Origin of the sequence: Hamadaea sp. NPDC050747 (assembly GCF_040654195.1) — a bacterium.
GTDB lineage: Bacteria > Actinomycetota > Actinomycetes > Mycobacteriales > Micromonosporaceae > Hamadaea.
In genome coordinates this window covers 35,335-148,021 of sequence record NZ_JBFAHM010000018.1, presented here as the reverse complement: position 1 = coordinate 148,021, position 112,687 = coordinate 35,335, and the positions used below count along the sequence as shown (strand labels likewise).

The following is a 112,687-nucleotide window of genomic DNA, read 5'->3' as shown; positions in this document are numbered from 1 at the left end:
GACTGGGCTCGCTGACCGCCACGGGGAGGACGACAGTGGAGACGATGCAGGTCGCCGTCGCGGCCGCCGGTCTGTGGACCGCGCCCGACGCCGTACGCGACCTCGACGCGCCCGCGCTGGCCGCGCCCGCTGACGTCGCAGCGTGGGTCGCGGCGCAGGGTCCCGAGGAGCGTCGCGAACTCTGGGGCCGCCTCGACACGCAGGCCCTGCTCGGCGACACCGTGCTCGTGGACGACGTCAAGGAGGGCTGGGCGCAGGTCGTCGTCCCGTCGCAGTCGTGCCGGAAAGATCCGCGCGGCTACCCGGGCTGGCTGCCGCTCAGTCAGCTGGCCACTCCGGCCGAGGAGACCGGCGAGCGGGTCGTCGTCACCGTGCCGAAGACCGACGTCCGTGCGACGCCCGGCGGCGCTCCGCTGGTCGGCGACGTCTCCTTCGCGACGATCCTGTCCGCCCAGGGCGGCGAAGGCGACTGGGTTCGGGTGAGCCTGCCGGGCGGCGGTGCGGGTTACCTGCCCCGGGCGCACGTCTCGGCGTACGCCTCGGAAAGCCTGCCCACCGCGGAGCAGCTGCTGACCACGGGCCGGCAGTTCCTCGGCCTGATGTATCTCGCGGGCGGGGTGACCGCCCACGGCCTGGACTGTTCCGGGCTGACCTACAGCCTGTACCGGCGGTTCGGGCGGCTGATCCCACGCGACGCGACCGACCAGTACGCGGTCGGGGAGCCGGTCGACCTGGCCGACCTCGGGCCGGGTGACCTGATGTTCTTCCGCAAGCCGGACACGGGATTCGTCTACCACGTGGGCATCTGCGTCGAGGTCGTGGACGGCTGGCCGTCGATGCTGCAGTGCTCGCAGACGGATTGGGACACATTGGATGGTCCGATCACGGAGATCCGGCACGGTCACCTGTTCGCCGCGCGGCGGCTGCTGGGCTGAGTCGTGCCGGTCACCGTCGACCAGATCCGCGCGGTCGCCCGCGAGCTGCCGCGGACCAGCGAGCACCTGATCCGCGACCACGTGAAGTTCCGGGTCGGCCAGATCGTGTACGCCGCGATCACGCCGGACGAGACGCTGCTCGGCTTCGGCTTCCCGAAGGAGGAGCGGGCAGCGCTGGTGGCCGCCGAACCGGACAAATTCCTCCTGCCGATCCCGTCGGACATGCGGTTCAACTGGGTACGCGCCCGGCTGGCCGCGCTCGACGAGGACGAGATGACCGAGCTGATCATCGAGGCGTGGCGGATGTGCGTGCCGAAGAAGATCAGCGCTCTTGTCCCACCTCCCACCTAGACTTGGGGCATGCCGCGGGCCAATGACACCGTCGCCGCGCTGCTGGAGGAGCTGGCCGATCTCCTGGCCGTCACCGGTGGCGCCGACTCCTTCAAGATCCGGGCTTACGACAAGGCCGCTCGGGCCGTCGCCGCGTACCACGAGGATATCTCCACATTGGATGCCGCCGGGATCGGGCAGATTCCCAACGTCGGCAAGTCCATGACGGCGAAGGTCGTGGAATACCTGGAGACCGGGGCCATCGGCGCGCTGGAGGAACTGCGTACGCGGATTCCGCCGGGTGCGCTGCAGCTGATGGAGATCCCGGGACTCGGGCCGAAGAAGGCCGTGACGCTGACGAAGGAACTGGACGTCGCCTCGGTGGAGGAGCTGGCGGCGGCGATCGAGGCGGGCAAGCTCGACGGACTGCCCGGCTTCGGGGCGAAGACCGCCGACAACATCCTGCACGGCATCGAACTGTTGCGCCGCAACGAGGGCCGGGTCCTCATCGACACCGCGACCGCAGTCGCCGAGGAGATCGTGACGGCCCTGTCGCGAGTGCCGGGCTGCGTCTCGATCAGCATCGCCGGCTCGCTGCGGCGGTTCCGCGACAGCATCGGCGACGTCGACATCCTGGCGGCGGCCGAAGACTCCGCGCCGTTGATGGAGGCGTTCCGATCGCTCCCGGCCGCCAGCGAAGTCATCGGCAGCGGACCCACCAAGACCTCCATCCGGACCCGGCGCGGGCTCCAGGTCGACCTGCGGGTCGTGCCGCCCGCCGCGTGGGGTGCGGCGCTGCAATACTTCACCGGCTCCAAGGCACACAACATCCGCGTACGCGAGATCGCCGTCCACTCCAAGCTCAAGCTCTCCGAATACGGGCTCTTCGACGCCGAGACCGGCGAACTGCTCGTCTCGCGGACCGAGGAGGAGGTCTACGAGCGCCTGGGGCTGCCCTGGATCCCGCCGACCCTGCGCGAAGACCGGGGCGAGATCGAAGCGGCGCTCCGCCGAGAGATGCCCCCGCTGATCACCGAGGCCGACCTACGCGGTGACCTGCATACGCATACCGATCTGACCGACGGTGTGTCGCCCATCGAGAAGATGGTGGCCGCCGCCATCGACCGGGGCCTGGAGTACTACGCCGTCACCGACCACGCGCCCAACCTGGTCATGCAACGGATGACCACGGAGAAGATGCTCGCCCAGCGCGACCTGCTGCGGTCCCTGGACGCGGGCTCGATGACGCTGCTGCACGGCACCGAGCTGAACATCGACCCGATCGGCCAGGTGGACTGGGACGGCGACTTCCTCGCCGGATTCGACATCACCGTCGCGTCGGTCCACTCGCACTTCACCCTGTCCAGCCCCGAGCAGACCCAGCGGCTGATCCGGGCGTGCCAGAACGCGTACGTGAACATCATCGGGCACCCCCGGGCGCGGATGATCGGCAAACGTCCGCCCATCGACGCCGACTGGGACGCGGTCTTCGACGCAGCCGCCGCCACGGGGACGGCGTTGGAGGTCAACAGCTTCCCCGACCGGATGGACCTCTCCGACGACCTCATCCTGCGAGCCAAACGGCGCGGGGTGAAGTTCGCGATCGACACCGACGCGCACTCCACCCGGCACATGCGCAACATCCGCTTCGGGATCGGGACCGCCCAGCGGGGCTGGCTCACCGTGGACGACGTCATCAACGCTTGGCCGCTCGATCGGCTTCGGGCGTTCGTCGCCGCCAAACGCCCCTGACCCCCGGCTCCGCCCGGCTTCCCGCGCGCCTCCGCCCGCGCCGGGTCGCGCCGCGCCGGGCCGTCACCGTCGCGGTCGGCGTCCGCGTCGCGTCCGCGTCCGTGCCGGCGTCGGATCGTTCAGCGACGCCGCTCCAGCTGCATGGTGATCAAGTGCCCTTGGCCTGCGATTTCGTGTCCGATTCGGGCTCGGTGCGCCCTGCATCTGCGCCAGCGGGCCGCTTTCGGCATACCAAGGGAACTTGATCTCCGAATGGAGCCCGAGATCGCTGAGCCCGCGGCTGACGCGGGTCAGTGCGTCTTGGCCGTACGCCGCCCATGCGCATTGTCCCGGTGATGGGCGAGTTCGTCGTGCTGATGGTCGTCGCCGTCCGGATCGGCGTGCACGAACGCCCTGGTCAACCGGGGTACGGCGTGTATCAGCCGATGTTCGGCGTCCACCGCGATGGCGTGCGCCCGGGCGATCGTGAGGCTCGGGTCGACGCTGATCTCGCATTCGGCTCGCAGCTGGTGGCCGATCCACCGCACGTGGACGTCGCCGACGCCCGTCACGCCGGGCGTTGCAGCGAGCACTGTGCTGACCTGGTCGACGAGATCGGGGTCGACCGCGTCCATCAGCCGGCGGTAGACCTCGCGCGCCGCGTCCTTCAGCACGAACAGGATCGCGACCGTGATCAAAAGGCCGACGACCGGGTCCGCCCACGGCCAGCCGATCGCCACGCCGCCGGCTCCGAGCAACACGGCCAATGAGGTGAACCCGTCGGTACGCGCATGAAGCCCGTCGGCGACGAGAGCGGCCGAGCCGATCCGGCGTCCGACAGCGATCCGATACCGGGCCACGATTTCGTTCCCGGCGAATCCGATGAGCGCCGCGACGGCGACGACCCAGAGGTGGCTGACCTCGGCCGGGTTGAGCAGACGGCGTACGGCTTCATAACCGGCGACCACGGCGGACGCCGCGATGAAGACGACGATCACGATCCCCGCGAGATCCTCCGCCCGCCCGTAACCGTAGGTGTACCGGCGGGTGGGCCGCCGTCGGCCGAGCAGGAAGGCGATGCCCAGCGGTACGGCGGTCAGGGCGTCGGCCACGTTGTGCAGCGTGTCGCCGAGAAGGGCGACCGAGCCGGACAGGACCACGACGACCGCCTGCAGAACGGCCGTCACCCCCAGTACGCCCAGCGAGATCCACAGCGCACGCAAGCCGTCACGGGACGTCTCCATCGCCGCGTCGACCTTGGCCGCCGCGTCGTGCGAGTGCGGGGTGACGAGGTGGGTGAGCCGGTGCCACAGCCCTTCGCGGTGCTCGTGATCGCCATGCCCGTGCTCGCCGTGCCCGTGCTCCCCGTGCTCCTGCTCCCCGTGCGACTGGCCGTGCTCATGTTCGTGGTCGTGCTCATGGGGATGGTCGTGCCCGTGCTCGTGATGGTCGTGCTCGTGCGACCCGCTCATGAGCGTGAGCGTATCGACGTTCGCCCGATGCGGAAACGGAGCGCGCCGATTGATCATGTCGTTCGGGGAGTGATCAGGGTGCTGGGGACACGACACACCGGCCGATCACGACCGTTAGGTCATGATCGCGCGGAAAGAAACGGGGAGGGTGGAGGGGAGGGAGGGGAGAGCGGGAAAAGGGCGGTGGGAGGGGGTGGGAACTGGGAGGATGGGGGCGTGGCGCACAAAGAGATGCAGGAGGTGCGGCCCGATCTCGCCCGGGTCTTCGACTCGATCGGCGCGCACTACGGCGAGGCGTTCTCCGACAAGCCCGGCCAACGGGTGACGGGTGAGTGGCTGCTGGAACGGCTGGGGGAGACCCCGCATCGGCCGCCGATCGTGCTCGACGTCGGGTGCGGGACGGGCATGCCGACGGCGCGCCAGCTCGTCGAGGGCGGCTGCGAGGTGGTCGGGGTCGACGCGTCGCCGGTGATGCTGGACATCGCCCGGCACGAGGTCCCTGGTGCGATCTTCGTGGAGCGGGATCTGCATGATCTCGGCGGGCTGCATCCCGTCGAGGACAAGTTCGACGCCGCGGTGGCCTTCTTTTCGCTGCTCGTGCTGCCGCGTACGGAGATCGAGGATGTTCTCGAGGACATCCGCCGCGAATTGCGGCATGGCGCGTTCTTCGCGCTCGGCATGGTCGAGGGGGACACCGACTACCTGCTCCGGGATTTCCTCGGGGAGAAGGTGCCGCTGACCGCGTACCCGCGTGACGAGCTGCGGGATCTGCTCACCCGGCATGGCTTCGCCGTCCTGGAGCTGATCGCGGAGGAGTGGTCACCGCCCGCGGGCAGTCCGGCTCCCGGCCAGACCCATCTCTACGCGCGGTGCCAGCTGATGGGCCACAATCTGCCCGACTGGGGCTGAAGGGCCGTCGCGGCCAAGGCCACGAAGACCGTCAACACGACTGGTACGCCGAGAGCCCAGCGCAGGCTGGTGAGTTGAGCGAACGCCCCGATGACGACGGGGCCGACCAGGAATCCGGCGTATCCCATGGCGGCGACGCGGGCGATCGCCTGCCCGGCGCGGGCCGGGTTCCGGTTGCCGGCGGCGGCGAAGACCTGCGGCGCGATGCAGGCCAGCCCGGCGCCGAGGCAGCCGAAGCCGACCACGGCCGCGACGGGGTGCCCGATCGCGAGGGCGGCGGCGAGACCGACGGCGGCGAGCGCTGCGCTGGTGCGTACCAGCTGCGTTTGACCGAGCAGCGCGGCCAGCCGGTCGCCGACGAGCCGTCCGCCGGTCATGGCTATCGCGAAGGCCGCGTAGGCCGCCGCGGCGAATCCGGCGGTGCTGCCCAGGCCGTCGCGGAGGTAGACGGAGCTCCAGTCGGCCGCGGCGCCTTCGCCCACGAGGCAGCAGAAGGCCAGGACGCCGAGCAGAAGGACGCCTGTCGTCCGTTGTGGAGTGTCGGGAGTGGCTGGTGCCGGCTCGGCCCGCACCACGAACCGCGAGCAGACCGCGGCGAGGGCGGTGAGCAGCGCGGCCAGGGTGAGGAAGGTGACTTGCGGGCTGAGGTCTGCCCAGGCGAACAGCCCGCCGTACGCGGCCCCGAGGAAGCCGCCGACGCTGTAGACGGCGTGGAACGACGTGATGATGGGCTTGCCCCAGGCCCGCTGGATCTCGACGGCGTTGGCGTTCATCGAGATGTTGAGCAGGCCGTGCACCGTGCCGAAGACGAGCAGACAGGCGATCAGCACCGCCAGGCCGGGCGCGAAGGCCGGCGTGATCAGCGCGACGCCTTCGGCGAACGCGACCGGGATGAGGACCCGCGAACTGCCGAGCCGGTCGACGAGCCGGCCGGCGATCTGCATGCCGATGATCGCGCCGAGGGCGAAGGCGAGCAGGCCCAGGCTGAGCGTGCCGTCGGTGAGGCCGAGGTGCTGCTTGATCGCCGGGATGCGGGCCGTCCACGCGCCGAGCGCCGTCCCGAAGAGCAGGAACAGGGCCGAGGTCGCGATCCTCGCCCGGAGCAGATCGCCGGTGGGAGCGCTTCCAGACATGCCGCCATTATGCGGGGGTCAGCGGCTGATTTCGACCCCGTGTACGCCGGCCAGCCCGCGCAGCCGTTCGCCGACGACGCTGAGACTGGTGCCGTTCTGCGGCTGCGAGGTCATGACCAGCGCCTGCCCAGTCAGCGAGTACGAGACCCGGGTGACCCGGGAACGCGGCAGCGCCTCCATGACCTCCTGTTCGACGCGGTCCAGGCGGGCGTCGGGCTCCAGGGTCAGGGTGATCTCCAGGAGTCGCCGCCGGGGCAGCGCTTCCCGTTCGACGTACTTCACGAGCGACAGGACGATCAGGGCCAGTGCGGTCGTCGCGATCGCCGGGAACCACCAGCGCAACCCCACAGCGGTCCCGATGGCGGCGGTCACCCAGAGCGAGGCGGCCGTCGTCAGGCCCCGGATGTTGGCGCCCTCGCGGAGGATCGCGCCGCCGCCGAGGAACCCGATGCCGGTCACGACCTGGGCGGCGATCCGCGTCGGGTCATCACCCGGCAGGTACGCCCCGGACAGGGTGAACAGGCCCGCGCCGAGGCTGACCAGCACGTGCGTACGCAGGCCGGCGGGTTGCGCGTTGAGTTCCCGCTCCAGCCCGATCGACGCGCCGAGTGCGGCCGCGAGTGCGATCTGCGCCAGTACCACCCACTGGTCCATGACCCATCATCTACCCAAGTCCTCGGGTTGACACGTAGGACACCAATAGGTGATTCGCTCGCCTTGCTCCTGTTTGCGGATCAAGGTGCCGCAGCGGCGGCACGGCATCGAACGGCGGCCGTACACGTAGGTCGTCTCGCCTCGGCGCAGGGAACCTGTCGTGCTCTGCGTCCACCGGCCCTTGTTGGCGGTGAGCAGCCGATGCGCCAGGTCGGCGAGCTTCGGCAGCGTGGCCACCCGCCCGACCGGGGTCCAGGGCCAGATCCCTTGCAGGAATAGGAGTTCCGCCTTGTACAGGTTGCCGATGCCGGCCAGGTTCCGCTGATCGAGCAGCGCGTCGGCGATCTCCCGGTCCGGGTCGGCGGCGAGCCGGCGTACGGCTTCGCCGGGATCCCAGTCGTCGCCGAGCAGATCCGGGCCGAGATGGCCCAACAGAGCCGGTTCTCCCGTGGTGGGCACCAGCTTCAGCTCGTGCAGGTGGTAGCCGACCGCAGCGGCGCGATCCGTCTTCAGCACCACCCGGATCAGGTGCGCGGGCTTGCCGCTCCAGCGTTCCCCGGCGGCGAACACCCGCCAGGAGCCGTCCATGCGGAGGTGGGAATGGAGGGTGACGGCGCCGCTGAGCCGCAGCAGCAGATGCTTGCCCCGGCTGGCGGAGGACTCGACGGTGCGCCCGGTCAAGTCGACCGTCGCCAACTGCGGTACGCGGAAATCCGAACCGGTCAGCGTCTGCCCGACGAGCCGGTCCAGGGACCGGGCCGTGTTCCAGACGGTGTCGCCCTCGGGCATCTCAGGCGTACTGCTTCGCCAGCTCGTCGAGGGCGCGGTCGACCATGACCGGCAGGGAACGGCGCCCGGGTCGGCTGCCTTCGTCCAGCCAGACCGTGATGGCCGCCCGGAGCGCGGCGAGGAAGGCCGCCGCCATCACCCGCGCCGCCAGTGGATCCAGTCCGCCCGGCCGGGCCGCCAACTCCTCGGCCAGGCCTTGTTCGAGCTGCCCGTGGTTGGCGACCTGCTGGGCCAGGATCGCCGGATGCCGCCGGATCAGCCGGAGCTGAGCGACCCACTGCGGGTCGAGGTTCTCCAGACCGGTGTAGAGCTGGGCCGCGCTGCCCCGCAACGCCTCCCAGGCGGTCCGGTCGGCCGGCTGTGCGCGCAACTGCTCGACGAGCTGCTCGCCTCGGTTGCGATCGCCGTAAAGGAGGGCGTCCTCCTTGCTCCCGAAGTAGTTGGAGAACGTCCGGCGGGAGACCAGGGCCGCGTCCGCGATGGCGTCGACGGTGACCTCGGCGTACCCCTTGTCGACCGCCAGCCGCAGTGCTGCCTCGTGCAGCGCCTGGCGGGTCGCGGCCTTCTTCCGCTCCCGCAGGCCCTCCGGCGCGTGGTCTCGCCGGCCCGTGGGCGCGACTGTCTCCGTGGTCACACCTCGATTCTACCGCTGTGCATAATTGCACTCTGAGAAACTTTGCTCACTAGGCAAGATTGTGCGACGCTGGTGGTTGATCTTTTGGAGGCACCAACGTGAGCACTGCTCCCCCCACGGCCGCGCCGGCGTCCGACAGCGCGGCGCCGATGAATCACCGCGAGGTGATGGAATCGCTGAGCGGCCTGCTGCTCGTCCTGTTCGTCGCGATGATCAGCAGCACGATCGTCTCGACCGCGCTGCCCAAGATCCTGGGCGCGCTGAACGGATCGCAGACGCAGTACACCTGGGTGGTCACGGCGACCCTGCTGACCGCCACCGCCAGCACCCCGATCTGGGGCCGGCTCGCCGACCTGTTCAACAAGAAGATCCTGGTCCAGATCGCCATCGTGATCTTCGTGGCCGGATCGATCCTCGCCGGACTCGCCCACAACGCCGGCCAGCTGATCGCCGCCCGCGCCTTCCAGGGCATCGGCGTCGGCGGCCTCCAGGCGCTGGTCCAGGTCGTCATCGCGGCGATGATCCCGCCCCGCGAGCGCGGCCGGTACAACGGCTACCTCGGTGGCGTGATGGCCTTCGCGACCGTCGGCGGCCCGCTGCTCGGCGGCGTCATCGTGGACACCTCGTGGCTCGGCTGGCGCTGGTGCTTCTTCGTCGGCGTACCGATCGCCGCGCTGGCCTTCCTGGTCCTGCAGAAGACCCTCCACCTGCCGACCGTCCGCCAGGCGAACGTGAAGATCGACTACTGGGGCGCGGGCCTCATCGCGGCCGGCGTCTCGATCCTGCTGATCTGGGTCTCCTTCGTCGGCAACTCCTTCGACTGGATCTCCTGGGAGACGGGCGTCATGGTCGGCGCCGGACTGGTGATCCTCGCGATCGCGGTCTGGGTCGAATCGCGGGCGGCCCAGCCGGTCGTCCCGCTGCAGATCATCCGGCGGCGTACGCCGGCCCTGTCGATCATCGCGAGCCTCGCGGTCGGCATGGCGATGTTCGGCGGCGCGGTCTTCCTCGGCCAGTACTTCCAGATCGGCCGCGGCTACACGCCGACCGAGGCGGGTCTGCTGACCATTCCGATGATGGCGGGCGTCCTGGTCTCCTCGACGGTCACCGGACGGCTGATCTCGCGGAGCGGCACCGTCAAGCGCTTCATCGTGGGCGGCACGATCGTGCTGATCGCGGGCTTCCTGGTGCTCTCGACGATCGACCACGAGACCCCGCTGGGCCTGGTCGGGCTCGGCATGGCCCTGGTCGGCGTCGGCGTCGGCATGACGATGCAGAACCTGGTCCTGGCCGTGCAGAACGACGTCCCGCTCCAGGAGATGGGTGCCGCGAGCGCCTCGGTGACCTTCTTCCGGTCGCTGGGCGGCACGGTCGGCGTCTCGGTCCTCGGCGCGGTCCTGGCCAACCGGGTCACCGACAACATCATGACGAGCCTGGCCAAGGCCGGGATCCCGGCGACCAGCACCGGCAAGACCAGCGCGCTGAACCTCAACGCGCTGCCCGAGGCCTTCCAGCACATCGTGCGGGCGGCGTACGGGGATGCCACCGGGCACATCTTCCTCATCTCGGCGGCCATCGCGGTCGTCGGCCTGATCGCGGCCGTCGCCTTCAAGCCGATCACCCTGCGTACCACGATCGACCTGGGCGCCAAGCCGTCGGCCGCCGCCCCGGCGACCGAGAAGGCGGTGGCCGGCCAGGGAGGCGCTCGGCCGAGCCGCGAGGAGTTCAGTCAGCCATGACCCTGCCGGAGGGGCCGGTCGGCCCCCTCTCCGTCGAGCGGTACGGGCCGGCCTGTGCCGTCTCGCCGTGGGAGCGGGGAACGGACGGCCCCCGCCTGATCCTCGTCGGCATCGACGGCTCGGAGACGTCCATGCGGGCGACGGCGTACGCGTGCGGCATGGCGCGCCGGCAGCACAGCCAGCTCGCCGTGGTCTACGTCGCCGAGCCGAACGCCTGGACCTCCCTGATCACGGGGGCCGCCGCGGCACAGCAGCGGACCTTCGACGAACTGGAGACGGAACTGCGCCGGGAAGTACGCCAACTCGCCGAGGAGATGCGCGTACCGGTGACGTTCCTGACCCGGCGGGGCGACCCGTACGGAGAGCTGCGGGCCGCGGCCGACGACCTCAAGGCCGACGCGGTCATCGTGGGCGCGTCGGTCCAGCCTGGGCACCGGTTGGTCGGATCGGTCGCGGCCCGCTTGGTCCGGACGGGGAAGTGGCCGGTGGCCGTCGTCCCCTGAAGGGGTGTTTTGGCGCTGGATCAGGGTTCTCGGTCGAATCTTGACCCAAGATTCGACCTGGAACCCTGATCCAGCGCGAACGAGGAGGCGTGATCAGGCAGCCGTTCGGATCCGGGTCAGCGGCCCAGTGCGACCGCCAGGGCGAGCCGCACCTCGCGGGGACGGACGGGAATGCCACGCCGCCGGGCGATGGCCGCCCCGGCCGCGAGGCAGGCGGTGACGGTGAGCAGCCCGGCCAGGCCCAGCGTGGTTCGAGGACCGGCGTGTTCGCAGAGCCAGCCGAGCAGCGGAGCGCCGATCGCCCCGGCGGCGGCGCTGGCCATCCCGGCCGCGGCCAGGACGCGACCGCGCATGTCGCCTCGGGTGTCGAGCTGAAGCCGGGCGGAGACGGTGGTGTCGATGACGACGGCACCGGCCGCGATCGGGATGACGGCGGCGGCGAACGTCCAGAGCCCGGGCGCCAGACCGGCCGAGGCCTGCAGGACGCTCGTGATCAGGCCCATACCGATGAGGGTTCGGTAGCAGAGGTTCGGCCGGGCGGCCGCGACCAGCCCACCTACGACGGTCCCGATGGCGAAGGCGGTGGACAGCAGGCCGTAGCCGCCCGCTCCGGCGGCCAGCGGGCCGTCGCTCATCGCCGCCATCGTCACCTGATAGTTGCGGCCGAGGCTGCCCAGGACCACGGCCAAGCCCAAGGTCACGAGCACCAACGGCTGCCCCTTCAGGTACGCGAAGCCGCCGCGTACGCCCCGGGGAGCCGGTTCGGCCGGGAGGGCGTCGTCCAAGGTATGCATCTCGGCCGGACGCAGGGCGAGCAGCGCCCCGATGACGGCTAGGAAGCTCACGGCGTTGGCGGCGAACAGGGGAGCCGGTCCGGCCGCCGCGACCAGTACGCCGCCCGCGCTCATGCCGAGGATGCGGCCACTGGAGTTGATCACCGAGCCGAGGGAGAGCGCGTTGGTCAGGCGACTGCGGTCCACCACCGTCGCGGTGAACCGGCCCATGACGGGTCCTTCGACGACACTGACGAATCCGCCGAGCAGCGATATCGCGTACACGGGGAGAAGACTCGCGGAAGGTGACCACGCGATCACGGCGAGTGCTACCGCGAGCAGTGCGTGGGCCAGTTGGGTGACGATCAGGACGGGCTTGCCCGGCAGGCGGTCGGCCAGTACGCCGCCCCACGAGCCGAGCAGGAGGACGGGCAAGGCCTGAAGCAGCACGGAGAACCCCATGTGGGCGGCGGACCCGGTGCTCTGCAGGACGAACCAGTTGACCCCGAGCACCTGCATCCAGGTGCCCGTGACGGAGACGAAGTCGGCACCGGCCCAGATGCGGAAATTCCGCAGGCGCAGTGCCGCGAACATGGCGCGAATGGGGGTGCTCCTCGGCCGTGAAGTACGCGGACGAGCAAGTGTGCGAAGCGCTTCTCCCCGTCGAAAACCAATCGTGAGGCGGTTCACCTGGCTTTTTCGCCACCGCCGTTCGCGTTGCGGCTCGTTACGGCGAGATCAGGGTTCCCGGTCGAATCTTGCGCCATGATTCGACCGAGAACCCTGATCCAGCGCCAACCCGCCAGCGCCAACCCGCCAGCGCCAACCCGCCAGCCGCCAACCCGCCCGCGCCAGCGCCCAACACGAAGCGGTTAGGGGGCGGCGAGCGCCTCCGTCGGCGACAGCCGGGCCGCCCGGATGGCGGGATAGAGCCCGGCGATTCCGCCGATCACGACGGTCGCTGCGACTCCGCCGGCGGTGGCCCACACGGGCACCGTCGTCGGCCAGCCTTGGTAGTACGCGTATCCGGTGGTGACGCCGATGCCCAGGAGCAGCCCGCCGATGCCGCCGAGCGCGGACAGGAGGAGCGATTCCGCGAGGAACTGCACCCGGATCTGCCCTCGGGTGGCGCCGAGCGAGCGCCGGAGACCGATCTCGGCTCGTCGTTCGAGGACCGAGATGACCATCGTGTTGGCCACGCCGACTCCGCCGACCAGCAGCGCGACCGCGCCGAGGCCGAGGAGCAGCCCGGTGAACGCGGCACCCGCCGCCCGCTGCGCGGTCAGCGCCTCGGACGGGCGGGACACGTTGACCTCGCTCGGGTTCTCGGGGTTCGCCGTCGCGCCGAGGACCCCGCGGACCGCCTCGACCTGGCTGTCGTCCGACCGCGTGTAGACCGTGGTCGCGTGGCCGTCGAAGTCGAACTCGTCGGCGGCGATCGGCCAGCCCATGAGCACGGCGGGGTCCAGCTCGTCCGCGAGCGCCACCGGCTCCAGGATGCCGACGACGGTGAACCAGTCCCCGCCGACGATGATCTCGACGTCGGGGCCGGCGTGGCTGATGCCGAGCCGCTGGGCGGCCGCGTCGCCGAGCACGACCGCCGGGTAGCGGCCCGTCGCCTCGTTCAGCCACACTCCACTTCGGAGCTTCGCACCGACCGTCTCCAGCAGGTCCAGCCGGGCCGCGTAGGTGGCGAGGCCGTTGGTCTGCGCCTTCGGGATCTTGTCGGATCGGTAGACGCTCGCGCCGCTGACCTTGCCGATCGCCGACACCGCCTGCACCGGCCCGATGCGTTCGATCATCGACTCGGCCTCCTCGGGCAGGCTCGAGTTCTTGCCGAACATCGTCTGGCCGGGGGAGACCGTCAGCAGGTTCGTCCCCAGCGCGGCCAGTTTGCGGTCCAGGTCCGCCTGGGAGGACGACGAGATGCCGACGACCGCGATCATCGCCGCGATGCCGATCGCGATGCCCAGCGCCGACAGCAACGCCCGGGTCGGCCGCGTGCGCAGGCCCGCGGCCCCCACCCGCACGATGTCGCGGGGTCCCAGCCGGGCCGGGGTCAACCGCGGCCGGTGGTCCAGGTTCGCGGTCACGGTCGCGCTCCTTCCAGGGGTACGCCCACCGCCGCCACCTCGTCCGTGACGTCGTCGCCGACCACTTCGCCGTCGCGCATGTGCACCTGGCGAGGCAGTGCGGCGGCGATCTCCCGGTCGTGGGTGATGATCACGACGGTGGTGCCCGCCGCGTGCAGCTCGCGGAGCAGCTTCATCACCCCGGCCCCCGACGAGGAGTCGAGGTTTCCGGTCGGCTCGTCGGCCAGCAGGACCGGCGGTTCGCCGACGACCGCGCGGGCGATGGCCACCCGCTGCCGTTCGCCGCCGGAGAGCTCGTGCGGCTCATGATCGATGCGGTGGCCGAGCCCGACCCGCTCCAACGCGACCGTCGCGCGACGGCGGCGTTCGCCGAGGCCGATGCCGCTGTAGAGCAGCCCGTCGGCGACGTTGTCCAGGGCGCTCACCCCAGGGGCGAGGTGGAACTGCTGGAACACGAAGCCGATCCGGGTGGCCCGCAGGGCGGACAGCTGCCGGTCGGAGAGCCGGGAGACGTCGTACCCGTCGATCGTCACCCGGCCGGAGCTGGGCCGGTCGAGCGTGCCCAGCACGTGCAGCATCGTCGACTTGCCCGACCCGGACGGGCCGACGATGGCCATCAGCTCCCGTTCGCCGATCGTCAGGCTCACGTCGCGCAGCGCGCGTACGCCGCCCGGGTAGACCTTCGAGACGCCGGTCAGCTCGATCATTTCGGCATCCCCACGGTGACGCCCTCGGCGATCCCGTCGCCGGTGATCTCGACCCGCCCGCCCGCGAAGAGGCCGGTCTCCACTTTGACGTAACGCGTGCTGGAGCCGTCCACGATCTCGACGCCGTAGCCGCCCTCGGCCAGCGCGACCAGTGCGGCGACCGGCACGGTGAGCACGTCCTTGTGCTCGGCCGCGGTGAAGAGGACCTCGACCGAGGCGACGTCGAGGCCGGCCGCCGCCTTGGCGTCCTTCAGCGTGAGCTGCGCCTCGATCTTCGTCTCCGGGTCGCCGTTGGGGTCGTCGCTCGCCTCGATGACGGTGTAGACGCGCTGGACCGTCCCGTCGACCTTCTTGCCGTCGGGCAGCTGGATGGAGACGGCCGTGCCCTTCTTCGCCAGTCGCTGGTCGCCGATGCCCAACTGCACGGTGACGACCCGGCTGGTCCCGGTGTAGGTGAGAACCTCCTGGCCCGGCCCGATCCCGGCGCCCAGCGACGCCTTCACGCCGTCGACCCGGATGGCGCCGGGGGCGAAGAGCACCCGGCCCAGGTCGACGACGCCGGTCTCGTCGAGGCCGAGATCCTCCTGCCATTCCTTCACCGCGTCCGCGGTGTCCGAGGTGTACTCCTTGTCGACGGTGAAGCCCGAGTACCCCAGCGCCTTCAGATTCTGCTCCAGCTGCTTGACGTCGGCGCCCTCGTCGCCCACCTTCATCGCCCGGTACGCCGGAACGCCGCCGTACATGAGCACCACGGGGGTGTTGTCCACCTTGTAGACGGTGTTCCCGCGTTGGAAGACCGAGCTGGCGTACGGGAGTGACGTCACGGTTCCCTGGAGCCGGGAGGCCAGCGCCGTCGAGTCGCCGTAACCGAGGTCGCCGGAGACCTTCTGGGTGTCGTTGAGGGTCTGCTTGGTGACCTTCGCCGTCGTCGGCGGCAGGTGCGCCTGGTTGTCGGCGGCCTTGTCCGGGGAGAACCCGAAGCCGAGGGTGGCCGCGGTCGCCGCGCCGACCGCGAGGACGGCGACGCCGGCCCCGACGATCTTGCCAGTGCGTCCCTTCTTGCGGCGCCTGGGGCGTACGCCCGCCGCGGTTTCCTCCGTGGAGACCGTCATGAGCTCTGCGTCTCCTTCATCGAGGGGCCGCCCATGATCGAGTCGCATGCCTTCTGCGCCGCGGGGAACTCCGGGTCGTCGGCGATGCTGCCGTCGATACGGATGCCGCCCTGGTTGGGGTCGGGGTCCGGGAACTTCTCGACGCCGTGGTCGCGCATGCACTTGGCGAACTCGAGGCCCTTCTTCTGCATCTCGGGGTCGGCCTTGCCGCCGCCCGGCCCGCCGTCGGGCGCGTAGTCCTTGCAGGCCTGCTGGGCGGCCTCGATGTTCGTGCCGGGCTGGGCGTTGATCCGCATCTGGATCTTGCCGTCCTTGATCTCCGGGTCGGGCATGTCGACCCCGTGCTCGCGCATGCACTGCGCGAACTTCAACGCCCGCTCCTGTTCCTCGGCGGCGGATCGGGTCTTGCTGGGGCTCGGGTTGGCACTCGCGGTGCCGTTGACCGAGGCCACCCCGTTGTCGTCGCCGCCTGACTTGCCACAACCGGACAGCGCGAACAGCAGCGCGACGGGCACCGCGGCCGTCGCGAGGAGGAGCCTTCTGCTCATGGTGTGTTCTCCTTGCCGGGCGGCTCGCGGGAGTGCAGCCGCTTCGGCGCCGAGTCAACGCGGAGCGCTGTTTCGGGGGCGCTTCCGAAAGCGCTAACGCCGGAGAAACATCACGGCGCGTCACCATGGAGCGGTGACCGCGCAGGTCATGGGGACTTTTGAAGGGGTATGCGGGCAGATGCGCATTCTCGTGGTGGAGGACGAACGCCTCCTCGCCGAGGCGATCGCGGAGTGGCTGCGTGACGATGCTCACGCCGTCGACGTCGCGCTCGACGGCGAGGCCGCGCTGGATCGGCTGAGCGTCAACGACTATGACGTGGTCGTCCTCGACCGGGATCTGCCCAAGGTGCACGGCGACGACGTATGCCGAGAGGTGGTCGCCTCGGAGTCGGCGACTCGGGTCCTGATGCTGACCGCCGCCGCGGAGATCGGCGACCGGGTGAACGGGCTGTCCCTCGGGGCCGACGACTACCTGCCCAAGCCGTTCGCGTTCGCCGAGCTGGCCGCCCGCGTACAGGCGCTGGGTCGCCGTGCCCGCCCGGCCGTGCCGCCGGTGCTGCGCCGGGCCGGCATCGTCCTCGATCCCGCCCGCCGCCAGGTCTTCCGAGGCGACCGGTACGTGCTGCTCTCCAAGAAGGAGTTCGGACTGCTGACCGAGCTGCTGCGGGCCGACGGCGCGGTGGTCAGCGCGGAACACCTGCTGGAGAAGGTCTGGGACGAGAACGCCGACCCGTTCACCTCGGCCGTCCGGCTCACCGTGCTGAAGCTGCGCCGCAAACTCGGCGAGCCCGCCGTCATCGAGACACTGCCCGGAGAGGGGTACCGGATCCCATGAGCCGACGCCGGTTCCGGCCCACCCTGCGTACCCGGTTGACCCTGGTCTACGGCGGCCTGTTCCTCCTGGCGGGCATCGTCCTGCTCGGGGTGACCTTCCTCCTGGTCCAGCAACAGTTGCCGGGCACCGGGAACATGGTCCAGATCAAGATGTCCGGTTCAGTCAAGGGCAGTCCCGCGCCCGGCACTGCCCTGCCGGACGACCTGGCCGACCGCCCGTACCTCATCTCGGGCAGCGGTCAGCAGATCACGGCGAACGACGTGCCGAAATACCTGGCGGACCAGCAACGGAAGCTGCGTACCGACGCGCTCACCTCATTGCTGACCCAAGGCGGCATCGCGCTCGGCATCGTCGGGGTGGCGGCGATCGCGCTGGGCTGGCTGATCGCGGGGCGGGTGCTCGCGCCGCTGCATCAGGTCACCGACACCGCCCGCCGTATCGCCAACGCCCGGGGCGCGGACCTCAGCCTGCACGAGCGCATCGCCCTGCGAGGCGGCGACGACGACGTCAAAGAGCTGGCCGACACCTTCGACACCATGGTCGAGCGGCTCGACCGGTCGTTCGAGGGGCAACGGCGGTTCGTCGCCAACGCCTCCCACGAATTGCGTACGCCGTTGACGCTCAACCGGGCGCTGGTCGAAGTGGCGATGAACCGGAAGACGGCGTCCGCCGACGTCAAGCAGCTCGGCGAGACCTTACTGGAGATCAACAGTAGGCACGAGCGCCTGATCAACGGGCTCTTGCTGCTCGCCCGCTCGGAGAACGAGGTGCTGGAGCGGGCCGAGATCGACCTCGCCGACGTCGTCAGCCACGTCGTCGCGCAGGCCACCGAGGAGGCGCGGGCGGCCGACGTCACGCTCACCGAGGACGCCGCCGAGGCGGTGACCGTCGGCGATCCCATCCTGCTGGAACGCCTGGCCCAGAACCTCGTGGAGAACGCCATCCGGCACAACCACGCCGGTGGCTTCGCCCGCGTCGCGAGCCGCGTACGCCCCGACGGCGGGGTCGAGCTGGAAGTGGCCAACAGCGGCCTGACCATCCCGCCCTACGACATTCCCGGGCTCTTCGAGCCGTTCCGCCGGCTCGACGACGAACGACTGGTCACCTCGAAGGGCGCCGGGCTCGGCCTGTCGATCGTGCGGTCGGTGGCCCGAGCCCACGGCGGCGAGGTCGTCGCCCGGCCCCGGTCCGGCGGCGGGCTGGTCGTCACGGTGACCCTGCCCGCCGCGTACGCCTGACTCAGTCGGCCACGGTGGTCGGCGTGTCCACCAAGTGCGCCGACAGGAACCACACCTGGAGTTCGCCGGTCCGGATGACGTCGGAGACGAGCAGGTCGTTGCTGCCGTCGTCGCCTTCCTCCTCGACCTTGGACGCGGCGTCGTGCGCGTCCTCCAGGATGGTCTCGTGCGCCTGAAGCAGGCGGGAGAGCATCGCCGGGACCTCCTCGACGCCGTCCGGCGGCCGGGGGATCCGGGTCAGCTCGGCCGCGTGCCGCGGGTCGCCGACGGCCACCCCGCCCAGCGTCTGCACCCGCTCGGCCACGAGGTCGACGAGTTCCAGCTGCTCGCCCGCGTGCTTGTCCAGCAACAGGTGCAGTTGGTAGAAGGTCGGCCCCCGCATGAGCCAGTGGTACTTCTTGTAGAGCGCGTACAGGATCTGGGTGTCGGCCAGGATCCGGTTCAGCCGCTCGCACGAGTACATCCGGGCGTCGTAGGACAGGCCGATCGGCAGTTCCACGACACTGCCGAACTTCTGGATCTCGGAGCTGACCTGGCTCAGCCGGGGCTGACTGCTCCGGCCGGCCTTCTTCGCCGTCGCCTTCGTCGCGGCCTTCTTGGTGGTCGCCATGGGCGCATCCCCCCTTCCCTCCGGCAGGGGCGATACCCGCCTCCCCGGCGTTTATGCAGATCCGGCCCCGTTTGCGGGGTCGGTCGCCAGCCACTGCTCGAAGGTCGTCGGGGCGATCCGGGCCGCCGGGCCGGGGAGCAGCACCTCGCCGGCCATCTCGACGGTGAACCGCCCCTGCCAGCTCGGCACCAGCTCGACGGTCTCACCGCGTACGGCGAGGGTCCGGCGCGCCATGTCGACGAGGTCCTCGGTCTTCGGGCCGGCGACCTCGACGATGCCGCCGACCGGGGCCTGCCCCGCCACCTCCACCAGGACGCCGGCGAGGTCGGGGACGGCGATCGGCTGCACGAGCAGCGGCGCGATCGGGGCCACGCCGTCGGTCGTCGACCAGCTCACCACCATGGCGGCGAAATCGTGGAACTGCGTCGCGCGTACCACCGTGGCCGGAACGGAGCCGGCGAGCGCGACCTCCTCCTGGCGTCGTTTGCCCGCGTAGTGCGGGTTTCCGGCGACGCGGTCGATGCCGACGATGGACAGCACCACGTGGTGGCCGACGCCGGCCCGCGCCGCCGCCGCGAGGATTGTGCTGGTAGCCGTGCCGAAGAAGGCGCGGGCCGCCTCGGCGTCGGCCGTCGGGGCGTTCGAGACGTCGATGATCGCGCCGACTCCGCGGAGCGCGTCGTCGAGGCCGACGCCGGTGATGATGTCGACGCCCACCGAGCGGGCGATCACGACCGGCTCGTGGCCGCGCGCTTCGACGGCCCGGACGACTTCGCGGCCGGTGAGCCCGGTTCCGCCGACGACTGCGATCTTCATACGCCCAGCCTAGAGGTCAGTGGCGGGCGAGCCAGGTGTACGTCTCAGTGAGTGGCAGGGGCTTGGCGAACAGGTATCCCTGTCCGTAGGGACAGCCGAGCACGGTCAGCAGCGTCGACTCGGCCGAGGTCTCGATGCCTTCGGCGATCACCTCCAGGCCCAGCGTGTGTGCGAGCCGCACGATGCCGTCCACCAGCGCCCGTTGCTTCGCCGACGCGGCGATCGTGGAGGTGAACTGGCGGTCGATCTTCAGCACGTCGAGGGGCACCGCACGCAGGTAGCTCAGCGAGGAGTAGCCGGTGCCGAAGTCGTCGATCGCGATGCGTACGCCCGCCTGCCGCAGCCGGGCCAGGTCGCGCCAGAGCCGGTCGTCGTCGCGTACCAGCAGGCTCTCCGTGATCTCCAGCATCAGCAGACCCGGTGCCAGCCCGCGGTCGGCCAGTCCGGACAGCACCCGGTCGGCGAAGGCCGAGTTGCGGAACTGCCAGGCCGAGACGTTGACGCTGACGTAGGGCCGATGCACCCGGCCGTTGTGCTGCCAGGAGTCGGCGGCCTCGATCGCGTTCCGGAGCACCCATTCGCCGATCGGCTCGACCAGTCCGGACTCCTCGGCGAGGTCGATGAAGGCGTGCGGCAGCAACCGGCCCCGGGTCGGGTGGTTCCAGCGGACGAGGGCCTCGAAGCCCACGGTCCGGCCGCTGCTCAGCGCCACGATCGGCTGGTACTCGACGTCCAGCTGGTCGCCGGCGACCGCGGCGTCCAGTTCGGTCCGCAGGGTGAGCCGCTCGGTGATCGCGGTGTGCAGATCGGGCTGGTAGCGCCGCCATTGTCCCTTGCCCTCGCCCTTGGCGACATAGAGCGCCAGGTCGGCGTGGCGCAGCAGTTCGGCGCTGTCGGCGGCCTCGGCGTTGGTCGCCACCCCCACGCTGACCGAGCCGTTGACGAGCTGGCCCTGGACCGGCAAAGGCTCCCGGAAGGCGGTCACCACCCGGGCGGCCACGTCCTCGACCGCCGCGAGGTCGGCGGCGTCCTCGATGATCACGGCGAACTCGTCGCCGCCCAGCCGAGCCGCCATGTCCCGGTGCCGCAGCAGCTCGGCGAGCCGGTGGCTGACCCCGATGAGCAGCTCGTCGCCCAGGTTGTGGCCCAAGGTGTCGTTGACGATCTTGAAGTCGTCGAGGTCGAGGAGCAGTACGCCCACGACGGTCAAGTTCTGGTCGGCGTGCGCGAGCGCCTGCTGCAGGCGTTCGGCGAACAACGCGCGGTTCGGCAGCCCCGTCAGCGCGTCGTGGTACGCCCGATGGGTCAGCTCCCGCTCCAGCCGTCGCTGCTCGGTCACGTCCCGGAGGGTCACGACGATGCCCTGGACGGCGGGGTCGGTCCGCAGATCCCGCCAGGACGCCTCGGCCTGCACAGCTGGGCCGTTGGGACCGCGTACGGTCCAGTCGCCGGTGTCCCGGGCCAGCCCGGCGGCCGGTGGCCGGGCGAGCGAGCCGGTGAGGCGTACCGCCCGCAGCTCCGTGCCGGCCTGCGCCCGGCTGTCCGGGTCCACCAGATCGAGCAGCGGCATCCCGATGATCCCGGCAGTGCCGAACATGGCCGTCGCCGACGGGCTGGCGTACCGGACGCGGTCGTCGTCGTCCAGGATCAGGATGACGTCGGCCGTGTTGTGGACGAGCGCCCGGAAGTACTCCTCGTTATTGCGCCGCAGCAGTTCCTGCCCGAGCTGAATGCGGTCCACCGCCAGCGCGGCCTGCGCCGTCAGCGCCTGGACGGACTCCCGGATCGCGCGCAGCACTCGCTCGGGCGCTCCGATCAGCAGGACGCCCACCTGCGCGTCGCCGACCGGGCGGTCCGGCAGCACGAGCGGGGCCGCCATCGCCGACGGATGCGGCAGGACCCGCTGTGCGAGCCATTCGGGCAGCGCCGCGGCGGGGAGGATCTGGTCGTCGCGCACCGCGCGTAACGGCTCGGGGACCGGGGGTTCCAGGAGGATCGCCCGATGGGGGACGTCCGCCGGAATCAGCTGCGCGATCCCGGCCTTGAGCGCCGCGCCGACGTCCTTGGTGTCCGCCGCCGACACCAGGGAGGTGCTGACCCGGCGAAGGCCGCGTTCCCGGCTGAACTGCGACTGGAGCTTCCGGCCCACCCCGGCGAGCCGGGTCAGCACGAGGATGCCCATCGCCGCGCACGCGACCGCGATGATGACCCCGTCCCGAACCGGGGGGTCGGTCACCGCCTCGAAGAAGAGCACCGCCGGTGGGATCAAGGCGGACACCGTCAGCAGCGTGATGCTCAGCGGCGTCGTGTCGCGTACGCGCAGCTTCGGTGGCTCGGTGAGGGTACGCATCGACGGGTCGAGCGCGGCCAGGCCGAAGCAGGCGTAGAAGACGAACCAGCCGAGGCCGACCAGGTCGCCCAGGGGGTAGCCGAGATGAGCCGCCCGATAGACCGCGTCAGAGACCAGCAGGCCCACTGTGCCCACGATCAGCAGCAGGATGGCGGCGGAGACGTTCAGCGCCCGGATGAGCCGGGTGACGGCGGCGAGGATCACGACGTCAGCGACCGGATAGATCACCGACGTGAGGTGGGTCAGGTTGTTGACCGCGGGCTGATCCGCGCGCGGCTGGATCAGGACGATCCAGGTCAGCAGCCCCACACTGCACATCACGATCAGCGCGTCGAGGAGCGCCCCGCGCGCGGCGGGCCGCCCGAATTGGAGCAGAGCCGCCATGAGCAGGACGAACATCACTGCATAGAGCAGATCGTCGAGGAAGACGTCGTCGCCGATCGGGGCGACCCCTTCGGCGAAGTAGTACACGGCGTCGGCGGCGGCGTACGTGAGGACCGCACCTGCCAGCAGGAACCAGGGCCGGGGCCGCCGGGGCCGGTTCAGGCGTACGCCGACGAGCACCGCGGTCGTGCTGCTGAGCCCGATGGCGAGCCAGACGAAGGCGGCCAAGGTCGTCGGCGGCATCGTGAAGTAGACCGCCGCCAGGAGTAGCAGCCACACCGCGTACGCGGGGACGATCAACCGTCGCACACGATCCCTCATAAATTGGTAGGTATCGTGCCATTATCCCCATCTGCCGCCGACGATCACACGAAATCCGGCTGATCTTGGTCGATCCGCCCGATTGAACCGGCGAGTCGGGGGCTTGACAACGCGTACGCACTCAATCACTGCACGTCAGGCGATTGGCGCGAATCCTTAGTCACTGAAGTTGTCCACAGGCGACGGATTACGCATTGCGTACCGCCTATGTGCTGACTACTTTCGGGACCGAACCTCGGGGCGCCCAGCGGTTCCGGGGTGGTCCGGCACATGGGGAGGTACGCATGTCCGACTTGTCGAGCATCGTCGGTGACCTCGACCGTCTGATGGAAATGGCCCAACGCGAGGCCGAGAAGGCCCGCGATCAGTCTCGTGACCCCAGCCTCGAAGCGTCGGGGAGTGCCCTCGACGGAAAGGTGAGCCTCAAGCTCGCCGCCGACGGCCGGATGAGCGAGCTCTTCCTCGACGACCACGTCATGGCACTGACGCCACGCGAGCTCGCCGTCGAGATCATGTCCGCCTTCAACCAGGCCTGGGCCGCGTCCCGGTCGTCCGATCCCGCGGCCGCCGCCGCGGCCGCGGTCGACCCCGCCGCGCTGGCCGAGACGATGAAGCAGATCCGGGAGGAGGGCGTGCGCACGATGACCAGGATCACCGACACGCTCGCCGACCAGATGGCGAAGATCGATCGGCGGCTGTCATGAGCGTTCCGATCGAAGTCGTCTCCACCGGTCTCCGGCTGGCCTCGTCGCAGCTCAACGACGTCACCGAGCAGGCCGACCAGATGATCCAGCAGTTCATCGGCCAGATCGAGTCGCTCGGCGAGTGCTGGGGCGACGACGACCTGGGCAGCGCGATGGGCGCCATCTACAAGGCGGCTCTGGCGCTGGTCATCAACGCGATCACGTCCAATCTCGACACGCTGGACGACTATGCCGAGCGGCTCGGCGTCGCCGCCGACAACTACGACGACGCCGACATGTCCGCGATGGAGCGGATGAACAAGCTGGCGTCCAGCGGCCCGACGCTGTCCCTGTAGGAGGTCTGTAATGGGTATGACGGTTCCCGGCGAAGTGCAGACCATCCTCTCGATCATCGGGTTCACCTGGCCGAAGGGCGACGAGACGAAGCTGCTGGACCTCGGCCAGTCGTGGTCGGAGCTGTCCGGTCTGCTGGACGGTCACGTCAACAACGCGCAGAACACGGCGACGCAGGTCTGGAACGCCAACAAGGGTGAGATGATCAGCGCCTTCCAGGCTCGGTGGACCGGCGACGGCAGCCCCGTGCAGCGGCTCAACCAAGGCGGCACCGGTGCCGACATCGTCGGCGTCGGCATGATGGTCTGCGCCGGCATCGTCCTGGCGTTGAAGATCAACGTCATCGTCCAGGCGACGCTGACCCTGATCGCGATCGCCTCGGCTATCGCGGCGGCCTTCGTGACCTTCGGTGCGTCGACCGCCGTCATCGCCTTGCTGCGCGAGGCGCTCAAGCGTCTGCTCAACTGGCTGCTGGATCAGGCGGTGGGGAAGGTGCTCGGTGGCTAGGGCCGGCAAGCGCGCCGTCGGCAAGCTGGCCGGCGAGGCGGCCGAGGGCCTGATGAAGCCCCTGGCCAAGGTGGTGAAGAAGGGCGACGTCCTGCCAGGCGTCACCAAGGCGGCCAAGAAGGCGGCGAAGAAGAGCAAGGACGTCTATCGGCGGCCGAAGGGCTTCCGCAAGGGCGTCCGGGACAAGGCCTGGAACGCCGCCAAGGGGCCCGACGGCAAGGTCCGCGACCCGCTCACGGGTAAGGTCATGGACAAGAAGAAGCCGTGGGACATGGGCCACAAGCCGGGATACGAGTTCCGCAAGCACCGGGACAGCGCCCGGCAGCGTAAAATCACGCGGAAGAAGTTCCTGGACGAGCACAACGACCCGTCCCACTACCGGCCGGAGCTCCCCTCGTCCAACCAGAGCCACGCCGGCGAAGATCACACCGACGACTATTTGGGGCCGTGACATGGCAGTGAGCGCGGACAACAAGGCGATCGCCAAGACGACGGCGGGGATCTTCGGTGGCAGCCCCCGGGTCATCGAATACCTCAACGCCGACGAGACCAGCCGCATCGGCGTCCTGCACTCGGCGGACCGCCCGGAGAAGGGCCTGACGGCATACGCGACGATCGGGCTGTCCGACATGTCGCTCGACCGCGACCTCGATCCGCCGCTCGGCGTGGAGTTCCTCGGGGTCGCCGAGTCCGACTACCCGTTCGCCGAGATCATCTCCACCGCCGCGTTCTTCGTGCTGAACGACGGATGGGAGCCCGAGCCCGGGGCCTGCTTCCGTGACATCGTCCGGATGCAGATCCCCGACACCGAGCTGCCGCACATCTACTTCGCCGACCCCTCGGTCTATTGGGACCAGGAGTTCGCCTCCCGGGTCATCGGCGAGAAGACCGTCGCCTGGCTGCTCGCCATCCCGGTGAGCGAGGCCGAGGCGGAATACGCGCTGGAGAACGGGGCGGAAGCCCTGGAGACGCTGTTCGAGGAGAACGAGATCGACATCACCGATCTCGAGCGCGACTCGGTTCTCTGAGCCGGCGAGACACCACATCGGCCGCCTCCGAATCCGGAGGCGGCCGATGCTTTGCGCAGGTCAGGACTTCGGTGGCGCCTCGTCGCTGAACCGGTCGCCGAGCCGGAGCGTGCTGCCCTGGCGGTCGGCCATGGCGAGCAGGTCGCCCGACTGCGGGTCGATGATCAGCTTCACCTCGTACGTGCTGCCGTCCGAATTGCGGAAGCCGTGCATTACGCCCACACCCGTCCGGCCCTTCGCGTCCTGCTCGGACGGCGTGATCGTCAGACCGGGCACCTCGGCCAGCATCCGGTAGACCGCGGCGCGTACCTGCGGCGAGACCGGCAGCTGCGTCAGGATCTGCGCGCCGAGCGAGAACAGCAGCTCGTCATCGACGCCCTGGGGGTCCAACCCCGACAGGTACGCCTTGAGCAGTCCCGGATCGGTCGGCAGCGCCTGCACGTCGGCGTACGTGAGGTCCCGGTTGAGCAGCGCGAACCCGAACGGCGGGACCTCCTCGACCTTCCGATCCCCGGGGGCGGCGGCGATCTGGCGACCGGGCCGTCCGTCCGGCGTGACCGACTCCCAGGACGTCGGGGAGCCCGCCTGCTTCCAGGCCGCCTCGTCGGCCGCCGTCGCCGGGGCCGCGCCGAGCCAGGTGATCGCGGAGACGTCGTCGACCCCGGGGTTCAAGGCGTGCCAGGTCTCGTTCTCGATCCGGGCGAGGACGGTGTAGCCGCCGACGTCGTATCGGACCTGCTGCTCGGTCTTGGTGACCCAGTACGCCCCGGCCGGCTGCGTACCGGTGGCGGTCTGCGCCGCCGCCGCGAGCAGGACGCTCCGGGCGGTCGGGGACTCCGCCTGCGTCTGCGGCGGCCGCAGGTCCGTACCGGGGTCCGAAGTGGATAGAACGACGGCGATGCCGATCGCGGCGGCGGCGACCGTCGGAACGAGCCCGGCGAGCGCCAGCCGGTGCCGGGGTCGCGGCGCACGCCGCAGAGGTACGTCGGGGAAGTGCGGAGCCGGGCGGTCGGGTGCGCCGTCGAGCACCGCGGGGCGCGCCTCAGCGATCTGCTGCAACGCGCGACGGTGGCGATTCATCTGCGGATCTCCTCTGCGAGAACGGGATGAGCGGATTCGACGGCGGACTGTTCGGCGAGCGCCTTCTCGAACCGTCTGCGGGCCCGGTGCAGCCGGACGAAGAAGGTGGCTGTGCTGACCCCCAGCACCTTGGCGGCGTCCCGGGAGGCCAGGCCGTGCCAGGCCACCAGGGTGAGCAGTTCCCGATCGGCGGCGGTGAGGGCGTCGAGCGCCCCCAACGTCGCCGAACGTTCGGCGACCAGGTCGGCGACGTCCCCCTCGGTCGCCGCCTTCGCCTGCGACACCAGGCTCAGCTGGCGTACCTGGTCCCGATGCCGTTCGTGCATCACGTTCCGGGCCACGCCGAGCAGCCACGGCAGGGGATCGGCAGGCACGGCGTCCCACCGCCGCCAGGCCACGAGGAAGGTGTCGTTGACGATGTCGTCGGCGACGCCACGTCCGGCCCGGCTCACGGCGTACGCGTAGACCTGCCGATGGTGCCGATGGAAGAGCGCGGCGAACTGGTCCCGCACCGAGGGATGTGTCACTGGCCTGAACTCCTTGGGGAAGGGTAGCCGTCGACCAGCAATGACACGGGGGCTGCGGTTCTTACCGCACTTCCACGGAAACGTGCGCGACCTCGCCGGGATGCAGCTCCTCGGCCCGGCGTACCGCCTTCTTGACCGGTAGCACGTAACAGCCGCTCTTACTGTCGGGGAAGATCGACGTCGCCCAGGTGCTCAGCCCGATGGTCACCTGTACGCGTACCGCCCCGAAGCCGCGGCGCGGACCGTCGGTCAGTTCCCGGATCTCCTGCGAGACGTCGGCGGGCAGGCTCACGAACGTCCAGCTGTCCAGCTTGCGGGCGTCCCACAGCCACAGCTCGGCGTCGAACTCGACGATCACCCACCCACCGTAGCGTGCGGCGCTGGATCAGGGTTCCAGGTCGAATCTTGGGGCAAGATTCGACCGAGAACCCTGATCCAGCGCCAAAGGCAGGAGAGACGGGGTCAGCGGCGGGGGAGTAGTTGGATCAGGGCAGCCAGCCCGACCTCCAGGACGCACAGCACGATCAGCCCGGCCTGGAAGCCGCCCGTGTAGTCGGCCGCCTGGTAGAACACGATGCCGATGAGCGCCACGCCGACCGCGTTGCCCGTCTGGTTGACGGTGGACAGGACGCCCGACGCCGCACCGGTGTGCTCGGGCTCGACCTTCGACAGCACCGTGGTGGTCAGCGGGGCCAAGGCCATGCCCATGCCGATGCCGTCGATGGCGAGCCCCGGCAGGAGCCAGCCGATGCCGTGCCCGGCGGCGACCGCCATGGAGGCCAACCCGACCACCATGATCAGCGCACCGGCGGTGAGCACGTGGCGGCCCAGCCGAGCGGCGATGCGATGGGCGTTGGTCGAGGTGAGCAGGTAGCCCGCCCCGATCGCCATGAACACCGTGCCGGACTCCAAAGCCGACAGTCCGCGGCCGAACTGCAGGTAGAGCGCCAGGATGAGGAAGAACGAGGCCTGACCCATCCAGAACAGCTGCACGGCGAGCAGGCCCTTGCCGAACGCCGGTTGCCGGAACAGTCGCAGGTTGACCAGCGGGTGGCTCTGGCGGCTCTGGTGTACGCCGAACACGGCGAACAGAACGATCGAACCGGCCAGGCTCAGCCACGTCCACAGTGGCCAATCCTGCTCGGGCCCCTGGATCAGGGGCAGGACCAGAGCCACCAGCGCAGCCGTGACGAGACCGACGCCGACGAGGTCGAGCCGCCCGCCGACGGCCCGCGACTCGGGCAGCGTACGCAGCTTGACCAGGGCGGCGACGCCGATCGGCAGGTTGATCAGGAAGCACAGCCGCCAGTCCAGCCCGAAGAGGTCGGCCTTGATGAGCAGTCCGCCGATCACCTGACCGAACACCGCGCCGAGCCCGAGGGTGAGGCCGTAGCGGGCGAACGCCTTCGGCTGCGCCCACAGCGGCACCGCCGTACGCAGAATGGCCAGCGTCTGCGGCATCAGCAGGGCGGCACCCAGGCCCTGCAGCACCCGGGATCCGATGAGCACCTCGGCCGTCGGGGCGACGCCGCACAGCACCGAGGCCACGGTGAACAGGACGAGCCCGAGGCCGAAGATCCGGCGGCGGCCGTAGAGGTCGCCGAGCCGGCCGCCGGTGATCAGGCCGGCCGCCAGGGCCAGCCCGTACCCGGCGACGACCCACTGCAGCGCGGCCGGTCCGGCCCGGAGGTCGAGTTGTACGGCGGGTAGGGCGACGTTGACGATGAAGAAGTCCAACGCCGTCATGAAGGTCGCGGTCAGGAGCACGGGCATCACCCCGCGCGGGGTGGTTTCCCCGCGCGAAGTGACGACCGGCGACGTCAGCGTCGCGGTCACGCCGCACCTCCCGGAACCTTGTCGAGGAAGCCGTAGACCTTCGCGATCCGGCCGTCGGCCAGTTCGACCACGTCGAAGCCGATGACGATCGGTTCGCCGTCGGCCGGCCCGAGGTGCCAGGTGAAGCGCGCGATGTCGTGGTGGGCGTCGACCGCGCCGCCGACCCGGAACTCCAGCCCGGCGAACTGGCCCTGCACCGCCGCCAGCAACCCGTCGAGCTGGTCGTGGCCGGTGACGTCGGCCAGCGGGTCGGTGTACCGGGCGTCGGCGGTGAAGACCTCCGCGATCAGCTCCTTGCGGGCGACGGCGTCGGTGGCGTTCCACGCGGCGAGGTACTTCTGGATGATCTCCATTTTCGGGGTTCCTTTCGCATATCTGCTGGTGAGAAGAAACCTACGGAGATCGGGTCGCGCCGGAATCGGTATCGCTTAGGTAATCCGGCGCTGGGCGTACCAGTGTGTAGATTCGAACCCGTGTTGCACGGCCGGAACCGCGAACAGGACCAGGTGGAGCGATTGATCGCGGCGGCTCGCGACGGCGCGGGTGGGGCCCTCGTGCTGCGGGGCGGGCCGGGCATCGGCAAGACCGCGCTGCTGGAGTGGGCCGCGGAGCTGCCGGTCGGGCGGGTGTTGCGCGGCAGCGGCGTGGAGTTCGAGGCCGAGCTGCCGTTCGCGGGTCTGAGCCTGTTGCTGCGCCCGGTCCTGGACCGGCTGGACCGCCTGCCGGGCGCCCAGCGTGCGGCGCTGGCCGCCGCGTTCGGCCTGGCCCAGGGGGAGACCGCGGATCGGCTCCTCGTCGGGTTCGGCGTGCTCTCGCTGCTCGCCGAGGCGGCCGACGACGGGCCGGTCCTGTGCCTCATCGACGACGCGCACTGGCTCGATGCCGTCTCGGCGGACGCCTTGCTCTTCGCGGCCCGCCGGCTCAGCGGCGAAGGCGTGGTCCTGGTGTTCGCCACCCGGGACGGTGGTTTCGCCGCGCCGGGTCTGCCCGAGGTGCGCCTCGAAGGGCTGGGCGCGGTCGACGCCGCGCGCCTGCTCGACGCCGATCTCGACCCGGTCGTCCGCTACCGCGTGCTCGCCGAGGCGCAGGGCAATCCGCTGGCGCTGCTGGAGCTGCCCAAGGTCGGCGACCAGGCCGCGGGCCGCCCGCTGCCCGAACGCCTCCAGGCCGCGTTCTCCGGCCAGGTCGCGCAGCTGCCCCCGGCCACCCGCGCGGTGCTGGCGGTCGCGGCGGCCGAGGACACCGGCGATCTCGCGGTGGTCCTGGCTGCGAGCCACGGCACGGCCGACGACCTTCGCCCGGCCGAGGCCGCCGGCCTGATCGAGGTCGTGGGCACGCGGCTGCGGTTCAAACATCCCCTGGTACGCACAGCGGTGTATCACGGGGCGGCGTACTCCGATCGGCTGGCCGCCCACCGAGCGCTCGCCCGGGTTCTGACCACATCGGACGCAGCCGATCGGCGCGCCTGGCATCTCGCCGCCGCCGCGACCGGCCCTGACGACGAGGTCGCGGCGGCGCTCGAAGACACCGCGCGGCAGGCGCGGGACCGCAACGGCTACGGGGCCGCGGCGGCTGCGTACGAGCGGGCGGCGCAGTTGAGCCAGACCCCGGCGGCCCAGGCTCGGCGCCTCCTGCTGGCGGCGGAGAACGGGATGCAGGCGGGCTCCCCGGCGAACGCGGTGACCCTGGCCGAGCGGGCCGCCGCCCTGGTGCAGGAGCCCGCCTTCCTCGCCCAGGTGGGCTGGGTCGAGGGGCGCGCCTGGTTCTGGCAGGGGAACTATCAGACGGCGTACGACCTGCTCACGGCGGCGGCGGGGTTCTCCGACGACCCCGGCCCGATCCTCCTGCAGGCGATCCATCCCGCCTGGTACCTGGGCGAGCCCGTGCTCTCGGAGTGCCTGGACCGGCTCGCCGAGCTCGACCATCCGCTGGCGCAGTTCCAGGTCGCCTCGGTTCGAGGCCGGCCGGCCTTCGTCCGGGACTTCGGGAACGCCGAACCCCGGGATCTCGTGCAGATCTGCGGGCTCGGCTTCGTCTCCGGGCAGGACACCGAGGCGTACGAGCTGACCGCCGCGCTCGTCGCGCGCTGCCGGGCGGAAGGACTGGTCGGGCTCCTGCCGACCTTGCTGTTCTTCCAGGCCGAAGCCGAGTTCTTCCACGGCCGCCACCGCGACGCCGACGTCAGCGCGGCCGAGGGTCTCGACGTCGCCCGCGACGGCGGTCAGCCGCTCTGGATCAGTCAGCTCTCCGCTCTGCGAGCCGTCCTGGCGGCCGTCGCCGGGTCGTCGGACGAGTGCCGTGCGCTCGCGGCCGGGGCGTTGGCGTCCGCCGCGCCGGGCTGCGAACCCGCCGGGTACGCCTGGGCGCAGTGGGCGTTGGCCCTCCTCGACCTCGGCGAGGGGCGGCCTGAGGCAGCCGTCCCCCGGCTGCTGGCCCTTCAGGACAACCCGTACGCCCACCATGTGGCGGCGTACCGGTGCGTTCCGGATCTGGTGGAAGCCGCGGTGCGATCCGGCGCTGCCACCGTGTCGCTGGACCGGTTCGCCGCGTACGCCGACCGGGTGCAGCAGCCGTGGGCGACCGCGCTCCTCCTGCGCTGCCAGGCGTTGACCAGCGGCGACGAGGAGTTGTTCACCCGGTCGCTGGCCTTGGCGGCCCGCCCGTTCGAACAAGCGCGCACCGAGCTGCTGTACGGCGAATGGCTGCGCCGGGCCCGCCGCAAAGCCGAGGCGCGTACCGTGCTGCAGCGGGCCCTCGAAGTCTTCGACCGCCTCGGCGCACACCCCTGGGCCGCCCGTACGCGTACCGAACTGGCCGCGACCGGACTGACCACCTCGGCGCCACCCGAGTCGGCGGTCGCGTCGCTCACCCCGCAGGAACTCCAGATCGCCCGGCTGGCGGCGCAGGGTCTGTCCAACAAGGACATCGCGGCCCAGCTCTTCCTGAGCCCGAAGACGGTGGCCTATCACCTGTACAAGGCGTACCCGAAGCTCGGCGTCGGCGGCCGCTCCGACCTCCCCGCCGCCCTCTCCTGATCGATCCCCGAAGTGGGGCGGCGGGCGTCAGGCGGAGGGTTCGGCGTTGTAGCCGAGCGCCTCCCAGAGCGCGTCCGCGTTCAGGATCTCCAGTTCGGGGTCGAGTTCGCCCAGCCGGCGCAGCACATCGTCGGGCGCGCCGTTGGCCTCGGCGCCCGAGCGGATCATCCGCGCGGTCAGCGGCAGATCGTCGAAGTCGACGTAAGGGGACATCTCCTCCCGGGCGGCGCGGCGAGCGACGAGTTCCTCCGCGTCGGCGTCGGAGAGCTGGTAACTGTTGTCAAGCGCTCCACTTGTCATGGTTGGTCCCATACCCGCCGATCATGCGATACAACCTCTAGGCGGCGGCACAACCTCTAGGCGGCGGCGCGGAGCTGGCGATCCAGGACGTAGCGTCGCTGAAGAAGGATGCTCACGATCATCAGCACGGCGGGCACGAGGCCGAAGCCGAGGCGGATCATGTCGTGGGCGTACGCGGACTGCACGACCTCCTCGTCCACGGTGGAGCCCACGAAACCGCCGATCGCGAGGCAGGCCGAGTACAGGTACGGGCCGAGTGCGCCGCCGGTCGCTTCGGCCGCCGTCCAGACGCCGAGGTAGGAGCCGGCCTTGGCCGGGTCGCCGGCGCGGACGACGTCGGGGACCATCGAGAACGGCAGCAGTTGCATCGCGGCGAAGGCGACGCCCAGGACGGCCACCGCCGCGATCAGCACGCCGACGCCCAGAGTGCGTCCGAAGGCCAGCACAACGCAGCCGACGACGAAGGTCGACTGCGCGATGAGCAGCCCGGACTGCTTGCCGATGCGGCGTACGAGGCGGACCCAGCCCGGCGTGGCGATCAGGGCCGGGGCGACGAACGCCGCGACCAGGACGGTGGTCACCTTGGGGCGGCCGAGTTCGTAGGTCGCGTAATAGGGGACGGCGGCCAGGACGAGGTGGCTGGTCGTGGACATCATCAGGTAGCTCGCGACGAGCCAGCGGTACTGCTTGTCCCGCAACGCTTCCAGCAGCGCACGCAGGCCACCGGTGTGCTGCGGGGCGGTCACCGGCGACGGCGCTGCTTCAGTGAGCCGCCGCACTCCGCGTACGCCGACGAACATCGTCGCCAGCATGCCGAGGCCGAGCGTGGCACCCATGACGGCGTACCCGAAGGTGTTCTGGATGAGTGGCGCGAGCACCCCGCTGAGCAGGATGCCGAGGGTGAGCACCACCATGCGGAAGCCCATCAGCCGGGTGCGCTCGTCGTAGCCGATCGCCAGATCGGCGGGCGTCGACAGGTAGGGCACCTGATAGAGGGCGAACGCGAAGTTGCCGAGCACGAACGCCGCCGTCACCCACAGCGCCGCCGACCAGCCGGTGAGCCCGCCGGGGACCGCGAACAGCAGGGCGAACGCCACGGGCAGCGCGCAGCCGTAGACCATGAGCCGGCGGCGGTGGCCGTGCCGGTGCCGATCGGCGTCGGACAGGCGGCCGACCCAGGGGTGCAGGAGCACGTCGAGGATCTTCGGCAGCAGGAGCGCGAGGCCGGCCACCGTCGGGCTGACCGCCAGCACGTCGGTCAGGAAGAACAGCAGGAGCAGGCCGGGCACGGTGACCCAGACGCCCATGCCGAGGGAGCCGGTGGCGAAGCCGACGAGGCTCGGGCGAGGCAGCTGGCTCATGCGCACTCCTGTAATCCAACGATTGACGGATTGTAGGGCACAATGGCGGGCATGACCATGGAGCGCAGACGCGGACCCGGCCGGCCGCGACGGGCCGAGCAGCGGGACACCCACGCGGCGATCCTGACCGCCGCGACGGGCCTGTTCGCCCGGCGTGCGTACGACTCGGTGAGCCTGCGGGAGGTCGCGGCGGCGGCCGGCGTCGACGTGGCGACCGTGCACCACCACGCCGGGACGAAGGCGGATCTCTACCGGGCCTGTTTCGAGAGCGTCTTCACCGCCGAGACCGAGGCGCTGTCCAGTGCGGTGGCCGCCGCGCACGAAGGCCTTCGGTCCGGCCCCGAGGAGGCGTTCGCCCGGCTCCACGCGCTGCTCGACGTGTTCGTGGACTTCCTGGAGCGAGTGCCCGAGACGACCGCCCTCTGGCTGCGCCGCTGGTCGGAACCGGAGCTGCACGCCGAGCTGGACGACGCGTACTCGCTGCCGCTATATCGGGCGGTCGAGGAGGTGCTGATCGCGGCCACCGACCTCGGCCTGCTCGCCGAGCCGTCGCCGCGCATCGCCGTCCGCAGCCTCGTCTGGTCGGTGCACGCCCACGTGGTGAGCCCGGCCGGCCGCGGCGACGAGCGCATCGAGTTCCGGGCGTTCGTGCATCGCTGGCTGGACCGGATGTACCGGGCGGGTTGACGGTCGGCCGTCGACCGGGCATTATCCAACCGACGTTGGATAAAGGAGGTCGGCCATGCAGGTCGCGGTGATCGGCGCCGGCCCGTCCGGGTTGGCCACCCTCAAGGCGCTCACCGATCACGGCGTACCGTCGCGGTGTTTCGACCCCGGTGACCGGGTCGGCGGCCTCTGGGTGCTCGGCGGGCCGCACTCGTCGGCGTACCGGACGCTGCATCTCAACACCAGCCGAACTCGGACGGAGTTCGCCGACCACCCCATGCCCGCCGAGTGGCCGGACTACCCCGACCACACCCGGATCGCGGGCTACCTCCACGACTACGCGGAGACCTTCGGGCTCCTGGACCGCGTCAGCCTGCGCCACACGGTCGAGCGCGTGGTCCGCGCGGGCGACGGCTGGGACGTCACGGTCCGCGGGCCACTCGGCACGACAACCCAGCGGTACGCCGCCGTGGTCGTCGCCAACGGCCACAACAGCACGCCCAACGTGCCCGGCTATCCCGGCGAGCCGACGGTCGAGCAGCTGCACAGCCACGACTATCGCGACCCCGCGCAGGTGGCCGGAAAGCGAGTGCTGGTCGTCGGCGGCGGGAACTCGGCGATGGACATCGCGGTCGACTCCTCGCACGTCGCCGCGTCGACCCTGCTGTCCCTGCGGCGGGGCGTCTGGATCGTGCCCAAGCACCTCCTCGGCCGCCCGTCCGACACCCTCAACGGCGCGCTCGCCAAGCGGCTGCCGTGGCGTACGCGGCAACGGATCAGCGAGACGATGCTGAAGCTGACCGTCGGCAAGCCGAGCAAGTACGGGCTGCCCGATCCGGTTCACGGCTTCCTTCAGGACCACCCGACGTTGTCCGACGGGCTGTTGTCCCGGATCAGCCACGGGGAGATCGGCGTACGCCCTGGGATCGAGCGCGTCGACGGCTCGACGGTGTCGTTCGCCGACGGGCGGACCGACGACGTCGACCTGATCGTCTGGTGCACCGGATACCACGTCGACCTGCCCTTCCTCGACCAGGCGCTGCTCGGCGACGGAGCCGACCGGCTGCCGCTCTACCGCCGCGTGTTCCACCTCGACGCGCCGGGCCTGATGTTCGTCGGCCTGATGCAGTCGACCGGAGCGGCGCTGCCCGTCGTGGAGGCGCAGGCCCGGTTGGTCGCCGCCCACCTCGCCGGCCGGTACGCCCTGCCGACCGCAGCCGAGCAGCGCGCCGATTGCGCGGCCCAGCTCGCCGCCGCCCGGGATCGCTGGGGTGAACGGCGTCCGGCCATGCGCATCGACTTCGACGCGTACCTCGCCCTCGCGGCGAAGGAACTGGCCGAGGGCACCCGCCGCGCCGCCGCCGGACGCGGTGTCTCCTGGAAGGAATCCGAATGACCACGCTCTCCGGACGCCGCGTGATCGTCACCGGCGCGGCCGGCACGTTCGGCCGACTGCTCTGTGCGAGGTTCACCGCGGATGGTGCTCGGGTCGTCGGCCTCGATCTGCACTCGGGCACGGCCGGCGGCGTACAAATTCATGGGTGTGACCTGACCGATCACGATGCCGCAGCGGCGGCAGTGGACCGGGGCGTCGCGGACCTCGGCGGTCTGGACCTTCTGATCAACAACGCGGGCGTCGGCGGCCCGGCCCCGGCCGAGTACGCCCCCAGCGCGGCGGCGCGGCAGCAGCTCGAGGTGAACCTGATCGCGTCCTGGAACACCACGGCCGCGGCGATCCCGGCGCTGGAGGCGGCCCGGGGGCGGGTGATCTTCGTGTCGAGCCGGATGGCGGTGCTCCCGTTGCCGCTGGCAGCCGCCTACGGGGTCAGCAAGCGCGCCCTCGCCGCCTACGCCGACGCGCTCCGCCTCGAGGTCGGTACGCACATCGGCGTGACGGTGGTCTATCCGAGCATGGTCGCGTCGCCGATCCACGACGCGTCGGCCCAAGCCGGTCTGTCGCTCGACGGCGTCTCCCGCTACGAGCCGGCGTCGGGCGTGATCGATGCGATCGTCCGCAGCGCCACCTCGGCGAAGCCGCTACGCGACGTCGCCACGACCCGGCGCGGACGCTTCGAGATGGCAGTGGCCCGGCACTTCCCGGCGGTGGCGGCGGCCATGGTGCGCAAGACGATCCGTGAGCGGATCGCCGCCGGAGACCTGGACGGTGCGCCGCTCGCGGCGGGCATGGTCCGGCGACACGGCCGTTAGCTTTTTGGGCGCCTTTGGGCGCTGGATCTGGCGGCTGCGCCACTTTGGGCGCTGGATCAGGCGGCTGCGCCTCTTTGGGCGCTGGATCAGGCGGCTGCGCCTCTTTGGGCGCTGGATCAGGGTTCTCGGTCGAATCTTGGAGCATGATTCGACCGAGAACCGTGATCCAGCGCTCGGCGGGTCCGTCAAGCGCGCCGGGTCGCGCGGGCGCGGGCGAGGGTCACCGCCCCGGCGATCACCCCGATGTGGCTGAACGCCTGCGGGAAGTTGCCGATGAAGCCGTTCGTCGTCGGATCGATCTGCTCGGGCAGCAGGCCCAGCGGGCTGGCCCGGTCGCACAGCGACGCGTACAGCTCCTCGGCTTCGTCGAGCCGCCCCTGCCCGGCCAGGTTGTCCACCAGCCAGAAGCTGCACAGCAGGAAGGCTCCCTCGTCGCCCGCGATGCCGTCGGGGGACTGCTCGTGCAGGTACCGGTAGAGCAGGCCGTTCCCGGCGGACAACCGCTGAGCCACCGCCTCGGTCGTGGCGACCATCTTCGGATGGTCCACCGGCACGACCCGCCGCAACGGCAGAGCCAGCAGACTCGCGTCCAGGCTGTCGCCGCCGTCGAGGTGCTCGCTCAGGGTCTTGGCCTCCTCGTTCCAGGCCCGGTCGAGGATCATGTCCCGCAGCCGGTCCGCCGCCGCTCGCCAGCGTGCGACCGGCCCCGGCAAGGCGTACCGGTCGGCGAGCACCGCCGCCCGGTCCAGCGCCACCTGACACAACGCGGTCGAATAGGTGAACACCCGGCCCTCGCTGCGGACCTCCCAGATGCCCTGGTCCGGCTGCCGCCACGCGGTCTCCGCGGCGTCCGCGAGACCGGCCAGGCTCGACCACAGCGCCGGCTCGATGCGCCCGCCGCCTCTGACCCACTGGTACGCACAATCGAGCACTTCGCCGTACACGTCGTGCTGGCGTTGATCGGCCGCGCCGTTGCCCCACCGCACCGGAGCCGACCGCCGATAGCCTTCGAGCTCGGCGTCCTCCACCTCGTCGGGCACCAGCCCGCCGTCGATCGTGTACATGATGCGTGGATGGCGGCTGCGCTCGAACGCGTCCAGCACCCAGCCAAGGAACGCGTCCGCCTCGCTGTCGAAGCCGATACGCCGCAAGGCGAAGACGCTGAAAGCGGCGTCCCGGATCCAGACGTAGCGGTAGTCCCAGTTCCGCGGCCCCCCGATCGGGGCGGGCAACGACGACGTCGGCGCGGCGACGAGCGACCCACTCGTCCAGTGGTCGCACATCTTCAACGTGATCGCCGATCGCCGGACCAGCTGCTCCTGCGGACCGGCGTACTGGAAGCGGCCCATCCACTGCCGCCACGACTGGCTGGTGGCGCGCAGCATCTCGGCGGCGTCGAAGCGGTGGTGCCGTCGAAAGCGGCCCCAGCTCAGCACGACATCGAGATGCTCGCCCTGCTGAAGGTCGAAGTGGCTGCGCAGTCCGGTCAGCGGCCGGTCGGCCCGCAGATGCAGCCGCAGATCCGGCCGGTCGGCGATCAGCACCTCGACCCCGTCCAGGGCGGGACGCACCTCCGCGTCGCCCCGGGGACGCAGTTCGAGGTCCACCGCTACGCTGCCGTCGACCACCACGGCCGACCGGACCAATTCGGACCGGCCGCCGGGCACGTCGTCGCTCAAGTCGGCGCCGGCCCGCAACACCAGCGCGTCACTGATCCGCAGCAGGCCGCTCCGCGTACGCAGTTCGGTGATCAGCACGCCGGTGTCGGTCTCGTAGCGCTGGCGCGCGTCCACCAACTCCCGCGCGGTCAGGCCGAACGATCCGCCGCGCTCCCGATCGAGCAGCGACCCGAACACGGGCGGCGAATCGAACTCAGGAACGCACAACCAGTGCACGGTGCCGTCCAGCCCGACCAGTGCCGCAGTCGCGCCGTCGCCGATCAGGCCGAGGTCTTCCAGCCGTGGATAGCCGTCGGGCTGGACCAGCCCGCGGAACGGCGGATCGAGATCAAGCATGCTGCCTACCTACCGTCCTCGCCGGGCAGGTCAGCTTCACGGTAGCTCCGGGCGGGCGCGCGTCAGGCCGTTTGCCGAATATCGCCCGGGAAGGCCCCCGGCGGGAGTACGCCGCCGGGGGCCGTTCGCTCAGGAGCAGGTACGGGAGTTGTAGCCCGCCCAGTAAGGACCGCCGCTCGGCGGGTAGAACCGGTAGTTGCCGTCCGGCGAGCGCTGCAGGACGAAGTCGTGCGAGCTGTACGCGCTGCGAGCGCCGGCCGTGCCGTCGAACACGATGTACAGCCACCCGCTCTGGTTGTCCCGCTGCGAGATCCGGTCGCCGGCCTTGGCCCAGCTGGCCTTCCCGGCGGAGCCGTCCACCACCAGGCCGCGGTCGCGCTGGAAGTTGCGGGTCGCGGCATCCGTCTGGTCGCCGAACGCGCCGTCGATGCCGGACGACGGCAGATAGCCGCTCGCCCACAGAATCGTCTGCCACAGGCAGGTGGCGTTGGTCAGCCGGTTCGTCGCGACGTTGACGACGCCTTCATCGTTGAAGTCGTCGCTCACCACGCCGGCGCCGTAGACGTACGCCCGGCCGCTGTAGGAACCGTTCGCCGCGGCCGGAGTGGCCATGGTGAGGGTCACGCCGAGGGCCAGCGCCGCGCCCAGGGCAGGGGCGCCAGCCCGGCGAAGCAGACGGCGGAGGGGGTGCGTTGAAGACATGAGTCTCCTCGGATCGAGAAACATATGCCGACGAGGGTCGGGAACCCCCTCGCCGCCCCGCACGCTAGCAAAGTGGATCAAGGACGGCACCGTGTTCAACTGCTGCTCAGCTGGTGAGCGCGGGTCAGCGCGGTCGGATCGCCCAGGCCGGCCGCTCGGGCTCGTCGTTGTGCACGACGATGTCGGCGTACTCGGTCGGCCGGGCCGTGGCGAAGTAGAGCTGCTGGGCGGGAAGGTACCGCTCGCGCCAGCGCCGTTCGACCTCGGCCCGCGAGGACACCGAGCGCTCCCGGATCACGGCCCGATCCACGGTCTTCTCGGGCGAGGTGGACACGAAGACGCGTACGTCCCACCGATCAATCAGGTCGGGGCGCAGAAGGAACACGCCGTCGAAGACCAGCACGGCGTCGGCTGAAGCGGTCGCGACCGGCGCGGAAAGGGCCGTGTCCGTGGTGCGGTCGTAGATCGCGGGTTGGAAGCGACGATCTCCCCCCGGGCCGAGTGGATCGAGGAGAACCCGTTTCAGTGCGTCATAGTCGTGGGCATCGAAGTAGCAGCTTTCGGCTGAAAACTCGGCGCGCGGATAACGCTGTGCCCGGGGGAAGACGAAATCGTCGATCGTCGCACGGATGACGCGATGGCCCCGGCTGCGCAAGAGGACGGCCAGCTCGTCGGCCAGCGTCGTCTTGCCGGCGGCGGGTGGTCCGTCGACGGCGACCCGCGTCGGATGTGCGACGTCGACGGATCCGACCGCCTGCGCCAGGTGGCCGAGCATCTCGTCGCGAGTGCCGTAGTCCATGTCCAGCCCCTCTGCGCATGACAGGTGTTCAAGTGATGTCGCAGGCCATAGGGCGTGCCGGCATCGGTGGCCGGCAGCGTACTCGGCGGACGGACAAACACCGATACGGTCGGCGAACAGAGGGCTCGGTCAGAGACGCGTCGCGGTGTAGACGAGGTCGGCGACGGCTTTGGATCTGCTGTGCGGCGGCCAAGCGATGACGGTCGTGACGGCCGGCGCGTCGGGCACGGGCACGACGGCATGATGGTCGCGTAGCTGGGTTCGCAGCGACTCGGGCACGAGCGCACAGGCCAGTCCCAGCGAGATCAGCTGGAATAGCTGGGTGTGGTCGCGCACCTGCGGGCCGGGGCCGTCCTGATAGCTGCCATCCCGTCCGGGCCAGCGCGGCAGGGGCAGGTCCGCCAGGGTGCTGACCTCGGCCAACGGCACAGACGCCCGATTGGCGAGGGGATGACCCGCGGGCAGGACCACGACCTGCTGTTCAGTAAGCAGATCCTCGGTGTCGAATCCGGCTGTCGTGTCGTAAGGCCGGTGAAGCAGAGCAACGTCGGCACGCCCGTCACGCAGCAGACTCTCCGGCTGGCCCGGCGCGCACAGCATCACCTCGACTGCCACGGCGCCCGGTTCGGCGGCGTACGCGTGCAGCAGCTTCGCCAGCAGTTCGCTGGACGCGCCGGCCTTGGTGGCCAGCACCACCCGCGGCTGGTCGGCCGCGGCACGGCGGGTTCGCCGCTCGGCGGCTTCGACCGCGTCGAGCGCCGTCCGGGCCTCCCGCAGCAGCACCGCCCCAGCCTCGGTCAAGGCGATGGCGCGAGCGGTGCGGTGCAGCAGGACGACCCCGAGCCGCCGTTCGAGCTGCTGGATGGCTCGCGACAACGGTGGTTGCGCGATCGCGAGCCGTCGAGCCGCCCGCCCGAAGTGCAACTCCTCGGCGACGGCGACGAAGTATCGCAGCTCCCGCGTCTCCACCGGATCATGCTATCGGGCCGTGACCACGACCAATACCCGTGCGGTATCGCCGCCCACCCGATCAGTCTTGGACACCGCACTCGGACCCACCGCAGGATCGGCGATGTGAGTGAACAGATGACCGCGCTGGTGACCGGCGCGAACAAGGGCATCGGCTACGAGATCGCCGCCGGCCTCGGCGCACTCGGCTGGAGTATCGGGGTAGGCGCGCGCGATCGGCAGCGCCGCGACACCGCGGTGGAGAAGCTGCGCGCGGCCGGGATCGACGCGTTCGGCGTACCGCTCGACGTGACCGACGACGCAAGTGTGGCCGCGGCGGCCGAAGTGATCGCCGGCCACGCCGGCGGGCTCGATGTCCTGGTCAACAACGCCGCGATCACCGGAGGCATGCCACAGACACCGACCACGGTCGATCCCGCGACCGTGCGAGCCGTCGTCGAAACCAACGTGATCGGGGTCATCCGGGTCACCAACGCGATGCTGCCCATGTTGCGCGCCTCGGCCTCGCCCCGGATCGTCAACATGTCCAGCAGCGTCGGCTCGCTAGCCCTGCAAACCACACCCGGCGTCGACATGGGCCAGGTTCCCGCCGCCTACCTGGCCTCGAAGACCTTCCTCAACGCCCTCACCATCCAATACGTCAAGGAACTGGGCGACACGCACATCCTGATCAACTCCGGCTGCCCCGGCTACACCGCCACCGACCTCAACGGCTTTCGTGGCGTCCGTACGCCGCAGCAGGGTGCGGCCATCGCCATTCGCCTCGCGACCCTGCCCGACGACGGACCGACCGGCGGATTCTTCGACGACGACGGACCGGTGCCCTGGTGACGGGCCTGACGAGAAGCAGGTCCTGATTCGGGTACGCCCGCCGACCGCATCGCAGGCAGTCGCTCGAAAGTGAAAAAGTGCCCCCGGCAGGATTCGAACCTGCGCCCCCGCCTCCGGAGGGCGGTGCTCTATCCCCTGAGCTACGGGGGCTCAGTGACCGACAAAGAGTACCAGGCGTCCCCGGCGTGCCCGAAATCGGGACCGGCGTCAGTCGAACGGACCAGCCGTGTCGCGGTGGCGGATCGACCTCGGGACCTTTCGCCTGATCCCTGAGCACCTGCTGAGCGGCGACTATGTGGCGTTCACTATGCCCTCTTTCCCTTTCGGAGGATCTCATGCGCCAGCGCCTTGCGCGGGTCGCTCTCGCGGCGGCGGCGGCCGCTCTCGCCGGTCTGGCGTTCGCCTCGCCGGCGCAGGCCGCCACGGCGACGATTCCGATCAACGACGGAAACGTCCCGACGACGGCTGCCGAGTTCCAGCAGGATTGCCAGGACGTCTTCGACTTCTTCGAGAACGTGTTCAAGGAGGAGCCGGCCCTCAAGGCTAAGGCGGACGAAGACGAGACGCTCGACGGCTGGCACTTCATTCTGCCGGACAACTCGGGCGACGAGTTCGTGTCACTGGAGCTGAAGTTCAGCACTCCCGATGGCGATGTCACCGCGAAGATCGAGGGCTTCAACGCCGACCCGTTCTGGTTCGGCGTCCTCGGCGAGGCGGGCGGCAAGAGCAACAAGCACGCCTACCTGCTCACCGAGCCGGGCTGGACGCTGGTCGACGGTTCCGCCGTGGTCTCCGGTACGCCGGCGGAGAAGGCGAAGTTCAACCTGAGCCACACCTGCGCCGGTATCGGCGAGAGCCCGTCGCCGCGCCCGTCCGACTCTGCGACCCCGACGCCGGGCACCTCGGAGACGCCGAGCCCGGGCACTTCGGAGTCGACTCAGCCGGGTGAGACCCCGTCGCCGTCGACCTCGCCGGCCGGCGGCCTGCCGGTGACCGGCGTCGCGTGGGGTGCGACCGTGCTGACGGCCGTCGGCCTGATCGCGGCCGGCATCGCGCTCGTGGCCGTACGTCGTCGCCGTGAGCTGACGGAGGACGCGACCAGCTGACGCCGGAGGCGATCCGCTGGTCCAGAGAAGCTGGTCCAGAGAAACAGAAGCTGGTCCAGAGAAACGAAAGAGGGGTGTCCGGATGGACACCCCTCTTCTCGTTGTGTGAACCGATCAGGAACCGATCTTCTTCTGCAGGTTCTGGATGACCGTCAGCTCGTTCTGCTGACCCGCCTTCATGTTCTCGGCGAGCGAGACGACCTCAGGGTTCTTGGACGCGGCCAGGAGGCCGTCGACCATGTGGATGCCGCCCAGGTGGTGGGTCAGGATCAGCTTGAGGAACAGCACGTCGACCTGCTTGCCCTGGGCGTCCCGGAGCTGCTGGATCTCGTCCTGCGACGCCATCCCCGGCATCAGGCCGTTCTTCACCGACGCCTGCCCGTCCGGCATCCAGGCCATCGCGGGCTGGTCCGAGGTCGGGTTGAGCCCCCAGAAGGTGAGCCAGGTCTGCATCTGGCCGATCTGGTTCTCCTGGGTCAGCGCGATGTCATAGCCGAGCTGGCGTACCTCGGGATCGGTCGCCCGGGCGGCCGCGATCATGCTCATCTCGACCGCCTGGGCGTGGTGCGTGGACATGTCCCGGGCGAAACCCGCCTCCGGTGAGTCGTCCGCCGGGGTCTGCTTCGTCGCCGCGGTCGCCGACGGGGTCGTCGGCGTGACGACGCGGCCCACGGCGTACCCGCCCATGAGTGCGACGACGATGACGAAGGCGATGCCCCCGGCGATCAACCACCTGCGAGCCGGCATCAGGAACCCAGGTCGTAGGGGGTCGTGCCGGTCCGGGTGACGCCACCGGAGCAGGACGCGCCCGACTCCATGGAGGCGTTCTTGCGCAGCGCCCGGACGAAGGCGTCGATCCGCGAGTCGTCGGCGTTGTCGACCTTCAGCTGGTAGCCCCAGGCCTGCAGCGAGATCGGCCAGCCGAGGTTGTCGACCGGGCTCATGAGCATGTACTCCTTGCCGGTCACCCGCTCGGCGAGCTTCGCGACCTGCGCGGCGTCGAGCTTGCTGTCGTAGGTGATCCAGATGGCGCCGTGCTCGAGGCTGTGCGTCGCGTGCTCGGTCGCGATCGGGGCCTTGTAGACGTCACCCATGCAGTTCTGCCAGACCGGGTTGTGGTCGCCGCCGACCGACGGGGTGACGGCGTAGGTCAGCTTGCCCTGCTTGTGGTTGTTCGTGAGCCATGCCGGCTTCTGATCGCGGTAGTTCACGATGCCCTGGATCGCGGCGGCCCGCTGCGTCCACGGCGTCGAGGCCTCCTTCTTCTCCAGCTCGGCCTCGGCCTTCTGCTTGGCCTCGGCGGCGGAGGTGGCCCGCATGTCCTTGATGATGAAGTACGCCCCGAAGCCGACGATCGCGACGGCCACCATGATCACCGCGGTGAGCAGCCCGATCGGCCCCCACGAGCGCTGCTGCGTGACCTTGACCGGGGTGACCGGGCGGCGGCCCTTGCCGCCGGCGCCCGCCGGCCGCTGTCCCGGCTTCGCCGCGCCGCCCGGCTTGGTGGAGCCGGCGGGCTTGGTCGCGGTGGTGGTCGTGCTCTTCGCGTCGGCCGCCGTCTTCGCCTCGGCGGCCGGCTTCGAGCTGGTCGTGGTCTTGGAACCGGTGCTCTTGGAGCCGGCCGTGGACTTCGATCCGGCCGCAGACTTCGAAGAAGCCGTCGACTTCGATCCGGACGTCGTCTTCGATTCGTCCGCCGGCGGCTTGCCGCCGGTCGCGGTCGATTTGCCGCTCTTGACGACGTTCACTTGCCGGTTCTCACCGGGGGTGCTGACGCTCATCACATGCCTCTAAGGGGTGGGATCGGGGCTGGCCAGGATCGGATCACAACAAGCTGACGGGGTGTGACCGCCCGTCAAGGCCCAGAGTCTAGCGCGGATACCATGGATCAGTGACTCCTGAGAAGCTCGCCGACGCAGTCTTGACCGCCGCCCACGCCGTCTTCACCGAGCGTGGCCTGGATCACTCGGTGCTGCCGAGCACGACCGCCGTCGAGCGTCCGCGGAATCCGGAGCACGGAGACTACGCGTCGAACCTGGCGATGCAGGTCGCCAAGCGCGCCGGGGCGAATCCACGTGATCTCGCTGGAGGCATCGCCGCCGAGCTGGCGAAGACGAACGGCATCAAGACCGTCGAGATCGCCGGGCCCGGCTTTCTCAACATCAAGCTCGACGCCGCCGCGGCCGGCGCGCTCGCGCGGACGGTCGTGGAGGCGGGTGCGGCGTACGGCGAAAGCGCTGCCCTGGGCGGCGAGGCGCTGAACCTCGAGTTCGTCTCGGCCAACCCGACCGGCCCGATCCACCTCGGCGCGGTCCGCTGGGCGGCGGTCGGCGACGCGCTGGCCCGGATGCTGAAGGCGGCGGGGGCGCGGGTCGCCACGGAGTACTACTTCAACGACGCCGGCTCGCAGATCGACCGGTTCGCCAAGTCGCTGCTGGCCAGCGCGAAGGGCGAAGAGGTGCCCGAGGACGGCTACGTCGGGGCGTACATCACCGAGATCGCGCAGACCGTCGTCGCCAAGCGGCCCGACGTGCTGGAGGCCGAGGACCCGCAGGAGATCTTCCGGGTCGAGGGCGTACAGCTGATGTTCGAGCAGATCAAGGAGTCGCTCGCGCAGTTCGGCACGCACTTCGACGTCTACTTCAACGAGAAGGACCTGCACGACCGCGGCGAGCTCGACCACGCGCTGGAGCGGCTGCGGGCGCAGGGCCACACGTTCGAGGCCGACGGCGCCGTCTGGCTGCGGACGACCGACTTCGGCGACGACAAGGACCGCGTCCTGCGCAAGTCCAACGGCGAGTGGACCTACTTCGCCGCCGACTGCGCGTACTACCTGGACAAGCGTGAGCGCGGCGCGGAGCGCGTGGTGATCATGCTCGGCGCCGACCACCACGGCTACATCGGGCGGATGCGGGCCATGTCCGCGTGCTTCGGCGACGACCCCGACCGCAATCTAGAGATCTTGATCGGCCAGATGGTCAATTTGGTACGCGACGGGCAGCCGGTCCGGATGAGCAAGCGGGCCGGCACGGTGGTGACGCTGGAGGACCTCGTCGACGCCATCGGCATCGACGCGAGCCGGTACGCCCTGGCCCGTTACTCGTCGGACTCGCCGATCGACATCGACATCGAACTCTGGACCCGGGCGACGCGGGACAACCCCGTGTACTACGTCCAGTACGTCGCCGCCCGGACCGCGAGCGTGGGCCGGAACGCGGCCGACCTCGGCCTGACCCGGGACACCGCGCCGTTCGACCCGGCGCTGCTGACCCACGAGAAGGAGCTGGAGCTGCTCAAGACGCTCGGCGACTTCCCGGCCGTCGTGCAGTCCGCCGCCGAACTGCGCGAACCCCACCGAGTGGCCCGTTACCTCGAGGAGCTCGCCGGGGCGTACCACCGCTTCTACGACAACTGCCGAGTGCTGCCTCAGGCCGACGAGCCGATCAACTCCCTGCACGTCGCGCGGCTGTGGCTGAACGACGCGACGCGGCAGGTCATCGTCAACGGTCTGACCCTGCTCGGCGTCTCCGCCCCGGAACGGATGTAAGAGGAATGCGCGCACACGAAGCCGGAGCCCTGCACGGGGACTTCGGCCACCACCCCACGTGGCTGCGGCCCCCGGCCGACGTCAACACGCTCATGACCGAGCTGTGGCCCGAGACGGCCACCAAGGACGACGGCGGCGTACTGCACATCGGCGGCAAGCCGGTGACCGAGCTGGCCGCCGAGCACGGCACTCCGGCGTACCTGCTGGACGAGGAGGACTTCCGGGCCCGGTGCCGGAACTTCCGCACCGCGTTCGCCGGGGCTGACGTCTATTACGCCGGCAAGGCGTTCCTCTCCAAGGCGATCGTGCGGATGGTCCACGAGGAGGGACTGCACCTCGACGTCTGCTCCGGCGGCGAGCTGGCCACCGCCCTGGCGGCCGGGATGGACCCGGCCAAGATCGGCTTCCACGGCAACAACAAGTCGGTCCGGGAGCTGAGCCGGGCGCTGGACGCGGGCGTCGGCCGGATCATCGTCGACTCCTTCGACGAGATCGACCGGCTCTCGGCGCTGGCCGCCGAGCGCGGAGTGCGTCCGCAGGTCATGATCCGCGTGACGGTGGGCGTCGAGGCGCATACGCACGAGTTCATCGCCACCGCGCACGAGGACCAGAAGTTCGGCTTCTCCCTGTCCGGCGGTGAGGCGTTCCGCGCCTCCGAGAAGATCCTCGGGGAGGGCGTACTGGAGCTGCGTGGGCTGCACTCGCACATCGGCTCCCAGATCTTCGACGCGTCCGGGTTCGAGGTCAGCGCGCGGCGCATCCTCTCGCTGCACAAGCGGATCCTCGACGAGCTCGGGGTCGCCCTGCCCGAACTCGACCTCGGCGGCGGCTTCGGCATCGCGTACACGAGTCAGGACGATCCCCAGCCCGCCGGCGACCTGGCCGATCGGATGAACAAGATCGTCGACGACGAGTGCGCCGCCCTCGGCCTGGACCGGCCGCACCTGAGCGTGGAGCCGGGCCGGGCGATCGTCGGGCCGGCCGTCTTCACCCTGTACGAGGTGGGCACGGTCAAGCCGATGGAGGGGCTGCGGACCTACGTCAGCGTGGACGGCGGGATGAGCGACAACATCCGGACCGCCCTCTACGACGCCTCCTACTCGGCGACCCTGGCGTCGCGTACGTCACACGCCGGTCCGATGCTTGCCCGCGTGGTGGGAAAACATTGTGAGTCCGGGGACGTGGTAGTGAAGGATGAATTCCTGCCCGCTGACATCCGGCCCGGAGATCTTCTCGCCGTGCCGGGCACCGGCGCCTATTGCCGGAGCATGGCGAGCAACTACAACCACGTGCCGCGACCGCCGGTGGTGGCCGTCCGGGACGGGCAGTCGCGGGTGATCGTGCGCCGGGAGACCGAGGACGACCTGCTCGCGCTGGACGTCGGCTGACATAAATTCGAGGGGTCTGTCGTGAAGGAGCCTGTCAAGGTAGCCCTCCTGGGGTGCGGCAACGTCGGTGCGGAAGTGGTGCGGCTGCTTCATGAGCAGACCGACGACCTGACCGCGCGGATCGGCGCGCCGATCGAACTCGTCGGGGTGGCGGTCCGCCGCCTCGGCCGGGACCGCGGCGGTCTCCCCGTCGACCCCTCGATCTTCACGACGGACGCCTTGGGTCTGGTCAAGCGAGACGACGTCGACGTCGTCGTCGAGGTGGTCGGCGGCATCGAGCCGGCCCGGACCTGGCTCGTCGAGGCGTTGAACGCCGGCAAGAGCGTGGTCACCGCCAACAAGGCGCTGCTCGCGGAGGACGGCGGCACGCTGCACGACGCCGCCGCGCGAGGCGGCGCCGACCTCTACTACGAGGCCGCGGTGGCCGGGGCCATCCCGCTGCTGCGCCCGCTCCGCGAGTCGCTGCACGGCGACCGCATCACCCGGGTCACGGGCATCGTCAACGGCACGACCAACTTCATCCTGTCCAGCATGGACGCCACCGGGGCCGGCTTCGGCGAGGCACTGGAGGAGGCCACCACCCTCGGGTACGCCGAAGCGGACCCGACCGCCGACGTGGAGGGCTTCGACGCGGCCGCCAAGGCGGCCATCCTCGCCTCGCTGGCCTTCCACACCCGGGTCGGCGCCGCCGACGTCTACCGGGAGGGCATCACTGAGGTGAGCGCGGCCGACGTGGCGAGCGCCAAGGCGATGGGCTGCACGATCAAGCTGCTGTGCATCGCCACCCGCACGGACGACGGCGGGGTCAGCGTACGGGTGCATCCGGCGATGATTCCCAGGACGCATCCGCTGGCCGGTGTCGGCGACGCGTTCAACGCGGTCTTCGTCGAGGCGGAGGCCGCCGGTCAGCTCATGTTCTACGGCCGGGGCGCCGGGGGTGCGCCGACCGCCAGCGCGGTCCTCGGCGACCTCGTCGCCGTGGCGCGCAACCGCCTCGCGAAGACCCGGGCGGCCAGCGAATCGGCCTACGCCGACCTGCCGGTGCGCTCGATGGGCGAGGTACGCACCCGCTACCACGTCTCGCTCGACGTGGCAGACCGCGCGGGCGTGCTCGCCGCCGTCGCCGGAGTGTTCGCCAAGCATGACGTCTCCATCGCCACGGTCAACCAGAGCGGCCGGGGCAACGACGCCGTTCTCGTGATCGTCACCCACTCGGCTCCCGACGCGGCGCTGGCCGCGACGGTCGAGGAACTGCGCGGGCTGGATTTCGTCCGGTCGATCGCCAGCGTCCTCCGCGTCGAAGGCGAGTGACCCCCTCGACCCTGCTCGGCCGGTTATCCACAGGGCGGCCGAAGGGGTTTGCGGATCTTCATCGGGCCTGCCTAGGGTTTCGGCGTTGGTTCGACCGAGGGGAGGGGTTGGGGCGATGTTCCAGAACATCGACGCAGCCGAAGAGTGGCTCGAGAACTGGTCCGCGGGGGTGAGCGAACAGGCGGCGCGAACCGCGCAGCTGTCGTCGCGGGTCGCGGCACTGACCGGTAAGGCGGAGAGCAACGACGGCTCGATCCGCGTGACCGTCGGCGCATCGGGCCAGGTGGAGAAGCTCGAACTCGACGACCGGGTGCAGCGGCTGCGGGGGGCCGATCTCGCCGCCGAGATCCTGGGCGTGATGCGCAAGGCACAGGCCAAGTTGTCGCAGCAGGTCGCCGAGGAGGTTCAGGCGACGGTGGGTGCCGACACCGAGACCGGTCGCGCGGTGATCCACTCGTTCGACACGCGGTTCCCGCAGCCGGCCGAGGACGACCAGGACGGCGGTGGCCGCCATGGCCGGTGACGGGCAGGTCGTCCAGTTCCCCATCGCGGTCGTCCAGCAGCACGCCGGCACGGTGCAGAACGTCGCGTCGGCGATGGAGACGGCGAAGGGCGCCATTCAAGAGGTCACCATGAGCACCGAGGCCTACGGGCAGCTGTGCCAGTTCCTGCCGGCCATCCTGAGCCCGATCTTCATGATCGCCCAGTCGGCTCTGAGCGATTCCGTCGCGTCGCTGGAGGAGACCGCGCAGAAGCTGCGTACGGCCGCCACGAGCACGCAGACCACTGACCTGCAACGTGAACAGGCGACACGAGCGATCACCTCGCGTCATCCCGGAATCGAGCTGGCTCTGTGAGCAATCCACTCGTCGCTCAAGCGCAGTCCTCGACCACTTGGTACACGGGCCTCGGCCTGATCGAGGACGCCGCTCAGATCTCCAACGGCATCAAGAACGACAGCTGGGTCGACGGCACGCTCGGCACGGTCGGCGGTGCGCTCGACGTCCTCGGCATGGTCATCGACCCGCTGGGTTCGCTGGTCGCCTGGGGTGTCTCCTGGCTGATGGAGCACGTCAAGCCGCTCAAGGAGGCGCTCGACTGGCTCGCCGGAAACCCCGACGAGATCTCCGCCCACGCCCAGACCTGGGAGAACGTCGCCAAGTTCACCCTCGACGCGCAGAAGTACTACTCCGACGCGCTGCGGATCGAGACGGCCGAATGGGTCGGGGACTCCGGCGACGCGTACCGGGGCCACGCGGCCGGTCATCTGTCGGTCATGGAGGGCATCAGCAACGCGGCTCACGGCATCCACTACGCGGTGATGGGCGCCGGGCTGATCGTCGGTCTGGTCCGGGGCATCGTCCGCGACCTGATCGCCCAGTTCATCGGGACGCTTGCGGCCCGCCTGCCGCAATGGCTGGCCGAGGCGGGACTGACCCTGGGCCTGGCGACGCCGGTCGTCATCGGCCAGGTCGTCTCCCTGGTCACCACATGGGTGAACAAGATCCAGAAGTTCGTCCGGGCGCTGCTGTCCAGCCTCAAGAAGCTGACTCCGATGGTGAAGAAGCTCGGCGAGATCCTGGAGAAGCTCAAGGACCTGCTGAAGAAGCTCGGCCGCAGCAACCCGCTGACTCGCAACGCCGACGGACCGCCGCCGCTGCGACCGGATGAGATACCGCCGCCGCGGACGGGCCCGGCGAACGGCTACCTCTACCCCCGCAAGCTCCTCGACAAGTACGCCAAGGAGACCGACGCGGCCGAGGCCTCGAAGATCTTCGGCATCCCGAGCAACGGCGTGCGGTACTTCGACGAGGCGGGCCGCGAACAGTTCCGGCTGGTCGTCGATGGTGAGGGCAAGCTGCGCCGGGCCAGCGACGGCAGCCTGTTCGACTCGACCACCGGTGGCTCGGCCCATAACGGTGCCGGCCGGGCGGTGTTCGTCATGGACGGCAACGGCAACCTCTACGCCAGCAACTATCACGGTGTGGGCGACTTCCACCACTCGAGCTTCCTGGGCGGCCAACCGGTGGCCAGCGCCGGCGAGCTGACCGTGAAGAACGGCGTGGTCACCGGTATGAACAACAGCAGTGGGCACTACCAACCGACGGTCTCCCACCATTACCAGGCCCGAGACGAGCTGCTCGCCCAGGGCCTCAAACCTGAAAACCTGAAAGAAGACCTGTGGTGGTGAGCTCGATGACCGATGAGGCTTGGCGTGGAACGCTGAACCAGATCCTCTACCTGACGAACTATTACCCGGAGCTGTCCGACGAGGACGCAGCCGAGATCGTCGGGCGGATGATCGAATACGATTTCTTCCGCAGCGGCCCGGCCGCGTACCGAGAGGCGATCGGCGAGGCGCTCGGAGCTTCCGTGCTGCTGGGCGAGGACGCCGTCGAGACTCGGCACGACGAGTCGCGCGTACGGGAGTTCCTGGGGAAGATCGCGAACGCGCTCGACGCCCGCCGGCCATGGCCGTCGCCGCGCTATCGGATGCTCGACGTCAAGCAGTGGGAGACGTTCGGTCAGGCTCGTGCAATCGCCAAGATCGACTGGTCGACGGTACGGCTGGCGGACTACCTCCGGTCGCTGTTCGACACGGTGAAGACGGGCGACGTGGCCCTGCCGGTGCTGGTCTTCCAGATCGGCAGCGGGCAGACGCTGGCCTTCCTCGGATCGGCCGACCCGAAGGTCCACTCCGTCACGCTGTATCAGCGTGACCCGGGAGATCCGGCCCAGACCATCGCCGACTTCTGCGAGCAGACGGGCTTCGATCCGGCCGAGATCACCAAGCTCGCGGCTTGACCGGCACCTTCCGGGAAGGGCGCAGGCTCTTCCCGGAAGGTGGAACCGACTGGTGATCCGAGCGTTGAGCAGGCAGGCTAGCCTGTGACTCTGTGTGAGGAGACCAGCATGTGGCGTGGATTGATCGAGCGTTATCGGGACCGGCTACCCGTCTCGGCGGCCACTCCCGTGATCACCCTGCATGAGGGGAACACGCCTCTGGTCCCCGCTCCGGTGCTGTCCGGCCGGACCGGATGCGACGTCTACCTGAAGGTCGAGGGCGCCAACCCGACCGGCTCGTTCAAGGACCGCGGCATGACCGTGGCCGTCTCCAAAGCCGTCGAGCAGGGCGCGAAGGCCATCATCTGCGCCTCCACCGGCAACACCAGCGCCAGCGCGGCGGCGTACGCGGCTCGCGCGGGCATCACCTGCGCGGTCCTGGTGCCGCAGGGCAAGATCGCCTTGGGCAAGCTCGCGCAGGCCCTCGTCCACGGCGCCAAGCTACTTCAGGTCACCGGCAACTTCGACGACTGCCTGTCGCTGGCGAGCAAACTCGCCGTCGACTACCCGGTCGCCCTGGTGAACTCGGTGAACATCGACCGGCTGCACGGTCAGAAGACGGCCGCGTTCGAGATCGTCGAGGCGCTCGGGGACGCCCCCGACATCCACTGCCTGCCGGTCGGCAACGCCGGCAACATCAGCGCGTACTGGATGGGGTATTCGGAGGACTTCGCGGCCGGTGCCGCGACCCGGCGCCCCAAGATGTTCGGCTTCCAGGCCGCCGGGGCGGCCCCGCTGGTCACCGGCAACGTCGTCGAGCACCCGTCGACGATCGCGACGGCGATCCGCATCGGCAACCCCGCCTCGTGGACCAAGGCTGTCGAGGCGCGAGACGCGTCCGGTGGACTGATCTCGAGCGTCACCGACCGGGAGATCCTTTCGGCGTACCGTCTGCTGGCGCGTGAGGTGGGCGTCTTCGTCGAGTTGGGGAGCGCCGCGAGCGTCGCGGGCCTTTTGCAGTCGGCGGACAAGGGGCTGCTGCCCAGGGGCTCGACCATCGTGTGCACGGTGACCGGCCACGGCCTGAAGGACCCGGAGTGGGCGATCTCCACCGCGCCCGCGCCGACCACCATCGCGCTCGACGTGTTGACGGCGGCGAAGGCCCTGGATCTCGCGTGAGGGAGCGCGACTGTAAGGTGCAGGAGTGCGTGCGCTCCTAACGCAGAATCGTGACTTCCGCCGGCTCTTCCTCGCCCAGCTGATCACCAACGGCGCCGACTGGTTCCTCATGGTTCCGGTGCTGGTGCTGCTGACCGACCTCACCGGCGGCGGCTTCTGGGGCGGGGTGGTGCTCGCAGTTGACACCGGCGTCGTCGCGCTGCTGCTGCCCTATGCGGGCACCGTGGCCGACCGGATGGACCGCAAGCGGATGATGATCGCTGCGAATCTGGCCGCCTGCATCGCGGTCTGCGGGATGTTCTTCGTCCGCGGGCACTGGGCGGGTCCGCTCGCGGCGGTCGCGATCGGCATCCTCGCCAGCGCCAAGGCGTTCTTCGGCCCGGCCGCGAACTCGGCGCTGCCCAACCTGGTCCGGCCGGCCGAGCTGTCGGCGGCGATGGCCGTCGCCGGGTCGACCTGGGGCACGATGACCGTCGTCGGATCCTCCCTGGGCGGCGTGCTGGCGAGCCTCGTCTCGCCGTACGTGTGCTTCGGGGCCGTCGCCCTCCTGCTGGCGACCTCGGCCGCCCTCAGCTGGGGGATTCGCCAGCCGACCCAGGTCGCCCTGGCGGCCGGCCCGGAGTCGGCGGCCGGACCGGCGTGGCCGGCGATCCGGGAGGCGATGGGCTATCTGCGCCGCCGCCCGCGCCTGATCTCGCTCGTGACGGTGAAAGCGGCGGTCGGCGTCGGCAACGGTCTGCTGGTGGCCTTCCCCCTGCTCGCGTTGCACTACGGTGTCGGGGCGATGGGAGTCGGCCTGATGTACGCCGTCCGCGGCCTCGGCTCGCTCCTCGGCCCGTTCGTCCTACGGCGAGTGCTGAACCGGACCGAATGGCTCCTCCCGGGCCTGTCCATCTCCATGGCCTGCTACGGGGTGGCGTACTTGGCCGTGGCGGCGGTCGACTGGTTCCCGCTGGCGCTGCTCGGCATCTTCGTGGCGCACGCCGCCGGCGGCGGCAACTGGGTCATGAGCGCGTACGCGATCCAGCGGTCGGTGCCGGACGACCTGCGCGGCCGGATCGGCGCCACCGACACGATGATCGCCATGATCGCCGTGACCGCGTCACAGTTCGTCGCCGGGTTGCTGGTCGACTCCGTGGACACCCGGCTGCTCGTCGCCGGATGCGCGCTCACGACTCTCGCGTACGCGGCCGGCTGGCGGATCGCCACTCGGCGTATCGATCGAGGCGACCTGGCCACGGCCTGACGCCCTCCGCGCTCGATGGGCGCTGGATCAGGGTTCTGGGTCGAATCTTGCCCCAAGATTCGACCGGGAACCCTGATCCAGCGCGCACGAGAGGAGCGGTGTCAGGCGCTTTGGATGGGTGAGCCGGGAGCGGCGGGCGGGGCGTACTGGGCGTAGGGCGCGCCTGGGGCGGCGGGCGGAGTCGCCGCCGGGGTCGCCGCGGCCCGGCCTGCGAAGACCGAGACGAGCAGGAGGACGAAGCCCAGCAGGTGCAGCGCGCCGAGGATGAGGCCCGCGATGCCGTACCAGAGGCTGATCGTGCTGTAGGAGACCTCGAGGTCCCGCATGATCACGGGCATGTTGTACGAGACGACGTACCAGACGACGTTCAGGAGTGCCCCGAGCGCCAGTACGCCGGTGCCCGCGGCGGCCAGCCCGGCCGCCTTGCCCAGCCTCCGCCGATTGGCCAGAACCGCGATGAAACCGGCCAGGAATGCGACCAGCGTCAGGAGGACCGGGATCATCGACAGCAGGAACGAGGCGTTGAGCGGGAAGTAATCCGACACGTGTCCTCCCGAGGGGTGGGTTCGCGAGGATCGTACCGGCGTCGCGCACCTACGATGTCCGCTGTGTCGATCTCCATGCAGTCCGGCCCGGTGACCGTCCGGGTCCCCGCCACGAGCGCCAATCTCGGTCCCGGCTTCGACGCCCTGGGTGTCGCGCTGACCCTCTACGACGAGGTCACCGCGACCGTGATCGACGGGCCGACGCGGGTCGGGATCACCGGCGAGGGCGCGGGCGAGTTGCCCGTCGACTCGTCGCACCTGATCGCGCGGTCGATGCGTACGGCGTTCGAGGCGCTCGGGGTGACCGCGCCGGAGATCGAGCTGCGCTGCGTGAACCGGATTCCGCAGGCGCGGGGACTCGGCTCGTCGAGCGCCGCCATCGTGGCCGGTGTGACGCTGGCGCAGGCGCTTGCGGGAATGCCGGACCGGGCTCAGGCGTTGGAGATCGCGGGTGGGATCGAGGGCCATCCCGACAACGTGGCGCCGTGCGTACTGGGCGGGTTCACGGTCGCCTGGATCGACGAGAAGCATCGGGCGCGGGCGGCGACCATGGCGCCGGTCCAGAGTGTCCAACCAGTCGTCTTCGTGCCTGACGTCCAAGGCCTCACCGCAGTCGCCCGCGCGGCACTGCCCGCCACCGTGCCGCATGCCGACGCCTCCTTCAACGCTGGTCGCTCCGCCCTCCTCGTGTACGCCCTGACCACCGACCCGGCCCTGCTGTACGCGGCCACCGAAGACCGGCTGCACCAGGCGTACCGGGCGGGTGGGATGCCCGGCACCGCCGAAGTGGTCCGACGGCTCCGTGAGGCTGGAGTGGCGGCTGTGGTCTCCGGCGCGGGTCCTACCGTCCTGGCGCTCTCCGAGGTACCGTCCGGATTCGACCCGGGAAACGGTTGGATCCGCCACAACCTGGGGTTCGACTCGCAGGGAGCCCAGGTGATGAGCTAAGCTGGACACGCCGAGCGGGACCCTATTGCCGCAGGTCTCACGAGTTAGCTAGGCTCTGGAGCTAGCACAGCCGCGAGACAGCGTTCTTCGGCGGTTCGGCTTTCCCCAACGGTTAATGGCGGGTCTCCGCCCACCCCCGTCCGCAAAGCCGCGCTGCGTAAAGATTTGCTCGGTTGCGCGACAAACCCCTGCCTCAAGATCTGATGAGGCGGGTGTATCGCCAGGCCGCCCGGCCACTCTTCGCGCCGACGCTGACGCTCTCAGCGCAGACGCAACCCGGGCAGCTCGGCCCATCGAGGGAAGGAATCCATTGAGCGACACCACCGACACCACGTCGGATGTCTCCACCGTCGCTGACGACGCCTCCGCCGGCACCGCCCGGCGCCGCCGGTCGGGCAGCGGCCTGACAGCGATGCTGCTCCCCGAACTGCAGAGCATGGCCGCCTCGCTGGGCATCTCGGGCACCGCCCGGATGCGCAAGGGCGAGCTCATCTCCGCGATCCAGGAGCGTCAAGCCGGCACGCCCCGGCCCCGCGCCGAGGTGGCCGCCACCGCCGGCAACACCCGCGATGAGGTGCGAGCCGAGGTACGCGACGCGGCCGCCGCGCCGAGCACCGAAGCGCCCGCCGAGCGTCCGGCCGAGCGGGAGCGCTCGCGTCGGGCCAGCCGCCCCGCCGGCCCGCCGGCCGAGCGGTCGCGCGAGCGTGAGACAGCGCAGCCGGCCGAGTCGGCCACCGCCCCGGCGACCCAGGAGGAGAGCCGTCCGGAGGGCACCGAGCGTCCCCAGCGCGAGCGCCGGGACCGCCGCGAGCGCAACAGCGACCGGGGCGGCAACGAGCGTGCCGAGCGTGCCGAGCGTGGTGAGCGGGGCAACCGTGGCCAGTCGGAGGACGCCGACGGCGACGACAAGCCTCGTGGCGACCGCGGCAACGACCGCGATCGCAACTACGACGACGACGAGGACGGCGGCCGTCGCGGACGGCGTAGCCGCTTCCGGGACCGTCGCCGTGGCCGCAACGAGCGCGACGGGGAGAGCAACGCCCGCGAGCCGCAGGTGTCCGAGGACGAGGTCCTCATCCCGGTCGCCGGCATCGTGGACGTGCTCGAGAACTACGCGTTCGTCCGCACCAGCGGATACCTGTCCGGCCCGAACGACGTCTACGTCGCGATGTCGCAGGTCAAGAAGTACGGTCTGCGCCGCGGTGACGCGATCACCGGCGCGGTTCGCTCCGCCCGCGAGGGCGAGGGCCGCCGCGACAAGTACAACCCGCTGGTCCGGCTCGACACGATCAACGGCATGGAGGCCGAGGAGGCCAAGCGCCGCCCCGAGTTCTACAAGCTGACCCCGCTCTACCCGCAGGAGCGCCTGCGGCTGGAGACCGAGCCCAATGTGCTCACCACCCGGGTCATCGACCTGGTGATGCCGATCGGCAAGGGCCAGCGCGCGCTGATCGTGTCCCCGCCGAAGGCGGGCAAGACCATGGTGCTGCAGGCGATCGCCAACGCGATCACCCACAACAACCCGGAGACCCACCTGATGGTCGTGCTCGTCGACGAGCGGCCGGAAGAGGTCACCGACATGCAGCGCTCGGTCAAGGGCGAGGTCATCGCCTCCACCTTCGACCGTCCGCCGACGGACCACACCACCGTCGCCGAGCTGGCCATCGAGCGCGCCAAGCGCCTGGTGGAACTCGGCCACGACGTGGTCGTCCTGCTGGACTCGATCACCCGCCTCGGCCGGGCGTACAACCTGGCCGCGCCGGCGTCGGGCCGCATCCTGTCCGGCGGTATCGACTCGACCGCGCTCTACCCGCCCAAGCGCTTCCTCGGCGCCGCCCGCAACATCGAGAACGGCGGCTCGCTCACCATCATCGCCACGGCGCTGGTGGAGACGGGCTCCATGATGGACACGGTCATCTTCGAGGAGTTCAAGGGCACCGGCAACGCGGAGCTGAAGCTCGACCGGAAGATCGCCGACAAGCGCATCTTCCCGGCGATCGACATCGACCCGTCCGGTACGCGTAAGGAAGAGATCCTGCTCGCGCCGGAGGAGCTGGCGATCGTCCACAAGCTCCGCAAGGTTCTGCACTCGCTGGAGTCGCAGGCCGCGCTGGATCTGCTGCTCGACAAGCTCAAGCAGACGCGGACCAACATCGAGTTCCTGATGCAGATCGCCAAGACGACTCCTGGCGAATAAGCGCACGTCACAAAGGGGGCTGGGGCGAACCCGGCCCCCTTTGCCGTGCGCGGGACGGCCTTGGTGATCATGCTCGCGCGGGAATGATCAGGGCGCTGGGGACACGACACACCGGTCGATCACGACGACAAGTTCATGATCGCGCGGAGAACAAGGGGGAGAGCACGGGTCAGAAGTTGCCTTCGGCGACTTGGAAGACGGTCAGGCCCAGCTCTCGCCACATGCGGACGACCTGGTTGCGGTCGTCGAACACGGCGATGACGCGGAACTGCGTACGGATGTGCTTTTCGAACAGTTCCCGCTTCACCACCGAGTCCTTCCGCGGGTCGCCGAACGGGCGCATGTAGAGGCCTGCGTACGGGACGCCGACGTGCTTGTCCAGCCAGGACTCGGTGAGGGCCCGGCCGTCGTCGGTGCGGCCGGAGCAGTAGACGATGGTGTGCCCGGCCGCGTGCATCGCGCGTACCGCCGCGATGACGGGCTCGTTGGGCGCGTCGAGGTGCACCCGGCTGACGTCGTAGGGGGAGCGGTCGCCCATGAGGGCCACCGTGCCGTCCAGGTCGACCAGGATCGCGCTCGGCCGGTCCGCGGGCGGCTCATAGACCGCCGTGGGCGGGGCGACGGGCAGGTCGAGGCGGGTGCGCTTGCCCGCCAGGTAGCGGGCGTGCATCGAGCGGATCGCCTCCTCGCCCACCGGGTTCGGTCGCCCGGCGTCCCGCTCGATGCAGACTTCCAGTGGTACGCCGGTGAAGTCCTCGATGACGACGGCGGCGCCGCAGGCCATCCCGAGTTCGGCGAGTTCCCGGACGTAGCGGGCGCGCAGGTTGGTGTCGTCGCAGATGACGTCGACGCCGGCGCGGAGTAGCGCTTCGATCGAGGCTCGGTGGGCCATGGTCACCTGGTTCTCCGCCCAGGATTCGCCGATCCGGCCGCCGTGCAGCATGACGCGCAGGTCGTCGCGGTTGACCCGGGTCGCCTTCGGCTGCTGCGCCTTCGCCCAGGTGGTCTTCCCCGAGCCGGGTAGGCCCCGGGTGATGGTCAGGGTGGGGGTGCGCATCAGGCTCCGTTCAAGTGATGGGCGCGTACGCGCAGCAGCCAGCGTTCCGCCGCGGCCTCGTCCGGCCGCTCCGGCAGAACGGTACGCGCGGCGGCGAACCGCTCCCGGGCCTCCTCCAGGATGGGCCCGGCGAGGGCCGGGTCGGCTTCGACGTGGGCGCCGAAGTCGAGGTAGCGCTCGGGGTCGGCGAGCCGGATCGGCAGCACTCCGGTTTCGTAGAGGGCCAGGCCTTGGTCGATCAGGCGCAGCATGTGCCGGGCGTGCTTGGCGGCCCGCCGGTCGATCCAGTTGCCGGTGCGGCGTTTGCTGTCGAGCCGGGTGAGCTGCTGGGCGGCGTACCCGAGGAAGGCGTCGCGGACCCGGGGCGCCGAGAGGAACGCCGACCGGAGCCCGATCAGTTCGTCGCCCAGGGGCGTACGCACCTCGTAGAGCTCGTCGGGCAGCCACAGCAGCTCGATGGCGGTGGGATTGCCGGACAGCGCGAGGCGGCAGTACTTCCCGGCCTCGTGCAGCGTCCGATCCGGATCCCGTTCCACGATGGACTCTTGAGGCGGGTGCAGCCCGTGAAAGGACTCGGTCGGCGCGGCGAAGACGCCCAGCCGGTCCACATCAGAGTGCGGACCGGCCAGGCCGTACGCCGTCGACCCGACGATGCCTTCGAGCAGCACGGCGTTACTCGTCATCGAAACTCCGCCCGTGTGGGGTCTCGCCGGCCTCCGGCTTGGCGGCGAGCCAGAGTGCGGGCCGGAGGTCCCGCTCGTCGAGCCGGGCGAACAGCAGACCCCGCAGGTCGTGCCGGGCGGCGACGAGGGCGAAGTCCTTCCGGCTGTAGTCCGCCGGAAGACCGCGGACGATCTCGGCGAAAGCCTGCTCGACGTCGGCTACTCCGGCGTCGACGAAGGCGTGGAGCCGATCGGCCACGTCCCGCGCCCAGACGTGGAACTCGTCGGGCAGCGGTTCGCAGATCTCGGCCACGGTCGCTCCGGCGACCAGCGCCTCCCAGATCGTCCTGGAGGTGAGGCCGGTGACGATCCGGTGCAGGCGGAGGTAGTCGTCGTACTTGATCTTCACGCGGTCACCGGTGGCGAGGGCGTGGACGACCAGACCCTCCCGGTTGGGCCGGGCTGGCGCGGCCAGGGCCGCCCCGAAGGTCGCGTACGCGAAGGTCTCGACGCGGGGACCGGGCCAGGCGACCTGGTCCGGGCCGAAGGTACGCCCGGAGACCGTGTCGACCGCGCCGAGCAGGACGAGATCCTCCATGCCCCCATAGTCGACCACGATTCGGTTCTCCGGGTAGATGATCTCGAAGAGAACCGTCTGACCGGCCGGCGGCGTCCAGTCGGGGTACCGCTTCCGCAGCAGAGTGGTCGCCCGGACCGCTTGGTCGGAGGCGAACGAGCCGCGGGTCGCGACGGCGTACCCGTCGGGGACCGGGTAGAGGATGCCGAGCGAGCCGTCCGCCTTGTCGGTCACCTCGACCGCCTCGTCCAGGGCGAGCGTGGGCGCGCCGGACTGACCGTGGTTGAAGAACTTCCGGTAGGGCCGAGCGACGATCTCGCCGGTCTCGGCGTGCACGATCAGCCCTCGGCAGGTCAGGGTGGTTTCGTCCCAGGCGTCCTCGTATGCGCACTTCTCGGTGTAGTTGTAGATCACCAGCGGCAGCTCGGGATGAGTCTGCGTACGCAGATGACCGGCGTCGAGCGCAGCCTGGAGCGCGCCCGCCGGGAACAGGTCGGTGAGCGTGACCACAATCGGTCCCTTTCGAGGGGTGACGGAATACCGGAGGGGGGTGTCACGTTACGGATCACGTCACCTGCTGCGCATCTCAATTGGGGCGCGTGGCAAGATGGACAGCCGGCCCGGCAACCGCCGGGGCGCTGGTTCACGCCCGAGCTTCCAGCACGTGGGGGAAGTGTTGACAGCGACCCAGCGCACAGCCATGAGAGGACCTGAGGCTATGAAGTCTGGTATCCACCCGGAGTACAACGTGACCACCGTCACGTGCTCCTGCGGCAACTCCTTCACGACCCGCAGCACCGCGAAGAACGGTCAGATCCACGCGGAGTCGTGCAACGAGTGCCACCCGTTCTACACCGGCAAGCAGCGTGTCCTGGACACCGCCGGCCGCGTGGCCAAGTTCCAGGCGAAGTACGCCAAGGTCGGCAAGGCCGCCAAGTAGCTGCCGCGGAGGGCGGCGCGCCGCGTTCATCAGGACGCGGCGCGCCGCCCTCTTCGTGTGTGCACCGGGGATTTCGACAGGAGGGACGGCGGAGATGAGCACCGATCGACTGACCGAGCTGCTGGCTGAGTACGACCAGCTGGAGAAGACGCTCGCGGATCCGGCCATCCACGCCGATCAGGCCGCCGCCCGCAAGGTCGGCCGCCGGTTCGCCGAACTCACCCCGATCCACAAGACCGCGGGCGAGCTGGAGCAGGCCCGCGCCGACCTCGCCGCGGCCAGGGAGCTGGCCGCGCTCGACGCCGACTTCGCCGCGGAGGCGGAGGCGCTCGAGGCCCGGCTGCCCGAGCTGGAGGAACGGCTCGCGGAACTGCTCATGCCGCGAGACCCCAACGACGCCAAAGACGTCATCCTCGAGATCAAGGCGGGCGAGGGCGGCGAGGAATCCGCGCTCTTCGCGGGGGATCTGCTCCGCATGTTCCTGCGATACGCCGAAAGGCGTGGCTGGATCACGGAGGTTCTCGACGCGCAGGACTCCGACCTCGGTGGATACAAGGACGTGGCGGTCGCGATCAAGACCAAGGGCGTACCGGACGGCGGTTATGGGGTCTGGTCGCGGCTGAAGTGGGAGGGCGGCGTACACCGGGTCCAGCGGGTGCCGGTGACCGAGTCGCAGGGCCGCATCCACACCTCGGCGGCGGGCGTCCTCGTGACGCCGGAGGCCGAGGAGGCCGAGGTCGTCATCGACCCCAGCGACCTGCGGATCGACGTCTACCGTTCGCAGGGCGCGGGCGGCCAGTCGGTCAACACGACCGACTCGGCGGTACGCATCACGCACATCCCGACGGGGATCGTCGTCACCTGCCAGAACGAGCGGTCGCAGCTGCAGAACAAGGACCGGGCGATGCGGATGCTGCGAGCCAAGCTCGCCCAGGCCGCCGAGGAGGAGGCGGCCGCCGCCGCGTCCGACGCCCGCAAGGCCCAGGTGCGGACGGTGGACCGATCCGAGCGCATCCGCACCTACAACTTCCCCCAGAACCGGATCACCGACCACCGGATCGGCTACACGGCGTACAACCTCGATCTGGTGCTCGCGGGCGACCTGGACGGCGTGCTCGACGCGCTGACCGCGGCCGACCGGGCGGCCCGCCTCGCGGGTGAGACCGAACTGTCCCGGCAGTAGACTGACAGACGTGCAGGCCGGTGAATCTGTGCAGGTCAGGAGCCTTCTTCGGGAGGCGGCCGACCGGTTGAGCGCGGCTGGGGTGGACAGCCCCCGGACCGACTCCGAGCTGCTGCTCGCCCACGTCCTGGAGTGCGATCGCGGTCGGCTCTACCTGCTCGACGTCGTCGACGCCGTGCAGGCCGAGCGCTATCAGGCCGTCATCGAGCGCCGGGCGGCCCGGGAACCGCTCCAGCACATCACCGGAAGCGCCTGGTTCCTCGACATCGACCTCCAGGTCGGGCCGGGCGTCTTCATCCCGCGCCCGGAGACCGAGACCCTCGCCCAGTGGGGGATCGACAGCGTCGCGGGCATGGAACGGCCCACCGTCGTCGATCTGTGCAGCGGCAGCGGCGCCCTGGCGCTGGCCGTCGCGCGGGCGCGCCCGGACGCCGCCGTGTACGCCGTCGAGGTCTCGCCGTCCGCGCTGGAATGGTTGAACCGCAACGCCTTCGGCACGCGGGTGCGAGTCGTCCCGGGAGACGTCCGTGATCCCGGCCTCCTGACCGGCGAACGCGGCCAAGCCGATCTGGTCCTCTGCAACCCGCCCTACGTGCCCGCTGCGCAACGCGTACCCCTGGAAGTGCGGGCGGACCCGGCGCTGGCCGTCTTCGCCGGGGTGGACGGCCTCGATCTGATCCCCGCGGTGGCCGAGCTGGCGGCGGACCTGTTGCGCGACGGCGGCCGGCTGGGGATCGAGCACGACGAGTCGCACCCGGAGGAGGTCGCGCGGATCCTGGAGCGGCACTTCCGCGACGTACGCGGACTGCCCGACCTCGCGGGTCGGCCACGCTTCACGACCGGGGTGAAGTGACCTCGGTGTTCCGGGAGGCGGGAGGGTGCGGCGGGCCGCCGGGCCGAAGTGGCAGGATTGCACCTCGTGAGGCTCTATGACTGCCGTAACGTCGCCGAGCGCGACCTGGGGATCGAGGCCGCCGTCTCGGCGGTGAAGAGCGGCGACCTCGTCGTCCTGCCCACCGACACGGTGTACGGCGTCGGCGCGGACGCGTTCAAGTCGTGGTCGGTGACGGCGCTCCTGAACGCCAAGGGACGCGGCCGGCACATGCCGCCGCCGGTCCTCGTCGGTTCCCGCAACACCCTGGACGGGCTGGTCTCCCGAATGCCCTCGCGCGCCCGCGACCTGGTCGAGGCGTTCTGGCCCGGCGCGCTGACGATCGTCGTCGAGCAGGCCGCCAGCCTGCAGTGGGACCTCGGCGAGACGAACGGCACCGTGGCCGTGCGCATGCCGCTGCACCCGGTGGCGCTGGAGATCCTGCGGGAGACCGGGCCGATGGCGGTGTCGTCGGCCAACCTGACCGGCGAGCCGACCGCGAACACCGCGGAGGAGGCTCGCGAGCAGCTCGGCTACAAGGTGAGCGTCTACCTCGAAGCGGGCCCCTGCCCGGATCCGGTGCCGTCGACCATCGTCGACCTGACGCAGGAGCGCCCGGTGGTGCTCCGCCAGGGAGCGATCGCGTTCGAGCAGCTGCGCTCGATCGTCCCCGACATCCAGCCGGCGGCCGCGTGATGTCCACCCACCACCTGCCTCCGTTCACCGTGCTGCACGTCTGCATGGGCAACATCTGCCGGTCGCCGATGGCCGAGCGGCTGCTCGCCCACGAGGTACGCCAGGCGGGCGGCTCGGACGACGTGGTGCACTCGCACAGCGCGGGCACCGGCGGCTGGCACGAGGGTGAGGAGATGAACCCGCCCGCGGCCCGTCAGGTGAAGGCGCGCGGCGCCGATCCGGCCGACTTCGCGGCCCGGAAACTGCGGGCGGACCACATCGACGCGGCGGATCTCATCCTGACCGCGACGGCCGACCAGGCGGAGTACGTGACCGCGCTGCGGCCGGACGCGGAGAGCCGCACCTTCGTATTGGGCGAGTTCGGCCGGCTCCTCGGCGTGGTGGACCTCGGCGAACTCCCGCCGGTCGGGGCGACCGCGGAGGACATCCAGATCCGGGGCGAGGCGCTCGTCGCGGCGGTCAACCGCGTACGCGGGACGGCGGTGCCGCTGCACGACGACGATCTCGACGACCCCTGGGGCCGGGGCGACCAGACGTTCTCCCGGGTCGCCGACGAGATCGAAGCCACCGTACGCCCGCTCGCAGCCGCCCTGCTCACCCGGTAGCCTTCTCCCGTGACCAGCTCTGCGACGGGATACCTGCGCCCGGCCCTCCTCGTGACCGGGGCTTTGGGCGTGCTCGGCGCGATCGTGGGGCTGGTCGTTCACGGTGCGCCCGGCCTGCTTGGTTTCCTGGCCGGGACGGCGCTGGTCATCCTGAGCTACCTGATCTCCACGGGCGTCGTCGCCTGGGTCGACAAGGTCAAGCGCAGCATGCTGCTGGTGGCCGCGCTCGGCACCTATGCGATCAAGTTCACACTGCTCTTCGCCTTCGTCGGCTGGGTCGCCTCACGCGACTGGTCGGGGACGCTGTGGCTGGCCGCGGGCGTCCTGGTCGCCGTGCTCGCCTGGACCGGTACGCAGATCTGGTGGACCTCGCGGGCCAAGTTCACCCTCGAGGTCTGACCGCCCCCTTGCGCGTGATCATTGCGCCAGCCATGCTGCTACGCGCTGCAAAATGTCCGTTTCAGTAGCGTGAACGGCGCAATGATCATGGCGATGCCGGTGTTTAACGGTCGCCGAACAGCGACTTGCACGGGTTCGACATCGAGCCGCTGATCAGGTTGTCGCCCTCGGTGTCCCCGCGTGAGGTCCGGCTCCAGTCCACGACGGTACGGAATGTGCCGAGTTTGCAGCCGATGCTCACCGTGCGGTTCTGATACTTCAGCTCGGCCGCGATGGTCTGCGATCCCTTCACCGTGAAGGACTTGCTGGTCACCGTCTTCCAGGAACTGCCGGACTTCTGCTCCATCCGGATCTTCACGCTGAGCCGCTCGGCGCCCGGCTTGGCGCAGCGGAAGCGTACGCGTCCTTCGATGCGTTGGGCGGTGTCGGCCTTCTCCGGACCGTCCACGACGACGGTGCAGCTCACCGGCTTCGGACCCTCGCCGGCGTGGGTGGGCTCGCATCCCGCGAGCAGCGTGGTGAGCACCAACAAGACAACAGGTACAGTGGTCCTCGGCATCTCGGGGCACCAACCTTGGGGAGAGGGTGGGGGTTGCTGTCCATGAGACAGCGTCCGAGTGCCGCCGCGCAATGCCAAACCCTACCGACTGTGCCGCCCCGCTCACACTGCGAACCGGAGCAGGGGGGCCGCTACGACACACCGCCGTAACGACTGATAAGGTTCGCGCGTCATGGCCGGTGACCAGTCCCCTCAGAAGCGCCCCACACCTCAATCGGGCGCAAATGCAGGCTGGACTGCCGTCGGTTACCTGATCGCCGGAATCGGCGTTTGGGGCGGCATCGGGTGGCTTGTCGACAAGTGGCTGGACGTGCCCATGCACTTCGGCACCCTGATCGGCATGCTGGTCGGCATGGCCGGGGCGGTCTACCTGATCGTCAAGAACATGGGCACGTGATCGAAAGGATGGACGGGTGAGCCTTCAGCTTGCGCCACTGGCAGACAGCAGCGTGCCGTGGCCTCCGAGCGTCGAAGAATTCTTCCCGCCGGGACTGGTCGGAAACTGGGTCACCAAGTTCTCGATCATGGTCTGGATCGCAGTCGCGGTCATCATCGTCTTCTTCCTGGTCACGCAGCGGAACCCGAAGATCGTTCCGACCAAGGCGCAGTGGCTCGGCGAGTCGATCTACAGCTTTGTGCGTAACGGGATCAGCAAAGAGGTCATCGGGCACGAAGGGCCGCGTTTCGCGCCGTACCTGACGACCCTCTTCGTCTTCATCTGCTTCATCAACATCTTCGCCGTCATCCCCGGCTTCCAGATTTCGCCGAGCTCGCACATCGCCTTCCCGGCGGTGCTCGCGCTGATCAGCTTCGGCCTCTACTGGTACCAGGGCATCAAGAAGCACGGCTTCGGGCACTACGTCAAGACCAGCATCCTGCTGCCGGCGCCGTGGTGGGTGCAGCCGATCCTGCTGCCGATCGAACTCGCGCAGATCCTGCTCATCCGCCCGGTCACCCTGGCCGTCCGGCTCTTCGCCAACCTCTTCGCCGGCCACCTGATCCTGCTGGTCTTCACGCTCGGCGGGTTCGTGCTGATGGGCACCGGCAACATCGGGTTGGCCGCGGTCGGCGTGATCTCGTGGGGCATGTCGATCGTCATGACGCTGTTCGAGGCCGGTGTGGCGCTGCTGCAGGCGTACGTCTTCGTCCTGCTGACCGCCAGCTACGTGCAGACCTCGCTCGCGGACGAGCACTGATCTTCTAGATCCACCCAAGTTCGCACCACAAGCGCCGCGTGAGAGTCACGCGCATATCAGGAGGAAAGAACAATGGCTCTTGCCGAGATCACCGGCGACATCAGCTCGATCGGCTACGGCCTCGCCGCGATCGGCCCCGGCATCGGTGTGGGTATCGTCTTCGCCGCCTACATCCAGGCGACGGCGCGCCAGCCTGAGTCGGCCGGTCTGACCCGTCCGTACCTGTTCATGGGCTTCGCGCTCTCCGAGGCGCTGGCGCTGTTCGGCCTGGTCCTCGCCTTCGTCTTCTCCAACCCGGCCTGACGCCGGACCCGGCCTGAGACCGGAGGTACATCATGTTTTTTGCTGAGGGTGACCACACGCCGAGCCCCGTCCTGCCGATCTGGCAGGAACTGGTCGTCGGCACCATCGCCTTCGGCGTGCTCTGCTTCGTGCTGATGAAGTACGTCTTCCCGCAGATGGAGAAGACCTTCAAAGCACGAGTCGACGCGATCGAGGGCGGCATCGAGCGGGCCGAGCGGGCCCAGGCCGAGGCCAACGCGCTGCTGGACCAGTACAAGGCCCAGCTCGCCGAGGCGCGGACCGAGGCTGCTCGCATCCGTGACGAGGCCCGCGCGGACGCCGAGGGCATCCGTGCCGACATCCAGGCGCAGGCCCAGCAGGAGCGCGACCGGATCATCGCGACCGGCCGGGAAGCCCTGGCCGCGGAGCGGCAGTCCATCATCAACGAGCTGCGGGGCGAGATCGGCACCCTGGCGGTCGACCTGGCCGGCAAGATCGTCGGTGAGTCGCTGGAGGACGAGGCCCGTCGTAAGGGCACCGTCGACCGGTTCCTCTCGGATCTGGCGGGGGCGCGCTGATGCAGGGAGCCAGCCGGGAGTCCTACGCGGCCACCCGGGCCGAGCTGGAGCAGCTGACCGACGCGTCGGCGCTGGCGACGGCGGCGGAGGAGATCCTCGCCGTGGCCGGGCTGCTGCGGGCCGAGCCGCGACTGCGGCGGGCCGTCTCCGACCCCGCGCGTACGGGTGAGGAGCGCTCGCAGCTGCTCGTCGGGCTGCTCGGCGGGCAGATCGGGGCGACCGCGCAGAACCTGCTCGGTTCCCTGGTCGCGGGCCGTTGGTCCAGCCCGGTCGACCTGCTCGACGGGACCGAGCGACTGGGCGTCGAGGCGCTCGTCGTCGCGGCCGACCGAGCCGGAGAACTCGCCGAGGTCGAGGACGAACTGTTCCGGTTCGGCCAGATCGCTGGCGGCGACTCCGCGCTGGCGGCTGCGATCGGTGACTCGACCGCTCCGGTGCAGCGCCGGTTCGACCTCGTCGACCAGTTGCTGAACGGCAAAGCCAAGCCGGCGACCGTGCTGCTGGCGAAGGAGGCGGTCAAGGGCTTCGGCGGACGGTCGTTCGCCGGTGCGCTGACCCGGCTCGTCGAGCTGGCGGCCGAACAGCGGGACCGGAGCGTCGCGTACGTCACCGTCGCCCAGCCGATGAGCGACGCCGACGAGGCGAAACTCGGCGAGGCGCTGGCCCGGCGGTACGGTCGGGAGGTGGCCCTCAAGGTCACCGTCGACCCGAAGGTGCTGGGCGGGGCGCGGGTCCTGGTCGGTTCCGACCTCTACGACGGCACCGTGTCGCGCCGGCTGAGTGACGTGCGCAACGCGCTGGCGGCCAAGTAGCGCCGGACCGGGCACGCTGGAGGCGCGAGCCTGAGCTGCCGCGATCGGCACAGACAGACGAATTTTCGAGCACCACGACACCGATAGGAAGCTGAGGATGGCCGAGCTGACCATCTCGTCCGAGGAGATCCGGGGAGCGCTGGAGCGCTTCGTCTCCTCGTACACACCGGAGATCTCCCGTGAGGAGGTCGGTATCGTCACCGAGGCCGGTGACGGTATCGCCAAGGTTGAGGGCCTGCCCTCGACCATGGCCAACGAGCTGCTGGAGTTCGCCGACGGCACCCTCGGTGTCGCGCAGAACCTCGACGTCCGGGAGATCGGTGTCGTCGTCCTCGGCCCGTTCGAGGGCATCGAGGAAGGCCAGACCGTCAAGCGGACCGGCCGGGTGCTCTCCGTCCCGGTCGGCGACAAGTTCCTCGGCCGGGTCGTCAACCCGCTCGGCGAGCCGATCGACGGCCTCGGCGAGATCGAGAGCGAGGGCAGCCGCGAACTCGAGGTACAGGCCCCCAACGTCATGGTCCGCAAGAGCGTGCACGAGTCGCTCGCGACCGGCATCAAGGCCATCGACTCGATGACCCCCATCGGCCGTGGTCAGCGTCAGCTGATCATCGGCGACCGGAAGACCGGCAAGACCACCATCGCCCTGGACACGATCATCAACCAGCGGGCGAACTGGGAGTCGGGCGACCCGAAGAAGCAGGTCCGCTGCATCTACGTCGCGATCGGCCAGAAGGCCTCCACCATCGCGTCGGTCAAGGGCACCCTCGAAGAGCACGGCGCGATGGAGTACACCACCATCGTCGCGTCGCCCGCCTCCGACCCGGCCGGCTTCAAGTACCTCGCCCCGTACGCCGGCTCGGCCATCGGCCAGCACTGGATGTACGCCGGCAAGCACGTCCTGATCATCTTCGACGACCTGAGCAAGCAGGCCGAGGCGTACCGCGCCGTGTCGCTGCTGCTGCGTCGCCCGCCGGGCCGTGAGGCGTACCCGGGTGACGTCTTCTACCTGCACTCCCGGCTGCTGGAGCGCTGCGCGAAGCTGTCCGACGAGCTGGGCGGCGGTTCGATGACCGGTCTGCCGATCATCGAGACGAAGGCCGGTGACATCTCGGCGTTCATCCCGACCAACGTCATCTCCATCACCGACGGCCAGATCTTCCTCGAGGAAGGCCTGTTCAACTCGGGTGTCCGGCCGGCGATCAACGTCGGTACCTCGGTCTCCCGGGTCGGTGGCGCCGCGCAGGAGAAGCCGATGCGCAAGGTCGCCGGCCGCCTGCGGCTGGACCTGGCCCAGTTCCGTGAGCTGGAGGCGTTCGCCGCCTTCGCCTCCGACCTGGACAAGGCCTCCCGCGCGCAGCTGGACAAGGGTTCGCGACTGGTCGAGCTGCTCAAGCAGCCCGCCTTCTCGCCGTACCCGGCGGCCGAGCAGACCGTGTCCATCTGGACCGGCACCGAGGGCAAGCTCGATGACGTCCCGGTGGGCGAGATCCGCCGCTTCGAGGCCGAGTTCCTGCAGTACCTGCGGCACTCGCACGCCTCGACGCTGGACACGATCGCGGGCGGCACCTGGGACGACGACGTGGTCGCCGCGCTGGACGAGGCGGTCGTCAAGTTCAAGAGCATGTTCCTCGCCAGCGACGACAAGGTCGTGGTGCACGACGCCCCGGCCGAGGCTCTCGAGGGTGAGGGCGCGGAGACCGTGACGCGGGTCGTGCCCACCCCGAAGAAGAAGTAATCCCATGGCTGGACAGGTACGGACTCTTCGTCGGCGGATCCGCACGACCCGCTCGATGAAGAAGATCACCAAGGCGATGGAGCTGGTTGCGACCAGCCGCATCGCCAAGGCGCAGGAGCGGGTGGCCGCTTCGCTGCCGTACGCCCGGGCGATTACCCATGTCCTGACCGCGCTCGCGAGCAACGCCAACATCGATCACCCGCTGCTCACCCCGCGTCCGGTCGTGCGCCGGGCGGGGGTGCTGCTGGTGACCAGTGACCGGGGTCTGTGCGGCGGCTACAACGCCAACGCGATCAAGACCGCCGAGCAGCTCATCGCGAAGCTCAAGGAAGAGGGCAAGGAAGTCCTCCTCTACGTGGTGGGCCGCAAGGCGATCTCGTACTACCGGTTCCGGGGACGCGAGATCGAGGCGAGCTGGTCGGGCTTCTCCGAGCAGCCGCGCTTCGACAACGCCCGGGAGGTCGGCGAGACGCTGATCAAGGCGTTCGTGGCGGGCGCGGACGACACCGACGACGACCACGGCGCCGACGGCGTACGCGGAGTCGACGAGTTGCACGTGGTCTACACGCAGTTCAAGTCGCTGATGTCGCAGACGCCGACCGCGACCGAGCTGGCTCCGATGCAGGTCGAGGAGCGCACCGCCGAAGAGGCGGGCGTGCTGCTGCCGGCGTACGAGTTCGAGCCGGACGCGGACGCGTTGCTCGACGCGCTGCTGCCGAAGTACATCAACACGCGGATCTACGCGGCGTTGCTGGACTCGGCGGCCAGCGAGTCGGCCTCGCGCCGGCGGGCGATGAAGAGTGCGACCGACAACGCGGAAGAAATGATCAAGGTGCTGACGCGCGAGATGAACTCCGCGCGGCAGGCCGCGATTACCCAGGAAATCAGTGAGATCGTCGGCGGCGCGAACGCGCTCGCGGCGGCGGGGAGTGAATGATGACTACTGACACCAAGACGGGCGTCGGTCGGGTCGTCCGGGTCATCGGCCCGGTCGTCGACGTAGAGTTCCCGCGCGACGCGATGCCGGAGATCTACAACGCGCTCAAGGTCGAGGTGACGCTGGCCGAGGGCGCCAAGACGCTGACGCTGGAGGTCGCGCAGCACCTCGGCGACAACGTCGTGCGGGCCATCTCGATGCAGCCCACCGACGGCCTGATCCGCGGCCAGGAGGTCGCCGACACCGGTTCGGCCATCTCCGTCCCGGTCGGTGACATCACCAAGGGTCACGTCTACAACGTGATCGGCGATGTCCTGAACCTCAAGGCCGGCGAGAAGTACGAGGTCGGCGAGCGGTGGGAGATCCACCGCAAGCCCCCGGCCTTCGCCGACCTGGAGCCGAAGACCGAGATGCTGGAGACCGGCATCAAGGTCATCGACCTGCTCGCCCCGTACGTCAAGGGCGGCAAGATCGGTCTGTTCGGCGGTGCGGGCGTCGGCAAGACGGTGCTCATCCAGGAGATGATCATCCGGGTCGCGCGTAACTTCGGTGGCACCTCGGTCTTCGCGGGTGTCGGCGAGCGTACGCGTGAGGGCAACGACCTCATCCACGAGATGACCGACGCGGGCGTGCTCAAGGACACCGCGCTGGTCTACGGCCAGATGGACGAGCCCCCGGGTACGCGTCTGCGGGTGGCCCTCTCGGCGCTGACCATGGCGGAGTACTTCCGTGACGTCGCGAACCAGGAGGTGCTGCTCTTCATCGACAACATCTTCCGGTTCACCCAGGCGGGTTCGGAGGTGTCCACCCTGCTGGGCCGGATGCCGAGCGCCGTGGGTTACCAGCCCAACCTGGCCGACGAGATGGGTGAGCTGCAGGAGCGGATCACCTCCGTCCGGGGTCGCGCGATCACCTCGCTGCAGGCGATCTACGTCCCCGCCGACGACTACACCGACCCGGCCCCGGCGACCACGTTCGCGCACCTCGACGCCACGACCAACCTCGAGCGGAAGGTGTCCGACAAGGGCATCTACCCCGCCGTGGACCCGCTGGCCTCGTCGTCGCGAATCCTGGCCCCGGAGTACGTCGGCGCCGAGCACTACGCGGTCGCCTCCGAGGTGAAGCGAATCCTGCAGAAGTACAACGACCTGCAGGACATCATCGCCATCCTCGGTATGGACGAGCTCTCCGAAGAGGACAAGGTCACGGTCGGCCGCGCGCGGCGGATCGAGCGCTTCCTCTCGCAGAACACGCACGCCGCCAAGCAGTTCACCGGCGTGGACGGCTCGGACGTGCCGGTCAAGGAGACCGTCGAGGCGTTCAAGAAGATCGCTCAGGGCGACTACGACCACGTCCCGGAGCAGGCCTTCTTCATGTGCGGTGGCCTCGACGACCTCGAGCGCAACTACCGCGAGCTCACCAAGTAGTTCTTCCGGGCGCGGGCGGCGGTGACGTCGCCCGCGCCTCTAGTCAGTCAGGAAAGGTGGGGACGTGGCGAAGGAACTCCGCGTCGAGCTGGTGGCCGTCGAGGAGCGCATCTTCACCGGCACCGCCGAGCTGGTGACCGCCCGCACGACCGAGGGCGAGCTGGGTGTGCTGCCCGGTCACGCCCCGATGCTGGGCCAGCTCGCCGAGCCCGGCCAGGTACGCCTGAAGCTCGCCGGCGGCGACACCCAGGTCTGGAACGTCACGGGCGGGTTCATCTCCGTGACCGGCGAAGGCGTCACGGTCCTCGCCGAGGAATGCTCTCCGGCTTCGGCCGCAGACCGGCACTGAGTCTCAAGCGCAGCGGCCGATGGGGATCCTCAAGGCGATCGCAGTCGGCCTGATCGTTGTATTCCTGCTCCTGGCGACGCTTTTCCTGCGTCGTGAGTGGTTCGCCCGGCGTGGCGGCACCGTCGAGATCTACATGCGACTGGGCATGATGGTCGAGGGACGGGGCTGGGCGCCGGGCTTCGCTCGTTTCGCCGGCGACGAGCTTCGCTGGTATCGCATGTTCAGCTTCTCGCCGCGGCCGCGCCGGATCCTGCGCCGGCGGGACCTGTCCTTGGTCGGCCGGCGTACGCCCAGCTCCGCCGAGCAGGTCCTCGTGCCGGCCGAGTGGGTCGTCGTGCGGCTGTTGCGCCCGACGCGGGCGGTGCAGCCCGATCCGCTCCCGGACGACAAGCTGGTCGAGATCGCCATGTCGCCGACGGTCGTCACCGGGTTCCTGTCCTGGTACGAGTCGGCCCCGCCCGGCCCCTCCCATCTCACCTGACCCGCCTCAGCGGGAGGCGGCCTTGCGGTAGCGGGAGATCGCCAGCGGCACGAAGATGATCAGGATGAGCGCGATCCAGCCGATCGCGAGCGGGATCGCGTGTTCCGCGGGGAAACCGCTGCCGTTGTAGACCGGGTCGGACGAGACGTTGCCCCAGAGTTTGCGCAGGGACAGCACCATCGACGAGATCGGGTTCCACTCGGCGACCGGCTGCAGCCAGCCGGGCAGAGTGGCGGTGGAGACGAAGGCGTTGGACAGGAACGTCAGCGGGAACATCCAGATGAACCCGGCGCTCTGGGCGACCTCGACCGACTTCACCGACAGGCCGATGACGGCGCTGATCCAGCTCATCGCGTACCCGAAGGCGAATAGCAGGAGGAAGCCGTAGATCCCGTCGAGGACGCCGGTGTGGATGCGCCAGCCGACGATCAGACCGGTGACCGACATGACCACCACGACGAAGATGTTGTTGATCAGGTCGGAGGTGGTCCGCCCGACCAGCACCGCTGCCCGCGACATCGGCAACGACCGGAATCGGTCGACGATGCCCTTCTGCAGGTCGTCGGCGAGGCCGATGGCGGTGATGCCGGCCCCGAAGGCGACGGTCTGCACGAAGATGCCCGGCATCAGGTACTCCCGGTAGGAGATTCCCGGGATGATGATCGACCCGCCGAACACGTACGCGAACAGCAGCACGAACATGATCGGCTGGATGGTCGAGAAGATCAGCAGGTCGGGGATTCGCTTGATCTTGATCAGGTTCCGCTTCGCGACGACCCAGCCGTCGGCCAGCGCACCCGTGACTGACCGCACTCCTGGCGGCTCGCGCAAACGCTCCGCGGTGCTCATCGATTCTCCGCCTCCTCCGCCTCGGCCTCGGCCGTGGTGCCGGTCAGCTTCATGAAGACGTCGTCGAGGCTGGCCCGGGTGATGCCGATGTCGACCGGTTCGACGCCGGCCGCGTCGAGACGGCGTACCGCCTCGATCAGGGTCCAGGCGCCCTTGGTGATGGGCGCGGTGACCTGATGGTCGACGACGGTCGCCGGACCGGCGCAGACCTGGCTGAGGATGTCCTTGGCGATCTGCGTCTCGGCTCGGTTGCCGACGGTCACCTGCAGGCGTTCCCCGCCGACCTCCTTCTTCAGCTCGTCCGGCGTGCCGTGCGCGATCGCCTGCCCGCGGTCGATGACGACGATGTCGTCGGCGAGCTGGTCGGCCTCCTCGAGGTACTGCGTGGTCAGGAGCAGGGTCGAGCCCGCCCGGACGCGTTCGCTGATGACGTCCCACATGCCCATCCGGCCTCGCGGGTCCAGGCCGGTCGTGGGCTCGTCGAGCACGATGATCGGCGGCGAGATCACCAGGGCCCCGGCCAGGTCCAGCCGGCGGCGCATCCCGCCGGAATAGGTCTTCACCGGGCGGCTGGACGCCTCCGTCAGATTGAACCGTTCGAGCAGCTCCTCGGCTCGTGCTCGGGCGGTCCGTTTGCCCAGGTGGTAGAGCCGGCCGATCATCTCCAGGTTCTCGCGGCCGGTCAGGTACTCGTCGACCGCGGCGTACTGACCGCTCACGCCGATGATCTTGCGGACCTCATGCGGCCGCTCGACCACGTCGATGCCGTTCACCAGACAGCGGCCGCGATCGGGCCGCAGCAGCGTGGTGATGACACGCACCGACGTGGTCTTTCCGGCGCCGTTCGGCCCGAGCAATCCGAGGACGGTTCCCTCGGGTACGCGCAAGTCCAGCCCGTTGAGGGCGGTCACGCTGCCATACTGCTTGACGAGGCCTTCGGCGAGGATCGCATCCGCCATCACCTCAACCTAGCGACGATCTTGGTCCGTCGGGCCGGATCGCCGAGTTGATCAAGCCGTGCCTGATGGGCGGCCGGTCAGCGGGACCCGCCCGGGACCCACTTCACATCACCAGTCCCGTCCGAGTTCGCCACCCGGGACAGGATGAACAACAGATCGGAGAGCCGGTTGAGATATTGGGCCGGGAGCGTGGAGGTCCGCTCCGAATCCGCCTCCAGCAGGGCGAACGTCGACCGTTCCGCGCGGCGGGCGACCGTACGCGCGACGTGCAACAACGACGCGCCCGGGGTACCACCCGGCAGCACGAACGAATCCAGTTTCGCCAGCCGCGCGTTGAACTCGTCGCACCAGCCTTCCAGGCGGGTGACGTAGTCGGCGGTGACCCGGAGCGGTGGGTACTTCGGATCGGGGGTGATCGGGTTGCACAGGTCTGCGCCCACATCGAACAGATCGTTCTGGACTAAGGTGAGCACGGCGCGAACGTCGTCAGGCAGTTCGCCCAGAGCCAATGCGACGCCCAGTGCGGCGTTGCACTCATCCACATCGGCGTACGCGCCGATCCGTGGGTCGGTCTTCGCCACCCGCTCGCCGTTGCCGAGCGCGGTGGTTCCGGCGTCGCCGGTCTTGGTGTAGATGCGGGTGAGGTGAACGGCCATGCACAGCAGCGTACTCACGCGGCCTGCCGACGACGGCTGGGGGAACGGCGGCAGCCTGCCTACGATGGCGGACGTGGACGTGATCAGAGTGGCCGGCCCGGCCCGCCTGAACGGCACGGTCGGCGTCGTCGGCGCGAAGAACTCCGCCCTCAAACTCATGGCCGCCGCCCTGCTCGCCGAGGGGCCCAGCGCCATCACCAACGTTCCCCGGATCACAGACATCGCCTTGATGGGCGAGGTGCTGCGGCGACTCGGGGCGGACGTGCGGTTCGAGACCGCCCTGGACGGCAGCGGCACGGTCGAGATCGGCGTACCGGGGAAGTTGCACCACGAGGCGGATTACGACCTCGTCCGGCGGCTGCGGGCGTCCATCTGCGTCCTGGGGCCGTTGCTCGCACGCTGTGGCAAGGCCCGGGTGGCGCATCCGGGCGGTGACGCGATCGGGTCCCGGGGACTCGACATGCACGTCGCCGGGCTGGCCCGGATGGGCGCCGAGGTCGGCAGTGAGCACGGTTTCGTGCTGGCCGAGGCGCCGTTCGGGCTGCGCGGGGCGGAGATCTGGCTCGACTTCCCGAGCGTCGGCGCGACCGAGAACCTCCTGATGGCGGCGGTGCTCGCCAAGGGCGTCACGGAGATCGACAACGCCGCCCGGGAGCCGGAGATCGTCGACATCTGCCGCATGCTCACCGAGATGGGCGCGCGGATCGAGGGCGCGGGCACCTCGAAGCTCGTCATCGAGGGAGTGGACGCGCTCCGGCCGGTCCGGCACGCCACCGTCGGCGACCGCATCGTGGCCGGCACCTGGGCGTTCGGCGCCGCGATGACCCAAGGCGACGTCACTGTCACCGGCATCGATCCGCACTTCCTCGACATCGCCCTCGACAAGATCGCGCAGGCCGGCGGGCTCGTCGAGACCCGGCCCGATGCGTTGCGCGTACAGATGGATCAACGCCCGCGCGCGGTCGACATCGTGACGCTGCCCTATCCGGGCTTCGCGACCGACCTCCTCCCCATGGCCATCGGCCTGGCCGCCGTCGCCGACGGCGTATCGATGATCACGGAGAACATCTTCGACGGGCGGTTCATGTTCGTGCAGGAGATGGTCCGGCTCGGTGCGGAGATCAAGACCGACGGCCACCACGCCGTGGTCCGCGGGCGGCCGCTGCTCTCCTCCGCCGAGGTCCGCGCGACCGACATCCGCGCGGGCGCGGGCCTGGCCATCGCGGGTCTCTGCACCGACGGGGCCACGACGGTACGCCATGCGCATCACATCGACCGGGGCTACCCGGACTTCGTCGGCGACCTGATGGCGCTCGGCGTACGGGCGGAGCGGCTGGAAGCCTTGCCCGATCCCGAATACACCTTCGAGTAGTAGCGACTTTCCCTCGCTGGATCAGGGATCACGGTCGAATCTTGCGCCAAGATTCGACCCGGATCCCTGATCCAGCGCGATCACGTGAGCGGCGTCGATATCGGCGTCGCTCTTTCTATAACGGCTCGGTTGCGGGATCTTGTCGCCGTGGTGAACAAGTGATCTGATCACTTGGTCACTTGACCCCCTCAGTGCAGAGGAGCGGCACATGGACCATCCCGTCGCCCGGCGTACCCTGCTCGCCGGGCTGGCCGCGGCCCCGGTCGCCGCCTTGGCGCTGCCCGGGCCGGCCGCCGCGGCCGGTGCCCCCGGCATCGCCGAACGGCTTACCCAGGCCTTCACCGCTTACGGAAACAGCGGGCGCGGCTGGACGGGAGCGGACTCGACGTACTCGGTCCGGCTTCCCGGCGATCGCCAGCTCTGGCTCTTCTCGGACACGTTCCTCGGCACCGTCGACCCCGACGGGTCGCGGCCGGCGGACAGCCCGATCGTCAACAACACCTTCGTCGTGCAGCGGGGCGGCACGATGACCACGATCCACGGGGGCACGGCGGCCGAGCCGGCCGCGATCCTGTCGCCGGACCAGGCCGACTCCTGGTACTGGCTCGGCGGCGCATACCTCGGCGCGGGCGCGCTCAACGTGATGTTCCTGCGGTTCGAGCGGTTCGGGCCGGGGATGTGGGACTGGGCCTGGAAGGAGAACGTCCTGGCCCGGTTCGACATCGCGACGCTGGCCGTCAAGAGCGTGCACCCGATGCCGTCCGCGGCCACCGTGCAGTGGGCGAGCTGGTTGCAGCGCATCGGCGGGCACACCTATGTGCACGGTGTCGAGGATCTCGGCCTCACGAAGTACATGCACGTCGCCCGGGTCGCCGGCGACGATCTGCGGCGGCCGTGGGAGTACTTCACCGGCGACGGCTGGTCGGCGTCCGAACAGGACTCGGCTCGCGTCATGGCCGGCGTCGGCAACGAGTACAGCGTGACGCCGTGGCGAGACCGGTGGCTGCTGGTCACGCAGGACACGAACACCTTGTTCAGCAACGAGATCGTGGGCTACACGGCCCCGTCGCCGACCGGCCCGTTCGGTGACCGGCGGCTCCTCCACACGATGCCGGAGAGCGGCTTGTTCGGCAGTTACGGCGATCCGGACGTGATCACCTACAACGCGCACGAACACCCGGAGCTCCGGCGTGACGACACAGTGGTCATCACCTATAACGTCAACAGCCTTACCTTCACCGATGTGCTGGAAGACGTGACCAAGTACCGACCACGGTTCGTCGAAGTCCAGCTCGCGCCCTAGGGGCGAACCGAGCTACGAAGGAGACCGAGATGGGGGAGCTGGTACGCCAGAGCCTGTCCGACTCGCTGACCGAACGGATCATGGAGTTGATCCGCGACCAGGGGTTGCGTCCGGGAAACCGGCTGCCCTCGACGCGGGCGCTCGCCGAGCGGTTCGCGGTGGCCATGCCGACGGTGCGGGAGTCCCTGCGCCGGCTGCAGACCACCGGGGCGATCGAGATCAGGCACGGTTCCGGCGTCTACGTCAGCGAGGCGGTCGACCGTCTCGTCCTGCCGAACCCGAACGTTCCGGAGCCCCGCGGCGAGCAGCTGATCCAACTGCTCGACGCGCGGGCGCTGATGGAGCCCTATCTCGCCGGACTCGCGGCCGCCCGCCGCGACCCCCAACGCCTGGCGGATCTGCGTGAGCTGCTCGCCACGGCGCAACGTCACCTGGCCGGCGCGTCCGGCGACGACGCAGCGTTGCACGAGGCCAACATGGCCTTCCACCGGGCGGTGGCCGCCGCCAGCGGTCACGGGGTGCTTCGCGAGGTCGTCGACTCCCTCCTGTTCGTCCACGCCGGCGAACAACGCGAGATCCTCCAGCTCTTCGACGACCGGGTACGCGACTACGACGAGCACCGTGCCGTCCTCGAGGCCATCGAGGCCGGCGACGTGCAGCTCGCCAGTGATCTGATGCGCCGTCATCTCGACGACGTGAAGGCAGTGGTAGCGCTGGCTCGAGGAGACGACGAAGTCGTCCCCGCAGAGCGCGCCGGTGTTACAGCCAAGCACGCCCGGCAGGAGAGCGAACCGTCCCCTTAGAAAGGCGATAACCGTGCGGCGTACGCGACTGCTCACGGCGGTCGTCGTCACCGCGGCCCTGGCCTTGTCGGCCTGCGGTTCCGGTGGCGACTCGAAGACCGAAGGCAAGACCCAGCTGAAGCTCTACAACGACAAGGGCGCCTGGTCGCCCTACTTCAAGGAGATCGGCACCCTGTCCCAGCAGCAGATCGGGCTGGGGATGGAGCCGGTCGGATACACCGACGCGAACACCTACGACGCGTTCATCAAGGCGTCCTTCCGCACCAACGTCAAGCCGGACCTGTTCACCTGGCACACCGGCGCACAGCTCGAGGAGATCGTCAAGGCCGGGCAGGTCGCCGACACCTCGTCGCTGTGGACCGACGCCATCGGCAAGGGCTACCTGCCCGAGTCGCTCAAGCAGTACTACACCTTCGACGGCAAGCAGTACTGCGTACCGCTGAACGTCGCGTACTGGGTGATGTTCTACAACAAGAAGGTCTTCGACGACGCCGGCGTGCAGCCGCCGAAGACCTGGGCCGACATGATGGACGCGGCCGCCAAGCTCAAGGCCAAGGGCGTCACGCCGTTCTACGGCACCTCGCAGCTGTTCAGCTTCGTGTGGTTCCAGCAGCTGCTCATCGGCCAGGACCCGCAGCTCTACAACGACCTCGGCACCGGCAAGGCGAAGTTCACCGATCCGGGCGTCGTCAAGGTCATGGAGCAGTGGAAGTCGCTGATCGACTCGGGCTACATGTCCGACCCGGGCGACAAGACCGAGCCGCAGGAGCTGCTGAAGTCGGGCAAGGTCGCGATGGCGCCCTTCGGAACCTGGTTCAACACGAGCATGACCCAGGTCGGGCTCAAGCCCGGAACCGATTACGGCATGTTCACCATCCCGAACCTGAACCCGGCCAACACGAAGAACACCCTGCTGTTCGAGAGCGGCCCGTTGTGCGTCCTGGACAAGGCTCCGGACAAGGCGGCGAGCCTGAAGTTCGCGCAGTGGTGGCTGGAGCCCGCGGCGCAGGAGAAGTGGGCGACCTCGCGCGGCGACGTGTCGGCCAACCCGAAGGTCACGATCCCGGATCCGGCACTCAACGCGATCAACCAGTCGGCGGGCGGTTCGGACGTCGCCCTGGCCAGCCGCTTCTTCGAGTTGGTGCCGGCGCCGGTGCTGACCGCCGCGCTGGACGCCTTCGGGGCGTTCACGGTCAAGCCCGCGGACTACCAGAAGCAGTTGGCGACGCTGCAGAAGGCGGCCGACGACTACTGGGCGAAGGCCGGTAAGTGAGATGACGACTCGTAGCCGCCGAGGCGGTCGGAGCAAGGCGGACCGCCTCGGCGGCTACGGCTTCGTGTCGCCCGCCGTCCTCATCGTCGCCGGGCTGCTCTACCTGCCCTTCCTCTACACGGTGTACCTCGGCTTCACCGACTACGACGGGTTGAATCCGGCGTCGTTCGTGGGGCTGGAGAACTTCCGCCGGTTCCTCGACGACCCGGCGCTCACCACGTCCGTCCGCAACACGCTGCTGTGGGCGGTCGGAGCGACTGTCCTGCCGGTCGCGCTCGGTCTGCTCATCGCGGTCCTGTCCTACGGGATCAAGGGCGGCACCTGGTTCCGCCTGCCCTTCCTCCTCCCGTACGCCCTCTCCGGCGCGGGACTGGCGGTGATCTGGGGCTTCATCCTGCAGTCCGGGGGAGCCGCGAACGACGTGCTCGGCGCGCTGGGACTACCCGGTGCGCATACCCGCTTCCTGGTCGAGGAACCGGCCAACACGATCGCCATGATCATCGCGCTGACCTGGCAACAGGCCGGGGTGAACGCGCTGCTGTTCCTGGTCGGCCTGCAGTCGATCCCGAAGGAACCGCAGGAGGCGGCCCGGTTGGACGGCGCCTCCGGCTGGCGGCTGTTCCGCAGCGTCACCTGGCCACTGCTGGCCCCGCTCACCACGGTGGTGGTCGGGCTGTCGCTGGTGGCCAGCCTGAAGACGTTCGACATCGTCTGGGTCACCACACAGGGCGGGCCGGGACGCAACTCCGAGACGCTGGCCGTGACCATGTACCGGGACGCCTTCGTCTCGGCCGAGTACGGCTACGGCGCGGCGGTCGCCTTCGCGCTCAGCCTGGTCACCGGCCTGGTGTCGTTCGTCTACCTCCGCCGCCAGATGTCCACGTCGAAGGAGGGCCTCGCATGAGCGGCTTCGTGCGCAGAGCGGTGCTCGTGGTGCTCGGCCTGATCTGGCTGCTGCCGACGTATCTGCTGCTGGTGAACGCGACCCGGCCGGCCACCGAGTACGACGCGGACAAAATCTGGACACCGTCCGGGTTCGGCTTCGTCGAGAACGTCAAGATCGCCTGGGAGGCCGCGCAACTCGGGGAGAGCATCGGGAGCACCGCTCTCTACGCGATCGTCTCGCCCGCCGCCGGAGTTCTGCTCGGCGCCCTCGCCGGGTACGCCATCGTCGTGCTGCGGCTGCGAGCCGGGTTCTGGTGGTTCATGCTGATCTTCGGCGGGACGATCTTCCCGACCCAGATGCTGATCATCCCGCTGTTCCTCGGTTACAGCACCAACATGCTCTACGACACCCGATCCGGGCTCATCCTGATCTACACGGCGGTGTGCGTACCGCTGGCCGCGTTCGTGCTGCGTAACTTCTTCACGGGGATCGCGTACTCGATCTATGAGGCGGCGCGGACGGACGGGGCGTCCAGCTGGCGCATCTTCTGGCGGATCTACCTGCCGATGGCGCTGCCCGCACTCGGCGCGGTCTTCATCCTCGAGTTCACCTTCATCTGGAACGACCTGCTCTTCGGCCTGACGCTGTCGCAGAGCGAATCGGTCCGGCCGATCATGACCGCCGTCAGCTCGCTGTCGAGCGCGTACGGCGGGAAGTCCATCCCGGTGGTCCTGGCCGCCGGTCTGTTCATCTCCCTCCCGACGATCCTGCTGTTCCTGCTGACCCAGCGGCTGTTCGCCCGCGGCTTGGCGCTCGGCCAATACTGATCGGCGGGGAAAAAGAAAGGCAAGCATGACCACGCGACTGTTGCGCGCGAGCCTCGGTTCGCCGACCTACGACGACATGCGGGCCACCCTCCGCGCGACCCATACCGCGCCCGTGCTGACGGGCCGGGGCGTCAAGGTGTACGCCCAACCGCTGCCGCTGTTCCGGCGGACGGCGGACGGCCTGGTCCAAGCCGTACGCGTGGCGGCGCAGGGGGCGCCGGTGACCGTGACGATGGCGGCACAGACCGAGCGCATCGCCGACGGAGCCGGCCACGACTTCTGGGTGCCCGAGGTGGATCGGCCCACGGCGTACACGCTCGTGGAAAAGGACCTGGGCGAGGCGACCGTGACCGTCACCGCGCAGCGCAAGTGGACGGTCTACGTCGTGCATCACTCGCACCTGGACATCGGGTACACCGACCGGCAGGGCGTGGTGCTGCGCAACCACCTGGAGTATCTCGACGAGGCGGTCGAGCTGGCCGGGCAGACCGACGACTGGCCGGACGACGCGCGGTTCCGGTGGAGCGTCGAGTCAGCGCTCCCGGTACGCCGCTGGCTCCAAGCGCGCGCGAAGTCGGCAGTGGACAGGTTCGTCGAGCTGGCCCGGAGTGGGCGCATCGAGGTGACGGCGATGCCGTTCCAGCTGCACACCGAGGCGTGCTCGACCGAGGAACTGCATCGGCTGCTGCGCTTCACCGACGCGCTGCGGGAGGAACACGGCATCCCGATCACCTCCGCCATGCACACCGACGTGCCCGGCGCGGTCGTCGGGTTCGTGGACGCGCTGGCCGCGTCGGGCGTGCGCTACCTGAGCGCCGCGCACAACTGGGCCGGGCGATCGGTGCCGTTCCTGCGGGGCGGCCAGGAACTGGGCCGCCCGTTCTGGTGGCGGTCACCGGCCGGGAACCGGGTGCTCGTGTGGTTCACCGACACCCCGCACGGCATGGCCTACATGGAGGGCAACGTCGTCGGGCTGGCCGAGAGCTTCCCGGCCGCGGTCGACCTGCTGCCCGGCTACCTGGACGCGTTGTCCGGACGGCCGTTCCCCTACGGTCCCGAGGCGTTCGGCTGGTCGGGACTGGCCGACGACCAGATCACCCGGCAGCCGTACCCGTATGACCTGCTGCATCTGCGGGTTCAGGGCGGCAACGCCGACAACGCCGGCCCGTCCATCCTGCCGCCGTCGATCATCCGCGAATGGAACGCGGCGTACGAGTTCCCGAAGCTGCGGATGGCGACGAATTCGGAGTTCTTCGCCGCCGCCGAGGAGTCGTTCGGGGATCGCGTACCGGAGCACACCGGGGACTGGACCGACTGGTGGGCCGACGGGCTCGGCTCGGGCGCCCGGCCCCTCGGGTACGCCCGCCGCGCCCAGCACGCCGTACGCCACGCGGAAACGCTGCACACGCTGGCCGGTGTGGATGGCTCGAAGCCGGTGGACGCGGTCTACGACAAGCTGGGCCTGTTCGACGAGCACACGTGGGGCGCGGCCAATCCGTGGCACGACCACGAGGACGGCTTCGACTCCGGTGGACTCCAGTGGGCGCGCAAGTGCGAACTGGCGTACTCGGGAGCCGATGACGCCGAGGATCTGCGGCACGCGGGGCTGCGCCGTCTCGGCGCTCGGTTCGCGCCCGCGAGCGGGACCGCGGCCGGTTTCCTGATCCACAACCCGGGAGCCGCGGAGCGGACCGACGTCGCCACGGCGTTCCTTCCGGCCAGCACCGTGCCGCTCGACGTGGCCGTGTCGGTTGTGGACGGACGGACCGGCGAACCCGTGCCCCATCACGAAGAGGTGGTACGCCCCGAGGAGTGGCCGACCCGGCCCTACGGCCGCCGCCTCATCTTCTCGGCGTCCGCCGTTCCGGCGTTCGGAGCGGTCCGGTTCGACGTCGTCCCCGGCACCGGTCCGGCACCGGCGAGCGAGATCGGCGCCGTCGTCGAGAACGAGTTCTTCCGGGTCGAGTACGACCTGAAGGCGGGCGTCATCGCGAGCGTCTTCGACAAACGTGCTGGTCGGGAGCTTGTCAACAAAGACGCGTACGCCGGGCTCAACCAGTACGTGTACGACAAGTACTCGACCGCGCCGCACATCAACCACCTCAGCGGGCACATCGAGGCGCACGAGCACGACGCGCTGCTGGCCGGGCGTACGCTGGGCCGCCGGGCGTCGATCAACCGCGCCGAACGGACTGCGGCGGGCGAGACGCTGGAGGTCCAGCTCGATGGCGACGGGATCGACTGGCTGCGGACGACGATCACGCTCCCGGCGGGCGTACCCCGCGTCGACATCACCAACACGCTCTACAAGCGGGGCGCTCCGGCCAAGGAGAGCGTCTTCTTCGCGTACCCGTTCGCGACGGGCGCGCCGAAGGCGTGGGAACTGACCGGCGGCGTCGGCGGCCCGACCATGCCGACCGTCCCCGGCGCGGCCGACCACATGCAGCCGATCCGGCACTGGGTCGAGTTCGACGACGGGGAGCTGAGCCTCGGCTGGGCCACGCTGGAGGCTCCGCTGGTCATGTTCGGTGACCTCTACCTGCCTTACGCGCCCTTCCCGCCGACCGTCCAGCCCAGTCCGGCCGAGCCCGGCACGCTCTACTCCTGGGCGCTCAACAACATCTGGGACACCAACTTCCCCGCGCAACAGCAGGGCGAGACGACCTTCCGCTACGCGATCACCTCCGGCCCGAGCGGCTCGGCCGCCGGGGTCCGCGCCGCCGCCGGGCTCGTCGACCCGTTCCTGGCTGTGCCGCTGACCGGCACGCCCCGGACGCCCGCCACGCTCTCGTTCGCCGAGGTCGACCAGCCAGACGTGCACGTGTCGTCGCTCGGCCGTTCGCTGCGCGGCCACTCGCTCGTCGTCTACCTCCGGTCCGTCTCGTCCGCCGCCGTCGACACAGTGGTACGCCTACCTCAAGCCGTTTCGCGGGCGTACCTCGGCACGTCGCTGGAACTGGCGCAGCAGGAGGTGCCGGTGGTCGACGGTGGCATCCAGGTGACCGTGCCCGCCGGGGCCTTCGTCGCGCTCTCGGTGGATCTGGAAGGTGAACTGTGAAAATCGCCGACATCCGGGCCACCACCGTGACAGTGCCGCTCGAAGCGCCGTTGCGGCACTCGAACGGTGCGCACTGGGGCCGCTTCGTCCGCACGATCGTCGAAGTCGAGACCGACACCGGGCTCATCGGCCTCGGTGAGCTGGGCGGGGGCGGGGAGAGCGCCGAAGCCGCCATCCGGGGGCTCAAGGCGTACCTGACGGGGCATGATCCGTTCCAGCTGGAGGCGCTGCGGTTCGCCATCACCAATCCCACGGCCAGCCTCTACAACAACCGCACCCAGTTGCACGCCGCCATCGAGTTCGCCTGCCTGGACGTCATCGGGCAGCACTTGGGCGTACCGGTCTACGACCTGCTCGGCGGGAAGCTGCGCGACCGGGTTCCGTTCGCCTCCTACCTCTTCTTCCGGTACGCCAACGACGCCGGCGAGGGCGAGGTGCGTACGCCGGAGCAGCTGGCCGCCGAGGCGGTGGAGCTGAAGCGGAAGCACGGGTTCACCGTGCACAAGCTCAAGGGCGGGGTGTTCCATCCCGACTACGAGCTGGAGTGCTATCGGGCGCTGGCCGACGCCGTTCCCGGCGACAAGCTGCGATATGACCCCAACGCCGCGCTCTCCGTCGGCCAGGCCCGGCGCTTCGGCCAGGCGATCGCGGATCTGCCCAACGACTACCTGGAGGACCCGACCTGGGGCCTGAACGGGATGCGGCAACTGCGCGACCTCGGCATCCCGCTCGCGACCAACACGGTCGTGGTCAACCTCGAACAGCTGGCCACCAACGTCCGGGACCCCGCAGTCGACGTGATCCTGCTGGACACCACGTTCTGGGGCGGCATCCGGCCCTGCGTCAAGGCGGCCGGCGTCTGCGAGACCTTCCAGCTCGGGGTGGCCGTGCACTCCTCCGGTGAACTGGGCATCCAGCTCGCGACGATGCTGCACCTGGGCGCGGTGCTGCCGAATCTGGCGTACGCCGCCGACGCGCACTATCACCACCTGCGCGACGACGTCATCACCGGCGGCCTCATGTCCTATGAGGACGGCACCATCCCGGTGCCGACCGGACCGGGGCTGGGCGTGACGCTGGACCGCGCCAAGGTCGCCGAGTATGCCGAACTCTACAAAGAGCTGGGCGGCTACCCGTACGACCGTGACCCTGGCCGGCCCGACTGGTATCCGCTGATCCCGAACGATCGCTGGGCCGATCCGTCATGACGGTGGTGCTGTCGTGAGAACGGTCGTGCTGGAGAACGAGCACCTGCGCGCGGTGTTCCTGCCGGACAAGGGATCCGACCTGGTCGAGCTGTTCGACAAGGCGCGGGGGATCGACCTCGCCTGGCGGTCGCCGATGGGACGGCGCGCGGCCGTGCCGGGCGGCGCACCCGATCCCGTCGCCGCCTTCCTCGACACCTATCCGGGCGGTTGGCAGGAGGTGCTGCCCAACGGGGGCGCTCCCTGCCACTATCGGGGCGCTGAGCTGTCCCAGCACGGTGAGGTCAGTGGCGTGCCTTGGGCGTACCAGATGATCGAAGAGGGTGTGATCTTCACCGTCGAGACCGCGCGTTTCCCGCTGAGGGTGACCAAGACGGTCCGCCTGCGGGGCCGGGGCCTGGAGTTCGCCGAGGAGCTGGCGAACCTCGCGCCGGTCGAGATCGAGGCGATGTGGGGCCAGCACATCACCTTCGGCGAGCCGTTCCTGGCACCGGGGCACCGCATCCGGCTGCCCTCCGGCGTCACCGTCCTTCCGCACGAGACCGCTATCCATCCGGCCGGTCGGCGGGTCCTTCCCGGCCGGGGCACCTGGCCGGTCGTGGCCGCGGTTGCCGAGGGCACGACCGATCTGTCCGTCGTGCCGGAACGCGGTGGGCCGAGCGACATCGTGTATCTGCACGGCGCCTCCTGGTACGAGATCACCGCACCCGACGGTCACGGACTGCGCGTCGACTGGGACGCGTCGGTGCTGCCGTACCTGTGGCTGTGGCAGGAGCTGGGCGCGACCGTCGACTACCCGTGGTGGGGACGCGCCTACGTGCTGGGGCTCGAACCGTTCTCCAGCTATCCGACCGACGGACTGGCCGAAGCCGTCCGCAACGGCACCGCGCTGCGGTTGGACCCGTATGAACGGCGGACCCTGGAGTGGTCCGCGCACCTGTTGGGAGGTCTTTCGTGAGCGAGTTCGCGGGGAAGGTCGCGGTCGTGACCGGCGGCTCGGCGGGCATCGGCGAGGCGGTCGTGGCCCACTTGTCCGCTGCGGGGGCCGCCGTTGTCTACTGTGGAGTCGGCGCTGCGGTGGACTCCGACCGCGTCGTCGGCCGTTCGCTGGACGTGCGGTCGCTGCCCGACATGCAGGCCCTGGTTTCGCTGGCCGTGTCCCGCTTCGGCGGCGTCGACATCCTCGTCACGAGTGCCGGCATTCAGCGGTACGGAACGGTGGAGGAGACCTCGCCGGAGCTGTGGGACGAGGTGCTGTCAGTGAACCTGACCGGAGTGTTCAACGCGTGCCAGGCCGCCCTGCCCGAACTGCGCCGGCGAGCCGGCACGATCGTCGCCGTCTCCTCCGTGCAGGCCTTCGCCTCCCAGCAACGCGTCGCGGCGTACGCGACCTCGAAAGCAGGGGTGAACGCGCTGATCAAGTCGATCGCCCTCGACTACGCCGCAGACGGAGTCCGGGCGAACGTCGTCTGCCCCGGATCAGTCGACACCCCGATGCTGCGCTGGGCGGCCGACCTGTTCAAAGGCTCGTCCACCGTCGAGGAGACGATCGAGGAGTGGGGTGCTCGGCATCCTCTTGGCCGGGTCGCCGCGCCGGCTGAGGTCGCCGAGGTGGTGGCGTTCCTGGCCGGGCCGCGTTCGTCGTTCGTCACCGGGTCGGAGTACCGCGTGGACGGCGGGCTGCTCACCGTCAACCCCGCCGCCCTCCCGACCTCCACCCTTTAGGCGCGGCGCCCCGCCCCCGCTTTAGGGCGCGATCATGAACTGACGGGCGTGATCGGCCGGTGTGTCGCGTCCGCGCCGCCCTGATCACGCCCGGAAGTAGGTGATCGACTAGTAGCTGTAGAAGCCCTTGCCGGTCTTGCGGCCGAGGTCTCCGGCGGCGACCATCCGCTGGAGCAGCTCCGGCGGGAAGAACTTCGGGTCGGCCGTCTCGGTGTAGATGTTGCGGGCGGCGTGGGCGAGGATGTCGACGCCGGTCAGGTCGGTGGTGGCCAGCGGCCCCATCGCGTGGCCGAAGCCCAGCTTGCAGGCGATGTCGAGGTCCTCGGGGGAGACGACGCCGTTCTCGACGAGCTTGACCGCCTCCACGACGAGCGCCGCGATCAGCCGCGTGGTGACGAATCCGGCGACGTCCCGGTTGACGACGATGCAGGTCTTGCCCACCTCTTCGGCGAAGCTTCGGGCGGTCGCCAGCGTCTCGTCGGTGGTCTTCAGGCCCCGGACCAGCTCGCAGAGCTTCATCATCGGCACAGGGGAGAAGAAGTGGGTTCCGACGACGGCCTCGGGGCGGGAGGTCACGGCGGCGATCTGCGTGATCGGAATGGCGCTGGTGTTGGTCGCCAGGACGGTGGTGTCCTTGCAGATGCCGTCGAGCGCCCGGAAGACCTCCTGCTTGACCTCGATGGACTCGAAGACGGCCTCCACCACGATGTCGGCGTCGGCAGCCGCCTCCAGCTCCGTGACCGGCGTGATCCGGGCCAGCGCCGCCTCGGCGTCGCCGGTGGTGATCGTGCCCTTGGCGGCGAACTTGTCGAGGGACTTCTTGATGGCGTCCAGGCCGCGCGTGGTCGCGGCGGTGTCCAGGTCTCGCAGGGTCACGTCCCACCCGGCCTGGGCCGCCACCTGCGCGATGCCGGAGCCCATCAGCCCGGCGCCGATGACCGTCAGCTTCTTCGTCATGGCCCCACCTTAACGAGCCTTCAGCGGCGCTCTGCCGCGGAGGCGTACGAGCGGGGAATCGGACAAATGCCGCTAATGAGAGCCGTTCTCGCGATCTGATGCGGAGAGCGACCAGACAGTGGCAGACTGTGGCCATGCTCGCGCTGGACGGCCCTTATGTGATAGGTCCGGTGGTCGCCCTGATGGTCACCGGCCTCCTGGCCCTGTTGCTGCATCGGGCTCTGCGCCGGCAAGAGGCGGCGGCTGCGGCACGCCCGTCGATCTCGTCCCGCCCCGACGACTACGGCCTGCTCGTCCCGGTCGCGAGCTGCCGAGACCGGGTCGACGCCGACCTCGTGCGAGAGCACCTGGCCACGGCTGGAATCCGGTCGACACTGACCACGGGGGTCGACGGGCGGATACGCGTACTGGTCTTCGCCGACGCACTGGATCGTGCTCGCCGCCTCGTCGGCTGAGCATCGCCCGCCCGTCCGCGCCGGCACCCGTCCGCGCCGGCGCCCGGTCCGCGCTGGCGCCCGTCCGCGCCGGCACCCGTCCGCGCCGGCGCCCGGTCCGCGCTGGCGCCCGTCCGCGCCGGCACCCGGTCCGCGCTGGCGCCCGGTCCGCGCTGGCGCCCGTCCGCGCTGGCGCCCGTCCGCGCTGGATCAGGGATCTCGGTCGAATCTTGGGCCAAGATTCGACCGAGATCCCTGATCCAGCGCCGAAACGAAGCGGCTCAACGCGGGGCGTCAGCCGTCGCGCCTGGTGGTCCACCGGAAGAAGCGCAGGCTCGCGATGAGCCCGACGACGCACCACGCACCCAGGATCAAGGCCACCTTGCCCAGCTCGAACGAGCCCGCGGGCTCCGACGCCGCGAACGCGTCGGGCAGGAAGGCCGCCCGCATCCCCTGACACATCCACTTCAGCGGGAAGATCGCGGCGATCTGCTGCATCCAGTGCGGCAGTTCGGTGAACGGGAAGAACACCCCGGAGATGAACTGCAGGATCAGGGCGATCGGGGTGACCACGGCCGGTCCGCTCCGCCCCGTACGCGCGGCGGCCGAGAAGGCGATGCCCAGCAGCGTGCAGGCGGTGAGCCCGAGGAACCAGACCCACACCAGGGTGAACCACTTCTCCGCGCTCGACGGCGGATTGAGGCCGTAGAACAGGCCGATGACGAGCAGGATCACGGTGGCGAGGAAGCCGATGGCGCCCACCTGGATGATCTTCCCGGCGAAGTACACCCACTTCGGCATCGGCGTACTGCGGAAGCGCTTGAGCACGCCCCGGTCCCGTTCGATCGGGATCATGATGGCCAGGTTCTGGAAGCCGGAGGACATCAGCCCGGAGGCGATCATGCCCGCCGCGAAGTACTGCTTGAACGAGATGCCGTTGATGTCGCCGGAGAAGATCGCGCCGAAGATGAGCAGGATGATCGCCGGGAACACGAGGGTGAAGACCAGCGATTCCCGCGTACGCACGAACTGCTTGATCTCGATCTGACCCTGAGCGAGCGCCAAGGACGTCATGACTGCTCTCCGATCATCGAGAGGTAGATGTCCTCCAGGGTCGGCCGGTGCACCACCAGCTCCGGAACTTCGCCGCCGAACTCCGCGGACAGCCGCTGGACGACCGCGGTCGGCGCGTCGGTCTGTTCGGTTCCGACTGCGCCGGAAGGAGTACGCCAGCTGACCGTCGCCTGGGCGGTGTTACGTCCGCCGAGCGAAGCGGGAGTGGCGACTTCGAGCATCCGGCCGCCGGCGATCACCCCGACGCGGTCGGCCAGTTCCTCGGCCTCTTCCAGGTAGTGGGTGGTGAGCAGGATGGTCGTTCCGCTCGCCCGCAGCCCTCGGATCAGTTCCCAGAACTCCCGGCGGGCGGCCGGGTCGAAACCGGTCGTCGGCTCGTCGAGGAACAGCAACTCGGGTCGGTTGACGATGCCGAGCGCGACGTCGAGGCGTCGCTTCTGCCCGCCCGACAGGGTGTGCGTACGCGCGTTGGCCTTGTCGCCCAGGCCCACCTGCTCGATGACCGAAGCCGGGTCGGCGGGGTCCGGGTAGAACCGGGCGAAGTGCCGGACGACCTCGCCGACCTTGAGTTCGTCGAACTCGCCGGTGCCCTGCAGCACCACGCCCACCCGCGTACGCCAGGACAGCGGAGCGCGGGCGGGATCGACGCCGAGGACGTCGACCGAGCCGGCGTCCCGCTTGCGGAAGCCTTCGAGGATCTCCACCGTGGTCGTCTTGCCGGCGCCGTTCGGGCCGAGGAGCGCGAAGATCTCGCCCCGGGCGACCGCCAGGTCGAGTCCATCGACGGCGGTCTTGTCCTGGTAGGACTTGCGGAGCCCCGAGACGGAGATCGCCAGATCGGAAGTCACCGGGTCACTCTAGAACTCGGCGCGGAGTGGGCTGCGGCACAGGCGGCGGGTGAAGTTTCTCACCGGCCCAAGTTACTTAACGGTCACTTAGACTCCGAGAATGGAGAGCGTGGAGGGCAAACTCCCCGAGCGGGATCGGCCCTGGGTGATGCGCACGTACGCCGGCCACTCCAGTGCGGCGGCGACGAACGCGCTGTTCCGCCGGAACCTGGCCAAGGGGCAGACCGGGCTGAGTGTGGCGTTCGACCTGCCCACGCAGACCGGCTACGACCCCGATCACGAACTGGCCGCCGGTGAGGTGGGCCGGGTCGGGGTGCCGATCTCGCACCTCGGCGACGCGCGAGCGCTGTTCGACGGGATCGACCTGGCGCAGGCCAACACGTCGATGACCATCAACGCGACGGCGATGTGGCTGCTCGCCCTGTATGTCGCGGTGGCCCAGGAGCAAGGCGCCCCGGTCGACAAACTGGCCGGCACGACGCAGAACGACCTCATCAAGGAGTACCTCTCCCGAGGCACCTACATCTTCCCGCCCGGCCCGTCGCTGCGGCTGACCACCGACATGATCGCGTGGACCGTGCAGAACACCCCGCAGTGGAACCCGGTCAACATCTGCAGCTACCACCTCCAGGAGGCGGGGGCCACGCCCGTCCAGGAGGTCGGCTTCGCGATGGCCACCGCGGTCGCCGTCCTCGACGCCGTCCGCGACAGCGGCCAGGTCGCGCCCGAGCGGATGGGCGACGTCGTCCAGCGCATCTCCTTCTTCGTCAACGCCGGCGTCCGGTTCGTCGAGGAGATGGCGAAGATGCGGGCGTTCGGCCGGCTCTGGGACGACATCACCCGGGAACGCTACGGCGTCACCGATGCGCGGCAACGGCGCTTCCGGTACGGCGTACAAGTGAATTCGTTGGGCCTGACCGAGGCGCAGCCCGAGAACAACGTGCAGCGCATCGTGCTGGAGATGCTCGGCGTGACGCTCTCGCGCGACGCGCGGGCGCGGGCCGTGCAACTGCCCGCGTGGAACGAGGCGCTCGGCCTGCCGCGTCCGTGGGACCAGCAGTGGAGCCTGCGCATGCAGCAGGTGCTGGCGTTCGAGTCGGACCTGTTGGAGTACCCCGACCTCTTCGAGGGCTCGCACGTGGTCGAGGCGCTTGTGGACGGGATCGTCACCGGGGCGCGGGCCGAGTTGACCCAGATCCTTGACCTCGGCGGCGTCGTCGCGGCGGTCGAATCCGGCTATCTCAAGAGCGCGCTCGTCGCCTCGCTCGCCGACAAGCGGGCGCGGATGGAGTCCGGCGCCGACGTCGTGATCGGCGTCAACCGCTTCACCGAAACGGAGCCGTCGCCGCTCACGGCCGCGGGTGCGCAGGCCATCGAGCAGATCGATCCCCGCGTCGAGGAACAGGCCGCGTCGGCGGTCGCGGAATGGCGCGCCATGCGGTCGCCCGACGCGGTCCGCGAAGCCCTGGACCAGCTCCGCGCGGAAGCGGCGACGTCCGCGAACCTCATGCCCGCGACGCTTCACTGTGTACGCACAGGGGTGACCACGGGAGAGTGGGCCGCTGCCCTCCGCGACGTGTTCGGCGAGTACCGGGCGCCCACCGGTCTCGCCGGAGTCTCCCCATCGGCCTCGGGGTCCAACGTGCGGAGTCAGGTCCAGGAGTTGACCGCCGAACTCGGCCACCCGCCGCGGTTCCTCGTCGGCAAACCCGGACTCGACGGCCACTCCAACGGCGCCGAGCAGATCGCCGTACGCGCCCGCGACGCCGGCTTCGAAGTGGTCTACCAAGGCATCCGCCTCACCCCGGCGCAGATCGTCGCCGCCGCCGTCGCCGAGGACGTGGACCTCGTCGGGCTCTCCGTGCTGTCCGGGTCGCACCTCTCCCTGGTGCCACTCGTCCTGGAGGGCCTGCGTTCCGCCGGCTCGACGGCGCCGGTGGTCGTCGGCGGCATCATTCCTTCTGCGGATGTCTCCGTGCTGCTCGCCGCCGGCGCGGCTCGCGTGTTCACCCCGAAGGACTTCGCGCTTTCCGACATCATGGCGGACTTGGTGGCGGTCATTCGTTCTTCCGTTGCGGCTTAGCGGGTGGGTGCTGTTGATCTGCGCCGAAGAGGGTGGAGGTTGGGCTCCACGGGGTGGGTGCCATGATCAACGGAGTAAATGTGGGGTCATGGCACCGCGGTACTTCCGCTGATCATGGCGGCCCATGATCAGGGTCAATTCCATGTCGCTATGGCAACGCAGAATTGACCATGATCATGGAAATCAGCCTAAATCGACTCGCGAACCCGGCCAACCCCCTCCTCTTCGGTGCGATTTTCGGCAGCACCCACAACGGAGCCGCAGCCGAAGTCAGCGGAAGACCGCGACCAAGCAGGTGGCGAGCATCCCGCCGAGCACGGTGAGCCCGATGGCCCCGGTGTCAAGCCGAGTGGCGGCCCAGTAGTCCACCCACCGTGCGGCGAACGGGATACCGGCGAACGGGGTGAGCATGAAGAGTGGCCAGCTGAGCCAGGGCGTACTGGAGACGCCGCCGGCGAGGAGGCCGACGGCCACCGCACCGAGACCGCCGATGACGGCGAGCGACAGCAGCAGCGGCAGGGGGAGTGCTTCGGCTCCGCGGCGGGCGCGGGCGACTCGGGCGGCGGCCGAGGCGACGAGGGCGGCCGGGTCGCCGATGCCCGGCCCGAGAGCTGGGGCCGGCAGCGGGCCTGCCCGTCGAGCCCGCCAACGGTGGCCCGCCAGCAGTTCGGCCCAGATCCGGTCGGCTTGACCGTCGAGGTCGGCCACGGCGGCTTCCCGGCTCGCCACCACTTCGGCGCAGGCTTGGTGGATGCGGCCGGCGGCGGTCAGATCCTGCTCGACGACGGCCACACCGTCTAGATAGGACTGAGTGGCGGCGGCGACGGCGACGTCGCGACGGCGGGTCGCGGCGACGAGTTCGGCCACCAGCGACCGGTATTCGGTGGCGCTCACAGGGTGACCTCGTACGGGATGAGGATTTCCGGGGCGCGGTGGGTCGCCCGGTCGAAGAAGAGTCCTCGATGTGGCCGGGGATACCAGGCGGGTCCACCGGGCTGCGCCGACAGCGGGGCCAGTTCCTGACCGTGCACGTCCAACGCGATCCACGCGCCGACGGAGTCGAGGCGCGCGGCGATGCCGCCGAGGTCGTCGCGGAGCCGGGGCACCGACCGCCACCAGCCCAGCAGATGCGTACGCCGCTCGGGGCCACGGTGCAGCACTGTGCGCAGCAGGTCGTGACCGGTCGGCTCGCCGGGCCCTCGTTTCGCCGCGAGCTGCGGCGCCGCCGCGTCGAGGGCGAAGGCGAAGACATACCGGGGCCGGTCGGTGTCCAGCTGGGCCAGGTGGGTCAGCATCGGCAGCAGACTGTCCTCGTCGTGCCACACGCAGCCGGGCAGTTCGACGGCGAGCGCCTTGGCGGCCGGTTCGGCGTCGGGGTCGAGGCAGGCGACGAGGAAGTCCGCCGTCCCCGGTTCGTGCTGACGGGCCAAGGTCAGCCCGGCCGACGTGAGGATCGCGCAGGCTTCCGGCGTACGCGTGCCGAGCACGGCCAGGTTGCGCCCGGGACTGCGGGTGAGCCGGAGCGTCGCCGGTCGCCGGGCGACGTCGATGGTCTCCCCGAGCAGGGCGACCGCACCGTCTTTGGCGAAGTCGGGCGGCGTACTCGGGAGCACCGGGAAGGTGGGCACCGCTTCGCCGTCGAACAGGCGCGGCGGGTCGAGCAGCCCATCGGTCCTCGTCCAGAACCGCGTCTGGATCTCCTGCCAGCGCGTACGGTCGCCGGCGTCGGGCAGCTTGACGATCTGGTTGGCCCCGACCGCGCCGGAGTCGGCGTTGACGACCGCGTGATGCCGGGGGATCAGCTCGGCGGCGAGGTTGGTCTCGCCGAGGATGCGGCGCGCCTTGGGCAACGCGATCCGCAGCGTGAACTGGGCGACCAGCGCCGACCGGCCCCACAACGCCTCGATGCCGGTCACGTCCTGGCTGGCCAGCACCAGGTGGATGCCCTGGGACCGGCCTCGCCGGGCGAGGTCCTCCAGCAACGCGACGGCTTCGGTGGTGACCGCGTCCCGTTCGCCGAGCAGGACCTGGAATTCGTCGATGATCGCCACGATCCGGGGCCAGTGGCCGTCCGGGTCCTCGGCGCGCAGCTCGGCGAGCTTGGTCGCCTCGTGCTTCTTGGCGGCCGCCGCCCGGCGCTTCAGTTCGGCGGCCAGGTGGCGCAGCAGGGCCAGGCCGAACTCCCGGTCGGAGTTGATGTTCACGCCGACGAGGCGTACCTGGGGAAGCCAGCTCGGATCCCGCGGTGAGGGCGCGAACCGCGCGAACGAGACGCCCTCCTTGAAGTCGAGCAGATGGAGTTCGAGCTCTTCGGGGGAGTAGCGGCTCGTGAGCCCGGCGAGCCAGCAGTAGAGCAGGTTCGTCTTGCCGGAACCGGACGGGCCGCCGATCAGCGCGTGCGGCGGGTCGTCGCCGAGGGTCAGCTCGACCAGGTCGCCCTCGGTGCCCTCGCCGATGGGCGCGCGCAGGTGCCGGGCCGACGACTCGGTCCACATCTCCGCCGGGAGCAGCGCGTCCACCGTGGCGGGCGGCGGCCCGGCCGCCAGCTCCTTGGCGAAGCCGGTCACGAGTTCGGCCGGTGGGGGCGGATCCAGCAGGACGGTCAGGTCCCCGGTCAGACTGGTACGCGCGGCCCACCCGTCGACGACCGAGACGGTCTGGACGTCGTCGCGTACGGGCAGCGGAAGTCCACGGCTGATCACGTGTACTCCGGCGGCGACCCCGGCCCGGACGACCCGATCCAGCTGCGCCTGCTGTGCACTCGACAAGTCGGTGGAGTCGGCCAGCAGCACCAGCACCCGCCAGGGCTCCGGCCGTCGCCCCAGTACGCGAGCCGCCGCGGCGACGCTGGCGTGCTCCCCGGCGAGGACCGTCTCGTTGATGCGCTGGATCTGGGCGGCCAGGTCGTCGAGGGTGGCCGACAGCCCGCCGGGTCCGACGTAGGTGGTCAGCTCGGCGGCGGCGAGTGGTGCGAAGCCGGCGAGCGCACCGCCCAGGTGCCCCGGGTCGTAGATCCAGAGGCGTACGCCGCCCGCCGGAACCGAGCCGAGCATGCGCAGCAGCAGCCCGGCGATGACTCCGTCCAGCGTGGACGGTTCCGGCCCGGCCAGCACGAGATGGGCCGTGTCCAACAGAGGCAGCAGCGCGGGCAGCGGCGGATCGTGGTCGATCACTCCGACGCGGAGCAGCCCGGCGCGGTCCATGGTCGGCGCCGAACCCGGTGTGGCCGTCCAGACCGGCCAGGTCTCCCCGGCCGCACCCGGCGCCGCCGCGCCCGCGAGCGCCGACAGCGCCTCGGTCACCGTCGCCGTCTCCCGGCGCAGCTTCTCCTCGGCCGCCTGGATGAGGGCGTCCCGTTCGGCTGCCAGTGCTCGATGGCGCTCCGGGCTCCGCCCGGCTACCGCGTCCCGTTGCGCCTGGGCCTCGGCGTGCGCGACGGTGGCCGCGATCAGCGCCGAGCGGGCGGCTGCCCGCGCGGCGGCGAGGTCCCGGCGTACTGCGGAGACCAGTGGTCCCCGCGGGAAATCAGGAGGCACCACCGACCGGCGTCTCGTCGGCGAGCGCGTCGACCGCGCTGCGGCGCCGCGACGGGTCGCCCACGCGCAGGGCCCGTCGCATGGTCGAGTCGGCGGCGGCGGCCCGGCGACGCTGTTCCTCCTCGACGACGGCGTGGAGTTCGCTCGCTCCCCGGCCGGTGGCGGCCAGCAGTCCGGCGGTGACCAGTACCGCGGCGGCCGCGGTGTCGACCGGATGGGTCGGCGAGCCTTCACTCCGCCGTTGCGGGGTCGCGTGGCAGACCCGGGCGACGATCTCCTCGGCCGCCTCCGGGGACAGCTCCGGCAGCAGTCCCCTGTGGACGAGGGCCGCTCGGCGTACCCTCGCCAAATCCTCTAGCCGCGGCGGGTGACCGACCAGCTCGGCCGCGAGGTGCCGGAGCAGCGGCGGCGCGACCGCCGCGAGGCCGAGACCCACGGCCGGGCCGGCTGAGGCCAGCTCGCGGTGCAGCTTGGCCGGGCGTTCGTCGAGCGTCGCGGACACACAGCGGCGCAGCAGTTCGGTGCTGGTTTCCGCCGGGTCGTCGGTGGTGGCCGAGGTGACCAGGTCGTCGAGCGCCCCACGACCGGCCAGCACCCGGACCCGCTCGGCCCACCAGTCGCTCAACGGCACGTCGGCCGAGCGGCCCTGCGTGGGCACCACAGGAGCGCTCGCGCCCCAGGACTGCGTGGTCCCCACCGAGTCCGCGGCTAGGCCGAGGGCCAGCGCGTACGCGTCGAGCGCGTCGTGTGCCGACCGCATGAGGCCGGCGGCGGATTCGAGGCGGTCGGCCGCCCCGCCCAACTGCGGTACGCGCTGCGGGTCGCCCGTGGCGTGCATGACCCAGGCGAGCAGCCCGCCGGCCATCCGCAGCCGTTCGGCGGCGGCGCTGACCTCGACGATCGGGAGATCCTCCCGGACGACCCGGAGCTGGTCCCCGAGATCCTGAACGAGACTCATCACAACCCCGCAACGTAGGTCTGGGCCTGGTCGACCGCGGTCAGTGTGGCGGTGAGGCATTCCTCGAGTTCGTTCGCGGCCTGGGCCAGGGCGGCCTGAGCGGCGGTGACGTTGTCGTGGCCGGAGCCCTCGACCGCCACCGCCAGGCTCAGCTGGGCCTCGCCCAGCCGATCGTTGGCCGCGCGGACGGCGTCCTGACTCTCCTGCACGTGCAGCATGGCGGCGTCAATGGCCGCCTTGACCTCCGCGACGCTCGCCACGGCACCTCCCGAGGGTGGATACGTGCAGTTTTACACCAATTTGTCCGTTAGTATTCCGCGCGACTCCGGCGTTGCGGAACGACGACACGCCGATTCACGAAGCTCAACGAACCGCGGCGAGGGTTGGTACCGGGTCGGTTTCCGGCACGGCTCCCAGTCGGGGCGTCCTGAGCACCCATCGGACGGCGGCGGGCGCGTAATGCCCCGCGACCAGCATCAACGCCGCGACGGCGAGCCAGCCCCAGCCGCCGGTGTTCACCGCCAGGACGGTCAGCCCGGCCGGGGCGAGCGACTGCTGCGCCTGCCCGCCGAGCCGGAACAGGCCGGTGTATTCGCCGCGCCGGTTCTCCGGGGGCACGCTCGCGGTGATGCCCCAGGCCCCGGCCGACTGCGTCAGTTCGCCCACTGTGAGCATCACGGTCCCCAAGGCGAGGACGGCGATGGTGAGCGGTCCGGCGGTCAGGGCGGCCGCGCCGAGCAGGAGAGCCGCGATCGCGATGCTGAATCCGCTGCGGCGCAACGCTTTCGCCGCACCGTCGGGAGTCTCGCTGCCCCGGCTGGCGCGTACCTGGAAGACCACCGCGAGCACGGTGTTCACCATGAACAACGCCGGCACCACCACCGGCGGGGCGTCCGTCCGGCTGAGCGTCCACAGGGGAAGCACGACGCCGAACAGCGTCTGGTGCGCCTGCAGCACCCCGTTCACGCCGCTCACCGCGAGAAACGGCCGGTCCGCCAGCACCGCGAAGAACGACGTCCGTGGCGCGCTCGCGGTCGTGGCCACCCTCGGCAGGCGGGCGATCAGGATCGCGGTGACCATCAGGACCACGCCATTGGCCAGGACGAGCGTCAGGTACGCCGACCGCGTGCCGACGGCGAGGGCGATCCCGGACAGCGCGGCACCGGCGGTGAACCCGACGTTGAGCGCGCTGCGCTGGTACGCCAGGGCGCGTACTCGCTCTTCGGGCGGCAACGCCTGCAGGGTGTAGACGTGCTTGGCGGTCCCGGTGAGCAGATCGGTCACGGCCAGCAGACAGGCGACGCCCAGGAACGCCGCGAACGACCCGGCCAGCGGGTACGCCAGGAACAGCAGCGCCTCCAGCACGCCCGCCACGATCCACGTACGCCGGGCGCCGAACCGGTCGACGAGGGCGCCCAACGGCACCGACCCGAGAACGGTCAGTCCACCGGCGACGGACAGCCCGATGCCGACCTGCGTCGCGGAGAGCCCGAGGAACCGGGTGAAGAAGACGGCGCTGCCGGCCTGGAAGACGCCGGAGCCGGTGGCGTACACGATCGAGCGGACGGTGAGGGCGCGGGCCACGCCCGGTGGGGGGACGATCTGCATGCCGACCAGCCAACTCCAGCGACTACGCTGGGCATATCCTTTTCGTCGAGACTAAAAGGTGGTCGCTGTGAGTGAGGTGCGGTTCGAGGTCGGCGACCTGACCGACGTCCGCTTCTGCACCTCGCCGCTCTGGGAGACGGTCTTCTCCGTCCGGGCGTACGCCGATCCGGGCCGGTTTCCCGCCCTGAGCCCTTGGTTCCGAGCCGTACGCGAGGCGCTGGCCGTGGACCCCGACGCGGCGGCGCGTTGGGCGTACTTGGCGGAGTTCGTCCGGCCCGGTTCGTGGCTGCCCGACTTCCTCACGCCACCGCCGCCCGGCCGTCACGGCGACTTCCGCGACGAGCTGGCCGTCGTCCTCGCGACGCCGCCGGAGACCGTGCGGGCCGACATCCTGGCCTGCGCCGGTTGGACGCCGATCACCCGGGCGGCCCGGACGGCGGCGGATCACCCCGAGGAAGCCCTGCCCGACCTGGGTACGGCGATCGAGGCCTGGCACCGCGTCGCCATCGCCCCGCACTGGCCCCGGATGCAGGCGCTGCTCGACGGCGACATCGCGTACCGGACGCGGCAGTTGTCACGAGGCGGCCTGCGGCTGCTCTTCGAGACCTTGGCGCCGAACACACGCTGGGAAGGCGATCGGCTCATCTGCGAGGACCCGTGGGATCTCCAGCTGACCGTCGCCGGGCGGGGCCTGCCGCTGATGCCCAGCGTCTTCGCCGACCGGCGGCTGCTGTGCACCGTACGCGACGAGTCGCAGCCGGCCGGCGTCTATCCGGTCCGCGCCGTCGGGACGCTGTGGTCGGCCGCCTCCGGCGTCGGTGGGGCCGCCCTCGGCCGGGTGCTCGGACCGGCCCGCGCCGAGGTGTTCACACTCCTGATCGGGCCGGCCACGACGAGCGGCCTGGCTCGGCGTACCGGGCTGTCCTTGGGGGCGGTCTCCCAGCATCTGACGGCGCTCCACGACGCCGGGCTGGCTCGCCGCGCCCGGCACGGCCGCGAGGTCTACTACGAGGTGACCTCGGTCGGCAGCGCGCTGCTGCGAGCCAACGGACTCGCCTGAGCCGTCAGCGCGTACGCCGCCGCCCGGCCAGGACCAGCGCCGCGCCCGAGAGCAGGATGAGCGCCCCGGCGGCGAGCAGCCGTGACGTGTGCAGACCGGTGTCGGCCAGCTCGGGGACGTCGACGACGAAGGTGTTGGCGGGCACCCGGACCGGACCCTTGCTCGTGTCCACCACGATCGTGAAGTACGGGTCCTTGACCGTCTTGCCGCACTTCGGATTCTGCATGTGCAGCTGGTAGGTGCCGTCCGCCACGGCGTCGAACGTGGCGACCCCGTCCGCGCCGGTCGTCGCCGTGACCGGCTTGCCGTCGGCGTCCAGGATCGGGCTGCCGTCGGTCTTGTCGAGTTCGATCGTCGCCGGGCAGTCGCCGGTGACTCCCTTGACCGGGACGACGACCGGGACCGCCTTGGCGGCGAGCCAGAGCTGGAAGATCGGCGCCCCGACGAGCCGCGAGAAGCGGAAGGTCAGGGTCTTGAGCGCCGTGGTCGGCTGGAACCAGGCAGCCGCGCCGAACGTGTCGAGGGTGTTCCCGACCAGCGTGGCGGTGTCGGCCGACCAGGTCGGCACGTCGGTGAACGGACCCGGCCCGGTGCACCCGCCCGGCTTCGGCGAGTACGCGCAGTAGTTGAAGGTGCCCTGGAACCCGAGATCGGCGGGGGACACCGGGTCGCCGTCGGCGTCGGTGCCCGAGATCGTCACGGTGTCGGCGTCCAGGTCGCCGATGACGAACGCCCAGTTCTTCCCCGGCGTCGCGGCGTCGAAGGTCATTGTCGTGGTCGACGTGTCGAAGCCGGCCGCGGTGCTGATGTTCAGGTAGGTCTGCCCCTGCGAGCTGCCGTACACCTGGCCGGGCGGCGTCTGCGGACCGAGGAAGGTGGTCGCCCCGGACGGGACGGCCACTGTGGATGCGTTCGACTCCACCGTGGCGATCGGGAATCCGGCGGCCGGCGTACCGGTGGCCTGCCAGGCTCCGCTGCTGCCGGACCGGGACCAGGCCGCGTAGCTGCCGTCGGCCGCGGCGTACGCCACCTCGGGCAGGGCCAGGACGGCCAGGGCAATCGTCACAAAAGCGGCAAACCGGATACGCACATCGTGATCAACGCCCGCCGTGACCAGCGGTTACTGCGTGTACTGCGTCGCCCCCGCCATCGCCCGTGCCCGGGCCCGCCGCCGTCGCCGGGTGATCACCCACCACATGAGCCAGACGAACAAGCCGATGAACAGGATCACGAGGACGGGAATGATGATGGCGACGACCGAGAGGGTGGCGCTCGTGGCGTCCTCCGCGGTGGACACGATCGGCGTTCCGATGCCGAGCGTGAGGGTGTTGACCACGGGCCGGGCGGCCGCCTTGGTCAGGTGCACCGTCCCGGCCAGGATGATGCCGATCAACATCGGGACCCACTGCTTGGACTCGAAGAAGCTTCCCGGATCGGTGACGGTCACCGTCTCCGACGTCGACCCGGCGGTGAACGCCAGACCGCCGGCGGTCGGCCGGACGACGGTCTGGATCACGTCGTTGGCGTGATCGACCAACGGCACCTTGTCGGCCACCAACTCGACCGCGAGCAGGACCGCGAGGATGATCAGGACCCAGCCGTTGCTCAGCCACTTCCAGCTGTCCGGCAGTGTGATCAAGCTCGTGTACCGGTCGAGCAGACCGATCGCCAGGAGCGGGATGTAGGCGTTGAGCCCGGCCGCCCCGGCCAGACCTGTCCCGGTGAGCGCTTCAAGCACGATCTCAGGATGCCAGGCGAAATCCAGTCCCGCAGGACAGACGATAGGCTCGCTTCGTGCGATTGGTGATTGCTCGGTGTTCAGTGGACTATGTCGGACGCCTCGCGGCGCATCTCCCGAGCGCGACTCGGTTGATCATGGTGAAGGCGGACGGATCGGTCTCCATCCACGCCGACGATCGCGCGTACAAGCCGCTGAACTGGATGAGCCCGCCGTGCAAGCTCGAAGAGGGCGACGGCGTCTGGCGAGTGGTCAACAAGGGCGGCGAGGAGCTGCGGATCACCCTGGAGGAGGTCCTCAGCGACACCTCGCACGAGCTTGGCATCGACCCGGGCCTGCAGAAGGACGGCGTCGAGGCGCACCTGCAGCAGTTGCTCGCGGCCCAGCCGGAGACCTTCGGCGTCGGCTACTCCCTCGTCCGCCGGGAGCACATGACCGCGATCGGCCCGGTCGACCTGCTCTGCCGGGACGGCGACGGGGCGCACGTCGCCGTCGAGATCAAGCGACGGGGCGAGATCGACGGAGTCGAGCAGCTCACCCGATACCTCGAGCTGATGAACCGCGACCCGCTGCTCGCGCCGGTCGCCGGGGTCTTCGCGGCCCAGGAGATCAAGCCGCAGGCCCGGGTGCTCGCCGAGGACCGCGGGATCCGCTGCGTGGTCGTGGACTACGACCGGCTGCGGGGCTTCGTCAAGGACGAGCTGACCCTCTTCTGAGGTCGCCTCCGCGCTCGTGGCGTCCGCTCGGGCCGTTTGAGCGTCGGCCGTTTGGGCGTCGGCCGTTTTGGGCGCTGGATCAGGGTTCTCGGTCGAATCTTGGCCCAAGATTCGACCCGGAACCCTGATCCAGCGGGACAAGCCGGGCGGGATGGCTCAGCGAGAGCGGCCGTGCATCAGCCGGACGATCTTCTCCGCGAGCGCCACGCTCTTCTCCGTGTGCCGGTAGGTGAGCAGCGGCACGACGCTGGGCATCCGGCGCTTGGCGATGGACGAGGCGCGGGCGAACTCCCGCAGGCCGTCCTGGCCGTGGATCCGGCCGAACCCGGACTGCCCCACACCGCCGAACGGCAGGGCGGGCAGCACCGCGAAGGCGAAGGTGGAGTTGACCGCGACCATGCCGGCCCGCAGCTGACGGGCGAGGGCCACCCCGCGCCGACGCGAGAAGACCGCACCGCCTAGTCCGTACGGGACGGCGTTGGCCTTGGCGACCGCCTCGTCCATCGACTTGACCTTCGCGATCGTCATCGTCGGGCCGAACGTCTCCTCGCAGACCGCCGGGTTCGACTCCGGCACGTCGACCAGGATCGTCGGCCGCGCCACCGGACCGCGTACGGAGTCGGGACCGCCCAGCAGCGCCCGGCCGCCGTCGGCGAGGGCGGCGTCGATGTGACGCCGGATCGTCTCGCGCTGCCCCGGCATGGTGATCGGGCCGATGTCCTGCTGCGGATCGTCGCCGTAGGTGAGCTTCTCCGCGTCGGTCACGAGCACCCGCAAGAACTCGTCGTAGACCTTCTCATGCACGTAGACGCGCTCGATGCCGACGCAGGACTGCCCGGCGTTGGTCATCGCGCCCCACAACGCCGCGTCGGCGGCCGCGCGTACGTCGGCGTCGGCGTCCACCAGCAGGGCGTCCTTGCCGCCGCACTCCACCAGGACGGGGGTGAGGCTCTCGGCGCAGGCCGCCATGACCTTCTTCCCGGTCGCGGTGGAGCCGGTGAAGGCCAGCTTGTCGACGCCGGAGCGGCACAGGGCGGCGCCCACGTCGCCGAGTCCGTGCACGATCTGCAGCACCGGCTGCTCCGGGACGACCTCCCGGAAGAGGTCCACGTACCACTGACCGACCGCCGGGGTGTACTCGCTAGGTTTGAAGACGACCGCGTTACCCGCTGCGAGGGCGTACGCGATCGAGCCCATCGGGGTGAACAGCGGGTAGTTCCACGGGCCGATGACGCCGACCACGCCATATGGCCGGTATTCCAGGCGACCCGAGTACTCCGGCTGCAGCAGCGAACCGCCGACGCGACGCGGGCCGAGCACCTTGCGGGCGTGCTTGGCGGCCCACGCGATGTGCTCGACCGTCACGAAGATCTCCATCGTGGCGTCGATCCGGGGTTTGCCGCCCTCGGCGACCATCAGCGCGGCCAAGTCCCCGATCCGCTGGGTCATCAGGCTGCGGAAACGCAGGAGACGGCGTTTGCGTTCGGCGTACCCGAGCTGCTCCCACCAGGCGCTCGCCGCGCGGGCACGCTCGACCGCCGCCGCGACGTCGGCCGGCGAGGCGACCGGGAGCCGCGCGACCTCTTCGCCGGTCGCGGGGCTCGTCGAGACGAGGTGGCCGTCGACGATGCCGCTCGCGCCGGGGACCTGCGTGAGTGCGGAGCCTTCACTGGTAGCCGTCACGGCGCGAAGTCTAGTCCTACTCGCCGGTAACGCGAAAGATACTCACTCGGACCGGAGGACGGCGTTGATCATGGAGTTTGCCCCCTCGACGCGCCGTCGAGACCACGGTTAACTCCATGATCAACGGCTAGGGGTGGGGGAGGTGGGCGGCCAGGATCTCCGCGGCGACGACGGCTGCCGGGCGCAGTTCGCCACGCTGATGGCGATCGACGAAGCGCTGCCGTTCGGCGAAGTCGGCGGCCCGGATCTCGGCCTGCATGCCGGTGTCGAGGACACCCGGGTTGACGCTCACCGCGCTCACGAGGTCGTCGCGTCCTTCGGCGGCCACGTGGGCGAAGAACTCCTCGCCGCCGCGCTTGGTCGCCGAGTACGCCGACCAGCCGCTGATGACGTGGTGCGCGGCACCACTGGAGACGAACAGGATCCGCAGCGGTACGCCGTGCGGCCTGGCGGCCACCGCGGAGTTGGTGAGCAGCATCGGCGCGGTGAGGTTGACGGCGACCGACCGGATCAGCGCCTCCGGGTCCAGCGCGCCGACCTCGCCGATCGGCTCGATGACGGCGGCGTTGTGCACCACGGCGGCTTCGGTCGCGCCGACGAAGAACTTCGCGAGTTCGGCGGCGTCGGGCAGGCTCGCCGGGTCGGCCAGGTCGCAGGCTCGGGTGGTGATGTGCGGGTGGTCGCGCTGCTCGTCCGGGAACGACCTGGCCAGGGCCAGCACCCGGGTGCCCGGGTCGGCCGCGAGGTGGTCGAGGAAAGCCTGTCCGAGGCCGCGGTTGGTACCAGTGATCACCACATGACGCATGGCGTCAGCGTAAACCGGTGTGGTTCCAGCCCATGGTCAGCACGCGGCCGGTGTGGCAGCATGCCGCGCATGGTGGCGTACCGGCGGGCGACGGTGGCGGTCGAGGGCGGCGAACTGGCGCTCGGAATCTGGGGCGAACAGGGCCCGCTCGTCGTCGCGGCGCACGGCATCACCTCCTCTCATCTGGCGTGGGCGCTGGTGGCGGAACGGCTCGGGACCGAGCACCGGTTCGTCGCGGCCGACCTGCGCGGTCGCGGAGACAGCCGGGACCTGCCCGGCCCGTACGGGATCGATCGGCACGCCGACGACATCGCCGCGGTGATCCGGGCGTACGGGGGCCAGGCCGTGGTCGTCGGGCATTCGATGGGCGCTTTCGTCGCGGCGGCGACCGCTCGCCGTCATCCCGACCTCGTCAGCCGGCTCGTCCTGGTCGACGGCGGCGCACCGTTGCCGCTGCCGCCCGGCGTACCAGCTGATGCCACCGAGGCGGACCTGAAGGTGGCGATCGAGCAGACGGTGGGCACGGCCTTCGCCCGCCTCACCGAGACGTTCCCGGACCGCGCCGCCGTCACCACGCTCTGGCGAGGGCACCCCGCGCTCACCGACTGGAACGCGGCGATGACCGCCTACGCGGACTACGACGTGGTGGAGACCGCGGACGGGCTGGTCACCAAGTGCAAGCTCGCGGCCGCGGTGCGCGACGCCCAGGACATCTACGCCACCAGTTCCGCGCGGTCCGCGGCGTTGCCGGTCCCGGCGGTCTTCCTCCGCGCGGAACGCGGCATGCTCGGGGGACCCACCCCGCTCTATCCCGAGGGGTACGCCGAAAGGTGGTTACCGGGCATAGCGGCATCGACAGTCGCAAACGCGAATCACTACACGATCACCCTCAGTCCGGGCCCGGCGGACGTCGTCGCCGACGCGGTACGCACCTATCGGTGACTGCCGCTGTGACCGACCGGGCAGATCCACTGTCAGCTAGCGGACTGTCCGACCGAATCGGCCCGCCGCGTCCCTAGCGTGTCCCACCACAGGGGAGGGGTGTGTCTTGACGCAGGGTCGAGTGTGGCGTGTCCGGCGGCTCATCCGCGCTGCCGTGGTGACGGCGCTGGTGGCGGCGGCTTTCGCGCCGCTGCGTGGGCCGTCCGTCGCGGAGGCGGCGACGTTGCCCGCCGGTTTCCAGGAGCAGATCGTTTTCAGCGGGCTGACTCAGCCGACGAATATCGAGTTCGCCCCGGACGGTCGCATCTTCGTCGCGGAGAAGGCCGGCGTCATCAAGGTCTTCGACGACCTCTCCGACACCACCCCGACCGTCTTCGCCAATCTCTCGGCCCCGGTGCACAGCCAATGGGACCGGGGACTGCTCGGCCTCGCCCTCCCGCCGGACTTCCCCACGAACCCCTACGTCTACGTGCTCTACACCTACGGCAAAGCGGTCGGCAGCAGCACGACCTGGGACGACCTCTGCACCGGCGCGACGAACGGCGCGAACGGCGGCTACTGCGTGGTCTCGGCCCGGCTCTCCCGCTTGCAGGCCAACGGCAACGTGATGACCGGCTCCGAGCAGATCCTGATCAACGACTGGTGCCAGCAGTACCCCAGCCACTCCATCGGTGACCTGCACTTCGGGCCGGACGGCAAGCTGTACGTCTCGGCCGGCGACGGCGCGAGCTTCAGCGCCACGGACTACGGACAGCTCCCCACGGCCAGCCCCAACCCCTGCGGCGACCCGACCAAGGAGGGCGGTGCCCTGCGGTCGCAGGACATCATGACCTCAGGCGACCCGACCGGGCTCAACGGCTCGATTCTCCGGCTCGACCCGGCCACCGGCGCGGCCGCCTCGGGCAACCCGAACTTCGGCTCGGCCGACCCCAACACCCGGCGGATCATCTCGACCGGTCTGCGTAACCCGTACCGGTTCACCTTCCGGCCGGGGACGAGCGAACTGTGGATCGGCGACGTCGGCTGGTCGACGTGGGAGGAGATCGACCGGGTGGTCAACCCGACCGCCTCGACGACGAACTTCGGCTGGCCCTGTTACGAAGGCGGGGCGCCCTCGGCGTACTCCAGCGCCAATCTGCCCATCTGCACCGCGTTGACCACCCCGGTCGGTCCGTACTACACCTACAACCACACCGCCGACATCGTGCCGGGCGAAGGCTGCGGCACCGGCGGCGACGCGATCTCGGGCCTGGCCTTCTACCCGGCCAGCGGCGGCAGCTACCCGGCGGCGTACGGCGGCGCGCTGTTCTTCGCCGACAACTCCCGCGGTTGCATCTGGGCCATGAAGCCGAGCAGCGTCGGCGGTCTGCCGTCGACCAACAACATCGAGCTGTTCGTCAAGGGCGCCTCCAGCGCGGTCGACCTGACCGTCGGGCCGGGCGGTGAGCTGTACTACGTGGATCTCACCGGCACCGTGCGGCGCATCCGCTACTTCGCCGGCAACCAGCCCCCGACCGCGGTCGTCGAGGCCACGGCGACCAGCGGCAAGGCGCCGCTGACGGTGACCTTCAACGGTGCGAACTCGGCCGACAACGACCCGGCCGACCAGGGGCGGCTGACCTACGCCTGGGACTTCACCAACAACGGCAGCACCGACTCCACCGCCGCCGCCCCGTCGTTCACCTACACCGCCAACGGCACTTACACGGCGAAGCTGACGGTGACCGACACCCTGGGCGCGGCGGACTCGGCGACCGTCACCATCCAAGTCGGCAACGACGCACCCACCGCGGTCATCGACACCCCGGTCGCCGGGACGACCTGGGTCACCGGCCAGGTGATCTCGTTCTCCGGGCACGGCACCGATCCGCAGGACGGCGCCCTCACCGGCACCTCTCTGACCTGGGCGCTCCGGATGGAGCACTGCGCCACCATCGACAGCTGCCACACGCATCCGTTGCAGACCGGCACCGGTGCCAGCGGGTCGTTCACGGCGCCCGATCACGAATATCCGTCCTATTTGGAGCTGGAACTCACCGCCACGGACAGTCAGGGCCTGACCAACAAGGTGGTCCGCCGGCTCGACCCGCAGACGGTGGACCTGACGTTCACCAGCTCCCCGACCGGGCTGAACCTCACCGTCGGGTCGACGACGCAGATCACCCCGTTCACGCGTACGGTGATCAAGGGCTCGACGGTCACCGTCAGCGCGCCGACGCCGCAGACCAACGGCGCCCTCAGCTACTCGTTCGGCAGCTGGTCGGACGGCCAGGGCCAGACGCACGTGATCGAGGCGCCCAGCACGCCGGCCACCTATACGGCGACCTACAGCGGCGTGCCGGTCGCCTGCTCAGACAGCTTCGGCTACTCCTGCGGCGAAGGGACGGCCGCCTGGAACGGCGCGTCCACCCTGCTGCCGTTGTCCGGGGACGACGCGTACCAGTCGGTGGCGCTGCCGTTCGCGATGCCGTTCTACGGCTCGACCTACACGACGGCGTGGGTCGACACCAACGGCGTGCTGAGCTTCGGGGCGCAGCCGCAGGGCGCGTCCTGGAACCACGGCGCCATCCCGTCGGCCGCCGCCTGGAATACCCCGAACACGGCGATCTATCCGCTCTGGGATGATTTGATCGCCGACTCGTCCTCCGGCATCTACACCTCGACGAGCGGTACGGCACCCAACCGGCAGTTCACAGTGGAGTGGCGGAACGTACGGTTCTACTCCGACACCAACGCCCGGGTCAGCTTCAAGGTCGTCCTGCAGGAGAACGGGACGATCACCCTCGCCTACACCGACATCGGCGCGGCATCGGTGGAGAAGGGCTCGACGGCGACGATCGGCATCGAGAACGCGGCCGGCACCGTGGCGCTGCAGTACTCGCTGAACAACCCGAAGCTGGTCAGCGGGCGTACGGTCACCTTCAACCCGCCGGGCGCGCCGCCGCAGACGTCGACCGGCACCGTCGTCGGATTCGTCCGCTACAACGACAACCCGGTCGCCGACGCCGTCGTGACCTTGACGAACACGGCGTACACCGCGACGACGGACGCCGACGGCCGCTACGAGATCGTGGCCGCACCCGGCTCCTACGCGGTGAAGGCGACCGCCGCCGGAGGCCGCTGCGCCGGACTGGTCGGCACCGGTTCGGTGGCGGTCATCGCCGGGACCACCACGACGACCGACATCACCTTGACGGCGTCGGCCGGCACCGGCGGCTACTCCTGCGCCGAGAACGCGTTCACCTTCGTCCCGGGGACGACGGCGTTGACGCTGACCGGCGACGACGCGTACCAGTCGGTGGCGCTGCCGTTCGCGATGCCGTTCTACGGCTCGACCTACACGACGGCGTGGATAGACACCAACGGCGTGCTGAGCTTCGGGGCGCAGCCGCAGGGCTCGTCCTGGAACCACGGCGGCATTCCCTCGCCGGCTGCCACGAACACGCCGAATAACGCCGTCTACCCCTTCTGGGACGATCTGATGGCCGACGCCCAGTCGTCGATTCTGATCAAGAGCAGCGCCACCCAGTACGTCGTGGAATGGCGGAACATGCGGCTCTTCTCGGACGCGTCGGCCCGGGTCACCTTCGAGGTCGTCCTGAACTCGACCGGGACCATCACCGTGGCGTACGCGGACATCAACTCCGCCGTCCCGGCGGAGCGCGGTCTGACGGCCACGGTCGGCGTGGAGAACGCCGCCGGCACGGTCGCCCTGCAGTACTCGCACAACGAGGCGGTGCTCTCCTCCGGACGGGGCATCACGTTCACCCGGGTGCCCTGAGGCCGGCCTAGGATCGATGTTTCTCACACCTGACGCCGCTTCCAGGCGTCCGGCGGGCCGTGGCAGACTCAGGGCACTGAACGCTCGTTGAGGAGGTCACGGTGGGGATCAACACGGTCGGCGTGGTCGGGCTGGGCACGATGGGCGCCGGCATCGTCGAGGTCTTCGCCCGCAACGGGCTGGCCGTCGTCGCGGTCGAGATCTCCGACGCCGCCCTCGACCGGGGGCGGGCCAACCTGACCGGCTCGACCGATCGCGCGGTGGCCAAGGGCAAGCTCGCCCCGGAGGACCGCGACGCGCTGCTGGCCCGGGTCGACTTCCAGGTCGGGCTGGGCGCCCTGGCCGACGTGGACTTCGTCATCGAGGCGGTGCCCGAGCACCTCGACCTGAAGCAGAAGATCTTCGCCGAGCTGGACCGGGTCTGCAAGCCCGAGGCCATTCTCGCGACGAACACCAGCTCGCTGAGCGTCACGGAGATCTCCGTCGCCACCCACCGGCCCAACCGAGTCATCGGCGTGCACTTCTTCAACCCGGCCCCGGTGATGAAGCTGGTCGAGGTGATCAAGACCGTGGTCACCGCGGACGAGGTCGTCACCGAGGTCGAGGCGTTGTGCGCCCGGCTCGGCAAGGTCGACGTGACCATCGCCGACCGGGCCGGGTTCATCGCCAACGCCCTGCTGTTCGGCTACCTCAACCACGCCGTCGCCATGGTGGAGGCCCGGTACGCCACCCGGGAGGACATCGACGCGGCGATGCGGCTCGGCTGTGGGCTGCCGATGGGGCCGCTCGCGCTGATGGACCTGATCGGCCTCGACACGGCGTACGAGATCCTCGACACGATGTATCGACGCGGCGGCCGGGACCGGCGGCACGCGCCCGCGCCCCTGCTCAAGCAGATGGTGACCGCGGGCCTGCTGGGCCGGAAGTCCGGCCGGGGCTTCTACACCTACGAGAAGGCCGGTTCGCCGGTCGTGGTGCCGGACGAGCTGACGCCGGCCGAGGGCACGTCGGTCGCGGGCGCCCGCGCGGTCGGGACAGTCGGCGTGGTCGGCTCCGGGACCATGGCCACCGGCATCATCGAGGTCTTCGCGAAGGCCGGTTTCGAGGTCACCAGCGTGACCCGGGGCGGCGAGAAGTCGGCGAAGCTGTGCGAGGCGCTCAAGGTCAGCCTGAACAAGTCGGTCGTGCGAGGGCGGCTCACGGAGGAGGAGCGCGACGCCATCCTCAACCGCGTCACCTGGTCCACCAACCTGGAGCATCTGTCCGACGTGGACATGGTGGTCGAGGCGGTCGTCGAGGAGCTGACCGTCAAGAAGGCGCTCTTCGCCAGCCTCGACGAGATCTGCAAGCCGGGCGTCGTCCTGGCCACGACGACCTCCAGCCTCCCGGTCGTCGAGTGCGCGATGGCGACCCAGCGCCCGGCCGACGTGGTGGGCCTGCACTTCTTCAACCCGGCTCCCGCGATGAAGCTCGTGGAGGTCGTCCGTACCATCCGGACGTCGTCGGCCACCGAGGCGACCGCGCTCGCCGTCTGCGACAAGCTCGGCAAGCACGCCGTACGCTGCGAGGACCGGTCCGGCTTCATCGTCAACGCGCTGCTGTTCCCGTACCTGAACGACGCCGTCAAGATGCTGGAGGCGTCGTACGCCACCGCCGACGACATCGACTACGCGATGAAACTGGGCTGCGGCTACCCGATGGGCCCGTTCGAGCTGCTCGACGTGGTCGGGCTGGACGTCGCCCTGGCCATCCAGCGGGAGCTGTACCTGGAGCTGCGGGAGCCGGGCTTCTCGCCGGCGCCGCTCCTGGAGCACTTGGTCACGGCGGGCTACCTCGGTCGCAAGACCGGCCGCGGTTTCCGGGACCACACCGGACGCTGAGAATTCCCACCGGCCTGGTCACACGACAGGAGCGCGTCCGGCGGAGACCGGGCGCGCTCCTGCTGTCTGCTAGAGGATCACGTCGAAGATGCCCCAGCCGGTGCCGATCTGGCGGGAGGCGGCGCTGCTGTACGGGACGCCGTCGTCGCGGACGATGTTGTTGGAGTAGAGCCAGAGGGTGCCGTCGGTCTTGCGGCCGATGAGGTCGGTGTAGCCGTCGCCGGTGACGTCGGCCCCGATCAGCCGGTCGAACCCGTTCCAGCCGCTGCCGATCTGCCGGGCGTCGCCGGTGCTGTAGGGGGTGCCGTTGTCGCGTTCGATGTTGTTGGGGTAGAGCCAGAGGGTGCCGTCGGTCTTGCGGCCGATGAGGTCGGTGTAGCCGTCGCCGGTGACGTCGGCTCCGATGATCTGGTTGAAGATGCCCCAGCCGTTGCCGATTTGGTACGCGTCGGCGGTGGTGTAGGGGGTGCCGTTGTCGCGTTCGATGTTGTTGGGGTAGAGCCAGAGGGTGCCGTCGGTCTTGCGGCCGATGAGGTCGGTGTAGCCGTCGCCGG

The 112,687-nt window shown here is 69.9% G+C and carries 111 protein-coding genes and 1 tRNA gene (1 of these 112 cut by a window edge); 64 read left to right on the top strand and 48 right to left on the bottom strand.

The features are described 5' to 3' along the window. The 4 genes in view from AB0H43_RS35195 to polX are tightly spaced (at most 29 nt apart) and all read left to right on the top strand, a layout consistent with a single transcriptional unit that may run on beyond the window. A protein-coding gene (locus AB0H43_RS35195; RefSeq protein ID WP_360006911.1) for an alpha/beta family hydrolase crosses the window boundary here: on the top strand, positions 1 to 15 show its final stretch. It extends 582 nt beyond the left edge of the window; the window shows 15 of its 597 coding nt (coding positions 583-597); the start codon falls outside the window, past its left edge; the stop codon is at positions 13 to 15. A gap of 29 nt (positions 16 to 44) precedes the next feature. Beyond that, entirely contained in the window at positions 45 to 935 is an 891-nt protein-coding gene (locus AB0H43_RS35190) for an NlpC/P60 family protein (RefSeq protein WP_360006908.1), read from the top strand. A gap of 3 nt (positions 936 to 938) precedes the next feature. Further along, entirely contained in the window at positions 939 to 1,286 is a 348-nt protein-coding gene (locus tag AB0H43_RS35185) for an MmcQ/YjbR family DNA-binding protein (RefSeq protein ID WP_360006811.1), read from the top strand. A gap of 9 nt (positions 1,287 to 1,295) precedes the next feature. After that, a complete protein-coding gene (gene polX, locus AB0H43_RS35180; RefSeq protein WP_360006809.1) occupies positions 1,296 to 3,017 on the top strand; it encodes a DNA polymerase/3'-5' exonuclease PolX in 1,722 nt (573 codons plus the stop codon). A 290-nt stretch (positions 3,018 to 3,307) separates the two neighbouring features. On the opposite strand, the gene AB0H43_RS35175 is transcribed toward polX, so the two are convergent. After that, positions 3,308 to 4,468, bottom strand: a complete 1,161-nt coding sequence (locus AB0H43_RS35175; RefSeq protein ID WP_360006806.1) for a cation diffusion facilitator family transporter — start codon at positions 4,466 to 4,468, stop codon at positions 3,308 to 3,310. Positions 4,469 to 4,684: 216 nt separating this feature from the next. On the opposite strand from AB0H43_RS35175, the gene AB0H43_RS35170 reads away from it, so the two are divergent. After that, positions 4,685 to 5,377, top strand: coding sequence for a methyltransferase domain-containing protein (locus AB0H43_RS35170; RefSeq protein ID WP_360006804.1), 693 nt, complete (start codon positions 4,685 to 4,687; stop codon positions 5,375 to 5,377). Here AB0H43_RS35170 and AB0H43_RS35165 read toward each other — a convergent pair. The 4 genes from AB0H43_RS35165 to AB0H43_RS35150 are packed head-to-tail and all read right to left on the bottom strand — an operon-like array spanning position 5,329 to position 8,587. Beyond that, complete coding sequence (locus tag AB0H43_RS35165; RefSeq protein ID WP_360006801.1) at positions 5,329 to 6,510, bottom strand: MFS transporter; 1,182 nt, start codon at positions 6,508 to 6,510, stop codon at positions 5,329 to 5,331. The genes AB0H43_RS35170 and AB0H43_RS35165 overlap by 49 nt on opposite strands. Positions 6,511 to 6,528: 18 nt before the next feature. Further along, positions 6,529 to 7,164 (bottom strand): MgtC/SapB family protein, encoded by a 636-nt coding sequence (locus tag AB0H43_RS35160; RefSeq protein WP_360006798.1) that lies wholly within the window; start codon positions 7,162 to 7,164, stop codon positions 6,529 to 6,531. Between the two features lie 6 nt (positions 7,165 to 7,170). Then, positions 7,171 to 7,953, bottom strand: a complete 783-nt coding sequence (locus tag AB0H43_RS35155; protein WP_360006796.1) for a DNA-formamidopyrimidine glycosylase family protein — start codon at positions 7,951 to 7,953, stop codon at positions 7,171 to 7,173. Between the two features lies 1 nt (position 7,954). Next, positions 7,955 to 8,587: a helix-turn-helix domain-containing protein gene (locus AB0H43_RS35150; protein ID WP_360006793.1), complete on the bottom strand. Its 633-nt coding sequence runs from the start codon at positions 8,585 to 8,587 to the stop codon at positions 7,955 to 7,957. A gap of 149 nt (positions 8,588 to 8,736) precedes the next feature. Between AB0H43_RS35150 and AB0H43_RS35145 the strand changes: the two genes are divergently transcribed. Together AB0H43_RS35145 and AB0H43_RS35140 are read left to right on the top strand one after the other, a co-directional pair. Next, a complete protein-coding gene (locus AB0H43_RS35145; protein ID WP_360006906.1) occupies positions 8,737 to 10,326 on the top strand; it encodes an MDR family MFS transporter in 1,590 nt (529 codons plus the stop codon). Beyond that, on the top strand, positions 10,323 to 10,829 hold the full coding sequence (locus tag AB0H43_RS35140; protein WP_360006790.1) for a universal stress protein: 507 nt from the start codon (positions 10,323 to 10,325) through the stop codon (positions 10,827 to 10,829). Before AB0H43_RS35145 ends, AB0H43_RS35140 begins: the two co-directional genes overlap by 4 nt. A 116-nt stretch (positions 10,830 to 10,945) precedes the next feature. Here AB0H43_RS35140 and AB0H43_RS35135 read toward each other — a convergent pair whose 3' ends face one another. From AB0H43_RS35135 to AB0H43_RS35115, 5 genes are all read right to left on the bottom strand, one after another. Continuing rightward, a complete protein-coding gene (locus tag AB0H43_RS35135) occupies positions 10,946 to 12,196 on the bottom strand; it encodes an MFS transporter (protein ID WP_360006787.1) in 1,251 nt (416 codons plus the stop codon). Between the two features lie 278 nt (positions 12,197 to 12,474). Then, entirely contained in the window at positions 12,475 to 13,695 is a 1,221-nt protein-coding gene (locus tag AB0H43_RS35130) for an ABC transporter permease (protein WP_360006784.1), read from the bottom strand. After that, complete coding sequence (locus AB0H43_RS35125; RefSeq protein WP_360006781.1) at positions 13,692 to 14,402, bottom strand: ABC transporter ATP-binding protein; 711 nt, start codon at positions 14,400 to 14,402, stop codon at positions 13,692 to 13,694. The genes AB0H43_RS35130 and AB0H43_RS35125 overlap by 4 nt, the downstream gene beginning before the upstream one ends. Next, complete coding sequence (locus tag AB0H43_RS35120) at positions 14,399 to 15,514, bottom strand: peptidoglycan-binding domain-containing protein (RefSeq protein WP_360006779.1); 1,116 nt, start codon at positions 15,512 to 15,514, stop codon at positions 14,399 to 14,401. The genes AB0H43_RS35125 and AB0H43_RS35120 overlap by 4 nt, the downstream gene beginning before the upstream one ends. Further along, a complete protein-coding gene (locus tag AB0H43_RS35115; RefSeq protein WP_360006776.1) occupies positions 15,511 to 16,062 on the bottom strand; it encodes a hypothetical protein in 552 nt (183 codons plus the stop codon). The genes AB0H43_RS35120 and AB0H43_RS35115 overlap by 4 nt, the downstream gene beginning before the upstream one ends. Positions 16,063 to 16,240: 178 nt before the next feature. On the opposite strand from AB0H43_RS35115, the gene AB0H43_RS35110 reads away from it, so the two are divergent. Both AB0H43_RS35110 and AB0H43_RS35105 read left to right on the top strand, forming a co-directional pair. Next, positions 16,241 to 16,897, top strand: coding sequence for a response regulator transcription factor (locus AB0H43_RS35110; protein WP_360006904.1), 657 nt, complete (start codon positions 16,241 to 16,243; stop codon positions 16,895 to 16,897). Next, on the top strand, positions 16,894 to 18,135 hold the full coding sequence (locus AB0H43_RS35105) for a HAMP domain-containing sensor histidine kinase (protein WP_360006773.1): 1,242 nt from the start codon (positions 16,894 to 16,896) through the stop codon (positions 18,133 to 18,135). The genes AB0H43_RS35110 and AB0H43_RS35105 overlap by 4 nt, the downstream gene beginning before the upstream one ends. Before the next feature lies 1 nt (position 18,136). On the opposite strand, the gene AB0H43_RS35100 is transcribed toward AB0H43_RS35105, so the two are convergent. Genes AB0H43_RS35100 through AB0H43_RS35090 form a run of 3 tightly spaced genes read right to left on the bottom strand, consistent with a single transcriptional unit; the run spans position 18,137 to position 22,604 of the window. Beyond that, positions 18,137 to 18,745, bottom strand: coding sequence for a DNA starvation/stationary phase protection protein (locus AB0H43_RS35100; protein WP_360006770.1), 609 nt, complete (start codon positions 18,743 to 18,745; stop codon positions 18,137 to 18,139). 51 nt (positions 18,746 to 18,796) lie between these two features. Continuing rightward, on the bottom strand, positions 18,797 to 19,561 hold the full coding sequence (locus AB0H43_RS35095; protein ID WP_360006767.1) for an NmrA family NAD(P)-binding protein: 765 nt from the start codon (positions 19,559 to 19,561) through the stop codon (positions 18,797 to 18,799). A 16-nt stretch (positions 19,562 to 19,577) separates the two neighbouring features. Beyond that, a complete protein-coding gene (locus tag AB0H43_RS35090; protein WP_360006765.1) occupies positions 19,578 to 22,604 on the bottom strand; it encodes an EAL domain-containing protein in 3,027 nt (1,008 codons plus the stop codon). A 296-nt stretch (positions 22,605 to 22,900) separates the two neighbouring features. Between AB0H43_RS35090 and AB0H43_RS35085 the strand changes: the two genes are divergently transcribed. Genes AB0H43_RS35085 through AB0H43_RS35065 form a run of 5 tightly spaced genes read left to right on the top strand, consistent with a single transcriptional unit; the run spans position 22,901 to position 25,188 of the window. Continuing rightward, positions 22,901 to 23,320, top strand: a complete 420-nt coding sequence (locus AB0H43_RS35085) for a YbaB/EbfC family nucleoid-associated protein (protein WP_360006762.1) — start codon at positions 22,901 to 22,903, stop codon at positions 23,318 to 23,320. Beyond that, a complete protein-coding gene (locus AB0H43_RS35080; protein ID WP_360006759.1) occupies positions 23,317 to 23,655 on the top strand; it encodes a type VII secretion target in 339 nt (112 codons plus the stop codon). The genes AB0H43_RS35085 and AB0H43_RS35080 overlap by 4 nt, the downstream gene beginning before the upstream one ends. 10 nt (positions 23,656 to 23,665) lie before the next feature. Next, on the top strand, positions 23,666 to 24,160 hold the full coding sequence (locus AB0H43_RS35075; protein WP_360006756.1) for a hypothetical protein: 495 nt from the start codon (positions 23,666 to 23,668) through the stop codon (positions 24,158 to 24,160). After that, positions 24,153 to 24,611: an HNH/ENDO VII family nuclease gene (locus AB0H43_RS35070; RefSeq protein WP_360006753.1), complete on the top strand. Its 459-nt coding sequence runs from the start codon at positions 24,153 to 24,155 to the stop codon at positions 24,609 to 24,611. The genes AB0H43_RS35075 and AB0H43_RS35070 overlap by 8 nt, the downstream gene beginning before the upstream one ends. A 1-nt stretch (position 24,612) precedes the next feature. Next, on the top strand, positions 24,613 to 25,188 hold the full coding sequence (locus AB0H43_RS35065; RefSeq protein WP_360006750.1) for a suppressor of fused domain protein: 576 nt from the start codon (positions 24,613 to 24,615) through the stop codon (positions 25,186 to 25,188). A 60-nt stretch (positions 25,189 to 25,248) separates the two neighbouring features. Here the strand turns inward: AB0H43_RS35065 and AB0H43_RS35060 are convergent, their stop codons facing one another. From AB0H43_RS35060 to AB0H43_RS35040, 5 genes are all read right to left on the bottom strand, one after another. Continuing rightward, positions 25,249 to 26,268, bottom strand: a complete 1,020-nt coding sequence (locus tag AB0H43_RS35060; RefSeq protein WP_360006747.1) for a CU044_5270 family protein — start codon at positions 26,266 to 26,268, stop codon at positions 25,249 to 25,251. Then, positions 26,265 to 26,795 (bottom strand): RNA polymerase sigma factor, encoded by a 531-nt coding sequence (locus AB0H43_RS35055; protein WP_360006744.1) that lies wholly within the window; start codon positions 26,793 to 26,795, stop codon positions 26,265 to 26,267. The genes AB0H43_RS35060 and AB0H43_RS35055 overlap by 4 nt, the downstream gene beginning before the upstream one ends. Positions 26,796 to 26,856: 61 nt before the next feature. Then, positions 26,857 to 27,153 carry a DUF1905 domain-containing protein gene (locus AB0H43_RS35050; protein WP_360006742.1) on the bottom strand — a complete coding sequence of 99 codons (297 nt, stop codon included), beginning with the start codon at positions 27,151 to 27,153 and terminating at the stop codon, positions 26,857 to 26,859. Positions 27,154 to 27,257: 104 nt separating this feature from the next. After that, positions 27,258 to 28,631, bottom strand: a complete 1,374-nt coding sequence (locus AB0H43_RS35045; RefSeq protein WP_360006740.1) for an MFS transporter — start codon at positions 28,629 to 28,631, stop codon at positions 27,258 to 27,260. Beyond that, on the bottom strand, positions 28,628 to 28,984 hold the full coding sequence (locus tag AB0H43_RS35040) for a nuclear transport factor 2 family protein (RefSeq protein WP_360006737.1): 357 nt from the start codon (positions 28,982 to 28,984) through the stop codon (positions 28,628 to 28,630). Before AB0H43_RS35040 ends, AB0H43_RS35045 begins: the two co-directional genes overlap by 4 nt. Positions 28,985 to 29,104: 120 nt before the next feature. On the opposite strand from AB0H43_RS35040, the gene AB0H43_RS35035 reads away from it, so the two are divergent. Continuing rightward, positions 29,105 to 31,666, top strand: a complete 2,562-nt coding sequence (locus AB0H43_RS35035) for a LuxR C-terminal-related transcriptional regulator (RefSeq protein ID WP_360006734.1) — start codon at positions 29,105 to 29,107, stop codon at positions 31,664 to 31,666. 27 nt (positions 31,667 to 31,693) lie between these two features. Here the strand turns inward: AB0H43_RS35035 and AB0H43_RS35030 are convergent, their stop codons facing one another. Both AB0H43_RS35030 and AB0H43_RS35025 read right to left on the bottom strand, forming a co-directional pair. Then, positions 31,694 to 31,966, bottom strand: a complete 273-nt coding sequence (locus AB0H43_RS35030) for a hypothetical protein (RefSeq protein ID WP_360006731.1) — start codon at positions 31,964 to 31,966, stop codon at positions 31,694 to 31,696. A gap of 56 nt (positions 31,967 to 32,022) precedes the next feature. Beyond that, positions 32,023 to 33,327, bottom strand: coding sequence for an MFS transporter (locus tag AB0H43_RS35025; protein ID WP_360006728.1), 1,305 nt, complete (start codon positions 33,325 to 33,327; stop codon positions 32,023 to 32,025). Positions 33,328 to 33,378: 51 nt separating this feature from the next. Here AB0H43_RS35025 and AB0H43_RS35020 point away from each other — a divergent pair, with 51 nt between their 5' ends. From AB0H43_RS35020 to AB0H43_RS35010, 3 genes are read left to right on the top strand one after another with little or no spacing between them, the layout of a single operon-like run. Next, positions 33,379 to 34,014: a TetR family transcriptional regulator gene (locus tag AB0H43_RS35020; RefSeq protein ID WP_360006726.1), complete on the top strand. Its 636-nt coding sequence runs from the start codon at positions 33,379 to 33,381 to the stop codon at positions 34,012 to 34,014. Between the two features lie 55 nt (positions 34,015 to 34,069). After that, complete coding sequence (locus AB0H43_RS35015) at positions 34,070 to 35,389, top strand: NAD(P)-binding domain-containing protein (RefSeq protein WP_360006723.1); 1,320 nt, start codon at positions 34,070 to 34,072, stop codon at positions 35,387 to 35,389. Beyond that, positions 35,386 to 36,201, top strand: coding sequence for an SDR family oxidoreductase (locus tag AB0H43_RS35010; protein ID WP_360006720.1), 816 nt, complete (start codon positions 35,386 to 35,388; stop codon positions 36,199 to 36,201). The genes AB0H43_RS35015 and AB0H43_RS35010 overlap by 4 nt, the downstream gene beginning before the upstream one ends. A 185-nt stretch (positions 36,202 to 36,386) precedes the next feature. Here AB0H43_RS35010 and AB0H43_RS35005 read toward each other — a convergent pair whose 3' ends face one another. From AB0H43_RS35005 to AB0H43_RS34990, 4 genes are all read right to left on the bottom strand, one after another. After that, positions 36,387 to 38,216, bottom strand: a complete 1,830-nt coding sequence (locus AB0H43_RS35005; protein ID WP_360006718.1) for a glycoside hydrolase family 15 protein — start codon at positions 38,214 to 38,216, stop codon at positions 36,387 to 36,389. A 129-nt stretch (positions 38,217 to 38,345) separates the two neighbouring features. Then, the gene (locus AB0H43_RS35000; protein WP_360006715.1) at positions 38,346 to 38,918 is read right to left on the bottom strand and encodes a peptidoglycan-binding domain-containing protein; all 573 of its coding nucleotides are present in this window, start codon (positions 38,916 to 38,918) and stop codon (positions 38,346 to 38,348) included. A 124-nt stretch (positions 38,919 to 39,042) separates the two neighbouring features. Further along, positions 39,043 to 39,717 carry a uridylate kinase gene (locus tag AB0H43_RS34995; RefSeq protein ID WP_360006712.1) on the bottom strand — a complete coding sequence of 225 codons (675 nt, stop codon included), beginning with the start codon at positions 39,715 to 39,717 and terminating at the stop codon, positions 39,043 to 39,045. 129 nt (positions 39,718 to 39,846) lie between these two features. Beyond that, on the bottom strand, positions 39,847 to 40,686 hold the full coding sequence (locus tag AB0H43_RS34990; protein WP_360006709.1) for a LysR family transcriptional regulator: 840 nt from the start codon (positions 40,684 to 40,686) through the stop codon (positions 39,847 to 39,849). 105 nt (positions 40,687 to 40,791) lie between these two features. On the opposite strand from AB0H43_RS34990, the gene AB0H43_RS34985 reads away from it, so the two are divergent. Beyond that, positions 40,792 to 41,517 carry an SDR family oxidoreductase gene (locus AB0H43_RS34985; protein WP_360006707.1) on the top strand — a complete coding sequence of 242 codons (726 nt, stop codon included), beginning with the start codon at positions 40,792 to 40,794 and terminating at the stop codon, positions 41,515 to 41,517. A gap of 78 nt (positions 41,518 to 41,595) precedes the next feature. On the opposite strand, the gene AB0H43_RS34980 is transcribed toward AB0H43_RS34985, so the two are convergent. Beyond that, positions 41,596 to 41,667, bottom strand: a tRNA-Arg gene (locus AB0H43_RS34980). Positions 41,668 to 41,852: 185 nt separating this feature from the next. Here AB0H43_RS34980 and AB0H43_RS34975 point away from each other — a divergent pair. Then, positions 41,853 to 42,623, top strand: a complete 771-nt coding sequence (locus tag AB0H43_RS34975; protein ID WP_360006704.1) for a hypothetical protein — start codon at positions 41,853 to 41,855, stop codon at positions 42,621 to 42,623. Between the two features lie 114 nt (positions 42,624 to 42,737). On the opposite strand, the gene AB0H43_RS34970 is transcribed toward AB0H43_RS34975, so the two are convergent. Beyond that, positions 42,738 to 43,370 carry a DUF305 domain-containing protein gene (locus AB0H43_RS34970; RefSeq protein WP_360006702.1) on the bottom strand — a complete coding sequence of 211 codons (633 nt, stop codon included), beginning with the start codon at positions 43,368 to 43,370 and terminating at the stop codon, positions 42,738 to 42,740. Continuing rightward, positions 43,370 to 44,404, bottom strand: a complete 1,035-nt coding sequence (locus AB0H43_RS34965; protein WP_360006699.1) for a DUF3105 domain-containing protein — start codon at positions 44,402 to 44,404, stop codon at positions 43,370 to 43,372. Before AB0H43_RS34965 ends, AB0H43_RS34970 begins: the two co-directional genes overlap by 1 nt. Positions 44,405 to 44,514: 110 nt before the next feature. On the opposite strand from AB0H43_RS34965, the gene argS reads away from it, so the two are divergent. The 9 genes from argS to AB0H43_RS34920 all read left to right on the top strand — a co-directional run bounded on the left by argS (position 44,515) and on the right by AB0H43_RS34920 (position 54,078). Then, on the top strand, positions 44,515 to 46,170 hold the full coding sequence (gene argS, locus AB0H43_RS34960) for an arginine--tRNA ligase (RefSeq protein WP_360006697.1): 1,656 nt from the start codon (positions 44,515 to 44,517) through the stop codon (positions 46,168 to 46,170). A gap of 5 nt (positions 46,171 to 46,175) precedes the next feature. Then, complete coding sequence (gene lysA / locus AB0H43_RS34955) at positions 46,176 to 47,558, top strand: diaminopimelate decarboxylase (protein ID WP_360006694.1); 1,383 nt, start codon at positions 46,176 to 46,178, stop codon at positions 47,556 to 47,558. Between the two features lie 21 nt (positions 47,559 to 47,579). Continuing rightward, positions 47,580 to 48,869, top strand: coding sequence for a homoserine dehydrogenase (locus AB0H43_RS34950; RefSeq protein ID WP_360006691.1), 1,290 nt, complete (start codon positions 47,580 to 47,582; stop codon positions 48,867 to 48,869). 115 nt (positions 48,870 to 48,984) lie between these two features. Continuing rightward, complete coding sequence (locus AB0H43_RS34945) at positions 48,985 to 49,392, top strand: YbaB/EbfC family nucleoid-associated protein (protein ID WP_360006688.1); 408 nt, start codon at positions 48,985 to 48,987, stop codon at positions 49,390 to 49,392. After that, entirely contained in the window at positions 49,382 to 49,726 is a 345-nt protein-coding gene (locus tag AB0H43_RS34940) for a type VII secretion target (protein ID WP_360006685.1), read from the top strand. Before AB0H43_RS34945 ends, AB0H43_RS34940 begins: the two co-directional genes overlap by 11 nt. Next, a complete protein-coding gene (locus AB0H43_RS34935; protein ID WP_360006682.1) occupies positions 49,723 to 51,060 on the top strand; it encodes a hypothetical protein in 1,338 nt (445 codons plus the stop codon). Before AB0H43_RS34940 ends, AB0H43_RS34935 begins: the two co-directional genes overlap by 4 nt. A 5-nt stretch (positions 51,061 to 51,065) precedes the next feature. Next, positions 51,066 to 51,674, top strand: a complete 609-nt coding sequence (locus tag AB0H43_RS34930) for a hypothetical protein (protein WP_360006679.1) — start codon at positions 51,066 to 51,068, stop codon at positions 51,672 to 51,674. A gap of 108 nt (positions 51,675 to 51,782) precedes the next feature. Continuing rightward, positions 51,783 to 52,832: a threonine synthase gene (gene thrC / locus AB0H43_RS34925; protein WP_360006676.1), complete on the top strand. Its 1,050-nt coding sequence runs from the start codon at positions 51,783 to 51,785 to the stop codon at positions 52,830 to 52,832. Positions 52,833 to 52,857: 25 nt separating this feature from the next. Continuing rightward, positions 52,858 to 54,078 carry an MFS transporter gene (locus AB0H43_RS34920; RefSeq protein WP_360006673.1) on the top strand — a complete coding sequence of 407 codons (1,221 nt, stop codon included), beginning with the start codon at positions 52,858 to 52,860 and terminating at the stop codon, positions 54,076 to 54,078. 101 nt (positions 54,079 to 54,179) lie between these two features. Here the strand turns inward: AB0H43_RS34920 and AB0H43_RS34915 are convergent, their stop codons facing one another. Beyond that, positions 54,180 to 54,623, bottom strand: a complete 444-nt coding sequence (locus tag AB0H43_RS34915) for a hypothetical protein (protein ID WP_360006670.1) — start codon at positions 54,621 to 54,623, stop codon at positions 54,180 to 54,182. Between the two features lie 54 nt (positions 54,624 to 54,677). Between AB0H43_RS34915 and thrB the strand changes: the two genes are divergently transcribed. Together thrB and rho are read left to right on the top strand one after the other, a co-directional pair. Next, positions 54,678 to 55,571, top strand: a complete 894-nt coding sequence (gene thrB / locus AB0H43_RS34910; protein ID WP_360006668.1) for a homoserine kinase — start codon at positions 54,678 to 54,680, stop codon at positions 55,569 to 55,571. A gap of 310 nt (positions 55,572 to 55,881) precedes the next feature. After that, the gene (gene rho / locus AB0H43_RS34905; protein WP_360006665.1) at positions 55,882 to 57,768 is read left to right on the top strand and encodes a transcription termination factor Rho; all 1,887 of its coding nucleotides are present in this window, start codon (positions 55,882 to 55,884) and stop codon (positions 57,766 to 57,768) included. Positions 57,769 to 57,937: 169 nt separating this feature from the next. Here rho and AB0H43_RS34900 read toward each other — a convergent pair whose 3' ends face one another. The 3 genes from AB0H43_RS34900 to AB0H43_RS34890 are packed head-to-tail and all read right to left on the bottom strand — an operon-like array spanning position 57,938 to position 60,574. Further along, on the bottom strand, positions 57,938 to 58,825 hold the full coding sequence (locus AB0H43_RS34900; RefSeq protein ID WP_360006662.1) for an AAA family ATPase: 888 nt from the start codon (positions 58,823 to 58,825) through the stop codon (positions 57,938 to 57,940). Then, positions 58,825 to 59,508, bottom strand: a complete 684-nt coding sequence (locus AB0H43_RS34895) for a nucleotidyltransferase domain-containing protein (protein ID WP_360006659.1) — start codon at positions 59,506 to 59,508, stop codon at positions 58,825 to 58,827. Before AB0H43_RS34895 ends, AB0H43_RS34900 begins: the two co-directional genes overlap by 1 nt. Continuing rightward, a complete protein-coding gene (locus AB0H43_RS34890) occupies positions 59,498 to 60,574 on the bottom strand; it encodes an RNA ligase (RefSeq protein ID WP_360006656.1) in 1,077 nt (358 codons plus the stop codon). Before AB0H43_RS34890 ends, AB0H43_RS34895 begins: the two co-directional genes overlap by 11 nt. A 208-nt stretch (positions 60,575 to 60,782) precedes the next feature. On the opposite strand from AB0H43_RS34890, the gene rpmE reads away from it, so the two are divergent. The 6 genes from rpmE (at position 60,783) to AB0H43_RS34860 (ending at position 64,758) form a co-directional block, all read left to right on the top strand. After that, entirely contained in the window at positions 60,783 to 61,004 is a 222-nt protein-coding gene (rpmE, locus tag AB0H43_RS34885) for a 50S ribosomal protein L31 (RefSeq protein ID WP_253757413.1), read from the top strand. 94 nt (positions 61,005 to 61,098) lie between these two features. Further along, positions 61,099 to 62,187 carry a peptide chain release factor 1 gene (gene prfA, locus AB0H43_RS34880; protein ID WP_360006653.1) on the top strand — a complete coding sequence of 363 codons (1,089 nt, stop codon included), beginning with the start codon at positions 61,099 to 61,101 and terminating at the stop codon, positions 62,185 to 62,187. A gap of 28 nt (positions 62,188 to 62,215) precedes the next feature. Further along, positions 62,216 to 63,040 (top strand): peptide chain release factor N(5)-glutamine methyltransferase, encoded by an 825-nt coding sequence (gene prmC, locus AB0H43_RS34875; protein WP_360006650.1) that lies wholly within the window; start codon positions 62,216 to 62,218, stop codon positions 63,038 to 63,040. Between the two features lie 57 nt (positions 63,041 to 63,097). Further along, entirely contained in the window at positions 63,098 to 63,754 is a 657-nt protein-coding gene (locus AB0H43_RS34870) for an L-threonylcarbamoyladenylate synthase (RefSeq protein WP_360006647.1), read from the top strand. 14 nt (positions 63,755 to 63,768) lie between these two features. Next, positions 63,769 to 64,359 carry a phosphotyrosine protein phosphatase gene (locus AB0H43_RS34865; protein WP_360006901.1) on the top strand — a complete coding sequence of 197 codons (591 nt, stop codon included), beginning with the start codon at positions 63,769 to 63,771 and terminating at the stop codon, positions 64,357 to 64,359. A gap of 9 nt (positions 64,360 to 64,368) precedes the next feature. Continuing rightward, entirely contained in the window at positions 64,369 to 64,758 is a 390-nt protein-coding gene (locus AB0H43_RS34860; RefSeq protein ID WP_360006644.1) for a hypothetical protein, read from the top strand. Between the two features lie 103 nt (positions 64,759 to 64,861). Here the strand turns inward: AB0H43_RS34860 and AB0H43_RS34855 are convergent, their stop codons facing one another. Then, positions 64,862 to 65,284 carry a hypothetical protein gene (locus AB0H43_RS34855; protein WP_360006641.1) on the bottom strand — a complete coding sequence of 141 codons (423 nt, stop codon included), beginning with the start codon at positions 65,282 to 65,284 and terminating at the stop codon, positions 64,862 to 64,864. 205 nt (positions 65,285 to 65,489) lie between these two features. On the opposite strand from AB0H43_RS34855, the gene AB0H43_RS34850 reads away from it, so the two are divergent. From AB0H43_RS34850 to AB0H43_RS34805, 10 genes are all read left to right on the top strand, one after another. Continuing rightward, positions 65,490 to 65,714 (top strand): hypothetical protein, encoded by a 225-nt coding sequence (locus AB0H43_RS34850; RefSeq protein ID WP_360006639.1) that lies wholly within the window; start codon positions 65,490 to 65,492, stop codon positions 65,712 to 65,714. A 16-nt stretch (positions 65,715 to 65,730) separates the two neighbouring features. Beyond that, a complete protein-coding gene (gene atpB, locus AB0H43_RS34845; RefSeq protein ID WP_360006636.1) occupies positions 65,731 to 66,513 on the top strand; it encodes a F0F1 ATP synthase subunit A in 783 nt (260 codons plus the stop codon). A gap of 72 nt (positions 66,514 to 66,585) precedes the next feature. Then, entirely contained in the window at positions 66,586 to 66,816 is a 231-nt protein-coding gene (gene atpE / locus AB0H43_RS34840; protein ID WP_290868799.1) for an ATP synthase F0 subunit C, read from the top strand. A gap of 32 nt (positions 66,817 to 66,848) precedes the next feature. After that, positions 66,849 to 67,373, top strand: a complete 525-nt coding sequence (locus tag AB0H43_RS34835; protein ID WP_360006634.1) for a F0F1 ATP synthase subunit B — start codon at positions 66,849 to 66,851, stop codon at positions 67,371 to 67,373. Continuing rightward, positions 67,373 to 68,185: a F0F1 ATP synthase subunit delta gene (locus AB0H43_RS34830; RefSeq protein WP_360006631.1), complete on the top strand. Its 813-nt coding sequence runs from the start codon at positions 67,373 to 67,375 to the stop codon at positions 68,183 to 68,185. The genes AB0H43_RS34835 and AB0H43_RS34830 overlap by 1 nt, the downstream gene beginning before the upstream one ends. A gap of 97 nt (positions 68,186 to 68,282) precedes the next feature. Next, on the top strand, positions 68,283 to 69,920 hold the full coding sequence (gene atpA / locus AB0H43_RS34825; RefSeq protein ID WP_360006628.1) for a F0F1 ATP synthase subunit alpha: 1,638 nt from the start codon (positions 68,283 to 68,285) through the stop codon (positions 69,918 to 69,920). A gap of 4 nt (positions 69,921 to 69,924) precedes the next feature. Further along, on the top strand, positions 69,925 to 70,857 hold the full coding sequence (locus AB0H43_RS34820; protein ID WP_360006625.1) for a F0F1 ATP synthase subunit gamma: 933 nt from the start codon (positions 69,925 to 69,927) through the stop codon (positions 70,855 to 70,857). Further along, the gene (atpD, locus tag AB0H43_RS34815) at positions 70,857 to 72,284 is read left to right on the top strand and encodes a F0F1 ATP synthase subunit beta (protein WP_360006622.1); all 1,428 of its coding nucleotides are present in this window, start codon (positions 70,857 to 70,859) and stop codon (positions 72,282 to 72,284) included. The genes AB0H43_RS34820 and atpD overlap by 1 nt, the downstream gene beginning before the upstream one ends. A gap of 64 nt (positions 72,285 to 72,348) precedes the next feature. Further along, positions 72,349 to 72,633, top strand: coding sequence for a F0F1 ATP synthase subunit epsilon (locus AB0H43_RS34810; RefSeq protein WP_253757385.1), 285 nt, complete (start codon positions 72,349 to 72,351; stop codon positions 72,631 to 72,633). Positions 72,634 to 72,652: 19 nt separating this feature from the next. Next, positions 72,653 to 73,114, top strand: a complete 462-nt coding sequence (locus AB0H43_RS34805; protein ID WP_360006619.1) for a DUF2550 domain-containing protein — start codon at positions 72,653 to 72,655, stop codon at positions 73,112 to 73,114. 6 nt (positions 73,115 to 73,120) lie between these two features. Here the strand turns inward: AB0H43_RS34805 and AB0H43_RS34800 are convergent, their stop codons facing one another. The 3 genes from AB0H43_RS34800 to AB0H43_RS34790 form a co-directional block, all read right to left on the bottom strand. Then, a complete protein-coding gene (locus AB0H43_RS34800; protein ID WP_360006616.1) occupies positions 73,121 to 73,963 on the bottom strand; it encodes an ABC transporter permease in 843 nt (280 codons plus the stop codon). Next, entirely contained in the window at positions 73,960 to 74,922 is a 963-nt protein-coding gene (locus AB0H43_RS34795; protein ID WP_360006613.1) for an ATP-binding cassette domain-containing protein, read from the bottom strand. The genes AB0H43_RS34800 and AB0H43_RS34795 overlap by 4 nt, the downstream gene beginning before the upstream one ends. A 77-nt stretch (positions 74,923 to 74,999) precedes the next feature. After that, positions 75,000 to 75,578 (bottom strand): cob(I)yrinic acid a,c-diamide adenosyltransferase, encoded by a 579-nt coding sequence (locus tag AB0H43_RS34790; protein WP_360006610.1) that lies wholly within the window; start codon positions 75,576 to 75,578, stop codon positions 75,000 to 75,002. 64 nt (positions 75,579 to 75,642) lie between these two features. Between AB0H43_RS34790 and murA the strand changes: the two genes are divergently transcribed. From murA to AB0H43_RS34740, 10 genes are all read left to right on the top strand, one after another. Beyond that, complete coding sequence (gene murA, locus AB0H43_RS34785; RefSeq protein WP_360006898.1) at positions 75,643 to 76,950, top strand: UDP-N-acetylglucosamine 1-carboxyvinyltransferase; 1,308 nt, start codon at positions 75,643 to 75,645, stop codon at positions 76,948 to 76,950. Between the two features lie 208 nt (positions 76,951 to 77,158). Further along, complete coding sequence (locus tag AB0H43_RS34780) at positions 77,159 to 78,253, top strand: DUF4185 domain-containing protein (RefSeq protein WP_360006607.1); 1,095 nt, start codon at positions 77,159 to 77,161, stop codon at positions 78,251 to 78,253. A 29-nt stretch (positions 78,254 to 78,282) separates the two neighbouring features. Next, a complete protein-coding gene (locus AB0H43_RS34775) occupies positions 78,283 to 79,056 on the top strand; it encodes a FadR/GntR family transcriptional regulator (protein ID WP_360006604.1) in 774 nt (257 codons plus the stop codon). A gap of 13 nt (positions 79,057 to 79,069) precedes the next feature. Beyond that, the gene (locus tag AB0H43_RS34770; protein WP_360006601.1) at positions 79,070 to 80,329 is read left to right on the top strand and encodes an extracellular solute-binding protein; all 1,260 of its coding nucleotides are present in this window, start codon (positions 79,070 to 79,072) and stop codon (positions 80,327 to 80,329) included. A gap of 1 nt (position 80,330) precedes the next feature. Next, complete coding sequence (locus AB0H43_RS34765; RefSeq protein ID WP_360006598.1) at positions 80,331 to 81,233, top strand: sugar ABC transporter permease; 903 nt, start codon at positions 80,331 to 80,333, stop codon at positions 81,231 to 81,233. Next, positions 81,230 to 82,042 carry a carbohydrate ABC transporter permease gene (locus AB0H43_RS34760; RefSeq protein ID WP_360006596.1) on the top strand — a complete coding sequence of 271 codons (813 nt, stop codon included), beginning with the start codon at positions 81,230 to 81,232 and terminating at the stop codon, positions 82,040 to 82,042. Before AB0H43_RS34765 ends, AB0H43_RS34760 begins: the two co-directional genes overlap by 4 nt. Before the next feature lie 25 nt (positions 82,043 to 82,067). Then, positions 82,068 to 85,100: a hypothetical protein gene (locus AB0H43_RS34755; protein ID WP_360006593.1), complete on the top strand. Its 3,033-nt coding sequence runs from the start codon at positions 82,068 to 82,070 to the stop codon at positions 85,098 to 85,100. After that, entirely contained in the window at positions 85,097 to 86,308 is a 1,212-nt protein-coding gene (locus AB0H43_RS34750) for an enolase C-terminal domain-like protein (RefSeq protein ID WP_360006590.1), read from the top strand. Before AB0H43_RS34755 ends, AB0H43_RS34750 begins: the two co-directional genes overlap by 4 nt. Before the next feature lie 13 nt (positions 86,309 to 86,321). Beyond that, positions 86,322 to 87,263 (top strand): DUF4432 family protein, encoded by a 942-nt coding sequence (locus tag AB0H43_RS34745; protein ID WP_360006587.1) that lies wholly within the window; start codon positions 86,322 to 86,324, stop codon positions 87,261 to 87,263. Beyond that, positions 87,260 to 88,030, top strand: coding sequence for an SDR family oxidoreductase (locus tag AB0H43_RS34740; protein WP_360006584.1), 771 nt, complete (start codon positions 87,260 to 87,262; stop codon positions 88,028 to 88,030). The genes AB0H43_RS34745 and AB0H43_RS34740 overlap by 4 nt, the downstream gene beginning before the upstream one ends. A 108-nt stretch (positions 88,031 to 88,138) precedes the next feature. Here the strand turns inward: AB0H43_RS34740 and AB0H43_RS34735 are convergent, their stop codons facing one another. Further along, a complete protein-coding gene (locus AB0H43_RS34735; protein ID WP_360006582.1) occupies positions 88,139 to 88,987 on the bottom strand; it encodes a 3-hydroxyacyl-CoA dehydrogenase family protein in 849 nt (282 codons plus the stop codon). 134 nt (positions 88,988 to 89,121) lie between these two features. Between AB0H43_RS34735 and AB0H43_RS34730 the strand changes: the two genes are divergently transcribed. Then, on the top strand, positions 89,122 to 89,442 hold the full coding sequence (locus AB0H43_RS34730; protein WP_360006579.1) for a hypothetical protein: 321 nt from the start codon (positions 89,122 to 89,124) through the stop codon (positions 89,440 to 89,442). Positions 89,443 to 89,715: 273 nt separating this feature from the next. Here AB0H43_RS34730 and AB0H43_RS34725 read toward each other — a convergent pair whose 3' ends face one another. Together AB0H43_RS34725 and AB0H43_RS34720 are read right to left on the bottom strand one after the other, a co-directional pair. Continuing rightward, entirely contained in the window at positions 89,716 to 90,495 is a 780-nt protein-coding gene (locus AB0H43_RS34725) for an ABC transporter permease (RefSeq protein WP_360006576.1), read from the bottom strand. Next, the gene (locus tag AB0H43_RS34720; RefSeq protein ID WP_360006573.1) at positions 90,492 to 91,343 is read right to left on the bottom strand and encodes an ABC transporter ATP-binding protein; all 852 of its coding nucleotides are present in this window, start codon (positions 91,341 to 91,343) and stop codon (positions 90,492 to 90,494) included. The genes AB0H43_RS34725 and AB0H43_RS34720 overlap by 4 nt, the downstream gene beginning before the upstream one ends. A 100-nt stretch (positions 91,344 to 91,443) precedes the next feature. Between AB0H43_RS34720 and AB0H43_RS34715 the strand changes: the two genes are divergently transcribed. Continuing rightward, positions 91,444 to 93,426: a protein meaA gene (locus AB0H43_RS34715; RefSeq protein WP_360006571.1), complete on the top strand. Its 1,983-nt coding sequence runs from the start codon at positions 91,444 to 91,446 to the stop codon at positions 93,424 to 93,426. Positions 93,427 to 93,696: 270 nt separating this feature from the next. On the opposite strand, the gene AB0H43_RS34710 is transcribed toward AB0H43_RS34715, so the two are convergent. From AB0H43_RS34710 to AB0H43_RS34690, 5 genes are all read right to left on the bottom strand, one after another. Then, entirely contained in the window at positions 93,697 to 94,320 is a 624-nt protein-coding gene (locus AB0H43_RS34710; RefSeq protein ID WP_360006568.1) for a hypothetical protein, read from the bottom strand. Beyond that, positions 94,317 to 96,965 (bottom strand): FtsK/SpoIIIE domain-containing protein, encoded by a 2,649-nt coding sequence (locus tag AB0H43_RS34705; protein ID WP_360006565.1) that lies wholly within the window; start codon positions 96,963 to 96,965, stop codon positions 94,317 to 94,319. The genes AB0H43_RS34710 and AB0H43_RS34705 overlap by 4 nt, the downstream gene beginning before the upstream one ends. Next, positions 96,952 to 97,920: a hypothetical protein gene (locus AB0H43_RS34700; RefSeq protein WP_360006562.1), complete on the bottom strand. Its 969-nt coding sequence runs from the start codon at positions 97,918 to 97,920 to the stop codon at positions 96,952 to 96,954. Before AB0H43_RS34700 ends, AB0H43_RS34705 begins: the two co-directional genes overlap by 14 nt. After that, positions 97,920 to 98,180 (bottom strand): hypothetical protein, encoded by a 261-nt coding sequence (locus tag AB0H43_RS34695; protein WP_360006559.1) that lies wholly within the window; start codon positions 98,178 to 98,180, stop codon positions 97,920 to 97,922. Before AB0H43_RS34695 ends, AB0H43_RS34700 begins: the two co-directional genes overlap by 1 nt. 103 nt (positions 98,181 to 98,283) lie before the next feature. After that, positions 98,284 to 99,528: an MFS transporter gene (locus AB0H43_RS34690; RefSeq protein ID WP_360006556.1), complete on the bottom strand. Its 1,245-nt coding sequence runs from the start codon at positions 99,526 to 99,528 to the stop codon at positions 98,284 to 98,286. Between the two features lie 67 nt (positions 99,529 to 99,595). On the opposite strand from AB0H43_RS34690, the gene AB0H43_RS34685 reads away from it, so the two are divergent. Next, positions 99,596 to 100,588, top strand: coding sequence for a helix-turn-helix domain-containing protein (locus AB0H43_RS34685; protein WP_360006554.1), 993 nt, complete (start codon positions 99,596 to 99,598; stop codon positions 100,586 to 100,588). 4 nt (positions 100,589 to 100,592) lie between these two features. On the opposite strand, the gene AB0H43_RS34680 is transcribed toward AB0H43_RS34685, so the two are convergent. Beyond that, entirely contained in the window at positions 100,593 to 101,654 is a 1,062-nt protein-coding gene (locus AB0H43_RS34680) for a hypothetical protein (protein ID WP_360006552.1), read from the bottom strand. A 54-nt stretch (positions 101,655 to 101,708) separates the two neighbouring features. After that, positions 101,709 to 102,326, bottom strand: a complete 618-nt coding sequence (locus AB0H43_RS34675; protein ID WP_360006550.1) for a DUF4126 domain-containing protein — start codon at positions 102,324 to 102,326, stop codon at positions 101,709 to 101,711. A 56-nt stretch (positions 102,327 to 102,382) separates the two neighbouring features. Here AB0H43_RS34675 and nucS point away from each other — a divergent pair, with 56 nt between their 5' ends. Beyond that, positions 102,383 to 103,042, top strand: coding sequence for an endonuclease NucS (gene nucS / locus AB0H43_RS34670; RefSeq protein ID WP_360006549.1), 660 nt, complete (start codon positions 102,383 to 102,385; stop codon positions 103,040 to 103,042). Positions 103,043 to 103,198: 156 nt separating this feature from the next. Here the strand turns inward: nucS and AB0H43_RS34665 are convergent, their stop codons facing one another. Next, on the bottom strand, positions 103,199 to 104,725 hold the full coding sequence (locus AB0H43_RS34665) for an aldehyde dehydrogenase family protein (protein ID WP_360006547.1): 1,527 nt from the start codon (positions 104,723 to 104,725) through the stop codon (positions 103,199 to 103,201). Positions 104,726 to 104,852: 127 nt separating this feature from the next. After that, complete coding sequence (locus AB0H43_RS34660; RefSeq protein ID WP_360006544.1) at positions 104,853 to 105,530, bottom strand: SDR family NAD(P)-dependent oxidoreductase; 678 nt, start codon at positions 105,528 to 105,530, stop codon at positions 104,853 to 104,855. A gap of 69 nt (positions 105,531 to 105,599) precedes the next feature. Between AB0H43_RS34660 and AB0H43_RS34655 the strand changes: the two genes are divergently transcribed. The 3 genes from AB0H43_RS34655 (at position 105,600) to AB0H43_RS34645 (ending at position 112,133) form a co-directional block, all read left to right on the top strand. Next, positions 105,600 to 106,472 carry an alpha/beta hydrolase gene (locus tag AB0H43_RS34655; protein WP_360006541.1) on the top strand — a complete coding sequence of 291 codons (873 nt, stop codon included), beginning with the start codon at positions 105,600 to 105,602 and terminating at the stop codon, positions 106,470 to 106,472. A gap of 121 nt (positions 106,473 to 106,593) precedes the next feature. Further along, positions 106,594 to 110,253, top strand: a complete 3,660-nt coding sequence (locus tag AB0H43_RS34650; protein ID WP_360006538.1) for a PQQ-dependent sugar dehydrogenase — start codon at positions 106,594 to 106,596, stop codon at positions 110,251 to 110,253. Positions 110,254 to 110,354: 101 nt separating this feature from the next. Continuing rightward, positions 110,355 to 112,133, top strand: a complete 1,779-nt coding sequence (locus AB0H43_RS34645; RefSeq protein ID WP_360006535.1) for a 3-hydroxybutyryl-CoA dehydrogenase — start codon at positions 110,355 to 110,357, stop codon at positions 112,131 to 112,133. A 69-nt stretch (positions 112,134 to 112,202) separates the two neighbouring features. On the opposite strand, the gene AB0H43_RS34640 is transcribed toward AB0H43_RS34645, so the two are convergent. Next, a partial coding sequence (locus tag AB0H43_RS34640; protein WP_360006532.1) for an FG-GAP-like repeat-containing protein occupies positions 112,203 to 112,687 on the bottom strand: 485 nt, incomplete at its 5' end.

Excerpts from the sequence above, each read along its gene's own strand:
- AB0H43_RS35190 (WP_360006908.1), top strand. The coding sequence starts at position 45 with ATGCAGGTCGCCGTCGCGGCCGCCGGTCTGTGGACCGCGCCCGACGCC.
- polX (WP_360006809.1), top strand. The coding sequence starts at position 1,296 with ATGCCGCGGGCCAATGACACCGTCGCCGCGCTGCTGGAGGAGCTGGCC.
- AB0H43_RS35175 (WP_360006806.1), bottom strand. The coding sequence starts at position 4,468 with ATGAGCGGGTCGCACGAGCACGACCATCACGAGCACGGGCACGACCAT.
- AB0H43_RS35165 (WP_360006801.1), bottom strand. The coding sequence starts at position 6,510 with ATGTCTGGAAGCGCTCCCACCGGCGATCTGCTCCGGGCGAGGATCGCG.
- AB0H43_RS35160 (WP_360006798.1), bottom strand. The coding sequence starts at position 7,164 with ATGGACCAGTGGGTGGTACTGGCGCAGATCGCACTCGCGGCCGCACTC.
- AB0H43_RS35155 (WP_360006796.1), bottom strand. The coding sequence starts at position 7,953 with ATGCCCGAGGGCGACACCGTCTGGAACACGGCCCGGTCCCTGGACCGG.
- AB0H43_RS35145 (WP_360006906.1), top strand. The coding sequence starts at position 8,737 with ATGAATCACCGCGAGGTGATGGAATCGCTGAGCGGCCTGCTGCTCGTC.
- AB0H43_RS35140 (WP_360006790.1), top strand. The coding sequence starts at position 10,323 with ATGACCCTGCCGGAGGGGCCGGTCGGCCCCCTCTCCGTCGAGCGGTAC.
- AB0H43_RS35135 (WP_360006787.1), bottom strand. The coding sequence starts at position 12,196 with ATGTTCGCGGCACTGCGCCTGCGGAATTTCCGCATCTGGGCCGGTGCC.
- AB0H43_RS35125 (WP_360006781.1), bottom strand. The coding sequence starts at position 14,402 with ATGATCGAGCTGACCGGCGTCTCGAAGGTCTACCCGGGCGGCGTACGC.
- AB0H43_RS35120 (WP_360006779.1), bottom strand. The coding sequence starts at position 15,514 with ATGACGGTCTCCACGGAGGAAACCGCGGCGGGCGTACGCCCCAGGCGC.
- AB0H43_RS35115 (WP_360006776.1), bottom strand. The coding sequence starts at position 16,062 with ATGAGCAGAAGGCTCCTCCTCGCGACGGCCGCGGTGCCCGTCGCGCTG.
- AB0H43_RS35110 (WP_360006904.1), top strand. The coding sequence starts at position 16,241 with ATGCGCATTCTCGTGGTGGAGGACGAACGCCTCCTCGCCGAGGCGATC.
- AB0H43_RS35105 (WP_360006773.1), top strand. The coding sequence starts at position 16,894 with ATGAGCCGACGCCGGTTCCGGCCCACCCTGCGTACCCGGTTGACCCTG.
- AB0H43_RS35100 (WP_360006770.1), bottom strand. The coding sequence starts at position 18,745 with ATGGCGACCACCAAGAAGGCCGCGACGAAGGCGACGGCGAAGAAGGCC.
- AB0H43_RS35095 (WP_360006767.1), bottom strand. The coding sequence starts at position 19,561 with ATGAAGATCGCAGTCGTCGGCGGAACCGGGCTCACCGGCCGCGAAGTC.
- AB0H43_RS35085 (WP_360006762.1), top strand. The coding sequence starts at position 22,901 with ATGTCCGACTTGTCGAGCATCGTCGGTGACCTCGACCGTCTGATGGAA.
- AB0H43_RS35080 (WP_360006759.1), top strand. The coding sequence starts at position 23,317 with ATGAGCGTTCCGATCGAAGTCGTCTCCACCGGTCTCCGGCTGGCCTCG.
- AB0H43_RS35075 (WP_360006756.1), top strand. The coding sequence starts at position 23,666 with ATGGGTATGACGGTTCCCGGCGAAGTGCAGACCATCCTCTCGATCATC.
- AB0H43_RS35065 (WP_360006750.1), top strand. The coding sequence starts at position 24,613 with ATGGCAGTGAGCGCGGACAACAAGGCGATCGCCAAGACGACGGCGGGG.
- AB0H43_RS35060 (WP_360006747.1), bottom strand. The coding sequence starts at position 26,268 with ATGAATCGCCACCGTCGCGCGTTGCAGCAGATCGCTGAGGCGCGCCCC.
- AB0H43_RS35040 (WP_360006737.1), bottom strand. The coding sequence starts at position 28,984 with ATGGAGATCATCCAGAAGTACCTCGCCGCGTGGAACGCCACCGACGCC.
- AB0H43_RS35030 (WP_360006731.1), bottom strand. The coding sequence starts at position 31,966 with ATGACAAGTGGAGCGCTTGACAACAGTTACCAGCTCTCCGACGCCGAC.
- AB0H43_RS35025 (WP_360006728.1), bottom strand. The coding sequence starts at position 33,327 with ATGAGCCAGCTGCCTCGCCCGAGCCTCGTCGGCTTCGCCACCGGCTCC.
- AB0H43_RS35020 (WP_360006726.1), top strand. The coding sequence starts at position 33,379 with ATGACCATGGAGCGCAGACGCGGACCCGGCCGGCCGCGACGGGCCGAG.
- AB0H43_RS35015 (WP_360006723.1), top strand. The coding sequence starts at position 34,070 with ATGCAGGTCGCGGTGATCGGCGCCGGCCCGTCCGGGTTGGCCACCCTC.
- AB0H43_RS35010 (WP_360006720.1), top strand. The coding sequence starts at position 35,386 with ATGACCACGCTCTCCGGACGCCGCGTGATCGTCACCGGCGCGGCCGGC.
- AB0H43_RS35005 (WP_360006718.1), bottom strand. The coding sequence starts at position 38,216 with ATGCTTGATCTCGATCCGCCGTTCCGCGGGCTGGTCCAGCCCGACGGC.
- AB0H43_RS35000 (WP_360006715.1), bottom strand. The coding sequence starts at position 38,918 with ATGTCTTCAACGCACCCCCTCCGCCGTCTGCTTCGCCGGGCTGGCGCC.
- AB0H43_RS34995 (WP_360006712.1), bottom strand. The coding sequence starts at position 39,717 with ATGGACTACGGCACTCGCGACGAGATGCTCGGCCACCTGGCGCAGGCG.
- AB0H43_RS34975 (WP_360006704.1), top strand. The coding sequence starts at position 41,853 with ATGCGCCAGCGCCTTGCGCGGGTCGCTCTCGCGGCGGCGGCGGCCGCT.
- AB0H43_RS34970 (WP_360006702.1), bottom strand. The coding sequence starts at position 43,370 with ATGCCGGCTCGCAGGTGGTTGATCGCCGGGGGCATCGCCTTCGTCATC.
- AB0H43_RS34965 (WP_360006699.1), bottom strand. The coding sequence starts at position 44,404 with ATGAGCGTCAGCACCCCCGGTGAGAACCGGCAAGTGAACGTCGTCAAG.
- lysA (WP_360006694.1), top strand. The coding sequence starts at position 46,176 with ATGCGCGCACACGAAGCCGGAGCCCTGCACGGGGACTTCGGCCACCAC.
- AB0H43_RS34945 (WP_360006688.1), top strand. The coding sequence starts at position 48,985 with ATGTTCCAGAACATCGACGCAGCCGAAGAGTGGCTCGAGAACTGGTCC.
- AB0H43_RS34940 (WP_360006685.1), top strand. The coding sequence starts at position 49,382 with ATGGCCGGTGACGGGCAGGTCGTCCAGTTCCCCATCGCGGTCGTCCAG.
- AB0H43_RS34930 (WP_360006679.1), top strand. The coding sequence starts at position 51,066 with ATGACCGATGAGGCTTGGCGTGGAACGCTGAACCAGATCCTCTACCTG.
- thrC (WP_360006676.1), top strand. The coding sequence starts at position 51,783 with ATGTGGCGTGGATTGATCGAGCGTTATCGGGACCGGCTACCCGTCTCG.
- thrB (WP_360006668.1), top strand. The coding sequence starts at position 54,678 with ATGTCCGCTGTGTCGATCTCCATGCAGTCCGGCCCGGTGACCGTCCGG.
- AB0H43_RS34900 (WP_360006662.1), bottom strand. The coding sequence starts at position 58,825 with ATGCGCACCCCCACCCTGACCATCACCCGGGGCCTACCCGGCTCGGGG.
- AB0H43_RS34895 (WP_360006659.1), bottom strand. The coding sequence starts at position 59,508 with ATGACGAGTAACGCCGTGCTGCTCGAAGGCATCGTCGGGTCGACGGCG.
- rpmE (WP_253757413.1), top strand. The coding sequence starts at position 60,783 with ATGAAGTCTGGTATCCACCCGGAGTACAACGTGACCACCGTCACGTGC.
- prfA (WP_360006653.1), top strand. The coding sequence starts at position 61,099 with ATGAGCACCGATCGACTGACCGAGCTGCTGGCTGAGTACGACCAGCTG.
- AB0H43_RS34850 (WP_360006639.1), top strand. The coding sequence starts at position 65,490 with ATGGCCGGTGACCAGTCCCCTCAGAAGCGCCCCACACCTCAATCGGGC.
- atpE (WP_290868799.1), top strand. The coding sequence starts at position 66,586 with ATGGCTCTTGCCGAGATCACCGGCGACATCAGCTCGATCGGCTACGGC.
- AB0H43_RS34835 (WP_360006634.1), top strand. The coding sequence starts at position 66,849 with ATGTTTTTTGCTGAGGGTGACCACACGCCGAGCCCCGTCCTGCCGATC.
- AB0H43_RS34830 (WP_360006631.1), top strand. The coding sequence starts at position 67,373 with ATGCAGGGAGCCAGCCGGGAGTCCTACGCGGCCACCCGGGCCGAGCTG.
- atpA (WP_360006628.1), top strand. The coding sequence starts at position 68,283 with ATGGCCGAGCTGACCATCTCGTCCGAGGAGATCCGGGGAGCGCTGGAG.
- AB0H43_RS34820 (WP_360006625.1), top strand. The coding sequence starts at position 69,925 with ATGGCTGGACAGGTACGGACTCTTCGTCGGCGGATCCGCACGACCCGC.
- atpD (WP_360006622.1), top strand. The coding sequence starts at position 70,857 with ATGACTACTGACACCAAGACGGGCGTCGGTCGGGTCGTCCGGGTCATC.
- AB0H43_RS34805 (WP_360006619.1), top strand. The coding sequence starts at position 72,653 with ATGGGGATCCTCAAGGCGATCGCAGTCGGCCTGATCGTTGTATTCCTG.
- AB0H43_RS34800 (WP_360006616.1), bottom strand. The coding sequence starts at position 73,963 with ATGAGCACCGCGGAGCGTTTGCGCGAGCCGCCAGGAGTGCGGTCAGTC.
- AB0H43_RS34795 (WP_360006613.1), bottom strand. The coding sequence starts at position 74,922 with ATGGCGGATGCGATCCTCGCCGAAGGCCTCGTCAAGCAGTATGGCAGC.
- AB0H43_RS34790 (WP_360006610.1), bottom strand. The coding sequence starts at position 75,578 with ATGGCCGTTCACCTCACCCGCATCTACACCAAGACCGGCGACGCCGGA.
- murA (WP_360006898.1), top strand. The coding sequence starts at position 75,643 with ATGGCGGACGTGGACGTGATCAGAGTGGCCGGCCCGGCCCGCCTGAAC.
- AB0H43_RS34780 (WP_360006607.1), top strand. The coding sequence starts at position 77,159 with ATGGACCATCCCGTCGCCCGGCGTACCCTGCTCGCCGGGCTGGCCGCG.
- AB0H43_RS34775 (WP_360006604.1), top strand. The coding sequence starts at position 78,283 with ATGGGGGAGCTGGTACGCCAGAGCCTGTCCGACTCGCTGACCGAACGG.
- AB0H43_RS34765 (WP_360006598.1), top strand. The coding sequence starts at position 80,331 with ATGACGACTCGTAGCCGCCGAGGCGGTCGGAGCAAGGCGGACCGCCTC.
- AB0H43_RS34760 (WP_360006596.1), top strand. The coding sequence starts at position 81,230 with ATGAGCGGCTTCGTGCGCAGAGCGGTGCTCGTGGTGCTCGGCCTGATC.
- AB0H43_RS34755 (WP_360006593.1), top strand. The coding sequence starts at position 82,068 with ATGACCACGCGACTGTTGCGCGCGAGCCTCGGTTCGCCGACCTACGAC.
- AB0H43_RS34735 (WP_360006582.1), bottom strand. The coding sequence starts at position 88,987 with ATGACGAAGAAGCTGACGGTCATCGGCGCCGGGCTGATGGGCTCCGGC.
- AB0H43_RS34730 (WP_360006579.1), top strand. The coding sequence starts at position 89,122 with ATGCTCGCGCTGGACGGCCCTTATGTGATAGGTCCGGTGGTCGCCCTG.
- AB0H43_RS34725 (WP_360006576.1), bottom strand. The coding sequence starts at position 90,495 with ATGACGTCCTTGGCGCTCGCTCAGGGTCAGATCGAGATCAAGCAGTTC.
- AB0H43_RS34715 (WP_360006571.1), top strand. The coding sequence starts at position 91,444 with ATGGAGAGCGTGGAGGGCAAACTCCCCGAGCGGGATCGGCCCTGGGTG.
- AB0H43_RS34700 (WP_360006562.1), bottom strand. The coding sequence starts at position 97,920 with ATGAGTCTCGTTCAGGATCTCGGGGACCAGCTCCGGGTCGTCCGGGAG.
- AB0H43_RS34690 (WP_360006556.1), bottom strand. The coding sequence starts at position 99,528 with ATGCAGATCGTCCCCCCACCGGGCGTGGCCCGCGCCCTCACCGTCCGC.
- AB0H43_RS34660 (WP_360006544.1), bottom strand. The coding sequence starts at position 105,530 with ATGCGTCATGTGGTGATCACTGGTACCAACCGCGGCCTCGGACAGGCT.
- AB0H43_RS34655 (WP_360006541.1), top strand. The coding sequence starts at position 105,600 with ATGGTGGCGTACCGGCGGGCGACGGTGGCGGTCGAGGGCGGCGAACTG.